Source organism: Lentzea fradiae (assembly GCF_900100955.1).
GTDB lineage: Bacteria > Actinomycetota > Actinomycetes > Mycobacteriales > Pseudonocardiaceae > Lentzea > Lentzea fradiae.
The window spans coordinates 394,024-479,571 of the sequence record NZ_FNCC01000008.1; the positions used below are offsets into that span (position 1 = coordinate 394,024).

General features: G+C 70.6%; 64 protein-coding genes and 1 pseudogene (1 of these 65 only partly in view). 39 read left to right on the forward strand and 26 right to left on the reverse strand.

The annotated features are described in order from the left end of the window. The 3 genes from BLT23_RS21330 to BLT23_RS21340 form a co-directional block, all read left to right on the forward strand. Positions 1–242, forward strand: partial view of an ABC1 kinase family protein gene (locus tag BLT23_RS21330; protein ID WP_218133817.1) — the 3' end only. The gene continues 952 nt to the left of window position 1, outside the view; only the last 242 of its 1,194 coding nucleotides appear in the window; its start codon lies off the left edge, out of view; the stop codon is at positions 240–242. Between the two features lie 112 nt (positions 243–354). Beyond that, positions 355–906, forward strand: a complete 552-nt coding sequence (locus BLT23_RS21335; RefSeq protein WP_090051558.1) for a hypothetical protein — start codon at positions 355–357, stop codon at positions 904–906. A 1-nt stretch (position 907) separates the two neighbouring features. Further along, a complete protein-coding gene (locus tag BLT23_RS21340; protein ID WP_281248870.1) occupies positions 908–1,432 on the forward strand; it encodes a DUF6239 family natural product biosynthesis protein in 525 nt (174 codons plus the stop codon). A 106-nt stretch (positions 1,433–1,538) separates the two neighbouring features. Here BLT23_RS21340 and BLT23_RS21345 read toward each other — a convergent pair whose 3' ends face one another. Further along, positions 1,539–4,994, reverse strand: a complete 3,456-nt coding sequence (locus BLT23_RS21345) for a CHAT domain-containing protein (protein ID WP_090051560.1) — start codon at positions 4,992–4,994, stop codon at positions 1,539–1,541. A 215-nt stretch (positions 4,995–5,209) separates the two neighbouring features. Here BLT23_RS21345 and BLT23_RS21350 point away from each other — a divergent pair, with 215 nt between their 5' ends. Further along, a complete protein-coding gene (locus tag BLT23_RS21350; protein ID WP_143035993.1) occupies positions 5,210–5,503 on the forward strand; it encodes a hypothetical protein in 294 nt (97 codons plus the stop codon). A 153-nt stretch (positions 5,504–5,656) separates the two neighbouring features. Further along, positions 5,657–6,364 (forward strand): response regulator, encoded by a 708-nt coding sequence (locus BLT23_RS21355; RefSeq protein ID WP_090051562.1) that lies wholly within the window; start codon positions 5,657–5,659, stop codon positions 6,362–6,364. Here the strand turns inward: BLT23_RS21355 and BLT23_RS21360 are convergent. After that, complete coding sequence (locus BLT23_RS21360; protein ID WP_218133818.1) at positions 6,306–7,226, reverse strand: Rieske 2Fe-2S domain-containing protein; 921 nt, start codon at positions 7,224–7,226, stop codon at positions 6,306–6,308. The two genes, BLT23_RS21355 and BLT23_RS21360, sit on opposite strands and share 59 nt — an antisense overlap. A gap of 41 nt (positions 7,227–7,267) precedes the next feature. Continuing rightward, a complete protein-coding gene (locus BLT23_RS21365; RefSeq protein ID WP_245744083.1) occupies positions 7,268–8,410 on the reverse strand; it encodes a monooxygenase in 1,143 nt (380 codons plus the stop codon). Positions 8,411–8,683: 273 nt separating this feature from the next. Between BLT23_RS21365 and BLT23_RS21370 the strand changes: the two genes are divergently transcribed. Next, positions 8,684–10,831 (forward strand): MMPL family transporter, encoded by a 2,148-nt coding sequence (locus tag BLT23_RS21370; RefSeq protein ID WP_090051565.1) that lies wholly within the window; start codon positions 8,684–8,686, stop codon positions 10,829–10,831. A gap of 38 nt (positions 10,832–10,869) precedes the next feature. Here the strand turns inward: BLT23_RS21370 and BLT23_RS21375 are convergent, their stop codons facing one another. Further along, a complete protein-coding gene (locus BLT23_RS21375) occupies positions 10,870–12,288 on the reverse strand; it encodes a HAMP domain-containing sensor histidine kinase (RefSeq protein WP_090051566.1) in 1,419 nt (472 codons plus the stop codon). Continuing rightward, positions 12,285–12,968 carry a response regulator transcription factor gene (locus tag BLT23_RS21380; protein WP_090051567.1) on the reverse strand — a complete coding sequence of 228 codons (684 nt, stop codon included), beginning with the start codon at positions 12,966–12,968 and terminating at the stop codon, positions 12,285–12,287. The genes BLT23_RS21375 and BLT23_RS21380 overlap by 4 nt, the downstream gene beginning before the upstream one ends. Positions 12,969–13,305: 337 nt before the next feature. Here BLT23_RS21380 and BLT23_RS21385 point away from each other — a divergent pair, with 337 nt between their 5' ends. Further along, positions 13,306–13,515 (forward strand): hypothetical protein, encoded by a 210-nt coding sequence (locus BLT23_RS21385; protein ID WP_143035994.1) that lies wholly within the window; start codon positions 13,306–13,308, stop codon positions 13,513–13,515. Positions 13,516–13,604: 89 nt separating this feature from the next. Here BLT23_RS21385 and BLT23_RS21390 read toward each other — a convergent pair whose 3' ends face one another. Further along, positions 13,605–14,300, reverse strand: a complete 696-nt coding sequence (locus tag BLT23_RS21390) for a hypothetical protein (protein ID WP_143035995.1) — start codon at positions 14,298–14,300, stop codon at positions 13,605–13,607. Between the two features lie 1,050 nt (positions 14,301–15,350). Here BLT23_RS21390 and BLT23_RS21395 point away from each other — a divergent pair. Further along, positions 15,351–18,221, forward strand: coding sequence for a helix-turn-helix transcriptional regulator (locus BLT23_RS21395; RefSeq protein ID WP_090051570.1), 2,871 nt, complete (start codon positions 15,351–15,353; stop codon positions 18,219–18,221). On the opposite strand, the gene BLT23_RS21400 is transcribed toward BLT23_RS21395, so the two are convergent. Further along, a complete protein-coding gene (locus tag BLT23_RS21400; protein WP_090051571.1) occupies positions 18,197–18,985 on the reverse strand; it encodes an ABC transporter permease in 789 nt (262 codons plus the stop codon). The two genes, BLT23_RS21395 and BLT23_RS21400, sit on opposite strands and share 25 nt — an antisense overlap. Continuing rightward, on the reverse strand, positions 18,982–19,923 hold the full coding sequence (locus tag BLT23_RS21405; RefSeq protein ID WP_245744074.1) for an ATP-binding cassette domain-containing protein: 942 nt from the start codon (positions 19,921–19,923) through the stop codon (positions 18,982–18,984). The genes BLT23_RS21400 and BLT23_RS21405 overlap by 4 nt, the downstream gene beginning before the upstream one ends. A 142-nt stretch (positions 19,924–20,065) precedes the next feature. Between BLT23_RS21405 and BLT23_RS21410 the strand changes: the two genes are divergently transcribed. From BLT23_RS21410 to BLT23_RS21500, 20 genes are all read left to right on the forward strand, one after another. Continuing rightward, on the forward strand, positions 20,066–20,992 hold the full coding sequence (locus tag BLT23_RS21410; protein WP_090051573.1) for a TauD/TfdA family dioxygenase: 927 nt from the start codon (positions 20,066–20,068) through the stop codon (positions 20,990–20,992). A 19-nt stretch (positions 20,993–21,011) separates the two neighbouring features. Continuing rightward, entirely contained in the window at positions 21,012–22,058 is a 1,047-nt protein-coding gene (sbnB, locus tag BLT23_RS21415) for a 2,3-diaminopropionate biosynthesis protein SbnB (protein WP_090051574.1), read from the forward strand. Positions 22,059–22,066: 8 nt separating this feature from the next. Further along, positions 22,067–23,059: a 2,3-diaminopropionate biosynthesis protein SbnA gene (gene sbnA, locus BLT23_RS21420; RefSeq protein WP_090051659.1), complete on the forward strand. Its 993-nt coding sequence runs from the start codon at positions 22,067–22,069 to the stop codon at positions 23,057–23,059. After that, positions 23,052–35,066, forward strand: a complete 12,015-nt coding sequence (locus BLT23_RS21425; RefSeq protein ID WP_176946853.1) for an amino acid adenylation domain-containing protein — start codon at positions 23,052–23,054, stop codon at positions 35,064–35,066. The genes sbnA and BLT23_RS21425 overlap by 8 nt, the downstream gene beginning before the upstream one ends. After that, positions 35,063–35,764: a thioesterase II family protein gene (locus tag BLT23_RS21430; protein WP_090051576.1), complete on the forward strand. Its 702-nt coding sequence runs from the start codon at positions 35,063–35,065 to the stop codon at positions 35,762–35,764. Before BLT23_RS21425 ends, BLT23_RS21430 begins: the two co-directional genes overlap by 4 nt. Then, positions 35,761–38,286 (forward strand): amino acid adenylation domain-containing protein, encoded by a 2,526-nt coding sequence (locus tag BLT23_RS21435; protein ID WP_090051577.1) that lies wholly within the window; start codon positions 35,761–35,763, stop codon positions 38,284–38,286. The genes BLT23_RS21430 and BLT23_RS21435 overlap by 4 nt, the downstream gene beginning before the upstream one ends. Next, on the forward strand, positions 38,283–39,101 hold the full coding sequence (locus tag BLT23_RS21440; protein ID WP_090051578.1) for an SDR family oxidoreductase: 819 nt from the start codon (positions 38,283–38,285) through the stop codon (positions 39,099–39,101). The genes BLT23_RS21435 and BLT23_RS21440 overlap by 4 nt, the downstream gene beginning before the upstream one ends. 13 nt (positions 39,102–39,114) lie before the next feature. Beyond that, positions 39,115–39,312 carry an MbtH family protein gene (locus BLT23_RS21445; protein ID WP_090051579.1) on the forward strand — a complete coding sequence of 66 codons (198 nt, stop codon included), beginning with the start codon at positions 39,115–39,117 and terminating at the stop codon, positions 39,310–39,312. A 34-nt stretch (positions 39,313–39,346) separates the two neighbouring features. Continuing rightward, complete coding sequence (locus BLT23_RS21450) at positions 39,347–39,619, forward strand: acyl carrier protein (protein ID WP_245744075.1); 273 nt, start codon at positions 39,347–39,349, stop codon at positions 39,617–39,619. Positions 39,620–39,623: 4 nt separating this feature from the next. Beyond that, on the forward strand, positions 39,624–40,850 hold the full coding sequence (locus tag BLT23_RS21455) for a beta-ketoacyl-[acyl-carrier-protein] synthase family protein (protein ID WP_090051580.1): 1,227 nt from the start codon (positions 39,624–39,626) through the stop codon (positions 40,848–40,850). Beyond that, on the forward strand, positions 40,847–41,929 hold the full coding sequence (locus BLT23_RS21460) for a beta-ketoacyl synthase N-terminal-like domain-containing protein (RefSeq protein WP_090051581.1): 1,083 nt from the start codon (positions 40,847–40,849) through the stop codon (positions 41,927–41,929). Before BLT23_RS21455 ends, BLT23_RS21460 begins: the two co-directional genes overlap by 4 nt. A 205-nt stretch (positions 41,930–42,134) precedes the next feature. Then, on the forward strand, positions 42,135–42,542 hold the full coding sequence (locus BLT23_RS21465; RefSeq protein WP_090051582.1) for a 3-hydroxyacyl-ACP dehydratase FabZ family protein: 408 nt from the start codon (positions 42,135–42,137) through the stop codon (positions 42,540–42,542). Beyond that, the gene (locus tag BLT23_RS21470) at positions 42,539–43,006 is read left to right on the forward strand and encodes a 3-hydroxyacyl-ACP dehydratase FabZ family protein (protein WP_218133820.1); all 468 of its coding nucleotides are present in this window, start codon (positions 42,539–42,541) and stop codon (positions 43,004–43,006) included. Before BLT23_RS21465 ends, BLT23_RS21470 begins: the two co-directional genes overlap by 4 nt. Further along, positions 43,006–43,752, forward strand: a complete 747-nt coding sequence (gene fabG / locus BLT23_RS21475) for a 3-oxoacyl-ACP reductase FabG (RefSeq protein ID WP_090051583.1) — start codon at positions 43,006–43,008, stop codon at positions 43,750–43,752. The genes BLT23_RS21470 and fabG overlap by 1 nt, the downstream gene beginning before the upstream one ends. A gap of 12 nt (positions 43,753–43,764) precedes the next feature. Further along, entirely contained in the window at positions 43,765–44,472 is a 708-nt protein-coding gene (locus BLT23_RS21480) for a 2-hydroxychromene-2-carboxylate isomerase (protein ID WP_090051584.1), read from the forward strand. Between the two features lie 159 nt (positions 44,473–44,631). Then, positions 44,632–46,857 (forward strand): ATP-binding protein, encoded by a 2,226-nt coding sequence (locus BLT23_RS40845; protein ID WP_176946854.1) that lies wholly within the window; start codon positions 44,632–44,634, stop codon positions 46,855–46,857. After that, entirely contained in the window at positions 46,854–49,649 is a 2,796-nt protein-coding gene (locus BLT23_RS21485) for a helix-turn-helix transcriptional regulator (RefSeq protein WP_176946855.1), read from the forward strand. Before BLT23_RS40845 ends, BLT23_RS21485 begins: the two co-directional genes overlap by 4 nt. Before the next feature lie 423 nt (positions 49,650–50,072). Next, positions 50,073–50,738 (forward strand): LuxR C-terminal-related transcriptional regulator, encoded by a 666-nt coding sequence (locus tag BLT23_RS21490; protein ID WP_218133821.1) that lies wholly within the window; start codon positions 50,073–50,075, stop codon positions 50,736–50,738. Between the two features lie 77 nt (positions 50,739–50,815). Next, positions 50,816–51,766, forward strand: a complete 951-nt coding sequence (locus BLT23_RS21495; RefSeq protein WP_176946856.1) for a lysylphosphatidylglycerol synthase domain-containing protein — start codon at positions 50,816–50,818, stop codon at positions 51,764–51,766. Continuing rightward, positions 51,735–52,736: a phosphotransferase family protein gene (locus BLT23_RS21500; protein WP_176946857.1), complete on the forward strand. Its 1,002-nt coding sequence runs from the start codon at positions 51,735–51,737 to the stop codon at positions 52,734–52,736. Before BLT23_RS21495 ends, BLT23_RS21500 begins: the two co-directional genes overlap by 32 nt. A 6-nt stretch (positions 52,737–52,742) precedes the next feature. Here BLT23_RS21500 and BLT23_RS21505 read toward each other — a convergent pair whose 3' ends face one another. Genes BLT23_RS21505 through BLT23_RS21530 form a run of 6 tightly spaced genes read right to left on the reverse strand, consistent with a single transcriptional unit; the run spans position 52,743 to position 58,569 of the window. Beyond that, on the reverse strand, positions 52,743–53,744 hold the full coding sequence (locus tag BLT23_RS21505; protein WP_090051588.1) for an LLM class flavin-dependent oxidoreductase: 1,002 nt from the start codon (positions 53,742–53,744) through the stop codon (positions 52,743–52,745). Between the two features lie 15 nt (positions 53,745–53,759). Continuing rightward, positions 53,760–54,833, reverse strand: a complete 1,074-nt coding sequence (locus tag BLT23_RS21510) for a glycosyltransferase family protein (protein WP_245744076.1) — start codon at positions 54,831–54,833, stop codon at positions 53,760–53,762. A gap of 16 nt (positions 54,834–54,849) precedes the next feature. Next, the gene (locus BLT23_RS21515) at positions 54,850–55,830 is read right to left on the reverse strand and encodes a Gfo/Idh/MocA family protein (protein WP_090051589.1); all 981 of its coding nucleotides are present in this window, start codon (positions 55,828–55,830) and stop codon (positions 54,850–54,852) included. After that, on the reverse strand, positions 55,820–57,100 hold the full coding sequence (locus BLT23_RS21520; protein WP_090051590.1) for an ATP-grasp domain-containing protein: 1,281 nt from the start codon (positions 57,098–57,100) through the stop codon (positions 55,820–55,822). The genes BLT23_RS21515 and BLT23_RS21520 overlap by 11 nt, the downstream gene beginning before the upstream one ends. Then, positions 57,097–57,390: an acyl carrier protein gene (locus BLT23_RS21525; protein WP_090051591.1), complete on the reverse strand. Its 294-nt coding sequence runs from the start codon at positions 57,388–57,390 to the stop codon at positions 57,097–57,099. Before BLT23_RS21525 ends, BLT23_RS21520 begins: the two co-directional genes overlap by 4 nt. 3 nt (positions 57,391–57,393) lie before the next feature. Then, on the reverse strand, positions 57,394–58,569 hold the full coding sequence (locus tag BLT23_RS21530; RefSeq protein ID WP_176946858.1) for a radical SAM protein: 1,176 nt from the start codon (positions 58,567–58,569) through the stop codon (positions 57,394–57,396). A 433-nt stretch (positions 58,570–59,002) separates the two neighbouring features. Here BLT23_RS21530 and BLT23_RS21535 point away from each other — a divergent pair, with 433 nt between their 5' ends. Genes BLT23_RS21535 through BLT23_RS21555 form a run of 5 tightly spaced genes read left to right on the forward strand, consistent with a single transcriptional unit; the run spans position 59,003 to position 65,132 of the window. After that, on the forward strand, positions 59,003–60,298 hold the full coding sequence (locus BLT23_RS21535; RefSeq protein WP_090051593.1) for a condensation domain-containing protein: 1,296 nt from the start codon (positions 59,003–59,005) through the stop codon (positions 60,296–60,298). 37 nt (positions 60,299–60,335) lie between these two features. Then, the gene (locus BLT23_RS21540; protein WP_090051594.1) at positions 60,336–61,343 is read left to right on the forward strand and encodes a terpene synthase family protein; all 1,008 of its coding nucleotides are present in this window, start codon (positions 60,336–60,338) and stop codon (positions 61,341–61,343) included. Beyond that, positions 61,344–62,810 (forward strand): prenyltransferase/squalene oxidase repeat-containing protein, encoded by a 1,467-nt coding sequence (locus BLT23_RS21545; RefSeq protein ID WP_090051595.1) that lies wholly within the window; start codon positions 61,344–61,346, stop codon positions 62,808–62,810. Then, on the forward strand, positions 62,807–63,874 hold the full coding sequence (locus tag BLT23_RS21550) for a polyprenyl synthetase family protein (RefSeq protein WP_090051596.1): 1,068 nt from the start codon (positions 62,807–62,809) through the stop codon (positions 63,872–63,874). Before BLT23_RS21545 ends, BLT23_RS21550 begins: the two co-directional genes overlap by 4 nt. A 43-nt stretch (positions 63,875–63,917) precedes the next feature. Then, positions 63,918–65,132: a cytochrome P450 gene (locus tag BLT23_RS21555; RefSeq protein ID WP_090051597.1), complete on the forward strand. Its 1,215-nt coding sequence runs from the start codon at positions 63,918–63,920 to the stop codon at positions 65,130–65,132. Between the two features lie 179 nt (positions 65,133–65,311). On the opposite strand, the gene BLT23_RS21560 is transcribed toward BLT23_RS21555, so the two are convergent. Further along, positions 65,312–66,148: a peptidoglycan-binding domain-containing protein gene (locus tag BLT23_RS21560; RefSeq protein WP_218133822.1), complete on the reverse strand. Its 837-nt coding sequence runs from the start codon at positions 66,146–66,148 to the stop codon at positions 65,312–65,314. A 669-nt stretch (positions 66,149–66,817) separates the two neighbouring features. Here BLT23_RS21560 and BLT23_RS21565 point away from each other — a divergent pair. Further along, positions 66,818–69,562: a type 1 periplasmic-binding domain-containing protein gene (locus BLT23_RS21565; RefSeq protein WP_090051598.1), complete on the forward strand. Its 2,745-nt coding sequence runs from the start codon at positions 66,818–66,820 to the stop codon at positions 69,560–69,562. A gap of 330 nt (positions 69,563–69,892) precedes the next feature. On the opposite strand, the gene BLT23_RS21570 is transcribed toward BLT23_RS21565, so the two are convergent. The 7 genes from BLT23_RS21570 to BLT23_RS21600 form a co-directional block, all read right to left on the reverse strand. After that, positions 69,893–71,500, reverse strand: coding sequence for a cellulase family glycosylhydrolase (locus BLT23_RS21570; protein ID WP_090051599.1), 1,608 nt, complete (start codon positions 71,498–71,500; stop codon positions 69,893–69,895). Between the two features lie 170 nt (positions 71,501–71,670). Then, positions 71,671–72,030, reverse strand: a complete 360-nt coding sequence (locus BLT23_RS40850) for a hypothetical protein (protein WP_176946828.1) — start codon at positions 72,028–72,030, stop codon at positions 71,671–71,673. After that, a complete protein-coding gene (locus tag BLT23_RS21575; protein ID WP_090051600.1) occupies positions 71,990–72,511 on the reverse strand; it encodes a DUF3291 domain-containing protein in 522 nt (173 codons plus the stop codon). Before BLT23_RS21575 ends, BLT23_RS40850 begins: the two co-directional genes overlap by 41 nt. A 32-nt stretch (positions 72,512–72,543) precedes the next feature. Next, positions 72,544–73,203 (reverse strand): helix-turn-helix transcriptional regulator, encoded by a 660-nt coding sequence (locus BLT23_RS21580; protein ID WP_090051601.1) that lies wholly within the window; start codon positions 73,201–73,203, stop codon positions 72,544–72,546. A gap of 847 nt (positions 73,204–74,050) precedes the next feature. Beyond that, positions 74,051–74,800 carry a GH12 family glycosyl hydrolase domain-containing protein gene (locus tag BLT23_RS21590; RefSeq protein WP_090051603.1) on the reverse strand — a complete coding sequence of 250 codons (750 nt, stop codon included), beginning with the start codon at positions 74,798–74,800 and terminating at the stop codon, positions 74,051–74,053. Positions 74,801–74,840: 40 nt separating this feature from the next. Then, on the reverse strand, positions 74,841–75,227 hold the full coding sequence (locus BLT23_RS21595; protein WP_090051604.1) for a DUF4436 family protein: 387 nt from the start codon (positions 75,225–75,227) through the stop codon (positions 74,841–74,843). Between the two features lie 474 nt (positions 75,228–75,701). After that, complete coding sequence (locus BLT23_RS21600) at positions 75,702–76,472, reverse strand: metallophosphoesterase (RefSeq protein ID WP_090051605.1); 771 nt, start codon at positions 76,470–76,472, stop codon at positions 75,702–75,704. A 92-nt stretch (positions 76,473–76,564) separates the two neighbouring features. Between BLT23_RS21600 and BLT23_RS21605 the strand changes: the two genes are divergently transcribed. Genes BLT23_RS21605 through BLT23_RS21620 form a run of 4 tightly spaced genes read left to right on the forward strand, consistent with a single transcriptional unit; the run spans position 76,565 to position 81,371 of the window. Beyond that, positions 76,565–77,125: a hypothetical protein gene (locus BLT23_RS21605; RefSeq protein ID WP_143035996.1), complete on the forward strand. Its 561-nt coding sequence runs from the start codon at positions 76,565–76,567 to the stop codon at positions 77,123–77,125. An 8-nt stretch (positions 77,126–77,133) separates the two neighbouring features. Further along, on the forward strand, positions 77,134–78,123 hold the full coding sequence (locus BLT23_RS21610) for a tetratricopeptide repeat protein (RefSeq protein WP_090051607.1): 990 nt from the start codon (positions 77,134–77,136) through the stop codon (positions 78,121–78,123). Between the two features lie 6 nt (positions 78,124–78,129). Continuing rightward, on the forward strand, positions 78,130–80,310 hold the full coding sequence (locus BLT23_RS21615; RefSeq protein ID WP_090051608.1) for a S8 family serine peptidase: 2,181 nt from the start codon (positions 78,130–78,132) through the stop codon (positions 80,308–80,310). After that, positions 80,307–81,371, forward strand: coding sequence for a M48 family metalloprotease (locus tag BLT23_RS21620; RefSeq protein ID WP_090051609.1), 1,065 nt, complete (start codon positions 80,307–80,309; stop codon positions 81,369–81,371). Before BLT23_RS21615 ends, BLT23_RS21620 begins: the two co-directional genes overlap by 4 nt. A 464-nt stretch (positions 81,372–81,835) precedes the next feature. On the opposite strand, the gene BLT23_RS21625 is transcribed toward BLT23_RS21620, so the two are convergent. The 4 genes from BLT23_RS21625 to BLT23_RS21640 all read right to left on the reverse strand — a co-directional run bounded on the left by BLT23_RS21625 (position 81,836) and on the right by BLT23_RS21640 (position 85,159). Then, the gene (locus tag BLT23_RS21625) at positions 81,836–82,318 is read right to left on the reverse strand and encodes a hypothetical protein (RefSeq protein ID WP_090051610.1); all 483 of its coding nucleotides are present in this window, start codon (positions 82,316–82,318) and stop codon (positions 81,836–81,838) included. After that, positions 82,315–83,595 carry a WXG100 family type VII secretion target gene (locus BLT23_RS21630; RefSeq protein WP_090051611.1) on the reverse strand — a complete coding sequence of 427 codons (1,281 nt, stop codon included), beginning with the start codon at positions 83,593–83,595 and terminating at the stop codon, positions 82,315–82,317. The genes BLT23_RS21625 and BLT23_RS21630 overlap by 4 nt, the downstream gene beginning before the upstream one ends. Continuing rightward, complete coding sequence (locus tag BLT23_RS21635; protein ID WP_176946859.1) at positions 83,592–83,897, reverse strand: type VII secretion target; 306 nt, start codon at positions 83,895–83,897, stop codon at positions 83,592–83,594. Before BLT23_RS21635 ends, BLT23_RS21630 begins: the two co-directional genes overlap by 4 nt. Positions 83,898–84,343: 446 nt before the next feature. Then, positions 84,344–85,159, reverse strand: a complete 816-nt coding sequence (locus BLT23_RS21640) for a metallophosphoesterase (RefSeq protein ID WP_090051613.1) — start codon at positions 85,157–85,159, stop codon at positions 84,344–84,346. 110 nt (positions 85,160–85,269) lie between these two features. Between BLT23_RS21640 and BLT23_RS21645 the strand changes: the two are divergent. Beyond that, positions 85,270–85,548: pseudogene (locus BLT23_RS21645) on the forward strand (IS982 family transposase); the annotation flags it as partial.

Consider the following 85,548-nt stretch of genomic DNA (forward strand, 5'->3'; position numbering starts at 1 on the left):
GCACCGAGATGATCGAGCTCGTCGAGTCCGCGACACGCGACTCGATCGCGGACTTCGCCCTGGTGCCGTTCACCGTGCGGCTCTTCGCCGCGCAACGAGAACACGGGCTCACCGCCGACCCGGCGTTCGTGTTCCCGATCCTGTCGCTCGTCGTGCTGGAAGGGACTTTGCGGGAGGTGTGCCCGGACGTCGACTTCCAAGCGGAGGCGCTGCCGTTCGTGTTGCGCGGCATGATGACCTGACCGGTGTGTTCCTCGGGGGGCCTGCTTGATTCGCGCAACCTGGGAGAAGGGATGGATTCCGCGCAGTCGGTAACGTCCGGCTTACTTCAGGTTCCCGGACGGAGCTGAAAAAATGACTACTCATGCCGGGGCGTGGTCTGCGTCTGGCTCGCTGAACCAACGTCACCACAAGCTCGCGCTCAACCTCTTCATGTTCGTCGTCCTAGCGCACTGGGCGGAGCACATCGTGCAGGCGGTGCAGGTGTTCCTCTTGGAATGGCCGCGCCCCCAGGCAGGTGGCGTGCTCGGCCTCTGGATCCCGTGGCTGGTGACGTCCGAATGGATGCACTACGGCTACGCCATCATCATGCTCGTGGGTTTCTTCGCGCTGGCACGAGGTTTCACCGGACGCTCGAAGAAGTGGTGGAAGATCGCGCTGTGGATCCAGTTCTGGCACCACATCGAACATTTCCTGCTGCTCCTGCAAGCACTCACGGGCCGCAACCTGCTCGGCTACCCGCAACCGATGAGCATCCTGCAACTGGTGCTCCCGCGAGTAGAGCTGCACCTGTTCTACAACCTGATCGTGTTCGTCCCGATGATGGTCGCCGTCTACTTCCACATGCGCCCCTCCCGGGAAGACCGCGCCGAAATGCGCTGCACCTGCGCGACCGGAGCGGCCTGACGTGCACGACCACGTCTCAACCGTGCCCGTACTAGCCGGCCCGGTACTGCTCTACCTCATGCTGTACCTCTCGGTTCCGGCGGTGGCGGGGTTCGCGATCATGCGGATCATCACGCCACCGCCGCACCGGAAAGACGCGCTCCTGGTCACCGGCGCCTCCACCACGGCCTTCCTCGTGGCGATGCTGCTGGTCCCCGAAATCGGCCTGCCACAACAGGTTCTCGTACTCCTGCTCGCAACCGGCATCGCACCGTTCGCCCTGTGGTGGCGCACACCGCACCTCCTCATCCGCGTGACGTGGGCAGCACCGTGGCTCGTAGCCGCCGCCACCGCGACAGCCGTGCTCCGCGCCCCGTACGACCTGCCCGGCAGCTTCACCGCCGCCCTGACCGCCGTGTCCTGGCTGACCCTGTGCGCCCCCCGCTCACGACCGGGCCGGGTGGCGTTGCGGCTGACGGCGGGAACGCTCGGCCTGGCGGTGGTCGCCGTGACCGCCCAGGTCGCCTCGGCAGGAGGCTGGTTGTAGCCGCCGACCGACAGTGCGATCCATCACCGTGTTGAGTGCAGGGACCTGATGCCCTCCTGGCTGTCGTCGTCATGGAGCACGAGACGAGGCTGGTGGTGTTGAACGGTCAAGACAGTTGGGTTCCGGCCAGCACGGAGTCGGCGCCAACGCATATGAAAGGACGGCGCAACGGATCGTCGGCGACCGCGTCTGCCAGTGCCGCGGCTGCGCTTTGGCCGTTTGCCAGCGCGCGATGAAAATTCTCCATTGTCCGACGTGCGGCCAGTTCGCCCACGTTGTTCACGGCGACGACCACCGTGCTTGTGCCTACGCTGAGCAGGGCACCGGCGAATCCGAGCAGTTCGTCATCGGGGCGGATGTCGTGCAGCGACAACCCGCAGGCCGCCAGTACGACCTGCCGAGGAGGTTTGCCAAGCCGGCCAAGCTGATATGCGAACAGTGGCGCGTCAGCCAGTTCGAGTCGGGAGAACAACGCGTTGTCCGGCTCGTGCTCACCGTGTGCCACCACGTGCAGCAGGTCGCAGGCGGGCACTGCACCGAGCACCGCCATGACCGTTGCGTCGTCGCCGCGGAACGCGACCGCACCACGGTGCCACCTGAGCAGTTGTTCATCGGCGGCCGCCGCACCGACGCCCGGGCCGACGACCAACAGCACGCCACCTGGTGCGCGTTCGTCTTCCGCGGCGGTCGATGCACGTGACCAGGCAGTCGCCGATGGCGCCACGACAACGGGACGACGCCGAAAGCTGGGCAGGCTGTTCCACGGCACCGCATACAGTTGTCCTACCGGCACAACAACGAGGTCCCGTTCTCCGATGATCGGCAGCAGCGGACGGAGGAGATGCGCGTCCAGTCGATCCAGCACGCGTCTGGCGGATTCGGTGATCACCTCGGTCAGAGGAGGTGACAGCCGGTCTGAGGCCATCGCCGTCTGGTCCGAGCGAAGCAGACGGATTGCCTCGATCACCGCCGATGCTCTGCCGAGCTTGACCAGATGCTCCTCACGCGCGACGACCACCACCGCGACCAGAGCGTCTCCGGAGAGCACGAATTCGATCAGTGCACGGTCCTGCAGCGCATCAGCCAGTTCGCTGACGGTGCTCAGCGCGTTGGCGCCGGCGCAGGTCGTCGACCACCACCCGAGCCTGCTGACCCGCTGCAGTGCGACCTCGTGCTGCTCGGCCAGCCGCGCCTCGACCGGACCGTTGACGCGCTGCGACTGCAGGGTTCGGGTGATCCGGATGAAGTCGTCGACCGCGTCCGCCACCGCGGGGTCCGGCAGGCTGACCGGTTGGTGCCGGTGCAAGTGGGCTCGTGCGCGTTCCAGCCAGGTCAGCACCTCTTCGGCAGCGTGTCCTCTGCGCAGCACCAGCTTCACGGCGAGATCGCCCAGTTCGCGACCGAACAGCCCCGCGCCGCGAACGAGATCAGTCACGCCATAACGGTCGAACGCGGCGAGCAGGCGGTCCAGACCTGACTCCGCGCAGTCGAGCGCATCGTCGAACCGGCGCTGTTCCGCGGCGAACTCCGCCAGCACCAGGCAGCGGAACACAACCTGGTCGAGCGAGGTGCCGTCCCGAGGCGGTGCGGTATGAGCGATGAACTGTTCCGCGGCGTCCACGTCACCGAACGACACCGCCAGTCTGGCCGCCCAAAGCAGTGCGAGATCGGCTTCGTCGGCGAGGTCCAGTGCGCGCAGCCGCCGGGACAGGTCCTCCGCGATCTCCAGAAGTCCAGCCGCCGAACTGTCGCCCCATGCCTTGGCAAGAGACATCTCGGCGCGCAGCAACGTGAGCTCCGCGATGACTGCTGCTCGATCATCGCCGATTCGGTTGAAGCGGGTGATCGCCTCAGTTGTGGCCTCTTGTGCGCTCTTGTAGTCGGACTGCAGCAAGGCGCAAAGAGCGCGCACGTGCTCGACTTGCCCGATCGAGCGGTCGTGAGCCACATCTGCGCCGTGCAAGAGCTCCAGCACGTTGTTGAGGTAGACCGATGCCTTGTTCGGCATCCCCGCGGCCAGCAGCGTGTCAACCTGGTCAAGCCAAAGCGTGCGGACGTGCTCGGGGCTGGCGTCAGGGGCGAAGCGCCACGCCTGCTCGAAGTGCGTGAGGGCGGCGGGCAGGTCACCGCTGTGCTGGGCGAGTACGCCGAGCAACTGTTCGGCGGCTGACAACATCAACGCCGGAACAAGGTCGTGACTCACCGCTTCGAGGGTGGCGGTGAGGTTTTGTTGCTCATTACGCAGCCACTGCCATGCGGAGTCGCTGTTCGCGAAAACCGGTAGTGGCACCAGAGTCTCCTCGAGGTGCCATCCGGATCGGCGAGTGGGAATCGCGATGGTCAGGGCACAGCCGAATGCCGCCACGTAGTACCTGAACAGTCGCTCTACCGCGGCCTCCCGGCTCGGGGCGTCATCGGTCTGCCGACCCAGGTCTGCCGCGTACGAGTGCAACAGGTCGTGAGTGCGCACCCTGCCGTTACCCGCAGGCTGAACGAGATGCGCACGTTCCAGCTCGGAGACAGCTCTGCGTGCCTCGACGAGCCCGGTCCCGGTAAGAGCGGCGACGGCGCGGACATCGAAGCTGAGCAGCTGCACGGTCGCTATGGACCGGAACGCCCTGGCGGCTGCGGAGGTGAGATTTCGATAGGACCACGAGAACACCGTGCGCACCGTGGTTCGGTCGTCGTCGCCCGTCTCCAGCAGATCGAGGCGGTCGTGGTGGGCGGAGGCCAGCTCCTCGGCCAACGCCGGAAGACTTTCGTCCGGTCTCGCGTTCACCATCTCCGCGGTGACGCGCAAGGCGAGCGGAAGCAGCGCACTCCATTCGCACAGCATCCGAGCGGCTTCAGGCGCCCGCAGCGCTCGATCTCCTACCAAAGAAGCGAAGAGCTGGACCGCCTCATCGGTATCCAGAAGACCCAGACTGACCCGGCTGGCTCCGTCCCTGACGACCAAGCCTGCCAGCGCATCGCGGCTGGTGACGAGCACGAAGGTCGGTCCCGCCCCTGGCAGCAGAGGCCGCACCTGCTCCACGCTGCGGGCGTTGTCGAGCACGATCAGCATGTGTCGCTCGGCCACCAGCGTGCGGAACAGCCTCGCGCGGTCGGACAGGGTCGCCGGGATCGGCTCCGTGGGTCCCACCAGGCTCCGCAGCAGTTCTGCCAGCGCCTCCTCAGGCGGTGCCGGTTGGTCGCGGTCATACCCGCGCAGGTCGACGTAGAGGTCACCGTCGGGAAAAGTGCCGCGTACCCGGTGTGCCCAATGCACGGCAAGCGCGGTCTTGCCGACTCCAGCGGTACCGGACACCGCCGAAATCACGACCGTGCCCGTGTCGGAAGCCTGCTCCCGCAAGCGATCCAGAGCTTCCAGCTCATTCCGCCGTCCCGCGAAGTCCCGGACGTCGAGTGGCAGTTCTCTTGGCACACGAGCGACGGGCTTCGCCGGCTGCCCGGCGGTGAACACCAGATTGCCGGCGACATCACGGACCTGCACCACGTTGCCGCTCACGTGATCAGCGACGTTCGTGGCGCCGTATCGCGCCGCCGCGTCGCTGTCGTCCACCGCACCACCGTAGCCGCGAGAGCCGGCGTTCGGGTGCGGACGGGGCCTGGAGCGAGATCTTCGGCAGGTCTGGCCATGCCTCCGCGATCATCGACCTGTAGACCGCACAGTCCTCCGACGGTGCGACGTCGATTCGTCCGATCGGGTCTCGCCGACTACGAAGCGTGAGTTTATGGTCCGAAGACCACTGCCTGGAGGCGCGTCAGATGGCATCGATGAACGTTGGCATGATCATGAAGCACGATCACAAGAAGGTGGTCATCCTCCGTACCGGCCTGAGCCTGGACGGTTCGGATGCCGTGATGATCGTGCCCTTCAAGAGCGGCAAGCCGTCGGATAATGCCCTGTACGTCAAGGCGAAGACCTGGGTGAAGGACTACTGGATCCCGCTCGACCAGGTGAGTGTCGTCAAGGCGGCAGGCGTGGTTCACGCATGTACCAGTCCTGGGCGGCTTCCCAAGGAGCCGCTGAACGCCGTGCTGAAGGAAGTGAACAAGGTTTCACGGTGAGCATCAGCCGCGGCCAAGGCGGAGGGCGATGGTGACGGGCTGAGTTGCTGTCCGCCTGCGAGACCAACCAACGTGAGCGACGTTCTAACGGTCGTCTCAGGTCCGCTCGGTATGAAGTAGCCATCGCCGAGCGACCCCGAGAGGCAGCCGTTCATGATCTCCGTGCTGGTGGTGGACGCACACCCGTTGCAGCGCCTCGGGTTTCGCATGCTGCTGGAGAGCGCCCCCGACACCGAGGTCGTCGGCGAGGCCGAGAACGGTGCCGAGGCCGTCCGCCGGGCCACCGAACTGGGTCCCGACGTGGTGCTGATGGACATCCGCCTGCCGGGCGTCGACGGGATCGAGGCCACCCGGCGCATCGCCGCCGCCGGCGGGCGTTCGCGCGTCCTCGTGCTGACCGCGTTCGACGTGGACCGGTACGCGTTCGCCGTGCTGCGGGCCGGAGCGAGCGGCTTCCTGCTCGAAGACGCCCGCCCGGAGGAGCTGCTCGCCGGCATCCGGGCCGTTGCCGCCGGGGACGCGGTGATCGCGCCCGCGCTGACCCGGCGGTTGCTCGACGTGGCCGCCGACCGGCTCGACGACGACCTCACCGCGCCTGTGCGGGACGATCCCCGGCTGGACTCGCTGACGCGCCGTGAGCGCGAGGTGCTCGTCGCCATCGGGCACGGGCTCACCAACGGCGAGATCGCGCAACGGTTCACGCTCTCGGAGTCCACGGTCAAGACCCACGTCGGGCGGGTCCTCGCCAAGATCGGCGCACGGGACCGGGTCCAGGCCGTCATCCTCGCCTACGACCTGAGACTCACCCGGCCGGTTCAGCGAGCACGACCTGGCCTTCGACGACCGCGACCGGGATCTTGACCAGTGGAGCGGGTGCGGGTCCGCCCGTCACCTGCCCGTGCTCGTCGTAGGTGGCGCCGTGACAAGGGCAGCGGAATCCGGGGCCGACATAGGAGACCGGGCAGCCCTGGTGACGGCAGGTGGCGTTGAACGCCAGGAAGGTGTCCGGCGCCGGACGCAGGAGGTAGGCGGGCGTCCCGTCCGGCGTGGTGAAGCTCTTCGACGAGCCGACGGCGACGTCGTCGACGGCGGCGATCACCGGGCCGCGGCTCACCGGGGCCGCCGACGAGCTGGCAGGACGCCGGGCGAGTGCCAGCGCGCTGCCCGCGGTGACTCCGGCCGCGGTCACCGCTCCCGCTATCAGACCGCCCCGCAGCACGGTCCGCCGCTCGACGTCCTCTTGCACCGCCTCTCTTTCCTCCGGCGTGGGGTGCGTCGGCAGGCCGAGCCCGTGCCGCACCTTCCTGCGTAGCCAGGCGGTCAGTGACAACACCCCGGCGTCGCCCGCGATCAGCAACGGGGTCCAGGCGACAGCGAACACGATGTCGGCCCCGAGGTAGTACGGCCAGGTCGTCCAGCTCACGGTCAGGAAGAAGCCGAGCGAGAGCAGGACACCGCCGAGCGCGGCGAGCCGGGTGAACAGCCCGAGCAGGGTGGCGAGCCCGGCCGCGACCTCCCCGAAGGCGATCGCGAGCCCGGCCGCGGTCGCCTGGTCGGCGGCCAGCGAGACCAGCGGGCCGATCGGGGAGGACGCGGCGGCGTTCACCATCTGCGCTTGGACGCCGAGTGGCGAGGCGTCATCCAGGTAGTGCGTGTCGAAGAGCTTGGAGAGACCGGCATAGAGGAAGGTGCCGCCGAGAAAAGCACGCAGCGGCAACAGCATCCAGACCGGTGACCGCCTCGGGGAATCCAGACGCAACCGGGTCATGGCCTGGCCGAGACCGTCATGATGCCCGTGCACATCTCGTCGCTGGTGCCGTCGCCCCACACCACGTAACGCGGCGGCAGCTTGCTCAGCTGCGGCAGCTGTTTGCGCAGCCCCGCGTCGTGGGTGCACGTCACTCGCAGCGTGTCGCCCGGACCGACCTCCACCGGTGACGGCAGCTTCAGCAGCTGCTGCTTGTCGAAGTCGAACTGCGGCACGTCCAGCACGACCTTGGCGTCCGGCCTGCCCGGATTGAGCTCGACCTTGATGGCCCGCCCGAGCATGTGCATGTGGCCGAAACCGGCGAACAGCGTCATCGGCGCCTCGACCTCGTGGTCGCACGTCTGGGTGTCACCGGGCTTCGGTGCGCCGCCCTTGTTGCACTCCTCCACCTGACGGTCCGCCATCTCGCCGACGTCCTGCCCGAACCGCGTCGTCACGTCCGCGATCGAGGCCGCCCGGTCGCAGAGCGGACCTGACTCGTCCGCGGCACAGGGCAGGTCGGTCGGCGCGTCGAGCGACCACGTCTCGAGCTCCCGGGTCTGCGGAGTGCCGTCCGTCAGCCGCAGCCGCACCGACGAACGGTCCGACCCGGCCGGCTTCCCGTCGGTCGCGAGCAGGTTGTAGTGGATCTGGAGCACGATCAGGCTGCCCGGCTCCAGCTTGAAACCGGCGTCCTGGTCGAGCAGCGCCTCCGTGGCGCCCGGCGCCCAGGTGTCCACCCACGCCGCGTCGCCCTCTTCCACCTCGGCGCCCGCAACACCGGTCCCGCCGAAGCACTGCCAGCCGGGGCCGGGGGTCTTCGCGTCCTGCTCACGCACCGCGGCGGCGCCACCCGGCGGCACCGCGTAGACGATGGCGTGGTGCGCGACGGCGACGTTCTCGGGCGTGAACTGGGTCCCGGTCAGGAACGCCGTCTTGGTCAGGCCCGGATCGATCATCTGGCACCGGTACTCGTCCGTGCCGCCCTCCGGCGGCGCCGGCGTGTACGCCTCGGGCATCTTCAGGTCGGCGAACCGCTCACCGGCGCGCAGCGGCAGCGGTGCGGCCGACGGTTGGCCGGCGTGCCCGTGGTGGGAACCAGCCGCAGTGGGCGCCGCACCGTTGCCGGGGTTCGACCCGCAGGCGACGACGGCGAACACCGTCGCCAACGCCGTGGTGACCGCACCAAATCTCCACAGTGGACTAACGCGTTTCCTCATGAGCTGAACGCTAGGCCCGATTCCATTTCGTTTCGTCGTACCGCGGTCGTCATTTCTGGAGTGGTCCGGTACGACGGTACGACTTCGTGGTGTCCTCACAGGACTTCCGCTGTCCCGCGTGCCCTGCCTGAGCACCGCTTTAACGGTCCTCTCAGATTCGCTCAGTAGGAATTCGGCGTCAGACAGGCGATACACGTGACAGGGGGTTGGTGAATGGCAGGCAACATCGCGCCGTCCGGGGAGACTCCGGCCGGCGGGCTGGCAGGCCGGTGGGTGCCGTGGCTGGTGATCGGCTTGTGGCTGGTGCTGACGATCGTCATGGTGCCGTTGAGCGGAAAGCTGAGTTCGGTCACCACCGACAGCGCCGCGGACACGCTTCCGGCCAGCGCAGAGTCCACCCGGGTGGCGGTGCTGGAAGACAGGTTTCCCGGCGGGAACGACAACACGTTCGTCTTCGTGTACCACCGCGCCGGTGGCATGACCGACGCCGACCGGGCGACGGTCGAGCGCCATTACAAAACCCTTGCCAAGCAGTACCCGCCGAAGGTGGCGGCCCCGCCCGGCGAGGAGGACGAGGGTCCGGAGACGAGACCTTCCGCCGATGGCAAAGCGATGATGTTCACCCTCGACGTGAGCCCCACCTACGGGCCACCGGAAACCATCGTCGGCCCGTTGCGCGACGCCGCGAAGGACCGCCCCGCCGGCTTGGAACTCGAGGTGACCGGCCCGGCCGCGGTCGACGCCGACATGGACGCCGTCTTCGACGGCATCGACCTCCAGGTCCTCCTCACCACCATCATCGTGGTGACGCTGCTGCTCGTCATCACCTACCGCAGCCCGGTGCTGTGGCTCATTCCGCTCATGGCCGTGGGCGCGGCCGCGCTGACCGCGATGGCAACCGTCTACTTGCTGGTCAAGGGGTTCGGCATCGTGGTGAACGACCAGAACTCGGCGCTGCTGACGATCCTGGTGTTCGGCGTCGGCACTGACTACGCGCTGTTGCTCATCGCCCGCTATCGGGAAGCGTTGCACCACAACGAAAACGTCCGCGTCGCGATGCTCCACGCACTACGCGGCGCGGCGCCGGCCATCGTCGCGTCCGCGGCCACCGTGATCGCCGGTCTGCTCTGCCTGCTCGTCGCGGACCTGAACAGCACCAGCGGGCTGGGCCCGATCGGCGCGGCCGGCATCCTGTGCGCGCTGGTGGCCATGCTGACGTTGTTCCCGGCGATCCTGGTGGTCCTCGGCAGGCGGATCTTCTGGCCCGCCATCCCGCGGTTCAGCACGACGGTGGAGGAGAAGCCGGGACCGTGGGTCCGGCTCGGTGCCGCCATCAGCCGCCGCCGGTGGGTCGCGACGCTCGGCTCGCTCGGCGTCCTGGGCGTGCTCGCCATCGGGCTGGTGGGCAACACCGGCCCGCTGCGGGAGCAGGACCAGTTCGTGTCCGCGCCGGAGTCGGTCAGCGGCTTCACCGTGCTGCGCCAGCACTTCCCCGAGCTGGGTGGCCAGCCGATGACGGTCTTCACGCGCCCTGCGCACCAGGAACGGGTGATCGACGTCGTCAAGAACACTCCCGGTGTGGCAACGGCCTTCCCCGGCCGGACCAGCGGTGACTGGGCCGACATCTCGGTGTTCCCGGCGGACGCGCCGGACACCGCCGCGGAGTACGAGACGATCGAACGGGTGCGCACCGCCGTGCACGCGGTGAGCGGAGCGGAGGCGATGGTCGGCGGGCCGAGCGCGGAGAACCTCGACACCGAGCTGACCGCCGCCCGCGACCAGAAGCTGGTGATCCCGTTGGTGCTCCTGGTGGTTCTGGTCGTCCTCGGTCTCCTGCTCCGGGCGGTCGTGGCCCCGCTGGTCCTGATGGGCACCGTGATCGTCTCGTTCGCGGCGGCCTTCGGCGGCAGCGTGTTCGTCTTCGACACGCTCCTCGGCTTCAAGGGCGTCGACTCCTCGGTGCCACTGCTGGCTTTCCTGTTCCTCGTGGCGCTCGGCGTCGACTACAACATCTTCCTGGCCAGCAGGGCACGGGAGGAGACCGCCCGCCTGGGCACCAGAGCGGGCATGCTCAAAGCCCTCTCCGCCACCGGCGGCGTCATCACCTCGGCGGGCCTGGTCCTGGCGGCCACGTTCGCGGTCCTCGTCACGCTCCCGCTGGTGATGCTGATCGAGGTCGGCTTCTTGGTCGCCTTCGGCGTGCTGCTCGACGCCCTGCTGGTGCGGTCGGTCCTGGTGCCGGCCCTGACCCTGCTGATCGGCAGGCGCATGTGGTGGCCGAGCAGGCTGTCCCGGCCAGCCGAGCCTCCGACCGGTCAACGACCACACGCCGACGACGAAGAGCCCGCACTGCAACGGTAAAACGGCGGGAGTCCGGGACGGGCCGGCCCTGTCCCGGATCAACGCACCGCGGTGTCGTTCCCGGCGATGAGCCGCGCGGCCGGGAGCTCCACCCGAAGCAACGCGCCACCACGCGCCGAGCGCCCCACGGTGGCCCGGCCGCCGTGGGCGTCGACGACCCGCTGCACGATCGACAGCCCCAGACCGGATCCCGGCAACGCCCTGGCGCTGTCAGCACGGTAGAACCGGTCGAACACCCGCGGCACATCGGCCGCGTCGATGCCCGGCCCGGCATCGTCGACCTCGAGCACCGCCGCCGCCCCCTCGGCACGAAGCCGGACCTGCACCGGCTGGCCCGCGGGAGACCACTTGCCGGCGTTGTCGACGAGGTTGAGCACCGCCCGCTGAAGCGCAGCAGGACGCCCGCTCACCCACACCGAGCTCACATCGAGCGCAACCTCGACATCAGGCACACGAGAACCCGCCTGGGTCGCGGCTGCCACCACCACGTCGGCGAAGTCGAGCAGTTCCGTGTTCTCGTCACCGACATCGCCACGGGCCAAGTCGGTCAACTCGGCGACAAGCGTGCTCAGTTCGGCCACCTGGCCACCGAGATCGTTGAGCAACCGGCTCCGGCTCTCCGAGGGCAACGCACTGTCCAGCGTGCCGCGCCGATCAAGCCGGATCAACAGCTCGATGTTCAGACGCAGACTGGTGAGCGGCGTCTTGAGCTCGTGAGCGGCGTCCTCGGCGAGCAACCGCTGGGCCTGCCGCGAGTCCCGCAGCGCGGCCAGCATGTCGTTGATCGACCGGATCAGCTGCCGGATCTCCCCACCGCCCTCGTCAGGGATTCCGGCGTCAAGATCCCGAGTGCGCGCGACACGGACAGCGGCGGCGGTCAGCCGGTCGATCGGCGCCAGCCCCGTCCGAGCCACCGCCCGCCCGACCAGCCCGCCGCAGACCACGCAGAGCAGCCCGATCAGCAGCATCCCCAACCCGAACCGGTTGACCGAGCTGTCATCGGCGACGCGGACCACCTGCACCGCACCGTCGGCAACCCGCAGCGTGTAGACGAGGTAGCCGTCATCATCGCTGTCCCCGGACTCCATCAGCTCAGCCGAAACCCCCTGAACCACGAGCCCGGCACCCTCACTGACCGGAGGCAGCGAGGGCTGCCCGTCCGGCACCCGAACCGAGCCGTCGGCCAGGACCACCCGCATCAGCAGCCCGGACCCGGGATACGGCGGCAACTGGACCTGTGCCAACCCGGCGCGTTCCGCATTCGCCGCCAGGACACGGGAATCAGCCCGCAACTGCTCCTCCGCGGTGCTCCGCAGCTCCCAGTCCAGCAGCTCACTGGCCACCTGAAAAGCAGCGAACACACTGACCGCGATGGCCGTGGCAGCGATCACCGTCAGCCTGGTCCGCAACGACTGCCGATGCCACCAACGCCGCAGCCGGCCGCCGGTCCTGCTCACGGAGGAGTCTCCCGCAACGTGTAGCCCAGCCCGCGCCGCGTGTAGATCAGCCGAGGCTCACCCCCAGCCTCCAACTTGCGCCGCAGATAACTCACATACACCTGGAGGTTGTTGGAGGTGACACTCATGTCGAAGCCCCAGATCGCCTCGAACAGCTCGCCCCGCGTCAACACGCGGGTCGCGTTGCGCACCAACACCTCCAACAGGAAGAACTCGGTCCGCGTCAACCGAAGCGCCCGCTCACCCCGCCAAGCCTCGAACCGGTCGGGATCAACCCGGAGGTCGGCGAAGGTCAGAACCTGCTCCCCGTCATCGCTCTGCGCACGACGGCGCAACAGAGCCCGAACCCTGGCCAGCAACTCCTCGGTGGCGAACGGCTTGGGCAGGTAGTCATCAGCCCCCGCGTCCAGCCCCGCGACCCGATCCGAAACCTGGTCCCGCGCCGTCAACATCAACACCGGCAGATCCCACCCCGCCGCCCGCAACCTCCGACAGGTCTCCACCCCGCCGAGACGAGGCATCATCACGTCGAGGATCAACAGATCCGGCTCGGCAGCACCGATCCCGTCGAGCACGGCGAGACCGTTGGCAACGGTGCTGGTCTCATACCCCTCGACCTGCAGCACCCGCTCCAACGACTCGCGGATGGCCGCCTCGTCATCCGCGATCATGATCCGCACGCCGGCCCCCTCCAGTCGATGCTTTCGCCGCTCATCGTCCCGGACCAACCTGAGGCGAGCGTTAGAACTTCTCGCCGTGGGCGGTCACCGACTACCGGGGCAGCGTGACCGGCCGGCAGTGCGCTGGGTACCTCGCTGGCGGGAGGCAATGCTGAACAGGTGAGCGAAGCGGGCATCACAGGAGTTGGAGGCGGTGTGGTCAAGGGACTGGGCAAGCTGACCAGCGTGGCGGGGAAGCTCTTTTGATGCCGACGGACAACAAGACACCACGCTGAGCTCGAGCACCCTTCGCGGCCCTCGACCAACAGGGTTCTCGTTGACTGAAGGGATTCCTCTGATGCCCGTTCGCGGGTCCAAGTCGCAGCGAATGCGCTTCTGGATCATCACCTGCACGATCTACCTCGGGCTCATCATGGCCGCCGTCCTGCTGCACGACCAGGTCCCGTGGGCGGGTGCGGCCGTAGGAGCACTGGGCGGCTCACTGGTCCTGGCCGCGCTGCTGGGGTGGTGGCGCCGCCACCCGTCCAATCCCGACCGGGCCGAGTAGCCCCGAAACCCGGGACCTGTTCGAGTCTCGTGGGCTGACCCGCTCCACAGAACCGGTCCGGCCGGGCCAGTGTTCGGTGCGCGGGGGACTCAGATGCGGGGCAGACAAGCGGAAACCTCGGCGATGGCGTCGAGGGTGGCGTGGTCGAAGTGACCGGTGACGAGTTCGGTCTCCGCGATGGTGACGGTCCTGCCGTCGCGGTCGCTGCCGTAGTTCTCGCCGGTGAAGCGAATGTCGGCCAGGTCCAGCGCGGTGGAACCCATGGGCCGGATGTCGCCGCTGCCGGGGATGTCGATCACGGTTTTGAACCTGCCCGCGTCGCTGGCCGAGGCCAGGCCGACCCACGCCACCGAGAGCACCGCGGTGTTTCCCGCGCCGTCTCCGACGAGGAACAGGGCGCGTTCAAGAGAGGTGCAGCGGGTGCCGGTGAAGAAGTCGCGGACCTGCCCGAACGAGGCCGCAACGCACTCGGCCTGCTGCCGGGCGGTGCGCTTGAGCTGCTTGACACCGAGGCGCTGCCAGGCCGCCTGGCTGTCACCTTTGCGCGCGGACTTCTGTCCCTCGCTCTGGCGGAGCCTGAGTTGCGGGGACCCGCCCGAACCCGCCCCGGAGGCGGCCTCTCCGGCGACGGTGCCGACTTCGGAGACCAGACCGGGCCCGGTGAGGGTCAGGCCGCCGCTGCCTGCCAGGCCGAGCGCGAGCACCCCGGCCGCCACCACCGCCCCGCTCTTGCCGCCACCGCCCCCGATCGGGACGCGCCGTCCGTCGATCATTCTGAACTTCATCGGACCCCCTCGACTGGATCGTGTTCACGCCACCGGCCACCGGCCTCCCGCCGCTGATCTCGAACCCCTTCACGACGAGAACCGCTGGTGACCGTGCTGTGAGCAAACGCGTCCGCAGGGGCGTGTGTTGACGCACGAATGGGTGAATGCGGTGAGGCGTGTGGAAGGGGGCACTGGGTCGCGTCGAGCTTCCGCGCCGGCGGCGGACAGTTCTCGTTGGCCGCATTGACGAAGTGATGTCTCGGAGCGTCTGGTCGTGCGGTGGACATCAGCGCCACCGCGCCCGGACCGGTTGTGTTGAACTTCGGCTGAACGGCCGCAGCCCGCCCGGATAATTGATTAGCGACTCAACCATTTGAGACGGACGTATGGGACGGCGGCGGCGGGGCGCGGTTGTTGTCCGTCGATGTGATCGCCACGCCGGTGGGAACAACCGGGTATCGATCCCGTGGCTATCTGGCCGCCGCAGGAGGTATGTTGGTCTGACGTACAGCTCACCCTGCCGAACTTTAGTGTGTGGAGATCGCTGTTTTGATTATCGAGCCGCACTCGTTGTCAGCATCGGCGTTCTTGTTGAAAACGCCACCATCGTGATTGACGTGAACCGCGGCCCCGCGGGCGGGGTTCGAGGACGTCGCCGCGGCCCGCGGTGGCCTGCTCGGCTCGGGCGGCGGGGGGTGTCGGGCTGCCGCGGTGTGAGGTGGCGTCGTCTCGGTGTCGATGTTTTCGGCGATAGCGGCGGATGGTCACGCCTCTGATGCCGTCATCGCGATTTCTTGAGCGTCTCGGAACCTCGCCTCTCGATGGGCGCGGTAATCACGCCGACCGGGCTGTGGATGTATGCGATACCGCATGGAATGGCGTCTCGCCCGGACGCGTGGCTGCCCTGTTCACCGGTATAGGTAACTGCACCACCCCCTTCCTGCCTCATATCCTGTTCACGAATGCAGCGGTCCGGTCGGTCTTACGGCGGTGTTCCCGTCAGATGTACTGTCGCGGCATGTTGTCTCGTTGACCCGGGTAAACGTCGATGACCCACGAAGGCTCGCCATGTCGTTCACGCCGGACATTCGCACAGTGGAGCGGGACGTCGAAACGGGGGTGATCAGACAGCGGCTGGCCCGGTGCCGCGTCGACGGCGGCCGAATCCTGCTGATCTCGGGAGCTTCGGGAACGGGGAAGACCTCGCTGCTGGAGGTCGCCGCCGAAGAGGCGCACGCCGCGGGTTTCCGGGTGTTGCGGACGGCGGGGGGAGCGCCGGGGCGCGACGTGGAGTTCGGGGCCCTGCGCAGGCTCTTCCGGGCCTCACCGCCCGACGGGGAGGAACGGCGTGCCAGGGCCGACGTCATCCGGTTCAGCAGGCGTCACGCGGTGGAGGCGGGAGCCCGCGCGGAACCCCGGCGCGCCGACATCCCGTTCGAGGTGCTGCACAACCTGTACTTGACGGTGGTCGGTCTGGCGGCCGTCAAACCGGTCGCCGTGCTCGTCGACGACCTGCACCGGGTCGACCTGTCGTCCATCCGGTGGCTCCTGCACCTGGCACGAAGAGCGGCGGGGGTTCCCGTGGTGGTCGTGGCTGCCGCGGCCGACGACGTGGACACGGCCGCCGAGCCGCTGATCGCCGAACTCCGGGCGGCGCCGCGGTGCGAGGTCCTCGAGTTGGCTCCCCTGAGCCCGCGGGCCGTGGAGGCGGTGGTCGCCGCGCGGCTGGGCGCCGCTCCGGCCCCTTCGGTCGTCGCGGCCTGCTACGAGGTGTCCGCCGGGAACCCCCGCGTGCTGGGGGAGCTGCTCCACGGCCTGTCGGCATGCCAGGAGACGGATCAAGAGGCTGACCAGGTGGCGGACCAGGTGGCCGCCGTGCACGAGGTCGGCGTCCGGGTGCACCGTGCGCGGCTGTTCGCGGCCGTGCGGGCGCAGTCCGCTCCGGTGGTCGCGTTCGCCGGGGTGCTCGCCCTCCTCGGTGAGGACGCGGACCTGGCGATCGCCGCCGAGGTGACGGCCGCCGGTTCCCTCGCGGCCGGTCAGGCGGTCGCCGCGCTCGGCCGCGCGGGGGTGCTGCACCCCGGCACCGTGCGGTTCGCCCACCCGGAGATCGGGCGGACGATCATCGAGGACATGGCCCCGGCGCAGCGGGAGAGGACGCACTCGCGGATCGCCAGGGTGCTGAGCGACCGCGGTGCGCCGGTCGACGTGGTCGCGGCCCACCTGGTGTGCGGGGGGCCACCGACCACGCAGGAGATGGTCGCGGTGCTGCGCGAGGCAGCGGTGGCGGCCGTCGACCGCGGCGAGCCGGAACTGGCCGTGGCGTACCTCCGGCACGCCCTCACCGGGCAGTGGAAGCCTGATCTCCTGGTCACGCTGCTCACCGCGCTCACCCGCGTCGAGCGGTCGGCGGACCCGCGGGCGGCCTGGGAGCACTTGGCGGAGGCGTTGAGGCTGATGGACTCGCCGCTGCGACGGGCCCGCGCCGCGGTCGACCTGTTCCCCCTGGCCACCGGGTGCACCGCGGCACCGCTGGTCGACCTGCTGGAGGACTGCCTGGAGTGGCTGAGCCAGGCCGGCGAGCCGACCGGCGAGCTGCGCACCCGCTTGCTGGCCCACATGGTCTCCTCGGCCACGGGGAACCGCGACGTCATGGCCAGGCTGAGACCCCGGCTGGACGCGCTGGATCCCGATTCGCTCGGTGGCACGCCGGGGCAGTGCGCACTGCTCGCGGTGCACGTGATGCTCGCCGCGCTGGAGGGCAGGTTGCCCGCGGCCTCGGCGGTGGAGTCGGCCACGCGCGCGTTGCAGGGGGACCTGCTGCTGCGTGACGACATGCTGCACCCGATGTTCGTCTCGGCGATCGTCGTGCTCCAGCTGGCCGAGCGGTTGGACCTCGTCACCCCGCTGTACGACGCTGGCATCGGCGACGCCAAGGTGCGCAACCTGCCGGCGATGCGCGCGATGCTGACCAGCGCGCGGTCCGTGGTGCGGTTCCACAGCGGCGACGTGCCGGGCGCCCTGGTGGAGGCCAGGGCTTCGCTCCAGGCGTACGCCGACGGGCACCAGGACGACAACCAGCCGCTGACGGTGGCGGCCGCCGTGGCGTGTCTCGGCGAGCTGGGCCAGTGGGACGAGGCGGCCGAACTGGTGCGCTCCGACTTCGCGCCGGCCGTCGAGCACTCGTTCCACTGGTGCTGGATGCTCGCGGCCCGCGCCGTGGTGCTCGAGGGCCGGGGTGACCTGCGGGCGGCGCTGGAGCAGACGCTCGACTGCGGCAGGAGGCTGACCTGGTGGAACATCCACAACGAGGCGGTGCTCCCGTGGCGCGGCCGGGCGGCGCTGCTGCACTGGCGGCTCGGTGAGGTCGCCGAGGCACGGCGCCTGGCGGGTGAGGCGCTCGAGCTGTCCCGGCGCTGGGGCGCGGACGGCGCGGTCGGGTCGGCGCTGCGCGTGGCCGGCCTGGTCGAGGGCGGTGCGAAGGGGTTCGCGCTGCTGCGCAGGGCCGTGGTGTACGGGGAGAGGTCACCCGCGCGGCTGGAGCTGGCCAAGACCCTGATCGAACTGGGCACCGCGCAGCACACGGCGGGCGACGACGAGGCTGCCCGCGCGACGCTGCGCCGCGGCCTCGACCTCGCGACCCAGTGCGGCGCCACGACGCTGGTGCTCCGTGCCCGCTCCGAGCTGGTCGCCGCGGGGGGCAGGCCGCGGCGCGACCGCCTGCACGGCACGAACGCGCTCACCCCCGCCGAATGGCAGGTGGTGCGGCTCGCCGCGCTGGGCAGCAGCAACGACCAGATCGCGCAGTCCCTGTTCGTGACCCAGCGGACCGTCGAGTTCCACCTCACCAACAGCTACCGCAAGCTCGGCCTGACCGAACGCTCACAACTGGTCGACGTGGTCGACCCGGACGGTCACCGGGGTTCCGCCGCGTGGTAGGCGCGACAGCTCAGCGGCACCGTCACGGCGGCGATGACCGCGAGCATGACCAGGGCCGCCGGCAGGGGGTGCTCGGACACGACGCTTCCGGTGCTCGCGGACATCGGGCCGCCCCACAGCTGGCGGCACGCGCTCGACACGGCGCTGATCGGGTTCCACTCCGCCACCACCCGCAGCCAGCCCGGCAGGCCGTCGAGCGGCACGAAGGCGTTGGACAGGAACGACCCGCACACCAGCACCAGGCCGGAGAGCGCGCCGAGCGCCTCGGGGCTGCGCACCGACAAGCCGAGCAGGAGCCCGAACCACAGCATCACGTAGGTGAAGAGGAGCAACAGCCCGAACCCCGCGGCGATCGACAGCACGCCCGTGTCCGGCCGCCAGCCGAGCAGCGCCCCGACGATCGACGCGATGCAGATGCCGATCGCGGCCAGGCCGAGGTCGGACACGGTGTGCGCCACCAGGATCGCGCCGCGGGACGTCGGCAGCGACCGGAACCGGTCCACCAGCCCGTTGCGCAGGCTGGTCGCGGTGCCGATGGCGATGCTGCCGACGCACGCCAGCGCCACCTGCGCGCCGACCCCCGCCATCATGTAGCCGAGGTAGTCGCCGCCGCGCACGGAGATCGCCTTGTTCAGCATGTAGCCCAGGACCAGCACCATGGTCAGCGGTGTCAGGGTGACGCCGAGGATCCTCGTCGGCGTCCTCCGCAGGTGCAGCAGGTGCCTGCCGATGAGGGCCGTGGTGTCGACCAGCACGCCGTTCACGAGTGCTCCTGTCCGGTGAGGTGGAGGAAGACGTCGTCGAGCGAGGGGCGGCGCAGCGCGAACCCCGCGATCTCGATCCCCGCGGTCTCCAGCGCGGTCGCCGCCGTCGCGACCGCGCCCATCCCGTCGGGCAGCCGCACCGAGAAGCTCTTGCCGCCCGCCGCCTCGCGCGGTGGCATCGCCGCGACGCAGGACAGCGCGCTCGCCGCCGCGGACAGGTCGCGGCCGTGCGCCACGGTCACCTCCAGCCACTCGGCGCCGACCTTGCGCTTGAGCTCGTCGGGGGTTCCCTCGGCGATCACCACACCGTGGTCCACGACCGCGATCCGGTCGGCGAGCACGTCGGCCTCCTCGAGGTACTGCGTGGTGAGCAGCACCGTGACACCGGAGGCGACCTGGTCGCGGATCATCCGCCAGAGCGTCGCGCGGCTGCTCGGGTCCAGGCCGGTGGTCGGCTCGTCGAGGAACACCACCGGTGGTGAGGACACCAGGCAGGCGGCCAGGTCGAGGCGCCTGCGCATTCCTCCCGAGTACGTCCTGGTGAGCCGGTCGGCGGCGTCGGTCAGCTCGAACCTGGCCAGCAGCTCGGCGGCGCGGTCCCTGGCACCCTGCTTGCCCAGGCGCAGCAACGTGCCCAGCAGCACGAGGTTCTCGCGCCCGGTGAGCTGCTCGTCCACGGCGGCGTACTGACCCGCGAGACCGATCCGTCTGCGCACCTCCCGCGGTTCGCGCAGCACGTCGTGGCCCGCGACCACGGCCCTCCCGGAGTCGGGCCGGGCCAGCGTCGCCAGAATCCTCACCGTCGTGGTCTTCCCGGCGCCGTTGGGCCCGAGCACCCCCAGCACCGTCCCGGCGGCCACGGACAGGTTCACCCCGTTGAGCGCGTGATGGTCCGAATAGGACTTCCGCAGTCCCTCGGCCTCGATCGCAGCGTTCACTGTCCGCCTCATCCGCGTCGGCAACTTTCCGACGTGATTGGACCAGACCAGCCGCTTGCACGGTGCCAGTCGTCCTTGCCGCACGCCAGTTCCGGCGGACCTAATGTCCAGCCGTCGCCGAGAACGAAAGGGGAACGAGTCGATGAAGTGGACGCCGACCGAGATCAGGCCGGAGGACGTAGCGGCGCGCGCGGACGTCGAAGGACTCGCCGACCACCTCCGCACCATCGACCTGGACGCTCTGCTCGTCCAGGCCAAGGTGTTGGTGTTCCGGGGTTTCCACGTCCCCGAGGACGGCCTCGACGGGGTGCTCGACCTGGTGCTGCCGGACCGCTTGGCCTACGTGCACGGGAACACGCCGCGCACCAAGGTCGGCAAGAACGTCTACACCTCGACCGAGTACCCGCCCGAGTTCACCATCTCCATGCACAACGAGATGTCCTACGCCCACCACTGGCCCGCGCGGCTGGCGTTCTACTGCGCCAAGCCCGCCACCGCGGGTGGCGCGACGCCGGTGGTCGACGGCACCGCGTGGCTGGCCGCGCTCGACGACGACCTCCGGGACCGGTTCGCGGACGGCGTCTGCTACACGCAGAACCTGCACGGCGGCATGGGTTTCGGCAAGAGCTGGCAGGACACCTTCGAGACCTCCGACCAAGCGCAGGTCGAGGAGTTCTTGGCGGCCAGCGACTCCACCTGGGAGTGGCTGTCCGACGGCACCCTGCGCGTGCGGCAGCTGCGCCGCTCGTTCACCCGGCACCCCGTCACCGGTGAGGAGGTCTGGTTCAACCAGGCCGACCAGTGGCACGTGGCGGCGCTGGACCCGCAGACCTCCGCCGCGATGTCGGAGATCCTGACGGAGGACGAGATGCCCCAGTCGGTCACGTTCGCCGACGGCGGCCCGATCCCGGCGGAGTACGTCACGCAGATCCGCGACCGCGGCCTCGACACGGCGGTCGACGTCGACTGGCAGCAGGGCGACCTGATGCTCGTGGAGAACGTGCTCGCGGGCCACGGCCGCCGGCCGTTCGAAGGGCCGCGCCGCATCCTCGTCGCCATGTCCGACTGACCAGAGCACAGGAGTACGAATGTTCCAGCCGTCGTTCGCGGTGATCTCCGGGGCACAGGTGCACCGGGTCCTCACCGGCAACGAGAAGATGATCGTCGACCTCGTCGAGACCACCTACCGGGTGCACGGCCAGGGCGACACGGTGAACCCGCCGTCGTACTTCCTGCGGATGCCGGACCGGCCCACGTCCCGGATCATCGCCCTGCCCGCCGCCCTCGGCGGTGACTCCCCTGTGGACGGTCTCAAGTGGATCTCCAGCTTCCCGGAGAACGTCTCTGCGGGCATGCCGCGGGCGTCCGCGGTGCTGGTCCTCAACGACCACGACACCGGATATCCGTTCGCCTGCCTCGAAAGTTCCATCATCAGTGCCGTCAGGACGGCCGCGTCCGCGGTCCTCGCCGCCGACCGGCTGACCGCCGGGACCGGCCGTCCGCTCCGGGTCGGGTTCTTCGGCGTCGGCCTGATCGCCCGCTACATCCACACCTACCTCGCGGGCACCGGGTGGTCGTTCGACGAGATCGGCGTGCACGACCTGTCGGCCGAGCACGCGGCTGGTTTCCGCGAGTACCTCGAGGGAACGGGCACCAGCGCGCGGATCACCGTGCACACCGACCCCGAGACCCTCGTCCGCGAGTCCGACCTGGTGATCTTCGCGACGGTCGCGGGCTCCCCGCACGTCACCGACGTCGGCTGGTTCGACCACAACCCGCTGGTGCTCAACGTGTCGCTGCGCGACCTCTCGCCGGAGATCATCCTCGCGTCCGCCAACGTCGTCGACGACGTCGAGCACTGCCTGAAGGCCGACACCTCCCCGCACCTGGCGGAGAAGCTGAGCGGCGGCCGCGACTTCATCGACGGCACGCTCGACGAGGTCATCAGGGGAGTGGTCCAGCCGCGGCCCGGCCGGCCGCTGGTGTTCTCCCCGTTCGGCCTCGGAGTGCTCGACCTCGCCGTCGGCCGCCACGTCTACGAGGAGCTCCGCGCGGCCGGCGAGCTCGCCCTCGTCGACGACTTCTTCCACGAGCTGCGGCGCTACGGCGACCCGCGTCGTTCCCACACGTCCTAGGAGGTGCCATGCCGATCATCACGGCTCCGCAGGACTTCCACGCGGAGGACCTGTTTGTCGATCTCGGTGCAGTGGTCGATCGTTCCCTGTACCTCAAGTGCGAGGGCTTCAACTTCGCGGGATCGGTCAAGCTCAAGGCGGCAGCCGAGATGATCGCGGCCGCCGAACGCAGCGGCACGCTGACCAGCGACTCGATCATCGTCGAGTCCTCGTCCGGCAACCTCGGCATCGCGCTGAGCATCATCGCCGCGCACAAGGGCTACCGGTTCATCTGCGTCACCGACTCGCGGTGCAACCTGACCACCCGCCGGATGATGGAGGCGCTGGGCAGCCAGGTGCACACGATCACCGAGCCCGACGTCGACGGCGGCTTCCTGGCCGCCCGGATCGCCTACGTCCGCGACCTGGTCGCCTCGGACCCGCGGTGCCTGTGGCTCAACCAGTACCACAACGTGAACAACTGGAAGGCCCACTACCGGCGGACCGCGCCCTCGATCGCCCGGAACTTCCCCGGCCTCGACGTGCTCTTCGTCGGAGCGGGCACCACCGGCACCCTCATGGGGTGCGCCCGGTACTTCCGCGACGAGGGCCTGCCGGTCCGCATCGTCGCGGTGGACAGCGTCGGATCGGTCACGTTCGGCGGCGCGCCTGGGCTGCGGATGATTCCCGGCCTCGGCACCAGCGTCCGGCCCAGCCTGCTGGTCGAGTCCCTGGTCGACGACGTCGTGTACGTGGAGGAGGCGGACACCGTCCGGTCGTGTCACCGCCTGGCGCGCAACGGTTTCCTCTTCGGCGGCTCCACCGGAACCGTCGTCAGCGGCGCGCTGTCCTGGCTCGACGCCAACGCCGCGGGCAGGGACCTGACCGCCGTCGTGATCGCGCCCGACATGGGCGAGCGCTACCTGGACACGGTCTACCAGGAGAACTGGGTGCGCGACATCTATGGCGACGACGTGCTCGCCGTCGACCTCGAGAACGCGGGAGCACGCTCCAATGACTGAACAGGCAGAAAAGCGGATACCGCTCTCGGCGGCGCAGACCGAGCTCTGGTACGCCCAGCAGCTCGATCCCGGCAACCCGATCTGGAACATCGCCGAGTACTACACGATCGACGGCCCGCTCGACGCCGGCCTGTTCGAGGCCGCGATCCGGCGCTGCATCGAGGAGACCGACTGCCTGCGCGTCCGGTTCGAGCAGCGCGACGACCGGGTCGAGCAGGTTGTCCGGTCCTCTGTGGACTGGGAGCTCCAGGTCGTCGACCTCGTCGGCGCCGACCACCCCTACACCGAGGCGCAGGACTGGATGCAGGCCGACCTCAGGACCGCGGTGGCCCTCGACGCCCCACTGCTGTTCGGGTTCGCCCTGATCAAGATCTCGGCCACCAGGACCCTGTTCTACCAGCGGGCGCACCACATCCTGTGGGACGGGTTCAGCGAGGCGCTGTTCACCCGGCGGCTGGCCGCGGTCTACACCGCGATGCAGGCGGGGGAGCCTTACGAGGACGGAGCTTTCGCCGGTCTTGACGCGCTCGTCGGCGAGGAGCTCGCCTACCGGGACTCGCCGCACTTCGAGCGGGACCGCCAGTACTGGGCCGGCCGGTTCCCCGAACCCGTCGAGCTGACCGAGATCTCCGGTCGGCCCGCGACCCCGGTGCGCGACCACCTGCGCCTGGTCCTCGACATCGACCCCGCCGTCGCCGCGCGGATGAAGTCCGTGGCATGGGACGCCAGGGCGGCACTGCCGACCCTGGTGGTCGCCGCCACGGCCGCGTACGCCCAGCGGATGACCGGCCGCCGCGACGTGATGGTGTCCATGCCGGTGACCGCCAGGACGACGCCCACGGCGAAGGCCGTTCCCGGCATGCGGGCCAACGTGCTGCCGCTGGCGCTGACCATCCCGCCGGCGATGACCCGCACCGAGCTGCTGTCCCTCGCGGGCGGCGTGCTGGGCAAGACCCTGCGGCACCAGAGGTTCCGCGGCAGGCAGGTCCGCGAGCTCATGGGGCTCGCATCGGACGACCGCCGCCCGTTCGGCCCCGAGGTCAACGTGGTGTCGTTCGTCGAGGAGATGCGCTTCGGCGACTGCACGGTCACCACGACCAACCTGTCCACCGCGCCCAGCGACGACCTGACGATCACGGTGTTCCCGACGGCCGGCGACGGCCTGGGCATGTACCTCGACGGCAACCTCGACCTGTACTCGGCGGACGAGCTGGCCGCGCACCTGCGCCGCTTCCACGAGTTCCTCGGCGCCTTCACCGCGCTGCCCGGCGACGTGCCCCTCAGCCGGGCCGACGTGCTGGGCTCCGCCGAGCGGAACCGGTTGTTGGTGGAGTGGAACGACACGGGTCGTGTCGGTGGGTTCACTGATGTGGTGGAGCGTGTTCGTGAGTTGGCGCTTGCTTCGCCGGATGTTGTTGCGGTGGAGGATGACTTCGGGGCGGTGTCGTACGCGGAGTTGGTAGCGCGTGCGAGTGCTGTGTCGCGTCGGGTGAGTGGCGGGCTGGTCGGTGTGTTGTGCGATCCCGGGGTCGGGTTCGCGGTGGCGGTGTTGGGAGTGTTGGGGGCCGGGGCGGCTTATGTGCCTTTGGACCCCGGGGCTCCGGTGGTTCGCAATGCGGGTTTGGTGGCGGACAACGGTATCGAGACCCTGTTGGTGGGTCCGGAGTATGCCGGTTTGGCGCGGTCGTTCCCAGGCGTCGAGGTAGTGGTGCTCGATGGTGCTTCCGATGACGAGTTGATGGCGTTGTCGGGTGGGTCCGATGACTTGGCGTATGTGATTTTCACGTCGGGTTCGACGGGTGTGCCCAAGGGTGCGATGGTGCATCGGGGCGGGATGGTGAACCACCTGTTGGCGAAGGTGGAGGACCTGGGTCTGTCGTCGGCGGATGTGGTGGTGCAGAACGCGCCGCTGACGTTCGACATCTCGGTGTGGCAGACGCTGGTGGCGTTGGTCGTGGGCGGTCGTACGCGGGTTGTCGGGCGGGCGACGGCGATGGATCCGGCGGCGTTGTTCGCGCTCAAGGGTGTGACGGTGCTGGAAGTGGTGCCGTCGTTGCTGCGCACCGCTCTGGACTCCTGGGATTCCGGTGCCGCGGTACCGGACTTGAGCGGTTTGCGGTGGCTGGTGGTCACGGGTGAGGCGTTGGCGCCGGATCTGTGTGTCCGCTGGCACGACCGCTTCCCGAGCATTCCGCTGGTGAATGCTTATGGTCCGACGGAGTGTTCGGACGATGTGACGCACGCGGTGATCGAGGGCGATCCCGGTGCGCGGGTGCCGATCGGCCGCGCGGTGCGCAACACGAAGCTGTATGTGCTCGGCGATGATCTGGGGCTTGTCCCGGTCGGCGTGCCAGGCGAGCTGTACGTGGGTGGTGCGGGTGTTGGTCGGGGGTATCTCAACGATCCTGTTCGTACGGCGTCGGTGTTCGTGGCCGATCCGTTCGAGGTCGGTTCCCGGATGTATCGGACCGGCGACCGTGTCGTCCGCAGGCCCGATGGCCAGCTCGAGTTCCTGGAACGACGTGACCACCAGGTGAAGATCCGGGGTCACCGCATCGAGCTCGGAGAGATCGAGACGACGTTGCGCGGTGTCGATGGTGTCGTCGATGTCGTGGTCGCCGCCCGGAACGACGGGCAGGGCGCGAAGCGTCTGGTGGCGTACGTGGTCGGCGAACTGACCGGGCTCAAGGAAGAGGCCGGGCGCGTCCTGCCCGACTACATGGTGCCGTCGTTGTTCGTCGGCTTGCCGGAGCTGCCGCTGACGGCCAACGGCAAGGTCGACCGCAAGGCACTGCCGGCGCCGGACTTCGCGGCGGCTCCCCCTTCTTCGACGGGCATGCCGCGCACACCCGGCGAGGAGATCCTTTGTGGACTGTTCGCCGAGGTGCTGGAGGTGCCGGTCGTCGGCATCCACGACGACTTCTTCGACCTGGGCGGCCATTCGTTGCTGGCCACCCGGCTGATCAGCCGGGTCAGGACAGTTCTCGGCGCGGAGCTGACGCTGCGCACGCTGTTCGACACGCCGACCGTCGCGGCGCTCGCCGCGCACCTGACGGGCGGCACGCCCCGCCGGAAGCTGACCGCCGCGCCGCGCCCGGAGTTCATCCCGCTGTCCCCCGGGCAGCAGCGGCTGTGGTTCCTCAACCAGCTCGAAGGCCCCAGCGCCACCTACAACGTGCCCGCGGTGCTGGCACTGACCGGTGACCTCGACGTCCCCGCCCTCGAAGCGGCGCTGGCCGACTTCGTCGCGCGGCACGAGACCCTGCGCACGATCTTCCCTGAGCAGGACGGGACTCCGCACCAGGTCGTGCTCGACCCGGCGGCGGTGTCCACGGCCCTCGACGTCGTGCCGGTGACCCCCGAGGGACTCGCGGACGCCATCACCGAGTTCGCCGCGCTGCCCTTCGACATCGTGTCCGAGGCGCCCGTCCGGGTCAGGCTGTTCGCCGTCGGACCGCGGGAGCACCACCTCGTGCTGTCCCTGCACCACATCTCCAGCGACGGGTGGTCTTCGCTGCCACTGCGCCGCGACCTCGCCGAGGCGTACTCCGCCAGGGTCGCGGGACGCGCCCCGGCGTGGACCCCGCTGACCGTGCAGTACATCGACTACAGCATCTGGCAGCGCGACCTGCTCGGCGACGAGAGCGATCCGGCGAGCCCGGCCGCCGTGCAGCTCGCCTACTGGCGCGACCGGCTCGCGGACCTGACGGAGGACGTGCGACTGCCCCTGGACCGTCCCCGCCCCGCCACCCGGAGCAACCGCGGCGGCACGGTCTCCGTGTCGGTGGGAACCGCGCTGTACGACAAGGTCACCGCGCTGGCCCGGCAGACCGGCACCAGCCACTTCATGGTCGTGCAGGCGGCGCTGGCCACGGTCCTGCACAAGCTCGGCGCCGGCGACGACATCCCGATCGGCACTCCGATCGCCGGGCGCGCGGACGAGGCGCTCGACGACCTGGTGGGTCTGTTCATCAACACCTTGCTGCTGCGCAACGACCTGTCAGGTGACCCGACGGTGCGCGACCTCCTCGCCAGGGTCCGGGAGACCGACCTGGCGGCGTACGCCCACCAGGACCTGCCGTTCGAGCGCCTGGTGGAGGTCCTGCGGCCCGCCCGCTCGCTGGCGAAGCAGCCGCTGTTCCAGGTCGTGATGGCCTACCAGAACGAGGTGGCCGGCCTGCCGGAGATGACCGGGCTGACCGCGCAGTTCCGGGTCCACACCATTGGCACGGCCAAGTTCGACCTCAACTTCGAGTTCACCGAGCTGGCCGCGGGCGGCATCGCCCTGTCCGTCGAGTACAGCGCCGACCTGTTCGACGAGTCGACCGTGGAGCTGGTGGGCGCCCGCTTCCTGCGGGTCCTGGAGGCGTTCACCGCGGACCCGGACCGGCGGGTGAGCCAGGTCGACGTGCTCGACGACGCCGAACGGCGGCAGCTCGTCGAGGAGTACCGGCAGGCCAGGACGTTCGTGCTGGACGAGCATCTGATGCCGGTCCCGCACGGCGTCCCCGGCGAGCTGTTCGTCGCCAGCCCCGCCGTCGCGGGTCTGTCGCTCGAGGTCATGGACCCCGAGGGCGAGCGGTTCGTGTCGAGCCCGCTGGCCGACGACGGCACGTGGCTGATGCGCACCGGCGAGCTCGTCCGGTGGAACGGCACGACCACCGAACGGGTCGGCAAGGTCGTGCGCAAGCTCGCGGTCCGGGCGCCGGAAGTGGCGCCGGAACCGGCGGCGCCCGAGCCCGTCGCGGACGCCTACCGCGCCCCCCGCACCCCGCAGGAGGAGATCCTCTGCGGCCTGTTCGCCGAGGTGCTGAACCTGCCGCGGGTCGGCAGGGACGACAACTTCTTCGAGTCGGGCGGCCAGTCCCTGCTGGCCAACCGCCTCGTCAGCCGGGTGCGCACGACCCTGGACTCGGAGCTGGCGGTGCGCGACCTGTTCGAGGCGCAGACGCCCGCCGAGCTGGCGGGGCGGCTGGGCCACGGGCGGAGCAGGCGCGCGCTGGAGGCATCGGCGCGACCCGACGTGCTGCCGCTGTCGTTCGGGCAGCAGCGGCTGTGGTTCCTCAACCGCCTCGAAGGCGACTCCGCCACGTACACGATCCCCCTGGCGCTGCGGCTGAAGGGGAACCTGGAGCGCGCCGCGCTGCGGGACGCCTTCGCCGACGTGGTCGACCGGCACGAGGTCCTGCGCACGGTCTACCCCGAGGTCGACGGCGCACCGCGCCAGGAGATCAGGACCGGGCGGCCGGAGATGGCCGAGCGGACGGTGTCGGAGGAGGAGCTGCACGTCGCGCTCGCCGCCGCCGCCGACCGCGGCTGGGACCTGACCACCGACCTCCCCGTGCGGGCCGAGCTGTTCTCCCTCGCCCCCGACGAGCACGTGCTCCTGCTGACGTCGCACCACATCGCCAGCGACGGGTGGTCCGCCACCCCGCTGGCCCGCGACCTCGCCCACGCCTACCGGGCCCGCCTGGCCGGGCACCCGCCGAAGTGGGCTCCGCTGCCGGTCCAGTACGCGGACTACGCGCTGTGGCAACGGGACCTGCTCGGCGACGAGGCCGACCCGGAGAGCCTCGCGGCGAAGCAGATGGAGTTCTGGCGCTCGGCGCTCGCCGACCTGCCGGACGAGCTGGGCCTGCCGACCGACCGGCCGCGTCCCGGCGTGTCCAGCTACCGCGGCGACACCGTCCGGTTCGAGCTTCCGGCCGACCTGCACCGAGGGCTCGCGGACCTGGCGCGGACGACCGGCGCCAGCCTGTTCATGGTGCTCCAGGCCGCGCTCTCGACCCTGTTCCGCAAGCTCGGCGCGGGCACCGACATCCCGATCGGCGCGCCGATCGCCGGCCGCACCGACGACGCGCTCGACGACCTGGTCGGGTTCTTCCTGAACACGCTGGTGCTGCGCGCGGACCTGGCGGGCGACCCGACGTTCCGCGAGCTGCTCGGACGGGTCCGCGAGACGGACCTGGCGGCGTACGCCCACCAGGACCTGCCGTTCGAGCGGCTGGTGGAGGTGCTCAACCCCACCCGGTCCAGGGCGCGCCAGCCGCTGTTCCAGGTGGTGCTGATCCTGCAGAACAACGCGACCGCCGAGGTCGACCTGCCGGGGCTGCGCACGACCGCCGAACTGCTCCGCACGCCCGCGGCCGACGTCGACCTGCACTTCGACTTCATCGAGGAGTACGACGCCGAGGGCTCGGGCGCGGGCGTCGAGGGTCTGCTGAAGTTCAGCACCGACCTGTTCGACCGGTCCACTGTGGACCTGATGGTCGAACGGCTGGTGCGCCTGCTGTCCACCGTCGTCGCCGACCCCGACCAGCGGATCAGCGCGATCGACGTGCTGGGCTCCGCTGAGCGGGACCGGTTGCTGGTGGAGTGGAACGACACCGGTCGTGCCGGTGGGTTCGCTGATGTGGTCGAGCGGGTTCGTGAGTTGGCGCTCGCCTCACCGGATGTTGTTGCGGTGGAGGATGACTTCGGTTCGGTGTCGTACGCGGAGTTGGTCGCGCGTGCGAGTGCTGTGTCGCGTCGGATAAGTGGCGGGCTGGTCGGTGTGTTGTCCGACCCCGGCATCGGATTCGTCGTGTCCGTGCTGGGCGTGCTCGGTGCGGGTTCCGCTTACGTGCCGTTGGACCCTGGTGCGCCGCTGACGAGGAACGCGGACCTGATCGCCAACAGTGGCATCGAGACCCTGTTGGTGGGTCCGGAGTATGCCGGTTTGGCGCGGTCGTTCCCAGGCGTCGAGGTAGTGGTGCTCGATGGTGCTTCCGATGACGAGTTGGTGGCGTTGTCGGGTGGGTCCGATGACTTGGCGTATGTGATTTTCACGTCGGGTTCGACGGGTGTGCCCAAGGGTGCGATGGTGCATCGGGGCGGGATGGTGAACCACCTGTTGGCGAAGGTGGAGGATCTGGGGCTGTCGTCGGCGGATGTGGTGGTGCAGAACGCGCCGTTGACGTTCGACATCTCGGTGTGGCAGACGCTGGTGGCGTTGGTCGTGGGCGGTCGCACGCGGGTTGTCGGGCGGGCGACGGCGATGGATCCGGCGGCGTTGTTCGCGCTCGAGGGCGTGACGGTGCTGGAGGTGGTGCCGTCGTTGCTGCGCACCGCTCTGGACTCCTGGGATTCCGGTGCCGCGGTACCGGACCTGGGTGGGTTGCGGTGGCTGGTGGTCACGGGTGAGGCGTTGGCGCCGGATCTGTGTGTCCGCTGGCACGACCGCTTCCCGACCATCCCGCTGGTCAATGCTTATGGCCCGACGGAGTGTTCGGACGATGTGACGCACGCGGTGATCGAGGGCGATCCCGGTGCGCGGGTGCCGATCGGCCGTGCGGTGCGCAACACGAAGCTCTACGTGCTCGGCGATGATCTCGGGCTTGTCCCGGTCGGCGTGCCTGGCGAGCTGTACGTCGGCGGCGCGGGTGTCGGCAGGGGATACCTCAACGATCCTGTTCGTACGGCGTCGGTGTTCGTGGCTGATCCGTTCGAAGTTGGTTCCCGGATGTATCGGACCGGTGACCGTGTCGTCCGCAGGCCCGATGGCCAGCTCGAGTTCCTGGAACGACGTGACCACCAGGTCAAGATCCGGGGCCACCGCATCGAACTCGGCGAAATCGAGACGGCGCTGCGCGGCCTGACGGGGATCACCGACGCGGTCGTCGACGTCCGCACGGACAGCGCCGGGCAGAAGAGGCTGATCGGCTACGTCGTCGGCGACGCGGCGGGCGTGAAGACCGCGGCGGGCGCGGTGCTGCCGGACTACATGGTGCCCTCGATCGTCGTCGGCCTCGCGGAGCTGCCGCTGACGGCCAACGGAAAGGTGGACCGCAAGGCGCTGCCGGCACCGGACTTCGCCGAGAACTCCTCGTCGGGCGCGCCTCGCACACCGGGTGAGGAGATCCTTTGTGGACTGTTCGCCGAGGTGCTGGAGGTCCCGGTCGTCGGCATCCACGACGACTTCTTCGACCTGGGTGGCCATTCGTTGCTGGCCACCCGGCTGATCAGCCGGGTCAGGACCGTTCTCGGCGCCGAGCTGACGCTGCGCACGCTGTTCGACACGCCGACCGTGGCGGCGCTCGCGGCCTGCCTCGGCGACACCCCGGTCCGTCCGCCGCTGGTCCGCTCCGACCGCCCCGGCAGCATCCCGCTGTCGTCCGGCCAGCAGCGGCTGTGGTTCCTCAACCGGCTGGAGGGAGCCACCTCCACCTACAACATCCCCATCGCCCTGCGGCTCGCCGGCGACCTCGACCGGGACGCGCTCGAGCAGGCGTTCGCCGACGTGGTGGACCGGCACGAGAGCCTGCGGACGGTGTTCCCGGAGAGCGAGGGCGAGCCCCGCCAGCGCGTCCTGGAGGGTGTCCGGCTCCCCATCACGGTCGCCACGACCGACGAGAGCACCCTGGACAAGGCCCTCGCCGCCGCGGTGAGCCGCGGGTTCGACCTCACCACCGAGATCCCGGTGCGCGCCGAGCTCTTCGCGGTGGGGCCGCGGGACCACGTGCTGCTGCTCGTGGTGCACCACATCGCGGGAGACGGCTGGTCGATGGCGCCACTGGCCGCCGACCTGGCCGAGGCGTACTCGGCCCGCCGCGCCGGTGACGGCCCGGGGTGGGCCCCGCTGCCGGTGCAGTACGTCGACTACAGCGCCTGGCACCGGAGGCTCCTCGGTGACGAGGACGACCCGCTGAGCCTGGCGGCCGGGCAGCTCGCCTACTGGCGCGAGCAGCTCGCCGGCCTGCCGGAGCAGCTCGCGCTGCCCGCGGACCGGCCGAGGCCCTCCGTGGCGAGCCATCACGGCGACACGGTGCGCTTCGAGATCGACGCCGACCTGCACCGGGCGCTCGCCGCCCTGGGCAGGCAGTCCGGCACCAGCCTGTTCATGGTGCTGCAGAGCGGACTGGCCGCCCTGCTGCACGCGCTCGGCGCGGGAACGGACATCCCCATCGGCACCCCTGTCGCCGGCCGGACCGACGATGCGCTGGACGGCCTCGTGGGCATGTTCATCAACACGCTGGTGCTGCGCACGGACGTCGCGGGCAACCCGACGTTCCGCGACCTGCTCGACCGGGTGCGGGCGACCGACCTGGCCGCCTACGCCCACCAGGACCTGCCGTTCGACCGGCTGGTCGACGTGCTCAACCCGGTGCGGTCCACGTCGGTGCCGCCGCTGTTCCAGACGATGCTGGTGATGCAGAACAACCCGCCCGCCGAGGTGCGGCTGCCGGGCCTGGACGTCTCGCTGGTGCCGGTCGGCACCGGGACGGTGAAGGTGGACCTGCGCTTCGAGTTCACCGCCGACGCCGGCGTGCTGCGAGCGGTCGTCGACTTCAGCACCGACCTCTACGACCGCGCGACGGTCGAGCGGATCGCCGCCATGCTGGTGCGCGTCCTGCGTTCGGCGACCACCGATCCCGACGCCCGCCTCGCCTCGCTCGACGTCCTGGACCCGGCCGAGCGGCACGCCGTCACCGCCGGGTGGAACGACACCGCGTTCGCGGTGGAGCCGCTCACGATGCCGGAGCTGTTCGAGCGCCAGGCGGCCGAGACCCCCGACTCCACCGCCGTGGTGTGCGCGGAGGAAGAGCTGTCGTACGCGGAGCTGAACCTCCGCGCCAACCGGATCGCCCACATGCTGGCCGCCGAGGGGATCGGTTCCGGCGACATCGTCGGGCTCGCCTTCCCGAGGTCGCTCGACCTGGTGGCGTCGCTGCTGGGCGTCCTCAAGGCGGGGGCGGCGTACCTGCCGATCGAGCTGGACCACCCGGCCGAGCGGATCGCCTACCTCGTGGGCGACGCGAAGCCCGTGCTGGTGCTGGCCGGCGCGGCGGCGCCGGTGACCGGTGTGCCGGTCGTCCGGGTCGACACCCGGCCGGTCCGGCGTGATCTGGCGCAGCGCAAGGGAACCGACCTCGTGGACGCCGACCGGGCTCGCCCTGTGCACCGGCGTGACGCGGCCTACGTCATCTACACCTCGGGCTCGACGGGCCGTCCCAAGGGCGTGGTGGTCGAGCACCACGCGCTCGCGGACTACCTGGCGTGGACGAGGAGCTCCTACGCCTCCGCGTCGGGCACCGCGCTGGTGCACTCGCGGGTGTCGTTCGACCTGACCGTGACCGCCCTGCTCACGCCGCTGGTGTCCGGCGGCCGGGTCGTGCTGGCGGGCTTGCAGGACCCCGCGTCCGCCGAGGCGCAGGGTGTCGCGCGGACGCCCACCGAGTTCCTCAAGGCCACGCCGAGCCACCTCGCCCTGCTGCGGGAGCTGCCGCCGGAGTACAACCCGACCGGTCAGCTGCTGCTCGGCGGCGAGGCGCTCACCGGGGAGGCGCTGGCCGGGTGGCGGGAGGAGCACCCCGGCGTCGAGGTCCTCAACGTCTACGGCCCGACCGAGGCCACGGTCAACTGCGCCGAACACCGGATCGCACCCGGCGAACCGGTGCCACCGGGACCCGTGCCGATCGGCCGCCCGCAGGGCAACGCCCGGCTGACCGTGCTCGACGACCTGCTCCGCCCCGTGCCGGTCGGCGTGACCGGCGAGCTGTACCTCGCCGGTGACGGGCTCGCCCGCGGCTACCTGGACAACCCCGGTCTGACCGCGGCGCGGTTCGTGGCGGACCCGTTCGGGCCGCCCGGAGCCAGGATGTACCGCTCCGGCGACCTCGCGAAGCGCCGCGCGGACGGTGAGCTCGTGTACGTCGGCCGGGCGGACGACCAGGTCAAGCTGCGCGGGCACCGGATCGAGCCGGGCGAGGTGGAGTCGGTGCTCGCCGAGCTGGCGGGGGTCGACCGGGCCGTGGTCGTCCTGCGCGACGACCGGCTCGTCGGGTACGTCGTGTCGGACGCGGACCCCGGCGAGCTGCGGGACCGGATGGCCGCCCTGCTGCCCGACTACCTGGTCCCGGCGGTGATCGTGCCCCTGGACCGGCTTCCCCTGACCCCCAACGGGAAGCTCGACCGCAAGGCCCTGCCGGACCCGGGCTTCGGGGTCAGCGCGGCACGTGCGGCCAGGACGCCGCAGGAGGAGCTGCTCGCCGGTCTGTTCGGCGAGGTGCTCGGACTGTCCGAAGTGGACCTGGAAGCGAGCTTCTTCGACCTCGGCGGCCACTCGCTGCTGGCGGCCAGGTTCATCGGCCGGGTGCGGGCGGTGCTCGGCGTCCGGCTGTCCATCCGCGACATGTTCGAGGCGCCCAGCGTCTCCGGGCTGGCCAGGAGGCTCGGCCGGGCGGGCAGCGGCGGCGCGGCGCTGGACGTGCTGCTCCCGCTGCGCGTGACCGGTGATCTGCCCCCGATCCACTGCGTCCACCCGTCCGGCGGCATCAGCTGGTCCTACCTGGGCCTCGCCGCCCACCTCGGGCCGCGCTACCCGCTCTACGGCTTGCAGGCGCGGGGAATGCGGGAACCGGACCGGGTGCCGGGCACCGTCGAGGAGATGGCGGCCGACTACGTGGAGCGCATCCGCTCCGTGCAGCCGGCCGGTCCCTACCACCTGCTCGGCTGGTCGTTCGGCGGCCTGGTGGCCCACGCGATGGCGACCCTGTTGCAGGAGCAGGGCGAGGAGGTCGCCCTGCTGGCCAGCCTCGACAGCCACCCGGTCCCGGAACCGGGTGAGCTGCCCGGCGACGCCGAGCTGCTCGGCGCGATCCTGACGTTCTTCGGCTACCCGCCGGAGGAGAAAGCCTTTACCGCGCAGGAGGTCCTGGAGGTGTTCCGGCGGGACGACCACCCGCTCGCGGGCCTCGACGAGCGAGGTCTGATGGACTGCGTGGCCGCGTGGCGCGCCAACGTCCGGTTGCAGGCGAGCTTCGTTCCCGGCCGCTACAAGGGAAAGCTGCTGCACTTCGTCGCCGACGAGGAGCCGGGTTCCGCCGAGGTGGACTGGTCGCCGTACGTCGACGGCGAGGCCGAGCGGCATCGGGTCCCGTGCGGACACCACGACATGATGCGGCCGGAACCGTTGCGGCACATCGCCGGCGTCATCCTCGCAGAGCTCCAGAAGGAGAGCAGGTCGTGACCCACAAGTTGTTCTGCTTCCCCTACGCGGGCGGCGGTGCCTCGTTCTACCGGGCCTGGCCGGACACCGGTGTCCACGGCTTCCAGGTGGTCCCGGTGCAGCTCCCCGGCAGGGAGGAGCTGTTCGTGGAACCCTTCCACGACAGCGTCGGCCAGGCCGCCGACGACCTGGCGGGCAGGATCACCGGCTCGCTCGGCCCGTCCGACGAGGTGTCCCTGTTCGGCCACAGCTTCGGCGCGGTGCTGGCGTTCGAGGTGGCGCGCAGGCTGGCCGGCTCCCGGCCGCCGGTCCACCTCGTGGTGAGCGGCTCCGCCAACCCCGTCACGCCGCTGCCCCGCGAGGCGGCCGACCTCGACGACGACCAGTTCGTCGCCAGGGTCGAGATGCTGGCCGGCTACACCCACCCCGCGCTCTCCGACCCCGACCTGCGGGACATCGTGCTGCCCGCGCTGCGGGCCGACGTCGCCCTGCACGAGTCCTACGTCGCCGAGGACCCGCGGCCGATCCCGGTGCCGATCACCGTCGTCCGCGGCGCCACCGACCACATCGTGTCGGCCGAGGACTGCGTGGCGTGGGGGGCGGTCACGTCGCAGCGCTGCGACCAGGTCGAGCTGCCCGGCGGGCACATGTACCTGGTGGACGACTCCGCGCCGCTGTTCGACCTGCTCCGCCGCGTCCTGGCCGGGAGTCTGCTGTGAACGCCGGGTTCGCGGTCAGGTCCGTCCTGGTCGACGCTGGCTCCGTGACCGACTGCGCGTTGCAGGAGCGGTTCGCCCTGACCGGCGAGGAAGCCGCGAACGCCTGCCGCCGCGTCATGGACCGGCCGATCGACCCGGCCGGCGAGCAGCTCACCAGGGTCGTGCTGGTGCACCTGGCGGGCGGCGAGCGCAGGCTCGTCGTCACGGCGCACGTCGACGCCCTGGACGCGGAAAGCCTGCGGGAGTGGGCCCTGTGGCTCTCCGCCCCCAGCGGCACCGCTCCCGCCCACCGGCGCCCGGTGAGGTTCACCGGTCCCGTCGCGGGATCGCTGGAGTGGGCCACGATGGGCGGCCACCTCGGCACGGGCGTGCGGGAGGAGTGCCTGGAGACCGGGTTGCCGCCGGTGCCGGTGCGCACCCTGGCCGCCGCCTGCGCGGTCGTCCTCGCCCGCTACACCGGCGTCTCCACGGCGCTGGTGGGCCTGCCGGACGGGACGGCGATCTCCGCCGACGTGGACGACGACGCCACGAGCGCGGAGCACGTGGCCACCGTCCACGGGCTCGCCGCCGCGGTGCCGGAGCTGACGCCCACTGTGGTGGTCGAGGCCGCGAAGCCCGCCGCCGTCCTGGACGAGCTGGTCCAGGACCAGCCCGCGCCGGTGGTGGTCCGCCTCGACGAGGACGGGCGCCTGGTCTGCCGCCACCGCGCGGACCTCGTGGACGACAGCGCCGCGCAGGGCCTGCTGCGGTCGCTGCACGCGGTGCTGGCCGCCTTCGGCGAGTCCGCGGTCGTCGGCGAGATCGACCTGCTGCGGGGCGCCGACCCGCTGTCCGACGGCGGACCGCTCGCCGGCACCGAGAGCACGATCCACGGCATGGTCGCCGACCAGGCGGCCGCGCGACCCGACGCGGTCGCGATCACCTGCGGCGCGGAGTCCACGACCTACGCCGAGCTGGACGCCGCCGCCACGCGCGTCGCGTCGTGGCTGGTGTCCGCCGGGGTCGAGCCGGGGGACCGGGTCGGGGTGTCGCTGGAGCGCACACCCCACCTCGTCGCCGCACTGCTCGGCGTGCTCAAGGCGGGGGCGGCGTACGTGCCGCTCGACCCCGGCTACCCGGCGAAGCGGCTGGAGTACATGGCCGCCGACGCGGGTCTCGCCGCGGTGATCGACCGCCCCGTGGCCGCGGACCCGGTCGAGCTGCCGGAGGTGGGGCCCGACGCCGCGGCGTACGTCATCTACACCTCGGGGTCGACCGGCAAGCCGAAGGGCGTCGTGGTGGACCACCGCAACGTCGCCGCGCTGCTGGAGTCCACGAAGGACTTCGGCTTCGGCTCCGGCGACGTCTGGACGTTCTTCCACTCCTACGCGTTCGACTTCTCGGTCTGGGAGATCTGGGGCTGCCTGGCGACCGGTGGCAGGCTCGTCGTGGTGCCCCAGCAGGTCGCCCGCGACCCGCACGAGTTCCACGCGCTGCTGCGCGAGCAGTCGGTCACCGTGCTCAACCAGACGCCGTCGGCGTTCACCCAGCTGCTGGCCGCCGACCTGGACAGCCCCGACCGGCTCTCCGTGCGGCTGCTGGTCTTCGGCGGCGAGCAGCTCGACTCCCGGATGCTGCCCGCCTGGTTCGACCGGAACCCGGAGGACCGCTGCCGGGTGGTGAACATGTACGGGATCACCGAGACGACCGTGCACTGCACCTGGTTCACGATCGACCGCAGGGCCGCGCTGGCGGGCAGCAGGTCGGTCGGCACGGCCATCCCCGGCTGGCGGCTGCGGGTGCTCGACCCGCGGGGCCGGGCCGTTCCGCCCGGTGTGGCGGGCGAGATCGTGGTCAGCGGCGCCGGCGTGACGCGCGGCTACCTGGGCAAGCCGGACCTGACCGCGCAGCGGTTCCCGGTGGGGCCCACCGGTCGCCGCTACCGCAGCGGTGACAGGGGCAGGCTGCTGGCCGGCGGCGAGCTCGAACACCTGGGCAGGCTCGACGACCAGGTCAAGATCCGCGGCCACCGCATCGAGCTCGGCGAGATCAAGGCCGAGCTGCTGGCCGATCCCGCGGTGGTCGCGGCCGCGGTCGTGGTCAACCGCCGCGGCGACGGCGGCGACGCGCACCTGGACGCCTACGTCGTGGGACCGGTGGACCCGGCCGCGGTGCGGGACCGGCTGACGGGCGTCCTGCCCGCCTACATGGTGCCGAGCACGGTGACCGCGGTGCCGCGGTTGCCGTTGACGGGCAACGGGAAGCTGGACGTCGGGCGGCTGCCCGCGCCCACCACGGAGGCCCCGGCACCGACGGGCGCGGACACCGCGGACCAGATCGCGCAGGTGTGGCACTCGGTCCTCGGCGCCAGCGCCGGACCGGACGACAACCTGTTCATGGTCGGGGGCAACTCCCTCGTCGCCGCCAGGATCGCGGCCGAGATCCGCGGCAGGCGGCTGGGCGACGTGACCGTGCAGCAGATCTACCGCACCCCGACCATCCGCGGACTGGTCTCGGTGCTGACCGCGGGAGGAACGGCATGACCGGCGACCTCGTGATGATCACCGGTGCCGCCCGCGGGATCGGCCGCGCCTGCGCGACCGCGTTCGCGGCCGGCGGCGCCGACCTGGTCCTGCTGGACGTCGCCGAGGAGATCGACGGCGTGCCGTACCCCCTCGGCACCCGCAGCCAGCTCGAGGCGACGGCCGCGCTCTGCCGCGACCACGGCGTGAGCGTCACCACCGAGCGGGTCGACATCCGCGACACCGCGGGTGCCTCGGCGGCGGTCGGGCGCACGCTGGAGCGGTACGGGCGGATCGACGTCCTGGTCAACAACGCGGGTCTCGTGTCGCCGTCGGGCAAACCCGTCCACGAGGTGACCGACGACGACTGGCAGCTGATGATCGACGTCGACCTGACCGGCGCGTTCCGGATGATGCGACTGGTGCTGCCGGGCATGGTCCGCCGAGGTTCCGGCGCCGTCGTCAACATCGCCTCCACCGCCGGACTGGTGGGGTACCGGCACTTCGCGGGCTACGTCGCCGCGAAGCACGGCCTGATCGGCCTGACCAAGGCCGCGGCGCTGGACTACGCGCCGCACGGCGTCCGGGTCAACGCCGTCTGCCCCGGCTCCGTGCGGGACGACCCCGACCTGGAGGGCGTGATGCTGGCGGAGATCGCGCGCTGCCTCGAACTGCCAGGAACCGAGCACGAGAAGACCTTCGTGGCCACCCAGCCGACCAACCGCCTCGTGCGCGCCCAGGACGTGGCCGCCTCCGTGAAGTGGTTGGCGAGCGCCGACGCGACCGACGTGACCGGCTCGGTCGTGACGGTCGACGGCGGCTACACCGTCCGATGAGGAGGACCTCCCGATGACGAACCCGTTCGAAGACGAAGACGCCACCTACCGGGTGCTGGTCAACGACGACGGCCAGCACTGCATCTGGCCCGACTTCGCCGACGTGCCCGCGGGCTGGACCACCGTGCACGACCCCGGCCCCCGAGCATCGGCCGTCGAGTACGTCGAGCAGCACTGGACCGACATGCGGCCGCACAGCGTCCTGCACTGACCACCAACACCACCACCCACCCGAGGAGCACGTCGTGACGATCGAGAACACCGACACCACCACCGTCAGCCCCGAGCGCGCCGCGCGGATCAAGACCGTCGTCTGCGAGATCCTCGAGATCGGCGAGGACGAGGTCACCGAGACCAGCCTCTTCATCGAGGACCACGAGGCCGACTCCCTGCGCGCCATCGAGATCCTGGCGTCGCTGGAGAAGGAGTTCGGCGTGGTGATCGACCAGGCCGAGCTGCCCAGGATGGTCAACCTGCGCGGCGTCCACCAGGTGACGGCCGAGTCGGCTGGCTGGTGACGGCATGGCACAACGTGTGGTGCTGACCGGCCTCGGCGTGGTGTCGAGCATCGGGTTCGGTCCCGAGGAGTTCGCCGCGGGCCTGCGCGCGGGCCGGAGCGGGGCCAGGCCGATCAGCGTGTTCGACACCACCGGGTTCGAGTACGCGAACGGGTGCGAGGTCGTCGGGTTCGACCCGGCCGAGTGGCTGCGCGTCACCGACCCGGCGGACCTCGGCCGGGCGAGCCAGTTCTCGGTCGCGGCGGCCAGGATGGCCGTCCGCGACGCGGGCCTGGACGAGCGGCAGCTGGCGGACAAGCGCGGACTGGTGTCCGTCGGCACGACCGACGGCGAGGCCGTCGACCTCGAAGCGCTGCTGGAGACGTCGCTGAACCGCGGCTCCGCGGCGATGGACGGCCAGGTGGCCAGGCGTGCTCCCGCGACGATGCTGTCCCTGGCGATCGCCAGGGAGCTGGGGTTGTCCAACGTGAGCGCCTACACCATCGCGACGGCGTGCTCGGCTGGCAACTACGCGCTCGGCGACGGGTTCGACGCTGTCCGCTCCGGCGAGGTCGACTTCGCGCTGTGCGGCGGAGCGGACGCCATGTGCCGCAAGACGTTCGCCGGCTTCTACCGGCTGGGCACGATCGCGCCCGACTGCTGCCGCCCGTTCGACGCGGACCGCCAGGGCATCCTCACCGGTGAGGGCGCGGGGCTGCTGGTGCTGGAGAGCCTCGACTCGGCGCGGGCGCGCGGCGCCCGGATCTACGCCGAGGTGCTCGGCTACGGCCTGAACTGCGACGCCTACCACCAGGTGGCGCCGAACCAGGAGAGCATCGAGCGGTGCATGCGGCTCGCCCTGGCCGACGCCGGGGTCAAACCGCACGAGGTCGACCTGATCTCGGCCCACGGCACCGGCACCCAGGCCAACGACGTCACCGAGACCAGGGCGATCCGGGGCCTCTACGGCGACCGGCCACCCCGCACGATCTCGGTGAAGTCGATGCTGGGGCACACCATGGGCGCGGCGAGCGCGCTGGGCGCCATCGCCTGCGCGCTGGCGATCACCCACGGGTTCATCCCGCCGACGATCAACCACCGCAGCTCCGACCCCGAGTGCGAGATCGACTGCGTCCCCAACGTGTCCGTCGAGGCGGACCTGCGCGTGGTGCAGAACAACGGCCTGGCGTTCGGCGGCAACAACGCGAGCGTGATCCTCGGCAAGTACTCGGAGAAGGAGTTCGCGTCATGACCACGGCACAGCGCCTGGTGATCACGGCCTGGTCCGCGGTCTCCCCGTACGGGATCGGCCGGAAGTCCTTCGTGGACGGTGTCGTGACGGGCGCGCCGACGGTGACCGAGCTGGACCAGGAGCGGTGGCAGGGCCCGTCCGGCCGCGGGTGCCTGGTGCCCGGCTTCGAGATCAGGGAGGTGCTCGGCGCCAAGGGGACGCGCAAGATGGACCGGGTCACCGCACTGGTCGTCAGCACCGTGGGACAGCTGCTCGCGGACGGCGGCATCGGCACGGGCGAGGACACCGCTCTGGTGCTCGGCTCCACGATGGGCAGCGCACAGTCCATCATGGACTTCACCAAGGACGTGCTGGTGCGGGAGCTGCCCTACCTGGTCGATCCCGCGAAGATGCCGAACTCGGTGATGAACTGCGCCGCGGGGGCGTGTGCGATCTGGCACGGCCTCAAGGGACCGAACACGACGCTCGCGGGCGGCCAGGCGGCGGGACTGATGGCGCTCGACTACGCGCGCCGGCTGCTGATCCACGACCGGGCGGCCAAGGTGCTGGTGGGCGCGGCGGAGGAGTACTCGGCCGAGCGCGCCTGGCTCGACCGGCACTCGTGGCCCGCCGAGACCCCCGACCGAGTGCTCGGCGAGGGCTGCGCGGTGCTCCTGGTCGAGACGGCGGACCGGGCCCTGCCGGCGAGCGGCAGGGCGCCGCTGGCCGAGGTGCTCGCCACCGAGTCCAGGGTGTACCTGGAAGGCGACCCGAGCAAGGTGCTGGTCGCCTGTGTCCGGTCCGTCCTCGCCAGGGCGGGCGTCGAGGCGGACGAGGTGTGGGCGGCCGTTCCGTCCTCGGTCGGCGACCGGGGACGGGACGAGCGCGAGGTGGTGCGGTCGTTGTTCGGTTCGGAGGTCGTGGACCGCGTGCCCACCGGCGACGTCCTCGGTGACACGGGCGCGGCCAGTGCCGCTCTGCGGATCGCGGCGGTGCTCAGCGTCGCCGAGCACTCGCCGGAGGCGGCGGGCAAGGTCGCGCTGGTGACGTCGGCCGACCGCTACGGCACGGTCGCCTGCTCGCTGCTGCGGCTGGCGTGACCACTTCCCGCCGTGGCGCCGTTCGCGCCGGGAACCTCCGCGCGAGGCGGGCCGGGGACCCCCGGCCCCGGCCCGCCCGGTTCATCCGGATGACCGCGGTGGACCCCCGGCTCCCCCCGGGCGGCGTGGCCGAACCCCGGGGCACCCGCCTGTCAGAGCTCCGCCCGTCGGAGTACCGAACGACGACAGAGGTGAGAGGAAAGCGATGACCACAGCCATCTCCCCGGTGCTCGCCCTGATCCGGGTGGTCCCACCACCCGCGGTCAGCGCCGAGGCCAACACGTGGCGCGGGACAGCCGTCGTCGGGATCACCGCGGACGAACCGGTGTTCGTGGGCCACTACCCCGGCTTTCCGATCTTCCCCGGCATGTGCGTGGTCGAGTGCGTGCACCGCGCCGGACTCCTGACCGCCCCCCACGACGCAGGAGACCTGGCGCTGGCCGCGATGGAGTCGGTCCGGTTCCTGTCGCCGGTGTTCCCCGGCGACGAGCTGAGGATCGAGCTGGAGTGGTGCCGCGACGGCCACGACTGGCGGCTGACCGCGACCGCCTCGACCGACCGCGGCGACGCGGCGGTGGTCCGGATGCGCTACCGGCTGGACGGTGCCTGGTGAGCAGGATCGCCGTGGAGCCGCAAGCCGTTCTGCCGCACCGGTACCCGATGCTCCTCGTGGACCGGGTCGTCGGCGTCGTCCCGGGGGAGTGGGCTACCGCCATCAAGGTCATCAGCCGCAACGAGCCGTGGTACGCCGACGGCGGCGACTGGCAGAGCTACCCCGAGGTGCTGCTCGTCGAGTCGTGGGCGCAGACCGCCGGGATCACGGTCGGCGCGGACATGCCCAACCCCGACGTGCTGTCGGGTTCCGTGATGCTGTTCGGCTCTCTGTCCACAGTGGAGTTCCATCGGCGGGTGGTGCCGGGTGACGTGCTCGAGAACCGGGTCCGCGTGGTCAAGTCGATCGGCGACACGGTGATCCTCGAGGGGGAGTGCGTGCGGGAAGGAGAACCGGTGTTCACCGTGTCCAGGATGGTCGTCGCCTTCCGGCCGGCCTCCAGTCTGCAGAACGGAGCGGAATGATGGAGGACAAGGGGAAGAGGGTCGCGCTCGTCAGCGGCGGCACACGGGGCATCGGCCGCGCGACCGTGCTCCGGCTCGCCGAGGACGGCTTCGACGTGGCGTTCTGCTACCGCTCGGCGGGGGAAGCCGCCACGCTGCTGGAGAAGGAGGTCGCCGAGCTCGGCGTGCGGGTGCGGTCAGACCAGGTCGACGTGACCGACGCGGGCTCCGTGCGGACCTGGGTCGCCGAGGTCGAGGCGGACCTCGGGCCGGTCGATCTCGCGGTCACGTCCGCGGGCATCACCAGGGACAACCCGCTCGCGTTGATGTCCGACGAGGACTGGCACGCGGTGCTCGACACGAACCTCGACGGCGTCTACCACGTCTGCCGCGCCGTGGTGTTCGGCATGATGAAGCGCAAGCGCGGCTCCATCGTCAACGTCTCGTCGGTGTCCGGCGTGCACGGCAACCCGTCGCAGACCAACTACTCCGCGTCCAAGGCCGGGATCATCGGCTTCACCAAGGCGCTGGCGAAAGAGGTCGGCAGGTACGGCATCCGCGCCAACGTGGTGGCGCCCGGCCTGATCGAGACGGACATGACCGCGGGTGTCAGCGGCCAGGCGATGGCCAGGATGCTCGGCTCGGTCCCGCTCGGCAGGCTGGGCACGGCCGCCGAGGTCGCCCACCTGATCTCCTACCTGGCGTCCCGAGACGCCGGGTACGTCACCGGTTCGGTCTTCCAGATCGACGGCGGCATAACCATCTGACCGGAGGACATCTTGCCCAGCAAGCCCAAGAAGCAACCACGCTGGTACTTCTCCCTGCGCAGCCCCTACTCGTGGTTCGCCTACCACGACCTGTCCTCCCAGTACCCGGACGTCCTGGACGCGGTGCGGTGGGTGCCGACCTGGGAGCCCGACGAGCTCAGCTCGTCGCTGCTCGCCGAGGCGGGCATCAAGCTGCCGTACGTGCCGATGTCCGTGGAGAAGGGGCGCTACATCCTCCAGGACGTCCGGCGGATGGCGAAGGACCGCGGCCTCGCGATGACCTGGCCGGTCGACCGGAACCCGGTCTGGGAGGTGTCCCACCTGGCCTACCTCGCCGCCGAGGAGGAGGGCGCGGGCCGCGAGTTCGTCGCCGCCGCCAGCCGGGCGCGGTGGGAGCGCGGCCGCGACATCTCGGACCCCGACGTGATGTCCGACATCGCGGGCGACCTCGGTCTCGACCCGGTCCGGCTGGCGACGGCGGCCCAGGACTCCCGGTTGCGCGGCTTGGCCGTCCAGAGGCTGGAGGAGGTGTGGCGCGACGGCGTTTTCGGCGTGCCGTTCTTCATCGTCGGGCACGAGAAGTTCTGGGGCGTCGATCGGCTCCCGCAGTTCGTCGACGCGCTGCGCGAGCTGCGCGTTCGTGAGGATCCCGGCACCTGGCAGGGGCTGGTGCCCGCCGGTCCGGCAGGTGACATGGGGCACGCGGGAGGCTGTGGCTGAGTTTCCGGCCGTGGTAGTAGTTGCTGTAAGTGTTCGAACCGGTCCGGCGAGTCACCGCCGGGGATGAGTGAGGGTGAGGGCTGTGGCAGACCACGTCGAGAGGCCGGATGACGTCGGATCCCCTCACCGCACGGTGCACGCCGCCCTCGGACGCGTCCGTTGCGGGTGACCGCGCGCCCCGATCTGCTGGTCGACCGCGATCGGGAGCAGGACGTGTTCCGGCGGACGCTGGACGACCTCGGCCGCGGCCGGTCGTCGGTGCTCGTCGTGGAGGGGCAGGTGGGCATGGGCACCGGCGCGCTGGTCCGGCGCGGGTGCGGGCTCGCCGACGAAGCGGGTGTCCGGGTCGCCTACGCCCGCGGCTCCCGCTTCGAGTCGAACGTCGACTTCGGGCTGGCGTCGCAGCTCAGCGCCCAGGTCATCAGACCGGGCAGGCCGCGCTGGGGCAACGACCTCGCGGCCGTGCTCTGCGAGGAGGTCATCGCCGAGGCGAAGCGGTCACCGCTGCTGGTCGCGGTGGACGACGCGCACTTCATCGACTCCGGCTCGGCCCGCTGGCTCAGCGCGGTCACCCGGCGGATGTCGGGCCTGCCGCTGATGTTCCTGCTGGGCGTCAGCAGCGGCACGGACCGGGAGCACTCGCTGCGGCTGCTGGCCGAACGCGTGCTGGAACCGGGGCCGCTGACCCCGGCGGGAACGCGGCGGGTGCTGGAGTCCGCCCTCGGTGAGCCGCTCGACGACGAGTTCGCCGACGAGGTGGCGCGGGCGACCGGGCACACACCCGGCGTGGTGCACACCGTGGCGCACCGCATGGCCGCGGCGGGACTGGCCGCGGACCGGTCCTCGGTGGTGCCGATGCGCGCCATGGCCGCGGACGCGCTCGGCGAACGGCTGTCGAGGATCCTCGACAGCCTGCCCGGCGAGCTCGTCGACCTGGTGCGCACGATGGCCGTGTGCGAGGGCAACCTCGACTTCGAGCTGGTGTGCTCGGTGGCGGGCCTGGAGGGCCTGTCCGCGGCGCACGCGAGGTCCAGGCTGTGGAAGGCCGGCCTGGTGACCCTCGACCGCAAGCCCGTGCCCGCCGACTGGGTGCCGGTGGACCGCCTGCTCACGACGATGAGCTTCGACGAGCGGGAGCGGACGCGCGCGGTCGTGGCCGGGCTGTGCCACCGCAGCGCGGTGCCGGACGGCGCGGTGGCGGGCATCCTCCCCGCCACCCGGCCGGTCGGTGACCGGTGGGCGGTCGACGTCCTGTCCGACACCGCCGCCAGGTGCACCGAGCTGGGGGACACCGCCACGGCGAGCCGCCTGCTGAGGCGCGCCCTGCGCGAACCGGTGAGCGGGGCGTCCGAGGCCCGGATCCTGTACGACCTCGGCGAGGCCGAACTGGCCATCGCGCCGTTCGCCAGCGACCGCCACCTCGCCAGGGTGGTCACCGCCTCCGCCGGCCCGGTCGCCGACGTCCTCCGCGTGCGCGCCGCGGACCTCGTGCTGGCCCGCGGTGACTTCGCCCTGGTGCAGCGGCTGACCCGCGAGGTCCGCGAGCGCGACGACGTGGCGCCGGACGCCCGCGCCCGGCTGCTCGCCCTGCACTGGCTCAGCCAGGACCGGCTGCGCGAGGTGCCGGAAACCATGGGGCGCACGGCCTTCGCCCCGCTGCCCGGCACGCCGGACGACCCGGCACAGGCCGCCGCCGTCGCGTGGCGGCTCGCCGTGACGGGGCGGCACGCCGGCCGGGTCCGCGCGCTGGCGCGGATGGCCCTGCGCGCCGACGGCCGGGACGAGTGCCCGCTGTCGCTGCGGGTCGCGGCCTGCGTCGCGCTGGACGTCGCGGGCCGCCGGGACGAGGCCGTGGCCGGGCTGGACGCGGTCGTGGCCGGCGTCCGGCTCCCGCACGACCGGGCGGCGGTGGGGTTCGCGCTGCTGGCCCGCGTCGGCGTCTCGCTGCGGCACGGCCGGGCCGACGAGGCGGCGCGGGACCTCGCCGCGACGCTCCGGACGATGCCCGAGCACTGCTGGCACCCCCAGCAGCGGTCGTTGCTGGAAGCGATGCGCCTGCTGGTGGGCGCGCGCAAAGACGAGATCGGCCCCGGCCACGAGACGGCGGGGGAGGGCTGCGTGGACTCCGCGGTCCTGTTCTACGCCCGTGGCCTGCTGCTGCTGGACCAAGGCGACGTCGTGGCCGCTTCCGCGATGTTGCTGGAGTGCGGCAGGCTGCTGCTGAACGCGGGTGTGACCAACCCGCTGCTGATCCCGTGGCGTCCCGCCGCCGCCACGGCGTTGCGCGCCTGCGAAGACGCCGGAAGGGCCGGCCGTCTCCAGGACGCGCACGACGCGCTGGTGCGAACGTGGTTCGCGGCCGACGCCGGAGGGGCGGTGCTGTGACGCTGTACGAGCGGGGTCCGGAACTCTACGTCGTGGCCGACGCCTTGCGGGCGGCGGAACGGGGCTACGGCCGCTTGGTCGTCGTGTCGGGTCCCGTCGGCATCGGGAAGTCCGCACTGCTCGACCACCTCCCGGCGGTGGCCGAGGAGCACGGCGCCCGCGTGGCGCACGCCACCTGCGTGCCGCTGGAGCAGGACTTCGCGTTCGGCGTCGTGCGGCAGCTGCTGGAGCCCGCGTTCACCGCCGCCTCGGACGAGGTCCGCGACCGGTGGCTGGCGGGACCGGCGTCGTCCGCGCTGCTGCTGTTCACCGACGACCTGATGCGCCCGTCGGACGACCTGGACGACCCCGGGTCCCCGGACGACGACCGGCAGGTCGGGGGCGTGTGGCAGGTGGTGCTGGACGGCCTGGTGCGGATGCTGGGCACCATGAGCGCCGAGCAGCCCCTGCTGCTGCTGGTGGACGACCTGCAGTGGGCGGACACGCTGTCGCTGCGGTTGCTGGGTCACCTCGTGCGGCGCATGGTCGACCTGCGGGTGACGGTGGTGGCGACGGTCGGCGAAGGTGATCCCCGCGCGAACCGCGCGTCGGTCAGGGACGTGGTCCGGGCGGCCACGCACACGCTCTGGCTGGGACCGCTGTCGGCGGCGAGCGTCGCCCACCTGGTGCGCGACGAGTTCGGCGAGCCGGGGGACGAGGAGTTCGTGCTCGCCTGCCACGAGGCGGCCGCGGGCAACCCGATGTTCCTGAAGGCCGTCCTGACGGGGATGCGGCAGAGCGGGTACCCACCGCGCTCCGAGGTCGCGGGCACGGCCCGCTCGCTGTCGCCGTCGCACCTGCTCGACCGGTTGTCCGGCCGCCTGTCCGCGCAACCCACCTGGATCAAGAGGTTCGCCAAGGCGATGGTGGTGCTGGGCCACCACGGGGACGCCGCGCTCATCACCGGGCTGGCGGAGCTGGACCCCGTGGGAAGCGCCGAGGCCGTCCGGCTGCTGAGCAGGCTCGGCCTGGTCGTCGGGGAGGACCCGCCGCGGTTCGTCCACGTCGTCGTCCGGGAGGCCGTGGAGCAGATGATGACGGCGGCCGAGGTGGACCGCCTGCACCGGCGGGCGGCCGTGCTGCTCTACGACAGCGGCTTCTCGTCCGAGCACGTCGCCGCGCACCTGCTGGCGGCCACGGGGAAGTGCGAGCCCTGGGCGATCGAGGTGCTGCGCGCGTCGGCCGAGACCGCGCTCAACCGCGGCGCCCCCGAGGTCGCCGCGCGGTACCTGCGCCGGGCGCTGCTGGACTCGCCGCCCGGCACCGCGGGCCGGGCGCTCCTGCTGGTGGAGCTGGCCACGGTGGAGGTGGAGTTCGACACCCAGGCCGCGCTGCGGCACATGTCCCAGGGCGTGCCGTTCCTGGAGTCCAGCCGCGACCGCGCCCTCGCCCTCGTCCGCATCCCGCCCGCCCTGCTGGCCACGGCGACCCAGCCGATGATCGACGTCCTCACGCAGGTCGCGGGCGAGCTGGCCGACCCGGACCGGGTCCCGGCCGCCGACCGCGAGCTCGCGCTGTGCCTCGAAGCGCGCCTGCGCTTCACCCGGTCCCGCCACGCCGGGCACCTCGTGGACGCCGTCGACCGGTTGCGGCGCGCGGGGCCGGAGCTCCCGCTCGACTCCAGGGGCGAGCGCGAGCTCGCGTCGGTCCTGCTCTTCGCGGCCACCGTCACCGGTGACTTCCCGGCGTCCGAGGCGCTCCGGCTCGGCCGCAGGCTGCTGGACCTGGAGCCCGCGTCCACCCGCACCGCGCACGCCGCGGTGCCGCTGCTGATCACCGCGTTGCTGGCAGCCGGTCCCCCGGAGGAGGTCAGGGGCTGGCTGGACCTGGCGCTCGACTGGGCGACCAGGATGAGCTCGCCGTCCTGCCAGGCGACCATCGGGGCGAAGTACGCCCTGGTGCTCGCGAGGGTGGGGAAACCGGCGGAGGCGAGCGTCGTGGCGGCCTCGGCGTTGGAGGCGGTTTCCCGGGACTGGAGCTCGCCCGCGGCCGGTCCGGACGCCTCGCTCGCGCTCGCCGCCATCGAGGCGGACGACGTCCTGCTCGCCGAACAGATCCTGGACCGCTGCGGCGGCGCCGAGCCGAGGCTCTCCGCGTCCTGGACCGTCCACCTGCTCCGCGGCTGGCTCTCCGCCCGCGCGGGCGACCACGCCGCCGCCCTCGACCACCTGATGGACTGCGGGCGGAGCCTCGACCTCATGGGGTGGACCAACCCCGCCGTCCTGCCCTGGCGGGGCTGGGCGGCGGGACTGCTGCACGAGCTCGGCAGGCAGGCGGAAGCGCTGGAGCTGGCCGAGGACGAGCTCACCCGCGCCCTCGTCTGGGGAGCCCCCGCGACGGTCGGCCGCGCCCTCCGGATCAAGGGCATGATCACCGAGGGCCAGGCAGGCGTCGACCTGCTCCGCGAGGCGGCCGCCGTCCTGGAGGACGCGGGCGACGCGCTGGAGCTGACGAGGGTGTCGGCCGCCCTGGAACGCCGTAGCGGCGGCTCCTCCCGCAAGGGGCGGCCGGTCCCGGTGGGTGTCGAGCCGTGGTTCGGCGCGGGCAGGCCGACGTCGACGACGCTGACCAAGACCGAGCGCCGGGTCGCGGGCCTGGCGGCGCGGGGCTTCACCAACCAGGAGATCGCGCAGGAGTTCGGGGTCAGCTCACGGGCCGTGGAGAAGCACCTGACGAACTCCTACCGCAAGCTCGGGGTGACGGGCCGCTCCGGCCTGCCGGCGGCGCTCGGCGACGATCTTCTCGAGGACTGAGCGCCGGAGGAGTTCGGCGGCGCGACACCTCTTTGTCATCCAGGAAATGGTTCTACTTTGTACGGCGTGAGTACGTGCGTGTTGCCGCAATCAGTTGTCCCGCACTGCCCATAACCGGTTTCCCCCGGCCGTGAATTGGGCGTCCAGCTGAGACGCGCACACGGCCCAGCACCCGGCCGGCGTGCTCCTAAGATCCACTGTGGAGTGACGATAAGCGCAGGACAGAGCATGTGCGGGGGCTGTGGTGGGATGTTCGGTTCGGGGGACGGGTACACCGTACCTAGCTGGTGCGTCACCCACAGAGTTAGCCAGGGCGGGGCGCCTGTCGTTGCCCAGCGCTATCGGCGTTCATACGATCGATATTGCTCTTGATGAGAACGGTCAGCAGGTCGCTGCGCCTTCAGACCAGTACGAGGAGTAGTTGTGTTCCAACGCTACGACCACCCGGTAGAGCGCTCTCACAGCTTGGTCGACGACACCCTCTACCGCTCGATGTTCGAGCGTTCCGGGTTGGGCATCGCCAGGCTCGACCCCAGAAGAAAAGTGCTGGAGGCCAACGCCGACCTGCTCAACTTCGTCGGCCGGTCGATCCACGACGTGTACAGCCGGGACTTCGTCGAGCTGATCCACCCCGGCGTGCGCCCCGGCCTGGAGCGGCAGCTGGAAAGACTGGCGAAGGACCGGAAAGGCCGGTTCGCCGAGCAGGTGGCCGCCGTCCGGCCGGACGGCAGCACGGTGCCCACCACGATGACCGCGATCGCGGTGTACGGCCACGACACCTCCATCTCGGCCCTGCTGGTGATCCTGCGCAAGGAGAACGCCGAGCGCGGTGAGGTGAAGGTCGACCAGGGCAAGGTGCTCAGCGACGTGCACGCCAGGATTCTCGAGGGGATGGCCGCGGGAGAGTCCACGACGCAGCTGGCGTCCAGGCTGTTCCTGAGCCGCCAGGGCGTCGAGTACCACCTCGGCACCATGCTGAGGAAGCTCAGGGCCCCCAACCGGCCCGCGCTCGTCTCGCGGGCCTACGCGATGGGCCTGCTGAGCATCGAGAGCTGGCCGCCCAGGGTCGAGCCCGCGTTCGTGAAGTAACAGCAGCCGTGGACCCGACGAGGCCGGACGGGTGGACGTCGCCAGGAACGAGGACGACCGGATGCGCGCGACGGGCGGTGGGTGCGCTGCTCACGCTGACCGCCGCCGCGTTGCTGTGCTGGTGGTCGTTGAGCGGGGTGGACTGGGCGACGCTGCCGGACGCCGTGCGCCGGGCCCACCCCGGACTGGTGGTCGCCGCCGTGGCGGGCTACACCGTGGCGTTCTGCGTCCTGGACACCGCCGCCTTCACGCTCGTGTACCGCAAGCACCTGGCCGCGGCGGTACCGGTCCGGCACGTCGCGACCATCGTGTGCGGCAAGCAGCTGCTCGGCGTGGTGTTCTCCCCGCTCACGAAGCTCGTCGCCACACTGTACTTCCACCGGCGCTGGCGGGTGCCGGTGCTGCGGACTCTCGGGGCCACCGAGGTGCTGACGGTGGCGGACACGATCGTGCTGGTCGGGCTCGTCGTCGTGGGGACCGGCACCGTCGACGGGATGCCCGCGGGGGCCTCGGTCCTGGCGGCCCTGATGGCGCTCGCGCTGGCGCTGTTCCTGCTGTGGGCCTGGCTCCCCGCTGCCCGCGGTGTGCTGCCCCGGTTGCGCCGCAACGCTTTCCTGTCGGTGCTGGTGCAGACGAGCCCGGCGCAGATGCTCGCGCAGCTCGGCCTGAGGTCCTGTCTCGTCCTGGCGATGGCCGCGTCGTGGTGGTCGCTGCTGCTGGCCAACGGCGTGGACCTCGACTTCGGCCGGCTGGTGCAGTTCTGCTCGGTGTTCCTGGTCGTGGTCCAGCTGCCGGTGTCGGTCGCCGGGTACGGCGGCCCGCAGGGCGCGTGCGTCCTGCTGCTCAGCGACGCGTGGGGCCTCATGAGCCGGGAGGACGCGGCGGTGCTGAGCCTGCTGTGGTCGACCGCCTACCTGGTCTCCCGCGTCGTGATCGGATTTCTGTTCGCGGTGCCCGCCGTGAGACTGCTGAGGGTGGACGAGAAGGGGAGTGGACGTGCGGAGCACGACCAAGCGCGCACTGGGTGAGGACGAGCTGGCCGCGGCCGTGACCGAGGCGTTCGGCGCGGACGCCTCGGTCACCGCGGTGCGGGAGCTGGGCGACGGGACCTTCAACGCCGTGTGGCTGCTCGACCTGGACCCGGTCGGGCCGGTCGTGCTGAAGGCCGCTCCGCCGCGGTCGGCGCCGCTGCTGACCTACGAGCGGCGGATCGCGCGCACGGAGGCGTTGGTCCTCGAGCTCGCCGCGCCCGCCGCCCCGGTGCCCGTGCTGCACCACGCGGGGTTCGACAGCGCGGGGGTGGGCGGCGACTTCCTGGTCACCTCCGTGCTCGGCGGCGAGACCTGGCAGCGGCTGTCGGGCGGGATCTCCGCGGCCGAGCGCGCGGGGCTGCGCCACGAGCTCGGCCGCGTCGTCGCCGGGCTGCACACCGTCAGGGGGACCGGGTTCGGCTACCCCGAGCCGTCTACCGGGCTGCGCGGCGACACCTGGGCCGAAGCGTTCACCGCGATGTTCGACGCCGTGCTGGACGACGCCGACCGCTACGGGGTCGTGCCGCCCGTCCCGACGCCCGCCCTGCGCGAGCTGGTGCGGGCGAACAGGGCGCTGCTCGACGAGGTGACCGACCCCGTGCTGGTGCACTTCGACCTGTGGGAGGGCAACATCATGCTGGGCTCCCACGACGGCGGCAGGAGCGTCACCGGGCTGATCGACCTGGAGCGGGCGTTCTGGGGCGACCCGCACGCGGAGTTCGTGTCGCTGGCGCTGCTCGGTGACCTCGCGGACGACGACCCTCTGCTCGACGGCTACCGCGAGGCTGGTGGCCCGGCCGAGCTCACCCCGCGGGCTCGCCGGCGGATCGCGCTCTACCAGGCGTACCTGTACCTGATCATGCTGGTCGAGGCCGTGCCGCGGGGGTACCGCGGGGTGAAGGCGCTCGCCGCGCGGTCGCTGTACCGGATGAAGTTCAAGCAGGCCGTGCGCCGCGTGGCGGGGTGAGGCGCGTCAGCGCAGCCGGGACAGGACGACGTCGTTGTGGTGGAACTCCTCCTCGGTGAGCACCCCGCCCAGCAGCACGGTGTCCACGCCCAGGGACAGGTAGCCGTCGAGGTACTCGGTGACGCGGTCGTAGCTGCCCACGAGCTGGGGCATCAGGCCCTTGTCCGCCCGGTAGGCGCCGGTCCAGTACACGCCGTCGTGGGTCTCGCCGTTCGTGGCGAGCCTGGCCATCCGCCGGTTCCAGTCCGACTCCGACCGCGTCTTCAACGCCGTCATGTGGCGTGACCTCCGGTCGGGGACGTAGGCCGCCCGCGCGACCGACCACGCCTCGTCGTCGGTCGGCCGCGCGATCAGGCCGACCCGGACGCCCAGGCGGTGGCCCGCGCCCGCGCGCGAAGCGACGAAGTCCGACGCGAACGCCGCCAGCGGCTCGGGGTGGGTCACGGCCACGTCGGCCACGGCCGCCGCCACCGCGCGGCCCGCCGCCGACGAGCCAGCCACGAAGACCCTGGGCTGGAGCTCGGGCGGCAGCGCGGAGTACGTGCGCAGACCCGAGAACCGGTAGAACCGGCCCTCGTGCGTCAGCGGCTCGTCGCCGCCGAGCAGCGCCCGCACCACGGTGATGTACTCCATCGCCCGCGCGTACCGCTCGTCGTGGTCGAGGGTGTCGCCGATCTGGTCGAGCTCTCCTTTGATGCCACCGGTGATCAGGTTGATGTCGACGCGCCGCCCGTGCAGCGACGCCAGCCCGTGGACCATCTTCGCTGCGGTGAACGGCGGCATCGCGCAGGGCTGCACGGCCACCAGCGGGACGAGGGCCTTCGTGGCCCCGGCGGTCGCGGCGGCCACCACCCACGGGTCGAGGTTCTCGTGGTTGTAGAAGACCAGCAGCCCCTCGTACCCGTAGCGCTCGGCCCGCTCGGCCAGCTCGCCGATGGTCAGCAGGGAGTTGGCGGCGCTCGGCCTGCCGGGAAGCGCGGTGCCGTAGACGGAGAAGGTGTGCGCCATGGTGGTCTCCGGTCGTCAGGTGGACAGCCCGGCCAGGCGGTCCGGGTAGGACAGTGCGCGCGGCCTGGCGGCCAGCAGGTTGCGGTGCAGCCCCTCCAGCACGGCGAGCGACTTCCCGCCGGCGACCCAGTGGGGGTAGGAGATCCCGAACCCGAGCCGTTCCCACAGCTGCGCGTTGCGCGCCTCGTGCTCGCCGAACGGCTTGAGCAACACGACAGGGGTCGCCGAGGACAGCGAGTCCATCAGGGTGCCGCCACCGGGCTTGCTGACCACCGCGATCGCCTCCCTGGTCAGGTCGAACCCGTCGTGGTGGTCCTCGCGGCGCCGGTAGTCCACCCGGCCGTCCGCGGCGACCCGGCCGAACGGCGGGAACCCGTCGTCGTGCCACGGGTGCCAGGCGGGGTCGATCATGAAGTACCGGTTCCGGTCGTCGCCCCGGACCACGTCGGCCCACTCGTAGGCGACGAGGTCCAGTGCGAACCCCTCGCTCGTCAGGTCGGCCGCGTCGGACCGGTAGGTGCCCATGCCCCACCCGCCGCCGTGGGCCAGCAGCCTGCCGTTGCGCGCGGACCACGGGACCGGCTCGGCGCGGCTCACGGGGATCGTCGTGGCCACCCCGCCGGCGTTCTGCTCCAGCAGCCAGACGTCCTCGTGGCGCTCCTGCGCAGACGCCGTCCACCCGGCCGACCTGAAGGAGGGCGACGCGGTCGAGTCGACGTGGCAGGCGTGGACGCGCACGCCCGCGCGGGCCGACGCGTACCGCCGGACCGCGGGCAGCCAGAACCCGGACAGCACGACGAGCAGGTCGACCTGCTCGTCCTCCCACTCCGCGAGCAACGCGGAGACGGAGTCCTCCGCCAGTTCGGCGGGGTTGCGCCTGGCCAGCCGCTGACCGGCCAGCGCGACCCGGAAGTCCCGGTGGAACGCGACCTTCGACTCGGGGATCAGGTCGCGCCGCGCCTCGGGCAGGTGGCGTTCCAGCACGTCCACCCTGGCCCGCACGCCCGCCTCGGCGAGCCTGCGCGCCAGCAGGAGCCCGGGGACGTGGACGCCCAGGGCGACACCGGACGTCAGTACGGCGATGGTCACTGTTCTCCCTTGCCGGTCACGGGTCGAGGTGCTTTCCGACGGCGTCCAGGTAGGCGTCCTCCACGAGGGCCACCCGCTCGGCGGCGGCGGCGTCCACGCGCGGGGGCGTGTCGAGCAGCCGGAGGATCCGGGCGAACTGCCGGTCGTGGTACGGGCCCGCCGGGAAGGACCGCACCTCGCGCGATCCGTCGTCCCGCCGGAGGTGCAGGTTCAGCGGGAACGGCCCCGCCGCCGGGCGCAGGACGTCGCGCAGCCGGACGCGGCCCGCGGTGAACGCGAACTCGTGGTCGGCCCGGTACGGCCCGGTCAGCGCCGCGCGCAGCCGGGCGCGCAGGCCGGAGGGCCACCGCAGCGTCGCGCCGAAGGTCAGGTCCACGCCGTGGGGACCGTCGAAGTCCGAGTGGCCGCTCGCGGTGGCGCCGTCGAGCCCGACCGTGCCGCCCACGGCGTCGAGCCAGTAGCTCGCGGTGTCGTACAGGGCGCCGCCGCCGAGCTCCGGCCGGAACCGGTACCCGGTGCGCTCGGACAGGGCGAAGGCGATGTGCGACTCGATCCCGGTGAGCTCACCCAGCTCGCCCGACGCGATGATGCCGCGCACGGCCTCCTGCCACGGGTGGTCCGCCGTGATCACCGCTTCGACGACGTGCACGCCGGACGCCTCGGCGGCGTGCCGGAGCGCGTGCAGCTCCCGGCGGCCGAGGCACAGCGGTTTCTCCACGACCACGTGCTTGCCCGCCCTGGCGGCCGCGGCCGCCCACTGCGCGTGCGCGCTGTTGTGCAGGGAGACGTAGACGGTGTCGATCTTCTCGTCGTCCACGAGGGCCTGGTAGTCGCCGTGAGCGGTGAGCAGGCCGTGGGCGGAGCGGAACGCCTCGGCGCGGTCAGCCGTGCTCGCGGCCACCGCGCGGACCCGCACGTCCTCGTGGCCGCGCGCCGGGGTGACGACGGCCTTCACCGCGATCGGCGTCGCCCCGACGAGCCCGATCTCACGACGCACGGCTCACCGCCGCCCACCGGTCCGGCGGCGAGCCGGCGATCGCGTCCAGCTCGGCGCCGAGCTCGCGGTCCTCGTCGTCGTCGCGGGCGACCACCGCGCAGTAGAGCCGTCCCCTCGACGAGGACAGGGTGCCCGCGGTCAGCGGGAGCAGCCCCGTGCCGCCGGAGCGGAACAGCACCCCGTTGCGCCGCAGCAACGCCACCAGGGCGTCGAACGTCCGATGTGGACTGTCTGTGCGCAGTGCGCGCACGGCGAGCCGGGCCGTGGTCGCGGGTCCGGCGAGCCGCCGTGCCGCGAGGATGCTCAGCAGCCCCATGGACATCCGGGGGTTGATCTCCAGCACCGGGACGAGCGTGCCGTCCCGCAGCAGCATCGAGTCGACGCAGACCGGCCCGTGGTAGCCGGCCGCGGCCAGCGCGGCCCCGACATCGGCCATCACCTCCCGGTAGCCGGCCCTGCCGAGGCGCGTCCCGAGCGCCGCCGGAACCGGTCGCGAACCGGTGTAGGCGAAGCCGGTGTTCTCGATGAGCCGCGTCCCGTGCCAGTCCACCCGCCCGTCCTCGTGCACGTGGAACTGGGCGGAGAAGTCCGCCACCCGGTCGAACCGGGGCTGCACGAGCACCTCGACGGCCGCCCCGCGGTCCGCCTGCTTGGTCAGGACGCGGCCGACCGAGCGCAGCACACCGGGGGAGGACACCTCGATGGTTCCCCGTCCTGACACCCCGAAGGGGTCCTTCAGGAGGGCGGGCGCGCCGTCGAGGGCCTCCACTTCCTCCAGCAGCCTCGGCACGGAGTCGACGACGACCCCTGCCCCTGGCAGTCCCAGCTCGCGCACCAACGCGTTGGACCACGACTTGGAGGAGACCGCCCGCACCACGGCGTGATCGGGCTGCGCGGTCCGCAGGCCGAGCGCACCGACCAGCGCCGCGGTCTCCGGGAGGACGGCGTACGGCGCGAAGCCGCAGCCGCGCAGGTCCTCCGGCGGGTGGGACAGCAGCCGTTCCTCCACGGTTCCGGTGCCGTGCGGAGCCACCCGGTGCCCGGTCTCCACCCCCGCGTCACCGAGGACGGTCAGGAACGACGGGGGCACCTCCGCGCCGGTGACGAGCAGGTCGCCCGGATCGCAGGCCACCACGAGCAGTTCGTCCATGGCGGACGAGACGGCGTCCCCGCCGGGGTCCCGCACCGCGGGCAGCGTCGCGAGTCCGGCGGGCCGCCACCTGGCCTCGACGTCGAACGTGCCGAGGCGCACCGTCCGCGCCGAGGTCACCGGTCGGCCGCCATGGCCGCCATCACGAACTGGCGGATCGCCGGGAAGGACTCGAGCTGCGAGAAGCTGAGCTCCTCGAACTCCAGCTCGACGTCGAACGCGTCCTCCAGCGCGAGCAGGAAGTTGATCATCTGGATGGAGTTGAGACCGAGGTCGTCGACGATGTTCGTCTCGTCCGTGATGCTCGCGGCGAGCTCCTCGTCGCCGAGGACCTCGCCGAGGACGGCCCGGATGCGGTGCTCCACCGCGGTCTCCTCCAGCCGGGGCCCGCGCGCTTCGACTTCGGTCAACGGTCAGACCCCGTTCAGGTAGAGGAGGATGCACTTGGAGCAGACGGGCATGAGGCTCGTCCCGCGCAGGACGGTGCGGACCCGGCGGAACGCCTCGCCCTGCCAGACCTCCTCGACGCTCTGGTCGTGGAGGTCGCCGATGACGAACTCGGGGAAGAACTTGCAGGAGCTGACCTTGCCGTCGGCGTGCACCTCGAGGCGGTTGGACACGGCGAGGCACCGGTTGCGCTTCTGGGCGGGCTTCGACGACCCGAGCACGAAGTCCTCGATCTCGTCCAGCTCGAGCTGCGGCTGGTAGCGGATGCGGACGTTCCACGTCCGCTCGGCCAGCCGGGTCATCGACGTCCGCAACGTCTCGATGAGCTCCGGCTGGATCCGGTAGGTGTAGGAGTGCCAGGTCGGCGTGGCGCCGGGCGCCGGCGGGTTGAGCCACGCGAAGTTCTCCGCGTACATCTCGTCCATCGAAGTCGCGACCTCGGGACTGATGTACCAGGGGAACTGGAAGTACACGGTGTTGACGCCGAGCTCCTCCGCCCACTCCATGAACTCGTACATCGAGCCGATGGTCTCGTTGCTGACCATGCACGAGATCGAGACTTCGCCCTGGTACTCGCCGGTCTTCTGCAGGTCCAGCAGCAGGCGCGCGTTGTCGATGGTGCGAGGGAACGTGCCGCGGCCGCGCAGCGCTTCGTGGTCGGCGCCGAGACCGTCCAGGCTGACCAGGACGTTGAGACCGGGGCCGATGGTCAGCAGGTGCGGCAGGTTGCGCTTGATCAGCAGCGCGTTGGTGCACAGGTTCACCGTGCGCGGCGTCCTGGCCAGCAGAGCCGCCACCTCGGCGAACCGGCTGTGCATCAACGGTTCGCCGCCCCACAGGAAGACCTTCGCCCGCGTGTCGTCGGTGATCCGCAGGACGTCGTCGATGATGTCGAGGTCGAGTTCGGTGCGCTGCTTCTGCTTGCTGAAGTCGTGGAAGAAGCCCTGGTCGTTCCACTGGTAGCAGTGGTTGCAGCGCAGGTTGCACTTGTAGGTCAGCTGCAGGCTCACCTCCCGCGGCAGGGGGGTCGCGTACGTCGCGTCGGCCTCCACGTTGCGGCGGGTCTCGGCGCGGATCGCGACCGTGCGCCGCAGGTCGTCGAACTCCTTGCGATTGAGCGTTCGGGCGGTCTTCGGGTGCACCACGGCTCCTCACCACACGGGCTGGCGGACTGATCGATTTCCGGCGCGGCATTTGTTTCCGGAGGGTCGAGGTCGGCCGCGTCCGGTGTGTCGGCCAAGGACGGATATAGCCGCTCACGCAGCGAAGCAGTTCGCCGGCGGAGCCGTCAAGAAGGGACGGGCCGTTCCTGCGTGAGGCAAGAGTTCAGGGGCGGGGGCCGTCGGCCGGCGCGGAGATAACCGCAGTTCAGAAGGGTTGTGTAAGCCATTGGGACCAGTGCTGCCGGAGGCAGGCAGAGTATTTGAGCAACCGGAGTGCGCGTGTACGTTGCCGTCAATCCGACGAAACATCCGGGTCGGGGAAACCATTCTTCGAGATTTTCGAGCAGTGCGCGAAATCCTCCTCGGGAATAGCCGCGCACGGTGCGCTGATCCTTGTCGCGGAGGAGAGTCCATGCTGCCCACCTGGCCCGCGTCCGTCTTCCAGTACACGCTCATGACCACCGACCAGTTCCTGCCCAGCGGGTCGATCGGGCCGCACATGACCATGGCGATCTCGGTGGTCGTCGACGGGCCGCTGGACGTCGACGTGCTGGACGGCGCCTACGACGACCTCGTCGCGCGCAACGACGTCCTGCGCACCGTGCTCGAACGGGAGGGCGCGAGCTGGGTCCAGCGCGTGCACCCGCACCGCACCGCCCGGCTGGAGCGGTCCGAGGGACCCGCGGAGCGCGTGCAGGACTTCGCGGACGCGTGGACGCGGACACCCGTGCCCGTCGACGAACCGCCGCTCGTGCGCGGACAGGTGGTCCGGCTCGACGACGGCACCCACCTGGTCAGCCTGGTCTTCCACCACCTGCACACCGATCCGCCCTCGTTGGAACTGGCCATGTCCGAGCTGGGGGCGCTCTACACCGCGCGGCTGGCCGGTGAGCGCGTTCCCGCGCCCCCGCTGCAGTTCGGGCCCTACGTCCGGCAGGTCGTCGACAGCGTCGCCGGGCGGCTGGACGCCGACCGCGAGTTCTGGCGCACGACGATCGAGGGCGCGCGACCCGTGTCGCCGGCGCCGGGGCTGGAACGCGACTGGGGCCGTCCGCCGAGCTCCAGCGCACTGCGCCTGCACGTGCTGGACAGCGCACAGGCCGCCGCGCTGGAGAAGTGGGCGCTGCGCCACCGCACGACGTTGTTCGCCACGCTGTTCACCGGGTTCTGCCTGTCCATGGCCGATCGGGCGGCGACCCGCGACATCCTCGTCGCCACCGTTTTCGAGCAGCGCAACCATCCGGACACCAAGAACCTGATCGGGCCCTTCCTGCACCCGTCGCTGCTGCGGGTCCGGGTACCGGAGGGCGCGGACTGGGAAAGCCTTACGCCACAAGTGCGCGACGTGGTGCGCGACGCCTACGACAGGGCCCACATCCCGACGATCGACATCCTCGGCATGCACCCCGACGTGATCCACGCCGTGTCGACGGAACCGGTCGGCCTGCTGCTCTTCCAGTACCTGCCGTCGTCCGGCGTCGGTGACCGGATCGCGTTCGGACCGGCGACCGCCCACCTGCTCGCCAACACCGACGTCGGTCCCACCGGCGACGTCGGGCTGATGTTCCGCCTGCACCGCAAGGGATCCGGCGACCTCGTCGCCACCGTGACCTTCGACCGGCGGGACCTGGAGGAGGAGCTCGTGCGCGAGCTGTTCGCCGACTTCGTCCGCAGGGTGACCGAGCCGCTCGCCGCGACCGTCCGCTGACCGGGACCGGCCCGTGAGCACACCGACTGGAGTTCCCGTGAGCACTGACCAGGTCTTCGCCCCACCACTGGACCAGGAGGAGCTCGACGCGGGCTGGGAGTCCTTGCGGATGCCCAACCTGGGACGGCTGGACCAGGACGAGCAGCGCCGCATCCGCGCGGTGAGCGACCAGGTGGCCGGCCTCGTCGAGCCGTGGCTCGGCGGCGTGTCCGACCAGTACCGGGGACTCAGCTGGACCGTCGCGGTCACGCTGGCCGCGATCACCCCCGAGCTGTCCGCCGCGGAGCTGGTGCCGGTCGTCAAGCTGTCCTGCTGGACGCTCGTCTTCGACGACGTGTTCGACAACCACCACCTGTCGATCGCCGAGCACCACACCAGGATGCGGCGCTACCTCGACTTCCTGGCGGGGGCAGAGGTGGACGCCGCCGACCCCGTCGCCCGGGCTCTGGCGGACTGCCGCGACGAGCTCCGGTCGGTCCCGCTCTTCGCGGAGCTGGAGCCGGAGTGGAGGTCGGCGCTCGAGGCGACGATGCGCGCCATGATGGTGGAGTGCGAGTGGCGGCACGCCCACGACGCCGACCCCCAGGCGCTTCCGTCCTTTGAGGACTATCTGGCGAACGCCGTCGAGGCCATCGACTCCCGCCCCGTCACCTGGGCCGCCCTCACCGTGATCGGTGACCGGTCCGTGCTGGAGCAGATGGACTTCCTGCACGGCCTGAGCGCCACGCTGGCGCGGTGCATCCGGCTGGCCAACGACCTGCGCACGCACGTGAAGGAGGCGGGCGAGGGCACGATCAACAGCGTCCTGGTCCTCTCGTCTGCGGACGTCCCCGGACAGCCCGCCGACCCGCGGCGGCGGCTCGGCCGGGCCCTCCGCGAGATCGCCGCCGACATCGACGTCCACCTGCGGGAGCTCAAGGGACAGGCCGAGAAGCCACGGACGAGCACCGGCCGCGCGGAGAGGTGGATCGCCGACTGTGCGGACTTCGTCTCCGAGTTCTACTCCCGGCACGAGTACCGAACACTCTTCGATACGGAGTCCTAGGTGTCACGACACGACGAGATCGCCGAACTGCTGAACCAGGTCGGTCCGGGCCGGGTGACCGACTCGGCCTACGACGTCGGACGGGTGGCCCGGCTCGGGGACGTGGATCCCGATCTGTCGGGCGGAGCCCTGGACTGGCTCCGGCGGCACCAGCTGGCCGACGGAGCCTGGGGCGCCCCGCACCTCGACTACCACCACGACAGGCTGATCTGCACGCTGTCCGCCGTGACCGCCCTCGCGCGGACCGGCGACCCGTCCGACCGGCAGCGCGTCGAGCGCGGGGCGGCGGTGCTCGCGAACGACCTCAAGAGCCTCGGCGACGACGCGGCCGGTGAGACGATCGGCTTCGAGCTGCTCGCCCCCGCACTGCTCGGCGAGGCCAGGGAGCTGGGCGTCGTCGGTGACGAGGTGGACGAGGTGCTGGCCGGGCTCGTCGCGGAGCGCGAGGCCAAGCTGGCCAGGGTGCCGTCCGGGTTCATCAACGGCGAGTCCGTCCTCGCGCACTCCGTCGAGATGGCGGGCGCCGCCGAGCTGCACCTGGTAGACCTGGAGAACCTGCTGGGGCACAACGGTTCGGTGGGGTACAGCCCCGCCGCGACGGCCTGGTACGCCGCCACCACCGGCGACAGCGCCGCGCTGGGATACCTCAGGACCGTGACCGGCGCCGACGGCGGAGTGCCCAACGTCGGCCCCATCGACGTCTTCGAGAACGTGTGGACGCTCTACAACGTCGGGCTGACGCGGTCCGGCCCCTTCCCGGCGCGCGATCGGCTGCTGGCGGCCGTGGAAGGCGCCTGGACGCCCGGCCGGGGGGTCAGCTTCGGCTCCGGGTTCCGGCCGGAGGACGGCGACGACACCGCGGTCACCTCCGAGGTGCTGTCCCGCGCGGGCAGGGCGGCGGACCTCGACGCGTTGATCTCCTACGAGGGGCCCGAGCACTTCCACTGCTGGCCGACCGAACGGAACCCCTCGGTCAGCACCAACGTGCACATGCTGGGCGCCCTGCGGGCCGCGGGACTGCCCGGCGACGACCCGGCGGTCCGCAAAACGGTGCGGTACCTGGAGAACAGCCAGGACCGGTCCGGCTTCTGGCTCGACAAGTGGCACGCGTCGCCGTACTACGTGACCGCGCACGCCGTGCTGGCGGGCGAGGGCCTGCCGGACGAGATCTTCGCGCACGCCCTGGACTGGCTGCTCCGGACGCAGCGGCCCGACGGGTCCTGGGGCTCGTACCTGTCCACCGCGGAGGAGACCGCCTACTGCCTCCAGGCGCTCACGATGGCGCTGCGGCGCGGGGAAACCGTGCCCGTGCAAGCACTGCGCCGCGGTCACGACTGGCTGGCGCGGCACGCCACCGGGCCGTACCCGTGGCTGTGGATCGGGAAGTGCCTGTACTCGCCCGACGTCGTGGTGAGGTCCGCGGTCCTGTCCGCACTGGCGCTGGTCGAGGAAGAGGTGTCCCGGTGAGCCCCCACCCCAGCCGCACGGCCGAGCGTCTCACCGCCGACCTCGACCTCGTCCGGCACCGGGTCGACGCCTACCTCACCGACCTGTTCGACCGCGCCCTGCGCGACAGCGAGACGGTGCTCGATGCCGGCTCGCCCGGCCTGGAACCGTTGCGCACCATGGCCTTGTCCGGGGGCAAGCGGATCCGGCCCGCCTTCGTCCACTGGGGATTCGTCGCCGCGGGCGGCGACCCGGACGACGGGTGCGCCGTCGAGGCGGGCGCGGTCGTGGAGCTGCTGCACCTCTTCGCGCTCGTGCACGACGACGTGATGGACGAGTCGCCCACGCGGCGGTCTGCCCCGACGATCCAGGTCCTGTTCGCCGACCGGCACCGCTCACTCGGCCTGCGGGGCCAGGCCCAGCGCTACGGCGAGAACATGGCGATCCTGCTCGGCGACTTCGCGCTGCTGACGTGCACCGAGCTGCTGCTGTCGCTGCCGCGGCGAGCGCAGCGCCTCTTCTACCGCGCGGCCAACCAGCTCATGCTCGGCCAGTACCTCGACCTGGAGAACGCCGCCGCGCCCGCCGTCGACGACGAGACGGCGTCGAGGACCGCGTTGCTGAAGACGGCGAGCTACACGGTCGAAGGCCCGCTGCTGGTGGGGGCGGCGCTGACCTCCAGAGGCCCGGAGCTGGACCCGTACCTGCGCGCCTACGGACGGGCCGTCGGCCTGGCGTTCCAGTACCGCGACGACCTGCTCGACGTCTTCGGGGACGAGTGGGAGACCGGCAAGCCGGTCGCCGGTGACGTCACGCACCAGAAGGCGACCCGGCTCCTCGCCGGCCTCCGGCACCAGGCGGCGGGCGGAGACCGCACCCTGCTGCTGCCCGGCGAACCGGCCGTCGCCGACCTGGAGTCGCTGCGGTCGCTGCTGCTGCGCACCGGCGCCGTCGACGAGGTGGAGACCCTCATCGGCGACCTGGTCGGGGAAGCGGTCACGGCCATCACGGCGGCACCGATCACCGCGTCCAGCAGGGACGTCCTGATCGACGCCGCCCATTTCGCGGGTGCCCGCCGGTGGTGAGCGGACGACCCTGCCCGGTCCTCGACGAGAAGGTGGGACGACGATGACGAAACCGGAAACCCGGCAGGTGGCGCCAGACCGCCCCGAGGTCGACTTCGACCACCACTCGGCCGACTTCCGCGAACGCAACCACGAGATCATGGACGACCTCAGGTCGCGCTGCCCGGTGGCCCACACCGAGGCGCACGGCGGCTTCTGGGTGCTCACCGACTACCAGTCGGTGACGTCCGCGCTGCGCGACGACGAGCTGTTCAGCTCCCGCCCGTCCGTGGGCATCCCGCCGTCCCCGATCCCGATGCCGATCCTGCCCGCCGAGACCGACCCGCCCCTCACCGGCGAACTGCGCGCGATCACCGCCCGCCACTTCTCCCGCGCGGCCGTTCAGGCGGCCGAACCAGCCATCCGGGAGATGACCGGCGACCTGATCGACCGGTTCGCCGGGCGAGGCGAGTGCGACATCGTGACCGAGCTGGCAACCCCGTTGCCCGCCCGCGTGATCCTCTCGATGCTCGACTTCGACCAGGACCGCTGGGCGGAGTGGGTCGAGTGCGTGCACGCCGTCCTGCACGACCGGACCACCGAGCCGGAGAAGGCGGCCGAAGCCGCGGGGAAGATCTTCACCACCATCACCGAGGAGATGACGCGGCGCACCGAGAACGGCCTCGGCGACGACCTCCTCAGCGCCATCATGCGCGGCACCGTGGAAGGCCGCCCCCTCGAAGCGATCGAGGTCATCATGTACGCCTTCGTGATGTTCCTGGCGGGCATGGACACCACGAGCGGACTGCTGGGCAACGCGCTGGTCGAACTGGACCGGCGACCGGACCTGCGCCGGCGGTTGATCGAGGACAGGTCGCTGCTGGCCACGGCCACCGAGGAGTTCCTCCGACGGGACACGCCGTCCCAGGGCCTGGCCAGGACGGTCACCCGCGACACGACGTTCTTCGGACAGCGGCTGAACGAGGGCGACTCGGTGCTGATGATGTTCGCGGCCGCCAACCGCGATCCCGCCGTCTTCGACCGTCCGGACGAGATCGACCTCGACAGGCCGCACTACCGGCACCTGGCCTTCGGCATCGGCGCGCACCACTGCCTGGGAGCCAACCTCGCCCGCACCATGTTCCGCGTCGTGCTGGACGAGATCCTCACGCGCCTCCCGGACTTCCGGGTCACCGGGCCGGGAGAGCGCTTCGCCGACGCCGGCGAGATCCACGCCCTGCGCAGCCTGCCCGTCGCCTTCACGCCCAGCCTGTCCTGACCGGACCGGCCTTCACCCGGCTGACCCGACGTCCGGACGAAAGCCGGTCGTGCACGGCCTTCCACAAGGAGCGGAAGACCCGAGCCGGTTCAACGCGCGCATGACGCCAACCTCAGCGGAACCGCTCAACCGTCCTACCCCGGCGATCGCCGGGGTAGGACGGTGACCCGGCCCGGTGTTCAGCGCGAACGCTGGTACTCCTCCCAGGTGCGGATCGTGACGCGAGGCCCGTCGTCGGGTCCGTGGTTGGCGAGACCGTTGAACCCGAGGTAGTAGTCACCGACCTGGTTGCGGGCCTGGGTGGCCTGGTCGGTGTCGTTGATCGCCACGCCGTGGATGTGCCACGGCCAGTTGCCCTGCGACGGGCTGCGCAGCCAAGCGGCGAAGCCGACCTGGCGCAGTGCGCGGACAGCGGCGGTGCGGGTCGCGGTGGACATGCCGTCGACCTCGATGTCCACGGCGCCACCGCCGTCGTGGGTGCCGGCGGAGGTCGGGTCGCCGCCGGGGTTGTAGGAGCCCTGCGACAGCACGAGCCTGCGTCCCAGCAGGCGTTCCGCCTCGGTGAGCATCGACTGCGTGCGGGCGTTGACGACGTACCCGTCGCGCTGGACCTTGGCGCCCGGCTTGATCACGTTCGAGACGGTGTACCTGCCCTCGCCGAGCTTGGCCAGCGAGGTGGCGCCGGGCAGGCCGTTCGCGTCCAGGCCGGTGTAGCCGAGCGAGCGCTGGTAGGCCGCGTACGCCGAGATGGTGGTGGTGCCGAAGTAACCGTCGACCCAGCGGGCTTCCAGCAGGTTGCGTGCCTGCAGCGCCCGTTCGACCGCCAGCACGGACGCCTTGGCACCCGGTGTGAGCGTGTCGTCCGCGCGGCGGGGGTCGATCTGGGCGGCCAGGACAGTGGCTTCCATGTTGACGACGGGCAGCGCGGCGGTCGCGACCGGCGTCGCGCTCAGCGTCAGGCTGCCCAGGGCGGTGAGGGTCGCGATGACGCCCCAGGTCTTCGACTTCGTTTCCATGCGGTGGTTTCTCTCTGTTCGGTCGAACGCGGCCGCGTCCGGATCGGCCGCCGAGGCAGCGTGAGGCGTTGCCCGAGCAGAAGGATCGAGCAGGCCGCTGACAAAGACCTGACACGCGGCCGGTTCCCGTGCGGCTTGCGCGGACCGTTCCGTTCACTCCGGCTTCTGCGACATCTTCGGCGTCACCACGGGGATAAGAACGCGGCCCTGGCCGGCAGGCCGTCTATCGTGCGGCGCCAGTCAGAGCCCCGGGGAAGGGAATCCCGGTCCCTGAACAATTCGACGTCCGCGCGTGTAGGACCGCAACCCTGAATCGTCGTTTCGGCCGCCGGAAGAGCAATAGATGGACAAAAAGACGACATCGCGGGCCGTGGACGTCGCCCTGCCGCAGGTCGGCCCGGCAGCGGTGCACGCAGAGCTTCTGCCTGTCCGGCGGGGGGAGCAGGGCGTGGCTCGTAACACGGAAAGGTGAACCAACGGCGAAGCCCGGCGTTTGACGCTAGAAAGGAGGGGCGGCATGTGTTCGACTCATGGGGGGTGTTGTCTCGTACGTGTATTCCGCAGGTCGGTGGAATACGCGGCGACATTGCTCTTTCGTGACCGCGGGTGCAGACCAGGAGTTACAGTCGGATTCCCCATTCGGGAGCGGCCTCACGTCGGAGGAGAACGGTGATCGAGATCAACACTGCCGAGCTGCCGTCGTCCGTCGACGTCATGGACGAACTCCTGAAGCTGGTCCAGGGCCTGACCGAGCGTCCGAGGTTCGGCGAGCTGCCAGGAAGGCGGCCAGGCGCCCGCGCCGGGAACGACCGGGGCATCCCCCTGCTCTGCCTGGTTCGCGAGCACGGGTCGGCCGGTCTGCTGAAGGTCCTGCGCACGCACCTGCTCGACGCCCACCCCGGCCGGATCCCGCACGCGTACCACAAGTTCCCCGACACCGAGGGGGAGAGCCTGCCGCCGGACCAGGTCGCGGAAGTGGGCGCGGTGCTGGCGGCGGTGGCCCGCGAGCTGTCCGGAGCGGCCAACGCACGCTACGGGCGGCATGAGTTCCCGCGTTTCCGGCTCGTCTACTGGTTGATGAACCAGCCGGCGGAGGACGGCGAGCACGAGTCGGCCACGAGCCTGCTGACCCGGCTGCGCGAACGCGACCTGCGCGGCCGCACCGAAGACGACCTGATCCCCCAGGAGGCGATCGACACCGCCGCCGACGCCGTGCCGTGGTGGGCGCGCGTCGCGCTGAAGGTGTTGCCCACGTTCCTGTTCCGGGCGAAGCTGCGCGGTCTGGTTCCGGGCGGGGAGTACCGGTGGCTGCTGCGCCAGCCCTACCTCGCACCGCACGACCCCGGCACGTTCCTCGGCTTCGCCGAACGGCTCACCGGCACGCTCGCGCCCGGCCGGGGCGCGGAACCGCACGAGGACGCGGGGCAGCTCGCCAAGCTCCTGGTCAACGCGTTCCTGGAGGACGTGCGCCGGGACTACCGGCGCACACCGTGGCGGGTCAGGTCGGCCCGCCGCACCGTCTACCCGGTGGTGCTGCTCGACGGCATCCGCCGCGACAACGGCGGCTACGCGCTGCTGAAGCTGATCAACGACGTGCGCAACGACACCGGCTCGTTCGACCCGCTGATCATCATCAGCGGCAGCGAGAAGGTGCCGCCCGACGCGGCGGCGGCGGACGAGCGCGCCCCGGCGTGGGTGGAGAACGCCGGGCGCGCCTACGAGACCTGGACGCACAAGCTCGCCGCGAACAGCCGGGCCCGCCGGCCGGCGGCGTGGTTCCTGCCGCTGCGGGTGCCGCCGGTGGAGATCAAACCCGGCGACGTGCGGCCGCTGGCGACGCTGACCGTCCGGCCGGCCCCGTTCTGGTCGCGGACGTCCTTCCTCGCGATGGTGGTCGTGCTGCTGCTCGGAGTCGTCGCGGCGGGCGGGTACTGGCGGATCACCGCGGCCGCGGCGGAACGCGACACGCACTGCGGGTTGTCGCCGGGCGACGCGAACTTCGAGACGCTGACCAAGCTCGGCGAGGCCGACTGCGTCGGCGTGAGCAGCAGGGCGATCCCGCTGCTCGACGGCGGGACCAGCGAGCTCAGGGACCGCTTCATGCGGGTGCAGAAGCAGATCGCCCACCAGAACGAGCAGGTGGACCAGGCCAAGGAGGACAAGCCGGAGCGTCCTTTCGCGACGGTCGTGTACGTGTCGGCGATGAGCAGCCAGCCCGAGACGCTGGCCACGAACACCGCGCGGCTCATGGGCGTGGCGGCGATGCAGGCGCGGTTGCTGGACGACCACGGCAACGGCCATCCGCTGATCAAGGTGTTGCTGGGCAACGCCGGCCGGACCATGCAGTACGGCGACAAGCTCGTCGAGCACCTGAAGACCTGGATGCGCCGCGACCCGACGGTCGTGGGCGTGCTCGGCCTGGCGCAGAGCCGCGAGACCACCCGGAAGACGATCGACAAGCTGGGCAGGCAAGGGCTTCCCACGGTGGCCGCCACGTTGTCGGCGAACGGGTTCCCGGCGGTGTCCTCGCGGTACTTCCAGATCTCGCCGACCAACGACAGGGAGGCGCGCGTCGCCGTCGCGTACGCGAACATCAAGTACCCGGACCACAACAAGGTCCGGATCGTGCGTTCGGCGGACGAGACCGACCTCTACTCCGCTGACCTCGCCCAGAGCTTCCGCGCCCGCTTCGCCGACAAGAGCCTGGGGAGGACCAGGGAAGTGCTCCCGGACCTGGCCTACCGCCCCAGCACCGAGAAGGACCACACGGACGCCCGCGTGATCGGGCAGCAGCTCTGCCAGGGCACGCCGGACACGCTGGTCCTCTACGCGGGCCGTCCCGGCGAGTTCGTCGACCTGCTGGACGGCATCGCCGGTTCGTGTGCCGGGCAGCTGGCCATGCTCACCGACGACGACATCGTGCGGTACGCCGCCGACACGGAACTGCGGACGAAGCACCCGAGCGTCACGTACGACGTGCTGTCCTTCGCGGTCGGTTCGAACTTCTGCACCGCGAAGGAGGACATCTACCGGAAGATGCGGCAGATCTTCGAATCCGACTGCAAGGACGACCCGAACCTGTTCGTAGACGGCCAGGCCACGCTCGCCTACGACGCCCTCGACCTCTACGCGCACGCCATGAAGGAACTGCTGCCGGTCACCAGGCCGTCGTCCGGCGACCTGTGGAAGACGATCAGCGACATCGGCCGTCCTCCGGTGAACCCCGGCCCCGCCCGCGACGCCGCTCCCGATCCGAGCAGCCTGCCGGTGCTGGAGGGCAAGAGCGGGAGGATCGACTTCCGGGGAACGCAGGTCCCGCAGGAGAAGCGGATCGTGATCCTCCACGTCGCCCAGGGAGACCCGCCCGTGCTGCACGCGACCTGCGACGAGACCTGCGTCCTGTCGCCGTCCTGAGCCGGACCGGCCTGCCGGCTCGCGTGTCTCAGCGAGCTCGACCGTCCTCGCCGGTGAGGGGAGGGGACGCGTCCTGAACCGGTCTCCGGCTGCGCGGAAAGACTCGGTGTTCGCCGGACGCCGCGACGAGCTCGAGGCGATGAGCCACGCGCTGCGCAACCGGCTCGCCCTGGCGCAGGTGGAGGGTGAAGCGGGGATCGGCTCGTGCACGAGCTGATCGCGTCGGCCGAGCCCGATGGACTCACTGTCCTCGTGCTGGTGGTCGAGGACCTGCACTTGCTGGGTCACGCCGGCCGCGGTGGCTGGTGCGGGACCGCGGCCGGCGTGCTGTCAACTGGTGCAGGCAGCCTGATTGAGGCTGACCGCCGAGGGAGTACCTGCGGTGCCGTTGGCGGTGAAACCGAGCGACACGGCCGCGTCGGGAGCCAGGGACGGGCTGTAGGACGGCGCCGTGACCGTGACCGTGGTGCCGGACTGGGTGAAGCTGCCGTTCCAGCCGCTTGCGACGGTGGCTCCGGCGGGCAGGGTGAACACGACCTTCCACGGGTTGGCGGCGCTCGTCGCCTTGTTGGTGACGGTCAGGGAACCCTGGAAGCCGCCCTGCCACGAGTTGTCGAGCTTCCAGACCGCCGTGCACGCGTTGGTGCCGCCGGATGAAGTCGTGGTCGTCGTCGTGGTGGTCGTGGTGGTGTCGGGGACGTTGGCGACGGGTGGGATGAGGTAGGGCTGGAGGATGTTCTGCTTGGCCTGGTTGACCGTGGTCCAGTCGTCGCCGAGGATTCCGCCCGTGTCACCGGAGTTGGGGTTCCACGACCAGTAGGTGAACGACATGCCGTTGACGCCGGTTCCGGTGTAGGCCATGAGGTTCTCCAGCCACACCTTGTCGACCGGGTTGGCCAGGGTGGTGCCGAACTCGCCCATCATCAGCGGCGCGATGTTCTGCTTGTAGAGGTAACCCCAGTACTTGTCCCAGATGGCGGGCAGGTTCGCCGGGTAGTCGGGCGCGCTGAACCACGGCTGGTCGTAGACCGAGGTGGCGTACTCGTGCGGGGAGTACACGAGCCGGTTGGGCACGGACAGGCGCACCGGGAACTCGCCCGCCTTCGACAGGTTGCCGCCCCACCAGCCGCAGTCCTCGTCGTTGGACGTGTCCCCGTCCCAGACGTTCGACAGCCCGCCGCTCGGGCAGCTCACCCCTTCGACGAAGATCAGCCAGTTCGGCTGCACGCTGAGGATCGCGTTGCCCGCGCGCTCGGCGGCGAGCCGCCAGTCTCTGGCGGTGTCGCCGCAGCCCCAGCACGAGCCGGTCGCGGCCGGGTTGGTGCCCTCGGCGTGCGGCTCGTTGTGCAGGTCGGCCCCGATGACCGTGGTGTTGCCCGCGTAGCGCTGGGCGAGGGTCTTCCAGTCGTTGATCCAGGTCGACTCCGGCACTCCCGCCGTGTACCAGAGGGCGGTCTGACCGGCGCTGGTCGGCCGGTGCCGGTCGAGGATGACCCGCATGCCCTTCTGGCCCGCGTAGTCGATCACCTTGTCGAGGATCTGCAACGGCGACAGCCCGATCAGGTCGGGGTTGGTGTAGTCGTTGATGCCGGTCGCGGTGGCGCCGGGCTTCAGCGCGTCGTTGGAGAAGGGGACGCGCAGCGTGTTGTAGCCCAGCTGGGCCATGTGGTCGAGCTGCTGACGCCACGTGCGGCTGGACCACAGACCGTGGAAGGTCTTGTTGTCGGTCTCCATGCCGAACCAGTTGATCCCGGTCAGCCGAACCGTCGTGTTCGTGCTGTCGACGATCTTGTTGCCGCTGGTGTGCAGGTAGCCGACGCCCGTGCCGCCCGCCGCCGCCACGGCCGCGGGCTGTCCGGCCGTGCCCATGACGAGCATCCCGCCCATGGCCACCAAAGCCGCGGCCAGCGCGCCGAAAGCTTTGTTCCGCCGCTTCATCTGTTCTCCTCGCGCTCACGCCCCACAGGACTCTGGGAGCGCTCCCAGGGTCGGTGCGGTTTCCGCGAGCGTCAACGAGGTGTCCGGATCTCGCTCCATCTTCGACGGTGATTCGATTCGAAGAACTCCGCTCGCGACGTTCTCCGGTTCTTCCGACGCCGAGCGTCCCGTTACCCCTCGTTGTCGGCGGCATCGCCGCACTGCAGTGCAAACAGGGCAAACCGTCCTTTTGGGAGATTGCTGCGGGCTGCCAGATCGAACGCCTTGTGGTAGCTCGAAAGAATCTTCTCGACGGAGTCCTCAACGAGTATCGGCATGCTGCCTGCCCTGTGCGGATGTAATTTCGGCACGCACAGGGCCGACGTCGAAGGCATGGGTGTTCGCGCACCGTGGCGTCGCTTCGTCGTCTTGTCCTGCGTCTGGCGGCCGAGAACTCTTCGTGGGTTATCGCGCATCCTGACCTCAAGGTCGTGCTTCGGAGGGTGCTGGTCACCCGGTGGCGCTCTGCCGACGGTGTAAGCCTTGGTCATGTCCGTCGGTGGTCACGACGCCGAGACCCGCGTCCTCAGGCGTGTACGTGTCTCTGAACCCGAAGGCGCTGGGCGACGGGCCGTGCGCGCGCAAATGGTGCAGTCGCTCGACCGCCTCCTCGACGGTGGGCACGTGGCCGGCCGGGATCCACCACATCACCTGGAACGCCGTCTTCGGTAGGTCGAACCACTCGGCGCGGCGCCGGAGCACGTCCAGGTGGCCGCTGCGGTAGACGTAGTCCCACAGGCTGTCACGACTCTCCCAGACCGACATGTTCACGATGACGTCCGCGCCGAGGGTGGTCTGGATCGCGGTGGCGTCGTTGCTCCCGTCGCCGACCAGTCGCCACACGAATCCGGGCGACCTGTCGGCGGCTTCGTTCAAGGTGTCCAGCATCGACGTGAAGCCGTGCGTGAGCGGGTGGTCCAGTGGATGTCTCAGGGTGCCGACGTTGAGCTGGGCGAGGTGGTGTCCGGCCATGCCATCCACCTCACCATCCGCACCACTCTATGTCAATCATGATTGTTTTTAGAAAGCTCGACGGTGACGCAGCACATCCCGGGCTGCGGATCCAGGCGGGCCCGCAGCCCTTCGGCGTCCTCCAGCAGACCTTCCAGCAACGCCAGGTTCATCCCGCAGATCAGCGCGGGATGCCGCTCCGAGAGAACGTGGAACGGGCAGTTGGCCAGGCGAACGACAGCGCCGTCCGCGTCCGCGCGCGGCTCGTAGCCGCGCACGGACAGAACGGCCCGCACCGCGTCGAGGTCCTCGATCGGTCCGGCGGCGGCCCGCGCGGCCCGTCCTTCCCGCGCGGCGGCGGCCCGCAGCTCGACATCCAGCCGGGCGTCGTCTGCCACCGCGGCCAGCAGGTCGGCGGCGGTGCGGTAGTCCCGGGCGGGGACCGAAACGTGGTGTTCGGCGCCGGATCGGCGGTAGAGCTTGGCCGGTCGCCCGGCGCCCGGGCCCGAACGCCCGGTGAGCCGTCGGCTCTCGGTGACGAGCAGCCCGGCGTCGACGAGCTTGTCGAGGTGGAACGCGGCGAGCGTGCGGCCGACCCCGGCGCCCTCGGACGCTTCGTTCCGGCTCACCTCGTGATCCTGGGCGACTACGTACTCGTACAGCTGCCGCCGGACGGGGTCCTGCAGCACGACGATCGCCTCGATGTCCTCCATTCCGCCATTCTAAGAACAACGCAGGTTTTCATTAGAATCTGCGGTGACGGGCCTCGCCGATGTCGCGTTCGATCCGGTCAGGTCTCAGGGGGTTGGGGCCCGGCTCTCAAGGGTGCTGCGGCGGCAAGAGATTCGGCGGGTCCGGCTCGGGCATCACCTGATCACCGACGCGGGCGGCGCGTGGAACACGTCACCACGGCCGTTCATCAGGATCAAGACCGCGACGGCTGCCGGAGCGGATCTCCTCCGCTGAGGAACAGGGGAGCCGGACGAACCCAGGAGGGCGGCAGTACGCCCACAAGGGACGTGACGATCACGAGTCGCAGGGCTGAGCGCAGTTCGGTGAGGTGGACCGCCGGCTCCGACTCGCAGACGGCCGGCAGACTCGGCGGCGGGGTGCAGGCGGAGAGCGTGTCGGCTACCAGCAGGACGGTCAGGCAGAACTGCTCGGCCGTTCCGCCGCGGGCCGGTCCAGGTCGACGCCGCGGCGGAGTTCCTGCTCCAGTCCGGCCGGCATACCCCGGTGTCGCTAAGACCGAACTGGTCCGCAACGCCCCGCCGGCTGATCACCTGGCTCAATCCGGTGATCAGCCGGCCGGCCGGCGGGCACGCTTCCCGTCCTGCGGGTCGCCACGACCAGTCTGTCCTCGGCGAGCAGCACTACGGGCCAGGCGGACTGGCCGAGCGGCGCGGCCACCCAGGGCCGGTCACCTCCCGCCCTGACTCCTGCGACCTGACCGTGCGGCAACGCCTCCGGGCCGTCTGGGAAGACCTCACCGGCGTGCGGTTCCCGGTCGGCCGGGCGTTCAGCCGTGCTGTGAGCCGCTCGCACGGTCAGAGCCGTGGCTCAGCCGCTGACCGAGGCCGAGAAGTTGTCGACCGCCAGGCCGGTACCGCCGTTCCACGGCTCGAACCCCGCCTGGATGCTGGTCAGATACCAGGAGTTCGTGATCGCGCCGCGGGCGCGCACGTCGTTGATGAAGTCGAGCACGCTGAACGACCACGAGTTGATCGGCGACGGCGCGACGTAGGAGATCACGTTGTTGGAACCGTTGCTGCCACGCCACACCTGCCAGCTGCGCCCGCCCACGGTGGCAGTGCCGACCGCGCTGCCGATCGGCTGGATCGAGCCCTGGCGGTTGAACCAGATCATGATCTCCATCTGGTTCACGCCGTTGGTCTTCGGCGTCGGGTCGAGCCAGATGTCGTACGAGGCGTTGTACGTGCCGCCGGCGTACCGGTAGTTGATCGACGACGTGGCGCTGCGGATTCGGCTGACCTGCATCGGCAGGGTGGAACTGGGGGAGCAGTTGGAGTAGTGGCAGCCCAGGAACACCGACGGGTACGACACCGGCGCCCCGTTGGTCGGCGCGGAGCCCTGCTGGCTGGTGATCTGGAAGCCGGATGACGTGACGTTGATGCACTGCTGCGCCGAGGTGCCCCACCGGTTGTTCTGCACCACGTAACGACCCTGGATGGTGGTCGACCCGTACTGGTCGCAGATGGTCACATCGGCGTTGGCCGGACCCGCTGTCGCGACGAACGTGCTCGCGACCAGCAAGCCGGCAACAGCGACGGCACGAATGGTCCTTCGCATGATGACTCCAAATGGCAGGTCCTATGGGAGCGCTCCCAGATTACCGAGATGTCAATAGGAGTTCGGATTCGTCGAATAACCGCGTGGAGGTCCCGGCAGAACTGATGCGGCTGGTCGTTCCCGGTTTCCCACAGCGGGGTTCCGCTCGCTGAGATGCGGGCGAGCCGTCGAACACCACGTCGAATCGACGGACTTCCCGCCGGCTTGCCTGGATGACCACACCGGTGGTGATGAGGAAGAGAAAGATCAGCGCTTCGATGATGAAGAAAGCGCCGAAGTCGACGGCCGATCCGATCGGCGGCTGGCCGGGCACCGCGTTCCTCGGTGGCACCAGGGCGAGGAGCAACGCTCCCATGAAGCTCATGATGAAGCCGACGAAGGCGAACATGCCCGTGGTGCGATCGGCCTTCGCGCTGAACTCCGGCACGCCGGTTCCGGACTCGGCCTGACCGGGTTCGACGGCGAAGAACGAGTCGGCGCTGGTGAAAGCGATCCCACGGGCACTTCCTCGGCCGCGGTCTCGTGACCTACGACCGAGCCGTGCGCAAGGACGCGTTCTGGTTCTACAAATCGCAGTGGACCGACACGCCGTTCGTGCACCTGAACAGCGCGCTTGACCTCGCGCACGACGGGCGCCACGCCCATTCGCGCTTATGTCACAACGGACAACGTGCTGAACGGTGTGGCTATTGCGGCTACTCCTGCCGCCGACCGCATCTACACGTGCCGATCACGTTGCGGCCGGGCGCGAACACCGTGACCATCACCGGCACGCGAGATGGCCGTGGCTATTCGGACACGGCCACTTGGACGTTGAGCCAGCCGTTGAAGGCGGAGAAGATCCGCGCGAACTCGCAGGGCTGCTGCGGGAGATCCGCAGGACGAAGCTCCTCTCCCGATCTCAGGCCGGTTCCTGGACCTCTGCACCCTCGATGAGCAGCGGACGCCACCGCTCGGCGCCCTCCCGACCGTGTCCGGGATCCACCCCGACGAACAGCCGCCCGCCGACCCGCACGCGCACATGGCGCGCCTCCCAGTCGACGGTGGTGCGCTGCCTCACCCGTCCGTCGCACCGCCAGCGCTCGTGCTTGAAGTCCACCACCGTCGAATGTCCGTGGATCTGCCCGAACGGAACGATGCCTCCGTACCGCATCCACGGCTCGTGCAGCGCGGCCCCGGACTCGGCCCACAACGGCCCAGCCGACTCATCCCGTGCATGCGCCCCCATGTCCCAGATGAGTTCAGGCCGCTCGTTGAGCAACTCCGCGGCCTGCGCGGCCGAAGCCGGTTCACCCAACCGCCGCCAGGCCGCGAGAGTCAGCCCCGCATGCGTGAGCAGGTACTCGTCCCCACCGGTCGTGATCGCCGCCGCGACCCGCATCCGCCCGTCCGCCCACCACGTGCGCAGCATCTCGACGCCCCGCGCCGGCAGCGGTTCGTTCCAGAAAGCCGTTGCGCCAGGCAGGTATTGCGCCTCGTGGTTGCCCGCCAGCTGCACCCACCGCCCGCCGAGCAACGGCGCGACCTCGTCGAGGACACCGAGGCTGTCCGGCCCGCGGTCCACGAGGTCGCCGACCTGGATCACGATCACCTCGGGCGGCAGCCCGCGCAGTGCCTGCCGCAGCTGGTCCGCGTGCCCGCCGACGTCCCCGATCACAGCGATCTCCGCCATCAGACCTCCATGCCACGACACTACGGACGGCCGCTTCGGTTTGTTCGCGGATCCGCAGACCGATCACTCCCTCGCCCGCTAGACTGGTCACTGTGGGTGACGATCTGTCGTCGTCGAGTGAACGGCGTTATCGGGCGGCACGAACCGCACTGGACGCCGCACTCGGCCGGGCGCGCCGATTACGCCAGGACGAGGCCGGGGACGTGGTCGTCCAGGCCAGAGCGGCTCTGCTCGAACTCGCTCCGGCCCAGCCGACTCCGTGGTGGCCCGGTGGCTGGGTGTGCCCGGGAGAGCCGCCGGCCCTGGTGTTCCAGACCGAGGCCGAGGCGCTGGCGGCCAGGCCCGACTCCGTGCCGCCGAACGAGTGGCCGGTGCGCTGGACCGCCGTGCTGTCCGGAGACCAGGTCCTCGACGAGGCGTTCTGGGAAGACCGGCCGAAAGAGCGGGTTCTGGGCGCCGGGGCCGACCTGGCGCAGTGGCTCGCCGCCGCCGCCGCGTCCGGCATGGTCGGCAACGCCGCCTACGACGCGGTGAAGTTCGCGGTCGGGAAGCCGCGCGAACCCGATGAGGTCCCGGACGGCGAACCGCGCACCCTGCGCCAGATGGACATCGACGTCCCGCCCGGTGCGCCTCCGGTGCTGGGACAGGACTGAGGTGAGGGTTGAACGTCTTCGTCCTCTCCCACCGGTGCGGGCACTGCGTGCACCGGCAGGTCGCGTTGAGCGACGACGAGTACGAGGCCAGCTGGCGGGGCCGCGTCGGCAAGCCCTGCCCCGTGTGCGGTGTCCGCCCCGAGGAGAGCGATCTCCAGATCATCCTGCCGAAGGACGACGTTCAAGCCTGGAAAGACGGTTTGCTGCCGTGGGGCAAGGCGAACCAGCCGCACGCGAACTTCGCGGCGTTCAAGACCACCTCCGCACCGGAGACCGTGCGGGGTGAGATGGCCAAGACGCTGCGCGACCGCATGTACGGCGACGCCTCGCGCAAACGCAAGGAGGAGTACACCGCCCTCAGCAAGGCGTTCGCCTCCATCTTGGGTCTCCAGTTCGGCATGGAGGCGGAGAAGGCCGGCGACTACGAGCGGGCGGTGATGTGGCTGAAGAGCGGCGCGGAGAACGCCACGGATCCCGACGCCGCCGCCGGCTGCTACCTCTACCTCGGCCTCACCCAGCAGAAGCTGGGCAATCTGGCGAAAGCGCGCGACGCGTTCCGCTCGGTGCTCGGCTACTCCTCCGCACCGGCGACGATCCGGTGCGCGGCGGGGGACCAGCTCGGCAACGTCCTGAAGCAGCTCGGCGACCACGCCGGTGCGCGGAAGGCCTACCAGGCGGTGTTCGACAGCCGCGACCCGGACTTCTCCGCGAAGGCCGCGCTCAACCTGGGCACGCTGGAGGACGAGGCGGGCAACCACGAGCGGGCGAAGTCGCTGTGGGAGTACGCGCACAAACACGCGAAGCGCCAGGACAGCGTCAAGGGCACGGCCGCCTACAACCTGGGCTGGTACTGGGAAACCCACGGCGACCCGGACAAGGCGCGCCCGTTCTACAAGTTCGCGGTCGCCTCGAACTGCGGTGAGGCGACCACTCGCGCGGCCGGTCGGCTGCGCGGCCTGCCGAAACGGCGCCGCGGCCTGTTCGGGCGACGGGGCTAGCCGCGCATGGCCGTCCTGACGCTGGTGGGTCACATCCCGGAAGACGGCGACCGGGCCGCGGTGCTCGCGTTGCTGGACAACACTTCCGTGCGCGACGGCGTGGTCTCGGGCGAGACCGACGAGGCCAACCTGGCCGAGCTGCGCAGGCTCGGGCTGGTCGTGCACTCCGCCGGAGTTCCAGGTACCGCACCGGAACCGCCGCTCGCACCACCGCCGCGTCATCCGGTCGCCGGATCGCTGGCGATGCCTGCCCTGACCGACAGGCCCAAGGCCGAGCAGCCGGACTACGGCGAAACCGTGGTCCTGCGCACGGTTCCCGTCCCTCCCGCGGACTGGGCCAGCCGGCTCGCCGATCTCGGCTCGACGGTGCTCGAACGGGTCGGCGACCAGCGGTACGTCGTCCTGCTGCCCACCGGTGGGACGGCAGCGGCCGCCGCGCTCGACTTCGTGGCCGAGGTCCGGCCTTATCGGCCGGGGGACACCGCGGATGCGAACAACGTCGTGCTGCCCGGCGGCCCGATGCCGGGCGCACGGCCGGTGAGCTACGAGGTCCTCGCCCACCGCGCGGCCGACCTGCCCGCCATCCGCGCCTGGCTGGCGGCGCGCGGCTGGCCGGAAGACGGTGCGGGACGGCGCAAAGTCCGGTTCCGGTGCCCGTTCGGCGACCCCGGTCTGCTGGAACTGGTCGATCGCCAGGACGTGGCCGCTGTCGACCTCCACGTGCCGCCTGCCCCGCTCAACGACCACGCGCAGCGCATCGCCGGCCTGCGTCCCGCCGTGCCGGAGCTTGCCGGGCTGACCGGGGCAGGTCAGCTCGTCGGCGTCGCGGACACCGGCGTGGACGAACGGCACCCGGACCTGAAGAACCGGCTGCGCACCGTCGTGGCACGCGGGAGACCGGGCGACGCCAGTGATCCACACGGACACGGCACCCACGTGGCCGCGACCATCGCCGGCGACGGGTCGGCGTCCGGTGGTGAGTTCCGCGGCGCGGCGCCGGGCGCGGGGGTGTTCTTCCAGTCTATTTTGGACGGTCGAGGGCGGCTCGGCGGGCTGCCGGTCGACCTCAACGACCTGCTCGCCGAGGCCTACGACGCGGGCGTGCGGATCCACAACAACAGCTGGGGTGCGGACGCGGGCTCGGTGTACCGGATGAGCTCGCTGGAGGTCGACGAGTTCGTGCACGAGCACCCCGACCTGCTGGTGGTGATCGCGGCAGGCAACGACGGGCGGTCGGTCGCGCCCCGGCACGTCCCGCGCGGGTTCGTGGACCTGTTCTCCGTCAACGCGCCCGCCACCGCGAAGAACGCGCTGACCGTCGGTGCGAGCCGCAGCAGCCGCGCCCTGCCGGACCTGACGTGGCGGCAGTGGCGGCCCGACGCGTTCCCCGACGCGCCCATCGGTGACGAGCGGCTGGGCGGTGACGCGGAGGCGATGGCGGCGTTCAGCAGCCGCGGCCCCTGCCAGGAGCACGATCGGATCAAGCCGGACCTGGTGGCGCCGGGAACGTGCGTGGTGTCCGCCCGGTCCTCCGCGGCGCCCGACTCCACGTTCTGGCACGGCTGGGACGACAACTACGCGGTGCTGGGCGGCACGAGCACGGCGGCCCCGCTGGTGGCGGGTGCCGCCGCATTGCTGCGCGAGTGGTTCACCGGCCTCGGCCACGTCCCGAGCGCAGCACTGCTCAAGGCGACGCTGGTCAACGGCGCGTGCTGGTTGCGCGGCGCGGACGCGTGCGCCGACCACCCGCACGCGCCCAACCACCACCAGGGATTCGGTGCGCTGGACCTCACGCGCACGTTGCCCGCGTTCTTCACCGAAGGCCGGTCACTGCGCCGGCTCGGCCAGACCGCGCGCCTGACGTTGCGCGGCGTGCCGCCCGGTCCGTTGCGGGTGTGCCTCGCCTGGACCGATCCGCCCGGCCGCGGCATCCAGCACGCGCTGAGCCTCGCCGTGCGGCGGCCCGACGGCCAGCGGGTGCTCGGCAACGAACGCCGCCGCACCACCTACGCAACCGCAGACACGGCGAACAACGTGCAAGTCGTGCGGATCGACGACGCGGCACCCGGCGACTACGCGGTGGAGGTCACCGCGGTCTCCGAGCTGCTGTTCGGACCCCAGGACTTCGCCCTGGCCGTGACGTGCGGCCCGGTGGACGAGGCAGACGACCTGTGGAAGGCCGGATGAACGACGCTCTGGTGCGCGAGTACCGGGAACTGCTGCGCTCGCACGGCGTGGAGCACCTGGTGGAGCGCAAGATGACGCCCGAGGAGTACGCCGACGTGGTGGAGTCGGTGCGGCGCCAGCTGGCGCAGGCGGCAGCCGACTACGGCGAGAAGAACCTGCTGGGTGAGACCCCGCCGGACGACGTGCTGTCCGGTCGGCACGACCCGCACGCCAGACGGGCGGAGAAGATCGAGAGCGCGGTTCGCGGGCTCGGGCTGGACCTGCCGGGACCGGTGCACCTCGGCGAGTGGCCGCACCACTCGTTCAACGCGCAGGCACGCCGGATGCGCAACGGCACGCTGCTGCTGGTCAACGTCGGTGTGCCGATGCTGCTCACGGAGGTGGCGCTCGCTTTGAGCACCCGCGTCGTGATCGTGGACCCGGAGGGTGGCGGTGACTGGCCGCCGAGGCAGACGGAGACGCACGAGCGACGGGCCAAGCAGGCGACCGAGAACCTGGCCAACTCGCTGGCGGCCTACCTCCTGTACACCGACTCCCGGAAGGGCGGTCGGCAACAGCTCGACGGCACCGGCCGCGGCGCGATCGCCTTCATGGCAGCAGACGCCGCGCAGCTGTTCGCCGTGGCGCACGAGTACGGGCACTTCCTCGCCGGTCACCTGGACCAGCCGCGGCCGACCGGCTCGGAGTGGCTGCGCAAAAGCCACGAGCAGGAGTTCGAGGCGGACGAGATCGGGATGCTCCTGGCCCTGGAAGTCCAGAAGGCGGACGAGCAGATCGCCGGTGGGCCGTTCCTCCGCACGAACATCGCGGTGCTGGGCGCGTTCCTCTTCTTCGCCATCGACCATCTGCTCACCCGCGTCCGCGACGAGGTACCGGAGCTGGGCGCGCACCGGATCGTCTCCGACCACCCGCGGTCGGACCTGCGTGCCGCCGCCCTGCGCAGGACGGTGGTTGAGCTGGAGGGGCCGGACGTCTTCCAGTTGGCGGACGCTTTCGTCCCGAACCTCGCGGCCCAGGAGGACCACGTGATCGCGAGCCTGCGCAGTCTGCTGCGGGGGTGAGGCCGGCAGGAGTGGACCGCGCAGTCCATCCGGGCTGTCCATCCGGCCGTGATCAAGCAAGGCAGCCTGACGCATGTGAGCAGACCGGAGAACGGCCAGCCGGGGCGGACGCTGACGCCACGCGGCGCCGCTACCCGCGCGCGCATCGTCGAGGCCGCCGACTTGATGTATGTGAAGGGCGACGACGCTGGACGACGCCCGCGCCGCGAGCAACACGGGCAAGTCGCAGCTCTACAACCACTTCCAGGACAAGGAAGAGCTGGTTCGCGCTGTGGTCGCAGTGCGCTCCGCACTCGTCCTCGAACGGGAACGCGGCTACCTCCAGCGGCTGAAGTCGTTCCGCGGTGGTCGGTCGCACGCTCATCGGCAAGAGAGCGCGGAGCTTTGCCCCACCGGCTGCACCTCTCGACGCTGTTCGCGCCGAGCTGCGCCTCAGGAACCGCACCGGGTGCCTGCCGTAGGCATCAGGTCCCGGTGGCGACAAGCACGAGGGCACGGTCGGCCGGCACGAGGTATGCCTTGGCGAACCATTTGTCGGCGCTGAAAGCCTGGTCGAGTCGATCGCTGGTGAGGAAGCTGCCGTCGGGCAGCTCACCGCGCAGGCCATCGACGACGTCCGGCGTCTTGCCTGCGGACTCGGGGCTGTACGCGGACCTCAGCTCGTCGATCTTGCTCTCCGGAAGCGTGATCACGGCGTCGATCCAGTAGGTCGACGGGCCTGGTGCGCGGTCGGAGCCGAGGGTGCCCGACATCCAGCGGGCCTGCTCCGGAGTGCCCAGTGCCGCGAACCGCTTGGTGAGCGGCTCGAGGTCGGTTCGCAGCTCGCCGGTGCCGGACTTGCCGGCGACGTCGGTGGTGCGCACGTTCGTTCCTCCGTTCCACAACGACTGACAGCCCGCGGTCAGCACCGCGCACAGCAGCACGGCGGTCAACCTGGTGAACCTCACCGGTGCTCCCTGGGGTTGTCCGGGGTCGGTCCCCGGTCGCGGCCCGATCCGCGTGGCTCACGATCCTCGCCCGGCTCCCCGGTCGGCCCAGCGGGTGGGGGGCCGACCTCCCAGGTGACGGTCCTGGTGATCGTGCCGTGCGTGTCGAACGGCTTGGCCCAGCCGATCTCGGTGAAGCGGCCGTTCTCGTCGTCGCCGGCGCCGGTGGCGATGTCGGCCTGGCCGCGGTTGAAGTTGTACCGGTCCTCGGCCTTGACGGTGATCTCCATGGTGACCTTGTTGCCCTCGACCCGGACGTTGGAATGGCTCCACACCTGGTAGCCGCCGACCGCTTTCTGCCAGTTCTCCGTGGTCGGATAGGGCTGGGCGACCGAGGCATGTCCTGTCATCGGGAAGTTGGTGTTGCCGCTGCGGATGAGCTCCGCGGCCGCGGCGGCGGCGCGGGTGATCTCGGAGTCGACGCCCTGGCGGATGCCCGAGTCGTCGCGGTACGCCTTCTCGTAGTCGAACTCCTTGGGCTCACCGGTGTTCTTCCAGTAGTGCTCGTACATCTCGGTGCCGTCGGGCATCATGCCGAGCGCTTGGGCACCGCGGAGCTTGGTGAGCCACTTCGCCTTGTCCAGGTGGTCACCAGTCGTGGACTCCTTGGAGTCGTAGACGAAGTCCTCGTCGAACTTGATGTCCGGGCGGTCGGGTGGGCCGATCCGGTAGTGGCCGTCCTGCGTCTTGTTGCTGACGTCCGCCTCGGCGAGGCTCGTCGCGCCGCCGTCGGAGATCTGCGCTTGCTCCGCTTTGGTGAGCGCGCTGTTGAGCACCGCGTCGACCTCGTGGGCCGCCCGTAGGATCCGGCCGACGGCCTCGGCGATCTCTGCACGGAGACGGGCTCGCTGGTGCAGGCTCTCCGGCGTGTCCTGCGCCTCCGGCGGACGTTCGTCGATGACGTCGCCCTGAGCGCTGATGGTGAACTGGTTGGACGCCGCGGCGGAGTCGGTGTTCTCGACCTCGTGGCGGAGCGCGGTGAGGGCGTCGGCCGAGTTGTGCAGGGTCCGCAGCACGGTGCCGGCTTCGGCGACTACGTGTTCCGCGCGGTCGACGAGGGCGGCGAGCTTGGTCTGTGCGGCCGTCGCCGCGTTGCCGTGCCAGTAGACGGGGCCGAACGCGAGGTTGAGCTCGTCCTGCAGGCCGATGATCTTGTGTTTGCGCGCCTTGACGGTGGCGGCCGCGCTCTCGATCGCGCCCGAGTTCCAGGTGCGCACGTCGTGGTAGGTGAAGGTCATTTGAACAACCAGCCCAGGATCGAGAGGTCGTCCTCCGCGGCGTTCTCGTCCTTCTCGTAGCGGTCCGCAGCGGCGCGGACGTCGGCGGCGAAGTTCGTGATCTCGCCGGCCCACGCGGCGAGCCTCGCGTCCCAGGCTTTGGCCAGGTTGGGCGCGGTGGCCGCGGACAGCGAGCCTCGCATGCCCGCCGGGATCTCGGCCGGCCCCTCGCCCAGCCTGACCTGCTTCGCCTGTTCGCCGGCGCTGACCGCAGACTCCGCGGCCTTGCGCAGCGCGGCGATGTCTACCTCGTATCCACCCACGTCCACTCCTCCGATCGCACCATAGCGTTTGCCGTCAAACAGCGCAGCGGAATGGCGAACTATCCATGTGGGTCTGATCTGTTTCGCGCCGCGCCGTACACGTCCGTTCAGGGCCGTTGACCTGCGGTTTGACGCAGTTGACCGCAGTTCAGGTCGACCCGAGGACTCTTTCTGTGTGAACTATGGCACCGATACCGCTCTGACCTGCAGAAACATGACTCTTGCAGGTTGGTGCGGGTTCGTTCAGGTCCATTGAGGACCGTTGAGGTATGTTCAACATAAGGAGTTGCTCCCAGCCTGCTCCCACGCCGTGCTCCCAAGGCCCTTGGGGTTGTTTCGCATGAGGTCGGTGTGCGCCCTCGGCGCATGCCAGACGATGGGCAGGCGAAGTGTCTGAGTTCCGCGCCGTTTGAGACTTTCGCCGAGCGAAAAGAGCTGGGGTTCGGCTAGGACTGGGTGGGCGCGGCGGTGAGCAGTTCGGCGGTCTGGAGAGTCAAGGGTTTCCATTGTGTGGCGCCGGTGCGGCCGTGGCAGGGATCGACGCCGATGAACACGCGCCCGTTGACGCGAACCCGTACGTGGCGCGCCTGCCAGTCGACTTCGGCGCGTTGGCGGATCCGGCCCGTGCATCGCCAGCTCTGGTCGGGGTAGTGCACCAGCGTTGAGTGTCCGTGGATCTGCGAGAAGGGCACTATGCCGTTGTAGGTCATCCACGGTTCGTGGAGCGCGGCGCCGGATTCTGCCCACAGTGGACCGGCTTGGTCGTCACGGGCGTGGTGACCGGTGTTCCAGATCAGCTCCGGTCGCTCGTTGAGTAGCGCCGCGGCGAGCGTCGCCGATCGAGGCTCGCCCAATGCCCGCCAGTTGGTCAGGGTCAGGCCGGCGTGCGTGATCAGCGATTCCTCACCGTCCGGCATGCGTACGGCTGCGGCTACCCGCATGCGGCCGTCGGTCCACCATTCCCGCAGCCGTCGCACGTCGGCGCCGGTGATCGGATCGGGCCAGAACGGGGAGCCGCCCGGCAGGTGCTGTGCTTCGTGATTACCGGTCAGCTGAATCCACTGCTGAGGGTGTTCCGCCAGTAGGCGCGCCACGATGTCGAGCACCCCGGTGCTGTCCGGACCGCGGTCGACGAGGTCTCCGACCTGGATCACGATCAGGTCGGGAGGCAGTCGTTCTCCGTTGACGCCCAACAGGTTCAGCGCCCACCGCAACTGCTCTGCGTGGCCGCCCACGTCTCCGATGATGGCCAGCCTGCCCACAGTCGCCCCCAGAGTCGTCCGCTCTCACAAACACTAGATGATTGATTCCGTTTGGCTCTTGAGCTGAAGGCGGTCCTGAGACGCAGGAGGAGGGTGTCAAGATCAGGTTTGTGACGACCGATCTGGACACCCTCCTGACTGCACTTTACGTGTTCTGCGATGACCACCTGACACCACCCGAACGCAGACGTCCCGGCCGGCGCAAGAAGCTCTCCGACGCGGAGTTGCTGTGCCTGGCCGTGGCCCAGGTACTGCTCGGCTTCCCGTCGCAGCACCACTGGCTGCGTTTCGCCTACGGCAGGCTCGGGCACCTGTTCCCGTACCTGCCGCACCAGCCCGGCTACCACAAACGCCTGACCGCGGCGACACCGCTGATCCTGCGCGCGATC

What these genes read in the sequence shown, in the direction of transcription:
- BLT23_RS21335 (WP_090051558.1), top strand. Translation starts at nt 355, where the DNA reads ATGACTACTCATGCCGGGGCGTGGTCTGCGTCTGGCTCGCTGAACCAA.
- BLT23_RS21350 (WP_143035993.1), top strand. Translation starts at nt 5,210, where the DNA reads ATGAACGTTGGCATGATCATGAAGCACGATCACAAGAAGGTGGTCATC.
- BLT23_RS21355 (WP_090051562.1), top strand. Translation starts at nt 5,657, where the DNA reads ATGATCTCCGTGCTGGTGGTGGACGCACACCCGTTGCAGCGCCTCGGG.
- BLT23_RS21360 (WP_218133818.1), bottom strand. Translation starts at nt 7,226, where the DNA reads ATGCTGTTGCCGCTGCGTGCTTTTCTCGGCGGCACCTTCCTCTATGCC.
- BLT23_RS21370 (WP_090051565.1), top strand. Translation starts at nt 8,684, where the DNA reads ATGGCAGGCAACATCGCGCCGTCCGGGGAGACTCCGGCCGGCGGGCTG.
- BLT23_RS21385 (WP_143035994.1), top strand. Translation starts at nt 13,306, where the DNA reads ATGCCCGTTCGCGGGTCCAAGTCGCAGCGAATGCGCTTCTGGATCATC.
- BLT23_RS21390 (WP_143035995.1), bottom strand. Translation starts at nt 14,300, where the DNA reads ATGAAGTTCAGAATGATCGACGGACGGCGCGTCCCGATCGGGGGCGGT.
- BLT23_RS21395 (WP_090051570.1), top strand. Translation starts at nt 15,351, where the DNA reads ATGTCGTTCACGCCGGACATTCGCACAGTGGAGCGGGACGTCGAAACG.
- BLT23_RS21410 (WP_090051573.1), top strand. Translation starts at nt 20,066, where the DNA reads ATGAAGTGGACGCCGACCGAGATCAGGCCGGAGGACGTAGCGGCGCGC.
- sbnB (WP_090051574.1), top strand. Translation starts at nt 21,012, where the DNA reads ATGTTCCAGCCGTCGTTCGCGGTGATCTCCGGGGCACAGGTGCACCGG.
- sbnA (WP_090051659.1), top strand. Translation starts at nt 22,067, where the DNA reads ATGCCGATCATCACGGCTCCGCAGGACTTCCACGCGGAGGACCTGTTT.
- BLT23_RS21425 (WP_176946853.1), top strand. Translation starts at nt 23,052, where the DNA reads ATGACTGAACAGGCAGAAAAGCGGATACCGCTCTCGGCGGCGCAGACC.
- BLT23_RS21440 (WP_090051578.1), top strand. Translation starts at nt 38,283, where the DNA reads ATGACCGGCGACCTCGTGATGATCACCGGTGCCGCCCGCGGGATCGGC.
- BLT23_RS21445 (WP_090051579.1), top strand. Translation starts at nt 39,115, where the DNA reads ATGACGAACCCGTTCGAAGACGAAGACGCCACCTACCGGGTGCTGGTC.
- BLT23_RS21455 (WP_090051580.1), top strand. Translation starts at nt 39,624, where the DNA reads ATGGCACAACGTGTGGTGCTGACCGGCCTCGGCGTGGTGTCGAGCATC.
- BLT23_RS21460 (WP_090051581.1), top strand. Translation starts at nt 40,847, where the DNA reads ATGACCACGGCACAGCGCCTGGTGATCACGGCCTGGTCCGCGGTCTCC.
- BLT23_RS21465 (WP_090051582.1), top strand. Translation starts at nt 42,135, where the DNA reads ATGACCACAGCCATCTCCCCGGTGCTCGCCCTGATCCGGGTGGTCCCA.
- fabG (WP_090051583.1), top strand. Translation starts at nt 43,006, where the DNA reads ATGGAGGACAAGGGGAAGAGGGTCGCGCTCGTCAGCGGCGGCACACGG.
- BLT23_RS21505 (WP_090051588.1), bottom strand. Translation starts at nt 53,744, where the DNA reads ATGGCGCACACCTTCTCCGTCTACGGCACCGCGCTTCCCGGCAGGCCG.
- BLT23_RS21535 (WP_090051593.1), top strand. Translation starts at nt 59,003, where the DNA reads ATGCTGCCCACCTGGCCCGCGTCCGTCTTCCAGTACACGCTCATGACC.
- BLT23_RS21555 (WP_090051597.1), top strand. Translation starts at nt 63,918, where the DNA reads ATGACGAAACCGGAAACCCGGCAGGTGGCGCCAGACCGCCCCGAGGTC.
- BLT23_RS21560 (WP_218133822.1), bottom strand. Translation starts at nt 66,148, where the DNA reads ATGGAAACGAAGTCGAAGACCTGGGGCGTCATCGCGACCCTCACCGCC.
- BLT23_RS21570 (WP_090051599.1), bottom strand. Translation starts at nt 71,500, where the DNA reads ATGAAGCGGCGGAACAAAGCTTTCGGCGCGCTGGCCGCGGCTTTGGTG.
- BLT23_RS40850 (WP_176946828.1), bottom strand. Translation starts at nt 72,030, where the DNA reads ATGACCAAGGCTTACACCGTCGGCAGAGCGCCACCGGGTGACCAGCAC.
- BLT23_RS21575 (WP_090051600.1), bottom strand. Translation starts at nt 72,511, where the DNA reads ATGGCCGGACACCACCTCGCCCAGCTCAACGTCGGCACCCTGAGACAT.
- BLT23_RS21580 (WP_090051601.1), bottom strand. Translation starts at nt 73,203, where the DNA reads ATGGAGGACATCGAGGCGATCGTCGTGCTGCAGGACCCCGTCCGGCGG.
- BLT23_RS21590 (WP_090051603.1), bottom strand. Translation starts at nt 74,800, where the DNA reads ATGCGAAGGACCATTCGTGCCGTCGCTGTTGCCGGCTTGCTGGTCGCG.
- BLT23_RS21600 (WP_090051605.1), bottom strand. Translation starts at nt 76,472, where the DNA reads ATGGCGGAGATCGCTGTGATCGGGGACGTCGGCGGGCACGCGGACCAG.
- BLT23_RS21615 (WP_090051608.1), top strand. Translation starts at nt 78,130, where the DNA reads ATGGCCGTCCTGACGCTGGTGGGTCACATCCCGGAAGACGGCGACCGG.
- BLT23_RS21620 (WP_090051609.1), top strand. Translation starts at nt 80,307, where the DNA reads ATGAACGACGCTCTGGTGCGCGAGTACCGGGAACTGCTGCGCTCGCAC.
- BLT23_RS21630 (WP_090051611.1), bottom strand. Translation starts at nt 83,595, where the DNA reads ATGACCTTCACCTACCACGACGTGCGCACCTGGAACTCGGGCGCGATC.